The organism is Niastella sp. OAS944 (assembly GCA_024809215.1).
Taxonomy (GTDB): Bacteria; Bacteroidota; Bacteroidia; order Chitinophagales; family Chitinophagaceae; genus Niastella.
The window spans coordinates 288,357-403,699 of sequence record JANUBW010000009.1 but is presented as its reverse complement, the minus strand read 5'-3'; the positions used below and the strand labels follow the sequence as shown (position 1 = coordinate 403,699).

The 115,343-nt window shown below is 42.7% G+C and carries 96 protein-coding genes (2 of these 96 cut by a window edge); 35 read left to right on the top strand and 61 right to left on the bottom strand.

What is annotated here, in order from left to right:
• Positions 1 to 815 carry the 3' portion of an efflux RND transporter periplasmic adaptor subunit gene (locus GGD38_RS29880; protein WP_375302586.1) on the top strand. 343 nt of this gene lie to the left of the window's left edge, so the window shows 815 of its 1,158 coding nt (coding positions 344-1,158); the start codon falls outside the window, past its left edge; its stop codon occupies positions 813 to 815.
• A gap of 47 nt (positions 816 to 862) precedes the next feature.
• Here the strand turns inward: GGD38_RS29880 and GGD38_RS29875 are convergent, their stop codons facing one another.
• From GGD38_RS29875 to rsgA, 6 genes are all read right to left on the bottom strand, one after another.
• A complete protein-coding gene (locus tag GGD38_RS29875; protein ID WP_375302587.1) occupies positions 863 to 1,270 on the bottom strand; it encodes a response regulator in 408 nt (135 codons plus the stop codon).
• Positions 1,271 to 1,426: 156 nt separating this feature from the next.
• A complete protein-coding gene (locus GGD38_RS29870) occupies positions 1,427 to 1,867 on the bottom strand; it encodes a MarR family winged helix-turn-helix transcriptional regulator (protein WP_375302588.1) in 441 nt (146 codons plus the stop codon).
• A gap of 11 nt (positions 1,868 to 1,878) precedes the next feature.
• The gene (locus GGD38_RS29865; RefSeq protein ID WP_375302589.1) at positions 1,879 to 2,382 is read right to left on the bottom strand and encodes a GNAT family N-acetyltransferase; all 504 of its coding nucleotides are present in this window, start codon (positions 2,380 to 2,382) and stop codon (positions 1,879 to 1,881) included.
• A gap of 97 nt (positions 2,383 to 2,479) precedes the next feature.
• Positions 2,480 to 2,809 (bottom strand): DMT family transporter, encoded by a 330-nt coding sequence (locus tag GGD38_RS29860; protein WP_375302590.1) that lies wholly within the window; start codon positions 2,807 to 2,809, stop codon positions 2,480 to 2,482.
• Positions 2,810 to 2,875: 66 nt separating this feature from the next.
• Positions 2,876 to 3,439, bottom strand: coding sequence for a Crp/Fnr family transcriptional regulator (locus GGD38_RS29855; RefSeq protein ID WP_375302591.1), 564 nt, complete (start codon positions 3,437 to 3,439; stop codon positions 2,876 to 2,878).
• A gap of 72 nt (positions 3,440 to 3,511) precedes the next feature.
• Positions 3,512 to 4,573: a ribosome small subunit-dependent GTPase A gene (gene rsgA / locus GGD38_RS29850; RefSeq protein ID WP_375302592.1), complete on the bottom strand. Its 1,062-nt coding sequence runs from the start codon at positions 4,571 to 4,573 to the stop codon at positions 3,512 to 3,514.
• A 248-nt stretch (positions 4,574 to 4,821) separates the two neighbouring features.
• On the opposite strand from rsgA, the gene GGD38_RS29845 reads away from it, so the two are divergent.
• Positions 4,822 to 5,532, top strand: a complete 711-nt coding sequence (locus tag GGD38_RS29845) for an alpha/beta fold hydrolase (protein WP_375302593.1) — start codon at positions 4,822 to 4,824, stop codon at positions 5,530 to 5,532.
• A 19-nt stretch (positions 5,533 to 5,551) separates the two neighbouring features.
• Complete coding sequence (locus GGD38_RS29840; RefSeq protein WP_375302594.1) at positions 5,552 to 6,169, top strand: Crp/Fnr family transcriptional regulator; 618 nt, start codon at positions 5,552 to 5,554, stop codon at positions 6,167 to 6,169.
• A 17-nt stretch (positions 6,170 to 6,186) separates the two neighbouring features.
• Here the strand turns inward: GGD38_RS29840 and GGD38_RS29835 are convergent, their stop codons facing one another.
• On the bottom strand, positions 6,187 to 6,729 hold the full coding sequence (locus GGD38_RS29835; protein ID WP_375302595.1) for a dihydrofolate reductase family protein: 543 nt from the start codon (positions 6,727 to 6,729) through the stop codon (positions 6,187 to 6,189).
• A gap of 30 nt (positions 6,730 to 6,759) precedes the next feature.
• Positions 6,760 to 7,113, bottom strand: a complete 354-nt coding sequence (locus GGD38_RS29830; protein WP_375302596.1) for a winged helix-turn-helix transcriptional regulator — start codon at positions 7,111 to 7,113, stop codon at positions 6,760 to 6,762.
• A gap of 116 nt (positions 7,114 to 7,229) precedes the next feature.
• On the opposite strand from GGD38_RS29830, the gene GGD38_RS29825 reads away from it, so the two are divergent.
• The 5 genes from GGD38_RS29825 (at position 7,230) to GGD38_RS29805 (ending at position 11,569) form a co-directional block, all read left to right on the top strand.
• Positions 7,230 to 7,985 carry an SDR family NAD(P)-dependent oxidoreductase gene (locus tag GGD38_RS29825; protein ID WP_375302597.1) on the top strand — a complete coding sequence of 252 codons (756 nt, stop codon included), beginning with the start codon at positions 7,230 to 7,232 and terminating at the stop codon, positions 7,983 to 7,985.
• A gap of 99 nt (positions 7,986 to 8,084) precedes the next feature.
• Positions 8,085 to 8,753, top strand: a complete 669-nt coding sequence (locus tag GGD38_RS29820) for a phosphatase PAP2 family protein (protein ID WP_375302598.1) — start codon at positions 8,085 to 8,087, stop codon at positions 8,751 to 8,753.
• 152 nt (positions 8,754 to 8,905) lie between these two features.
• Entirely contained in the window at positions 8,906 to 10,264 is a 1,359-nt protein-coding gene (locus GGD38_RS29815) for an ATP/GTP-binding protein (protein ID WP_375302599.1), read from the top strand.
• Positions 10,248 to 10,895 (top strand): RloB family protein, encoded by a 648-nt coding sequence (locus GGD38_RS29810; protein WP_375302600.1) that lies wholly within the window; start codon positions 10,248 to 10,250, stop codon positions 10,893 to 10,895. The genes GGD38_RS29815 and GGD38_RS29810 overlap by 17 nt, the downstream gene beginning before the upstream one ends.
• A 245-nt stretch (positions 10,896 to 11,140) precedes the next feature.
• Positions 11,141 to 11,569: a response regulator gene (locus GGD38_RS29805; protein ID WP_375302601.1), complete on the top strand. Its 429-nt coding sequence runs from the start codon at positions 11,141 to 11,143 to the stop codon at positions 11,567 to 11,569.
• A 111-nt stretch (positions 11,570 to 11,680) separates the two neighbouring features.
• On the opposite strand, the gene GGD38_RS29800 is transcribed toward GGD38_RS29805, so the two are convergent.
• From GGD38_RS29800 to GGD38_RS29775, 6 genes are all read right to left on the bottom strand, one after another.
• Positions 11,681 to 12,784 carry a DUF6528 family protein gene (locus GGD38_RS29800; protein WP_375302602.1) on the bottom strand — a complete coding sequence of 368 codons (1,104 nt, stop codon included), beginning with the start codon at positions 12,782 to 12,784 and terminating at the stop codon, positions 11,681 to 11,683.
• A gap of 81 nt (positions 12,785 to 12,865) precedes the next feature.
• Positions 12,866 to 13,750, bottom strand: a complete 885-nt coding sequence (locus GGD38_RS29795) for a DUF5017 domain-containing protein (protein ID WP_375302603.1) — start codon at positions 13,748 to 13,750, stop codon at positions 12,866 to 12,868.
• Positions 13,751 to 13,900: 150 nt separating this feature from the next.
• Positions 13,901 to 15,436, bottom strand: coding sequence for a RagB/SusD family nutrient uptake outer membrane protein (locus tag GGD38_RS29790; RefSeq protein WP_375302604.1), 1,536 nt, complete (start codon positions 15,434 to 15,436; stop codon positions 13,901 to 13,903).
• Positions 15,437 to 15,463: 27 nt separating this feature from the next.
• Positions 15,464 to 18,676 carry a SusC/RagA family TonB-linked outer membrane protein gene (locus tag GGD38_RS29785; protein ID WP_375302605.1) on the bottom strand — a complete coding sequence of 1,071 codons (3,213 nt, stop codon included), beginning with the start codon at positions 18,674 to 18,676 and terminating at the stop codon, positions 15,464 to 15,466.
• Between the two features lie 400 nt (positions 18,677 to 19,076).
• Positions 19,077 to 19,667 carry an RNA polymerase sigma factor gene (locus tag GGD38_RS29780; protein WP_375302606.1) on the bottom strand — a complete coding sequence of 197 codons (591 nt, stop codon included), beginning with the start codon at positions 19,665 to 19,667 and terminating at the stop codon, positions 19,077 to 19,079.
• A 165-nt stretch (positions 19,668 to 19,832) separates the two neighbouring features.
• A complete protein-coding gene (locus GGD38_RS29775; protein ID WP_375302607.1) occupies positions 19,833 to 20,420 on the bottom strand; it encodes an ester cyclase in 588 nt (195 codons plus the stop codon).
• A gap of 537 nt (positions 20,421 to 20,957) precedes the next feature.
• Between GGD38_RS29775 and GGD38_RS29770 the strand changes: the two genes are divergently transcribed.
• Positions 20,958 to 21,857 carry an NAD(P)H-binding protein gene (locus GGD38_RS29770; protein ID WP_375302608.1) on the top strand — a complete coding sequence of 300 codons (900 nt, stop codon included), beginning with the start codon at positions 20,958 to 20,960 and terminating at the stop codon, positions 21,855 to 21,857.
• A gap of 12 nt (positions 21,858 to 21,869) precedes the next feature.
• Complete coding sequence (locus tag GGD38_RS29765) at positions 21,870 to 22,790, top strand: helix-turn-helix domain-containing protein (RefSeq protein ID WP_375302609.1); 921 nt, start codon at positions 21,870 to 21,872, stop codon at positions 22,788 to 22,790.
• A gap of 8 nt (positions 22,791 to 22,798) precedes the next feature.
• On the opposite strand, the gene GGD38_RS29760 is transcribed toward GGD38_RS29765, so the two are convergent.
• Both GGD38_RS29760 and GGD38_RS29755 read right to left on the bottom strand, forming a co-directional pair.
• On the bottom strand, positions 22,799 to 23,392 hold the full coding sequence (locus GGD38_RS29760) for a hypothetical protein (RefSeq protein ID WP_375302610.1): 594 nt from the start codon (positions 23,390 to 23,392) through the stop codon (positions 22,799 to 22,801).
• A 167-nt stretch (positions 23,393 to 23,559) separates the two neighbouring features.
• On the bottom strand, positions 23,560 to 24,162 hold the full coding sequence (locus tag GGD38_RS29755; RefSeq protein ID WP_375302611.1) for an FMN-dependent NADH-azoreductase: 603 nt from the start codon (positions 24,160 to 24,162) through the stop codon (positions 23,560 to 23,562).
• 113 nt (positions 24,163 to 24,275) lie between these two features.
• On the opposite strand from GGD38_RS29755, the gene GGD38_RS29750 reads away from it, so the two are divergent.
• Both GGD38_RS29750 and GGD38_RS29745 read left to right on the top strand, forming a co-directional pair.
• Complete coding sequence (locus GGD38_RS29750; protein ID WP_375302612.1) at positions 24,276 to 24,641, top strand: winged helix-turn-helix transcriptional regulator; 366 nt, start codon at positions 24,276 to 24,278, stop codon at positions 24,639 to 24,641.
• A 430-nt stretch (positions 24,642 to 25,071) separates the two neighbouring features.
• The gene (locus GGD38_RS29745) at positions 25,072 to 25,437 is read left to right on the top strand and encodes a hypothetical protein (RefSeq protein WP_375302613.1); all 366 of its coding nucleotides are present in this window, start codon (positions 25,072 to 25,074) and stop codon (positions 25,435 to 25,437) included.
• A 54-nt stretch (positions 25,438 to 25,491) separates the two neighbouring features.
• Here the strand turns inward: GGD38_RS29745 and GGD38_RS29740 are convergent, their stop codons facing one another.
• The 4 genes from GGD38_RS29740 to GGD38_RS29725 all read right to left on the bottom strand — a co-directional run bounded on the left by GGD38_RS29740 (position 25,492) and on the right by GGD38_RS29725 (position 29,316).
• The gene (locus tag GGD38_RS29740; RefSeq protein WP_375302614.1) at positions 25,492 to 25,632 is read right to left on the bottom strand and encodes a hypothetical protein; all 141 of its coding nucleotides are present in this window, start codon (positions 25,630 to 25,632) and stop codon (positions 25,492 to 25,494) included.
• Positions 25,633 to 25,743: 111 nt separating this feature from the next.
• On the bottom strand, positions 25,744 to 26,337 hold the full coding sequence (locus GGD38_RS29735; protein WP_375302615.1) for a hypothetical protein: 594 nt from the start codon (positions 26,335 to 26,337) through the stop codon (positions 25,744 to 25,746).
• Between the two features lie 85 nt (positions 26,338 to 26,422).
• Entirely contained in the window at positions 26,423 to 28,795 is a 2,373-nt protein-coding gene (locus tag GGD38_RS29730; protein WP_375302616.1) for a hypothetical protein, read from the bottom strand.
• Positions 28,792 to 29,316, bottom strand: a complete 525-nt coding sequence (locus tag GGD38_RS29725) for a carboxypeptidase-like regulatory domain-containing protein (RefSeq protein ID WP_375302617.1) — start codon at positions 29,314 to 29,316, stop codon at positions 28,792 to 28,794. Before GGD38_RS29725 ends, GGD38_RS29730 begins: the two co-directional genes overlap by 4 nt.
• A 336-nt stretch (positions 29,317 to 29,652) precedes the next feature.
• On the opposite strand from GGD38_RS29725, the gene GGD38_RS29720 reads away from it, so the two are divergent.
• The 9 genes from GGD38_RS29720 to GGD38_RS29680 all read left to right on the top strand — a co-directional run bounded on the left by GGD38_RS29720 (position 29,653) and on the right by GGD38_RS29680 (position 40,538).
• On the top strand, positions 29,653 to 30,018 hold the full coding sequence (locus tag GGD38_RS29720) for a hypothetical protein (protein ID WP_375302618.1): 366 nt from the start codon (positions 29,653 to 29,655) through the stop codon (positions 30,016 to 30,018).
• A 1,176-nt stretch (positions 30,019 to 31,194) separates the two neighbouring features.
• Positions 31,195 to 31,806 (top strand): fibronectin type III domain-containing protein, encoded by a 612-nt coding sequence (locus GGD38_RS29715; RefSeq protein ID WP_375302619.1) that lies wholly within the window; start codon positions 31,195 to 31,197, stop codon positions 31,804 to 31,806.
• Between the two features lie 138 nt (positions 31,807 to 31,944).
• A complete protein-coding gene (locus GGD38_RS29710; protein ID WP_375302620.1) occupies positions 31,945 to 33,027 on the top strand; it encodes a helix-turn-helix domain-containing protein in 1,083 nt (360 codons plus the stop codon).
• A gap of 120 nt (positions 33,028 to 33,147) precedes the next feature.
• Positions 33,148 to 35,277 (top strand): TonB-dependent receptor domain-containing protein, encoded by a 2,130-nt coding sequence (locus tag GGD38_RS29705; protein WP_375302621.1) that lies wholly within the window; start codon positions 33,148 to 33,150, stop codon positions 35,275 to 35,277.
• A 237-nt stretch (positions 35,278 to 35,514) separates the two neighbouring features.
• Positions 35,515 to 36,378 carry a hypothetical protein gene (locus tag GGD38_RS29700; protein WP_375302622.1) on the top strand — a complete coding sequence of 288 codons (864 nt, stop codon included), beginning with the start codon at positions 35,515 to 35,517 and terminating at the stop codon, positions 36,376 to 36,378.
• On the top strand, positions 36,359 to 37,201 hold the full coding sequence (locus GGD38_RS29695; RefSeq protein WP_375302623.1) for a formylglycine-generating enzyme family protein: 843 nt from the start codon (positions 36,359 to 36,361) through the stop codon (positions 37,199 to 37,201). The genes GGD38_RS29700 and GGD38_RS29695 overlap by 20 nt, the downstream gene beginning before the upstream one ends.
• 180 nt (positions 37,202 to 37,381) lie before the next feature.
• On the top strand, positions 37,382 to 38,437 hold the full coding sequence (locus GGD38_RS29690) for a sensor histidine kinase (protein WP_375302624.1): 1,056 nt from the start codon (positions 37,382 to 37,384) through the stop codon (positions 38,435 to 38,437).
• Complete coding sequence (locus GGD38_RS29685; RefSeq protein WP_375302625.1) at positions 38,434 to 39,507, top strand: sensor histidine kinase; 1,074 nt, start codon at positions 38,434 to 38,436, stop codon at positions 39,505 to 39,507. Before GGD38_RS29690 ends, GGD38_RS29685 begins: the two co-directional genes overlap by 4 nt.
• Positions 39,508 to 39,533: 26 nt before the next feature.
• Entirely contained in the window at positions 39,534 to 40,538 is a 1,005-nt protein-coding gene (locus GGD38_RS29680; protein ID WP_375302626.1) for a bile acid:sodium symporter family protein, read from the top strand.
• A 1-nt stretch (position 40,539) separates the two neighbouring features.
• Here the strand turns inward: GGD38_RS29680 and GGD38_RS29675 are convergent, their stop codons facing one another.
• Positions 40,540 to 41,013, bottom strand: coding sequence for a hypothetical protein (locus tag GGD38_RS29675; protein ID WP_375302627.1), 474 nt, complete (start codon positions 41,011 to 41,013; stop codon positions 40,540 to 40,542).
• Between the two features lie 196 nt (positions 41,014 to 41,209).
• Here GGD38_RS29675 and GGD38_RS29670 point away from each other — a divergent pair, with 196 nt between their 5' ends.
• Positions 41,210 to 43,651 carry a TonB-dependent siderophore receptor gene (locus tag GGD38_RS29670; RefSeq protein WP_375302628.1) on the top strand — a complete coding sequence of 814 codons (2,442 nt, stop codon included), beginning with the start codon at positions 41,210 to 41,212 and terminating at the stop codon, positions 43,649 to 43,651.
• A gap of 15 nt (positions 43,652 to 43,666) precedes the next feature.
• On the top strand, positions 43,667 to 44,935 hold the full coding sequence (locus GGD38_RS29665) for a PepSY-associated TM helix domain-containing protein (protein WP_375302629.1): 1,269 nt from the start codon (positions 43,667 to 43,669) through the stop codon (positions 44,933 to 44,935).
• A gap of 57 nt (positions 44,936 to 44,992) precedes the next feature.
• Here the strand turns inward: GGD38_RS29665 and GGD38_RS29660 are convergent, their stop codons facing one another.
• The 9 genes from GGD38_RS29660 to GGD38_RS29620 all read right to left on the bottom strand — a co-directional run bounded on the left by GGD38_RS29660 (position 44,993) and on the right by GGD38_RS29620 (position 57,359).
• On the bottom strand, positions 44,993 to 45,838 hold the full coding sequence (locus GGD38_RS29660; RefSeq protein WP_375302630.1) for a S1 RNA-binding domain-containing protein: 846 nt from the start codon (positions 45,836 to 45,838) through the stop codon (positions 44,993 to 44,995).
• A gap of 30 nt (positions 45,839 to 45,868) precedes the next feature.
• On the bottom strand, positions 45,869 to 46,420 hold the full coding sequence (locus GGD38_RS29655) for a hypothetical protein (RefSeq protein ID WP_375302631.1): 552 nt from the start codon (positions 46,418 to 46,420) through the stop codon (positions 45,869 to 45,871).
• 289 nt (positions 46,421 to 46,709) lie between these two features.
• On the bottom strand, positions 46,710 to 47,822 hold the full coding sequence (locus tag GGD38_RS29650; RefSeq protein ID WP_375302632.1) for a redoxin domain-containing protein: 1,113 nt from the start codon (positions 47,820 to 47,822) through the stop codon (positions 46,710 to 46,712).
• Between the two features lie 24 nt (positions 47,823 to 47,846).
• The gene (locus GGD38_RS29645) at positions 47,847 to 49,265 is read right to left on the bottom strand and encodes a PKD-like family lipoprotein (RefSeq protein ID WP_375302633.1); all 1,419 of its coding nucleotides are present in this window, start codon (positions 49,263 to 49,265) and stop codon (positions 47,847 to 47,849) included.
• Between the two features lie 23 nt (positions 49,266 to 49,288).
• A complete protein-coding gene (locus GGD38_RS29640) occupies positions 49,289 to 50,098 on the bottom strand; it encodes a DUF4843 domain-containing protein (RefSeq protein ID WP_375302634.1) in 810 nt (269 codons plus the stop codon).
• Positions 50,099 to 50,111: 13 nt separating this feature from the next.
• The gene (locus GGD38_RS29635; protein WP_375302635.1) at positions 50,112 to 51,578 is read right to left on the bottom strand and encodes a RagB/SusD family nutrient uptake outer membrane protein; all 1,467 of its coding nucleotides are present in this window, start codon (positions 51,576 to 51,578) and stop codon (positions 50,112 to 50,114) included.
• Positions 51,579 to 51,588: 10 nt separating this feature from the next.
• Positions 51,589 to 54,936, bottom strand: a complete 3,348-nt coding sequence (locus GGD38_RS29630) for a SusC/RagA family TonB-linked outer membrane protein (protein ID WP_375302636.1) — start codon at positions 54,934 to 54,936, stop codon at positions 51,589 to 51,591.
• Positions 54,937 to 55,224: 288 nt separating this feature from the next.
• A complete protein-coding gene (locus GGD38_RS29625) occupies positions 55,225 to 56,433 on the bottom strand; it encodes a FecR family protein (protein WP_375302637.1) in 1,209 nt (402 codons plus the stop codon).
• Positions 56,434 to 56,714: 281 nt separating this feature from the next.
• A complete protein-coding gene (locus tag GGD38_RS29620; protein ID WP_375302638.1) occupies positions 56,715 to 57,359 on the bottom strand; it encodes an RNA polymerase sigma-70 factor in 645 nt (214 codons plus the stop codon).
• A gap of 149 nt (positions 57,360 to 57,508) precedes the next feature.
• Between GGD38_RS29620 and GGD38_RS29615 the strand changes: the two genes are divergently transcribed.
• Positions 57,509 to 58,129, top strand: coding sequence for a GyrI-like domain-containing protein (locus GGD38_RS29615; protein WP_375302639.1), 621 nt, complete (start codon positions 57,509 to 57,511; stop codon positions 58,127 to 58,129).
• Between the two features lie 220 nt (positions 58,130 to 58,349).
• On the opposite strand, the gene GGD38_RS29610 is transcribed toward GGD38_RS29615, so the two are convergent.
• On the bottom strand, positions 58,350 to 59,015 hold the full coding sequence (locus GGD38_RS29610) for a YceI family protein (RefSeq protein ID WP_375302640.1): 666 nt from the start codon (positions 59,013 to 59,015) through the stop codon (positions 58,350 to 58,352).
• Between the two features lie 126 nt (positions 59,016 to 59,141).
• Complete coding sequence (locus GGD38_RS29605; protein ID WP_375302641.1) at positions 59,142 to 63,410, bottom strand: FG-GAP-like repeat-containing protein; 4,269 nt, start codon at positions 63,408 to 63,410, stop codon at positions 59,142 to 59,144.
• Between the two features lie 353 nt (positions 63,411 to 63,763).
• Here GGD38_RS29605 and GGD38_RS29600 point away from each other — a divergent pair, with 353 nt between their 5' ends.
• Positions 63,764 to 64,501: a polysaccharide lyase family 7 protein gene (locus GGD38_RS29600; protein ID WP_375302642.1), complete on the top strand. Its 738-nt coding sequence runs from the start codon at positions 63,764 to 63,766 to the stop codon at positions 64,499 to 64,501.
• Between the two features lie 81 nt (positions 64,502 to 64,582).
• On the opposite strand, the gene GGD38_RS29595 is transcribed toward GGD38_RS29600, so the two are convergent.
• Both GGD38_RS29595 and GGD38_RS29590 read right to left on the bottom strand, forming a co-directional pair.
• On the bottom strand, positions 64,583 to 67,129 hold the full coding sequence (locus GGD38_RS29595) for a TonB-dependent receptor (RefSeq protein WP_375302643.1): 2,547 nt from the start codon (positions 67,127 to 67,129) through the stop codon (positions 64,583 to 64,585).
• A 507-nt stretch (positions 67,130 to 67,636) separates the two neighbouring features.
• Positions 67,637 to 68,635, bottom strand: coding sequence for a hypothetical protein (locus GGD38_RS29590; protein ID WP_375302644.1), 999 nt, complete (start codon positions 68,633 to 68,635; stop codon positions 67,637 to 67,639).
• 417 nt (positions 68,636 to 69,052) lie between these two features.
• Between GGD38_RS29590 and GGD38_RS29585 the strand changes: the two genes are divergently transcribed.
• The 8 genes from GGD38_RS29585 to GGD38_RS29550 all read left to right on the top strand — a co-directional run bounded on the left by GGD38_RS29585 (position 69,053) and on the right by GGD38_RS29550 (position 75,168).
• Positions 69,053 to 69,946, top strand: coding sequence for a hypothetical protein (locus GGD38_RS29585; protein WP_375302645.1), 894 nt, complete (start codon positions 69,053 to 69,055; stop codon positions 69,944 to 69,946).
• 282 nt (positions 69,947 to 70,228) lie between these two features.
• On the top strand, positions 70,229 to 71,302 hold the full coding sequence (locus tag GGD38_RS29580; RefSeq protein ID WP_375302646.1) for a hypothetical protein: 1,074 nt from the start codon (positions 70,229 to 70,231) through the stop codon (positions 71,300 to 71,302).
• A gap of 68 nt (positions 71,303 to 71,370) precedes the next feature.
• Positions 71,371 to 71,931 carry a hypothetical protein gene (locus tag GGD38_RS29575; protein WP_375302647.1) on the top strand — a complete coding sequence of 187 codons (561 nt, stop codon included), beginning with the start codon at positions 71,371 to 71,373 and terminating at the stop codon, positions 71,929 to 71,931.
• Entirely contained in the window at positions 71,928 to 72,527 is a 600-nt protein-coding gene (locus GGD38_RS29570; RefSeq protein ID WP_375302648.1) for a fibrobacter succinogenes major paralogous domain-containing protein, read from the top strand. Before GGD38_RS29575 ends, GGD38_RS29570 begins: the two co-directional genes overlap by 4 nt.
• 194 nt (positions 72,528 to 72,721) lie before the next feature.
• Positions 72,722 to 73,084 carry a helix-turn-helix domain-containing protein gene (locus tag GGD38_RS29565; protein WP_375302649.1) on the top strand — a complete coding sequence of 121 codons (363 nt, stop codon included), beginning with the start codon at positions 72,722 to 72,724 and terminating at the stop codon, positions 73,082 to 73,084.
• Positions 73,085 to 73,290: 206 nt separating this feature from the next.
• On the top strand, positions 73,291 to 73,797 hold the full coding sequence (locus tag GGD38_RS29560) for a MauE/DoxX family redox-associated membrane protein (protein WP_375302650.1): 507 nt from the start codon (positions 73,291 to 73,293) through the stop codon (positions 73,795 to 73,797).
• Positions 73,798 to 73,869: 72 nt separating this feature from the next.
• Positions 73,870 to 74,067 carry a hypothetical protein gene (locus tag GGD38_RS29555; RefSeq protein WP_375302651.1) on the top strand — a complete coding sequence of 66 codons (198 nt, stop codon included), beginning with the start codon at positions 73,870 to 73,872 and terminating at the stop codon, positions 74,065 to 74,067.
• Positions 74,068 to 74,121: 54 nt separating this feature from the next.
• Positions 74,122 to 75,168: a hypothetical protein gene (locus GGD38_RS29550; protein ID WP_375302652.1), complete on the top strand. Its 1,047-nt coding sequence runs from the start codon at positions 74,122 to 74,124 to the stop codon at positions 75,166 to 75,168.
• On the opposite strand, the gene GGD38_RS29545 is transcribed toward GGD38_RS29550, so the two are convergent.
• The 11 genes from GGD38_RS29545 to GGD38_RS29495 form a co-directional block, all read right to left on the bottom strand.
• Positions 75,152 to 76,432 carry a TlpA family protein disulfide reductase gene (locus GGD38_RS29545; protein WP_375302653.1) on the bottom strand — a complete coding sequence of 427 codons (1,281 nt, stop codon included), beginning with the start codon at positions 76,430 to 76,432 and terminating at the stop codon, positions 75,152 to 75,154. The two genes, GGD38_RS29550 and GGD38_RS29545, sit on opposite strands and share 17 nt — an antisense overlap.
• A gap of 99 nt (positions 76,433 to 76,531) precedes the next feature.
• Positions 76,532 to 77,899, bottom strand: coding sequence for a RagB/SusD family nutrient uptake outer membrane protein (locus GGD38_RS29540; protein ID WP_375302654.1), 1,368 nt, complete (start codon positions 77,897 to 77,899; stop codon positions 76,532 to 76,534).
• A 25-nt stretch (positions 77,900 to 77,924) separates the two neighbouring features.
• A complete protein-coding gene (locus GGD38_RS29535; RefSeq protein WP_375302655.1) occupies positions 77,925 to 81,446 on the bottom strand; it encodes a SusC/RagA family TonB-linked outer membrane protein in 3,522 nt (1,173 codons plus the stop codon).
• 368 nt (positions 81,447 to 81,814) lie between these two features.
• Positions 81,815 to 83,044: a FecR family protein gene (locus GGD38_RS29530; protein WP_375302656.1), complete on the bottom strand. Its 1,230-nt coding sequence runs from the start codon at positions 83,042 to 83,044 to the stop codon at positions 81,815 to 81,817.
• Between the two features lie 285 nt (positions 83,045 to 83,329).
• Positions 83,330 to 83,923 carry an RNA polymerase sigma factor gene (locus GGD38_RS29525; RefSeq protein ID WP_375302657.1) on the bottom strand — a complete coding sequence of 198 codons (594 nt, stop codon included), beginning with the start codon at positions 83,921 to 83,923 and terminating at the stop codon, positions 83,330 to 83,332.
• A gap of 122 nt (positions 83,924 to 84,045) precedes the next feature.
• The gene (locus GGD38_RS29520) at positions 84,046 to 86,496 is read right to left on the bottom strand and encodes a T9SS type B sorting domain-containing protein (RefSeq protein WP_375302658.1); all 2,451 of its coding nucleotides are present in this window, start codon (positions 86,494 to 86,496) and stop codon (positions 84,046 to 84,048) included.
• A 378-nt stretch (positions 86,497 to 86,874) separates the two neighbouring features.
• Positions 86,875 to 87,453, bottom strand: coding sequence for a Crp/Fnr family transcriptional regulator (locus GGD38_RS29515; RefSeq protein ID WP_375302659.1), 579 nt, complete (start codon positions 87,451 to 87,453; stop codon positions 86,875 to 86,877).
• Between the two features lie 58 nt (positions 87,454 to 87,511).
• The gene (locus GGD38_RS29510; RefSeq protein ID WP_375302660.1) at positions 87,512 to 88,276 is read right to left on the bottom strand and encodes a type 1 glutamine amidotransferase domain-containing protein; all 765 of its coding nucleotides are present in this window, start codon (positions 88,274 to 88,276) and stop codon (positions 87,512 to 87,514) included.
• A gap of 140 nt (positions 88,277 to 88,416) precedes the next feature.
• A complete protein-coding gene (locus tag GGD38_RS29505; RefSeq protein ID WP_375302661.1) occupies positions 88,417 to 89,466 on the bottom strand; it encodes a hypothetical protein in 1,050 nt (349 codons plus the stop codon).
• Between the two features lie 197 nt (positions 89,467 to 89,663).
• Positions 89,664 to 90,239: a hypothetical protein gene (locus GGD38_RS29500; RefSeq protein WP_375302662.1), complete on the bottom strand. Its 576-nt coding sequence runs from the start codon at positions 90,237 to 90,239 to the stop codon at positions 89,664 to 89,666.
• Positions 90,229 to 90,744, bottom strand: a complete 516-nt coding sequence (locus tag GGD38_RS29495; RefSeq protein ID WP_375302663.1) for an RNA polymerase sigma factor — start codon at positions 90,742 to 90,744, stop codon at positions 90,229 to 90,231. Before GGD38_RS29495 ends, GGD38_RS29500 begins: the two co-directional genes overlap by 11 nt.
• Positions 90,745 to 90,882: 138 nt before the next feature.
• Between GGD38_RS29495 and GGD38_RS29490 the strand changes: the two genes are divergently transcribed.
• Entirely contained in the window at positions 90,883 to 91,665 is a 783-nt protein-coding gene (locus GGD38_RS29490) for a GNAT family N-acetyltransferase (protein ID WP_375302664.1), read from the top strand.
• A 528-nt stretch (positions 91,666 to 92,193) separates the two neighbouring features.
• Here GGD38_RS29490 and GGD38_RS29485 read toward each other — a convergent pair.
• The gene (locus GGD38_RS29485) at positions 92,194 to 92,517 is read right to left on the bottom strand and encodes a hypothetical protein (RefSeq protein ID WP_375302665.1); all 324 of its coding nucleotides are present in this window, start codon (positions 92,515 to 92,517) and stop codon (positions 92,194 to 92,196) included.
• Between the two features lie 129 nt (positions 92,518 to 92,646).
• Positions 92,647 to 92,808, bottom strand: coding sequence for a hypothetical protein (locus tag GGD38_RS29480; RefSeq protein ID WP_375302666.1), 162 nt, complete (start codon positions 92,806 to 92,808; stop codon positions 92,647 to 92,649).
• Between the two features lie 449 nt (positions 92,809 to 93,257).
• Between GGD38_RS29480 and GGD38_RS29475 the strand changes: the two genes are divergently transcribed.
• Positions 93,258 to 93,755: a hypothetical protein gene (locus GGD38_RS29475; RefSeq protein WP_375302667.1), complete on the top strand. Its 498-nt coding sequence runs from the start codon at positions 93,258 to 93,260 to the stop codon at positions 93,753 to 93,755.
• A 21-nt stretch (positions 93,756 to 93,776) separates the two neighbouring features.
• On the opposite strand, the gene GGD38_RS29470 is transcribed toward GGD38_RS29475, so the two are convergent.
• From GGD38_RS29470 to GGD38_RS29405, 14 genes are all read right to left on the bottom strand, one after another.
• Complete coding sequence (locus tag GGD38_RS29470) at positions 93,777 to 94,052, bottom strand: hypothetical protein (protein WP_375302668.1); 276 nt, start codon at positions 94,050 to 94,052, stop codon at positions 93,777 to 93,779.
• Between the two features lie 276 nt (positions 94,053 to 94,328).
• Complete coding sequence (locus tag GGD38_RS29465) at positions 94,329 to 96,749, bottom strand: glycoside hydrolase family 2 TIM barrel-domain containing protein (protein WP_375302669.1); 2,421 nt, start codon at positions 96,747 to 96,749, stop codon at positions 94,329 to 94,331.
• 118 nt (positions 96,750 to 96,867) lie between these two features.
• Positions 96,868 to 98,232 (bottom strand): YeiH family protein, encoded by a 1,365-nt coding sequence (locus tag GGD38_RS29460; RefSeq protein ID WP_375302670.1) that lies wholly within the window; start codon positions 98,230 to 98,232, stop codon positions 96,868 to 96,870.
• Positions 98,233 to 98,268: 36 nt separating this feature from the next.
• A complete protein-coding gene (locus GGD38_RS29455) occupies positions 98,269 to 99,708 on the bottom strand; it encodes a phytoene desaturase family protein (protein WP_375302671.1) in 1,440 nt (479 codons plus the stop codon).
• A 199-nt stretch (positions 99,709 to 99,907) separates the two neighbouring features.
• Positions 99,908 to 101,152, bottom strand: coding sequence for a sulfite dehydrogenase (gene soxC / locus GGD38_RS29450; RefSeq protein WP_375302672.1), 1,245 nt, complete (start codon positions 101,150 to 101,152; stop codon positions 99,908 to 99,910).
• 30 nt (positions 101,153 to 101,182) lie between these two features.
• Complete coding sequence (locus GGD38_RS29445; RefSeq protein WP_375302673.1) at positions 101,183 to 101,827, bottom strand: c-type cytochrome; 645 nt, start codon at positions 101,825 to 101,827, stop codon at positions 101,183 to 101,185.
• Complete coding sequence (locus GGD38_RS29440) at positions 101,787 to 103,445, bottom strand: hypothetical protein (protein WP_375302674.1); 1,659 nt, start codon at positions 103,443 to 103,445, stop codon at positions 101,787 to 101,789. Before GGD38_RS29440 ends, GGD38_RS29445 begins: the two co-directional genes overlap by 41 nt.
• An 18-nt stretch (positions 103,446 to 103,463) precedes the next feature.
• Positions 103,464 to 104,804, bottom strand: a complete 1,341-nt coding sequence (locus GGD38_RS29435) for a DoxX family protein (protein ID WP_375302675.1) — start codon at positions 104,802 to 104,804, stop codon at positions 103,464 to 103,466.
• Between the two features lie 416 nt (positions 104,805 to 105,220).
• Positions 105,221 to 106,564, bottom strand: a complete 1,344-nt coding sequence (locus tag GGD38_RS29430) for a RagB/SusD family nutrient uptake outer membrane protein (protein WP_375302676.1) — start codon at positions 106,562 to 106,564, stop codon at positions 105,221 to 105,223.
• A 22-nt stretch (positions 106,565 to 106,586) separates the two neighbouring features.
• Positions 106,587 to 109,721, bottom strand: a complete 3,135-nt coding sequence (locus GGD38_RS29425) for a SusC/RagA family TonB-linked outer membrane protein (RefSeq protein WP_375302677.1) — start codon at positions 109,719 to 109,721, stop codon at positions 106,587 to 106,589.
• A gap of 582 nt (positions 109,722 to 110,303) precedes the next feature.
• A complete protein-coding gene (locus tag GGD38_RS29420) occupies positions 110,304 to 111,383 on the bottom strand; it encodes a cellulase family glycosylhydrolase (RefSeq protein ID WP_375302678.1) in 1,080 nt (359 codons plus the stop codon).
• A 14-nt stretch (positions 111,384 to 111,397) separates the two neighbouring features.
• Positions 111,398 to 112,930, bottom strand: coding sequence for a sulfatase-like hydrolase/transferase (locus tag GGD38_RS29415; protein ID WP_375302679.1), 1,533 nt, complete (start codon positions 112,928 to 112,930; stop codon positions 111,398 to 111,400).
• Between the two features lie 109 nt (positions 112,931 to 113,039).
• Positions 113,040 to 114,197, bottom strand: coding sequence for a hypothetical protein (locus GGD38_RS29410; protein ID WP_375302680.1), 1,158 nt, complete (start codon positions 114,195 to 114,197; stop codon positions 113,040 to 113,042).
• A protein-coding gene (locus GGD38_RS29405) for a family 43 glycosylhydrolase (protein ID WP_375302681.1) crosses the window boundary here: on the bottom strand, positions 114,194 to 115,343 show its 3' portion. It continues 20 nt past the right edge of the window; only the last 1,150 of its 1,170 coding nucleotides appear in the window; the start codon falls outside the window, past its right edge; the stop codon is at positions 114,194 to 114,196. The genes GGD38_RS29410 and GGD38_RS29405 overlap by 4 nt, the downstream gene beginning before the upstream one ends.

Genomic DNA, 115,343 nt, shown 5'->3' with positions numbered 1-115,343 from the left:
CAGTGGAAGATGCGTCTTTTATTCAATTACAGCAGGACTATCTGTTAAGTAAAAGCAAGCTGGCATTTCTGCAATCAGATTACGAACGGCAACAGGAGTTGAGCAAAACCCAATCGAGCAGTATACGTACTTTTCAGCAGGCAAAAGCCGATTTGGAAACCCAGCAGGTTACCACAACCGCATTGGCAGAAAAACTCAGGCTTATAAACATAAATCCCGAAACGCTTACAGCCCAAAGCTTAACAAGAACCATTAATATCTATTCGCCGGTGAATGGTTATATAAGCCGGGTGAATGTTAACCCCGGCAAATATGTAGCCCCTACCGATGTGCTGTTCGAGATCATCGATCCATCGAAACCACATATATCTTTAACCGTATTTGAGGGCAATGCGGCATCACTTAAGATCGGTCAAAAAATAAGCTATGTCAGTAACCAGGGACAAACCAAAAAGGGAACGGCAACAATAGAATACATTGCACCGGCCTTTAATGAAACCCGGGCTATTGAAGTACATTGTCATATGGACCCCGCCTCGCCCCGCCTGCTGCCCGGTTCATTTATTACCGCTGAGATCAATGTAGCCAATCAATATGGCAAAACGGTACCAAACGAGGCCGTTGTTTCGTGGCAGAACAAACAATACGTTTTTATACAGGAAGCTCCGCTTAAGTTTAGCTTACTACCAGTAACTGTAGGTGGTGCGTCGAAAGGGTCCACAGCCATTACTTCTGAATTGCCTGCAAGCAAGAAAATGGTAATGTCGAACGCTTATACCCTGCTCACCATGTTGAAGAATACACCGGAGGAATAAAAACAACATATCAAAAGGTGGGTCGCCAATGCAGGGCGACTCATCTTCTAATTGGCCCCGCAACAAGCTTCAACCATTTCCGTTGCGATCTTTTTAAGGCCGCCCAGGTCATTGGCCTTTACAATATATTTTAAGGCGCCGGTTTGAAGACATTTATTCTGATAAAGGGAAGAATTGGAAGTGCTCCACACAATTTTGGGCACATTTCGTAAATGCGGCATATGCGCCAGTTTTTGCAGCACCTCAAGACCATTTACAATCGGCATATTATAGTCGAGGATAATAAGACAGGGAATTTCATCATCCTTTTTGAACAAATACTCCATTACCTGCATGCCATTGTTGAAGCGTTTTACAAGGATGGCAGGTTCGAGTTTATTGATCTCTTCGGTTAAAAGTTCCTGATCATCCACATCGTCATCAACCAGTAAAATTATCGCCTGATCTTTACACATAATTGATTAGTACTTTAAAAACCCTGTATTTTACTGCGCAAAAGTAGTAGAAATATTCAAAGAGAAATTATCCTGATGAAATGTATTTTTTAATTGTAACAAATCTTTTTAAAAAGCCGTCAACGCAATCAACGCATAAACATTGAGATAGGGCGGTCATGAGGTTTTAACCGTTAACAATACCTTTATTGCATGCATATGCTCTATCAGGGTCCGTTGCTCATCCCTTGAGAGATTGGTTATCAGCGCTTCTATCTGTTGGTCACTTGCCGCATTCAGCTTGCTAAATAATGTTTCTCCTTTAGCTGTCAATGACACCAGGGCTACACGGGCATCTTCATCCGACACCTGTTTTGAGATCAGCCCATTTTTCTCAAGCTGTTTCAGCACCCTGCTCAGGTACCCTTTGTCGATACCCATTTCCGACATTATCTGAGAAGCGCTCACAGGTTGATGCGTATTGATCTCATAAAGAATGCGCACTTCTGCCAGTGAATATTCACTATCGAGCAAATGATCGTTCAGTAAACCGATTAAACCGGTATAATAGCGATTAAAGGCCCTTATTTCTTCTATAGTGCGTTGTTTGCTCTTCATAGAGGTAAACATTAGAGTGATTTAGTAAGGTCGTAACGTCGTTCTACAATAGGTTTACCAAAGCTGTTTGATGGTTTTTCTTCGTTTAAAAGAAACCCGAACCGGCTATATAAAGCAATAGCCGCATGTTGCTCGTTGGTAGTCCACAAATAAGCGTGTGAAAAACCTTTTTCCTGCATAAATTGCACAAACTCCTGCATAAGATACTTGCCCAGGCCTATTCCCCGGTATTCGGGAAGAAAGATAAAGTATCGCAATTGAACCTGATCTCCTCTATGCTGGGCCACCAGGCAGCCAATGATCTTGCCCTTATGTTCGCAGATCCAAATTTTATCCCTGGAATCATCGTACTCCCGGGCAAAATCTTTCAGGCCATCCAATACATAGGTTTCAAAGAGGAGACCGTAACCACATTCCTTAGAATAAAGGTCACCATGTAAATAAGCTATATATCCAAGATCGCCTGGTAATAAGGTATTTCTGATCTGAATGTCAGATAAGAGTATTGTTGCCATGATGTTCAAATTAGTTGACTTTTTCAACCATTCAAACAAAAATAAATAAAAAAAGGTTGACAAAATCAACCTTTCTGCAAAATTAATTTAATCGTATTTAATGAGGCGATACGGCTTTTAACCCAATTATGGAACCAATAAGCGTGGCTATAAAAAAAACACGCAATAGTGTGGCGGGCTCCTGAAACACAACAATTCCAAGCAGCACGGTACCCATAGCGCCAATTCCCGTCCATACCGCATAGGCAGTGCCGAGCGGCAATGTTTCGGTGGCTTTCATAAGCATATAAATACTTGTTATAAGGCAAATTACAAAGATGCTATACCATAAATAGGCAGTATTGCCGGTTGATGCTTTTGCCTTCCCTAAACTGAATGTAAAACCTACCTCGAATAACCCGCCAATTATTAAAATGATCCAGTTCATCTTCTTTTTAATTTTCGGCAAAATTATACCAGGCAGTAATGGGTGCACTTTACAAATGTTAAATAATTATCCTTTTTCAGCTCTTATGCGGCTAAGGCTAACCGCTGAGATGCCCAAATAGGAGGCAATATACCCAAGTGGAACCCGTTGAAGCAAGGTTGGGTTTTCCTGTATAAGTTCTTTATATCGTTCGCTGGCGCTGCCAATTTGAAGTTTGATGAGCCTGTTTTCGGTTTTTATGATCTCCTTTTCGGCGAATTTACGGCCCCAGTTTGCAATGCAAATATCCTGCTGAAATAATGCCTGTAAACCTGCGGCGTTTATTTGATACAGTTCACAATCTTCCAGCAATTCTATATTCTCGTAACCTGGTTTCCCGTCAACATAACTGCGCATGGACACCATAGCATCGCCCTCCTGCCCAAACCAAAATGTTACATTTTGTTCACGCATTTCTGAAAATGCACGCGCAATTCCGGTTTTGATAAAGTATACGTAGTCTTCAATACGTCCGGCCCGAATTAACATATGGCACTTGGGATAGCGCCGTTCTTCTGCTATACTTTGTAATTTACCCAGCGCCTCGGGCGAAAGTGGATAGATATTGTCCAGTATATCTTTGATATCCATTACATCCAATTATTTTACTTCAACAAGGTAAAATAAAAAAACTGAGCGGGTGCTCAGTTTTTATTTTTAACATCAATACTTCCTGTCTTTTCGGTGTTTGAATACCTGTTTCGCCATTTTAGTGAACTGTCGTTCTTTTCGCCGCTTATCGGCTTCATTGGATTGATAATGGGATTGCTCGCGTAGTAACTTCAGGTAACTACGGTATACGATCTCGGGCAATGTACCATTGTTTACAGCTGCTATGATGGCGCAACCGGGTTCGTGCTGATGGGTACAATCACTAAACCGGCATTGCGGCGCTAATTCTTCTATAAGCGGATGAAAGTTTCCCTCACCCCCACCCTCTCCGGTAACACCAAACTCGCGCATTCCGGGCGCATCGATGATCATGCTGCCATTAGGCAACAGTACGAGATGCCGCGCGGTGGTAGTATGTTTGCCCTTGCTGTTGGCGCTGCTGGTGGCCCCTTCCTGTTGCAGCGTATAACCAAGCAGACTATTAAGCAGGGTGCTTTTACCTACTCCTGAAGAGCCTAACAGAATATAGGTATGCTGTGGCAGAAGGTATTGGCTGGTCCACTCAATTTGTTGCGTGGGGTCTATCGCGCTGGTGAGCACTACCGCACAATTATACCCCAACTCCAGTACCTGTTGCCGGTATGTTTCCGCATCAGCTACCAGGTCGGCCTTATTAAGAATAACGATGGGCTGTATATTACACTGCACAATTTGTTGCAGGTAGCGTTGCAGGCGCATAAGGTTAAAGTCGCGATCGAGACCCTGTACAATAAACGCCGCATCAATATTGGCAGCAAGTACCTGCCGGGTGTTTGTAGTACCCGGCGCCTTACGGCTAAGTTCGTTGATGCGTGGCAGTGTATCGATGATAATGCCTTCTTCTTCGTAGCATTTCACCAACACCCAATCGCCAACCTTGGGATAAGCTTCCGGTTCGCGGCTATTGATGAGGGCGCCCGCCACCTGGGCTTCTATAATTCCTGTTCCGGTGATCAATACATGTTTGAATCCCTGGATCGACAGTACCCGGGCTGCTTCCAGGTGCTGCAAAGCGTGTGTTTCGAAATGATGCATAAAATGATCATTCCATCCGTACGACTGTAATGTCGACATGATAATAATAATTCTTTCGGTAACAATAAATTAATTAGGACCTTTCAAACGCAGGTAACCTGTGAGTGTAAAAGCGTAATTGCTTTAGGGCCTGCGTCAGGCAGCAATGATCGGCAGAAGATAATATGATGATGGGCGTGTCATGAGGTACAAAGATAATAATTTTATTGAAACACCCGTATAGCGATTGTGATTGTAGTCACGAGTGCCAAAAGCTGTAGCAGCTATTTTTGAATGAAAATTATAATATGAAACAAAATATGATTTTGCTTCATGGCCTTTTTGGACAACTTAGCAATTGGGATAGTGTTGTTGAACAGTTTAGTTCCGTTTACAATGTATATGTTCCTTCTTTGCCAATATACGAAACACCCAAAACCGACCCGCTGTATTTTCTGGTAGAATATCTTGAAGAATATATAGCAGCCAATAATCTGAAAAACATTGTATTGATCGGTAATTCGCTGGGTGGCCACGTTGCTATTTTATATACCGCCCGTAATGGTCATAATGTCAAAAACCTGATCTTAACGGGTAGCTCCGGGCTTTATGAAAATACAAATATGGGCAGCTATCCTAAAAGAAGCACAACTGCATATATTAAAGAAAGAATTGAATATACATTTCACGACCCGGCTGTTGTAACCGAAACGCTGGTTTCACAGGTACTAAGTATTACAACCAATTCTCAAAAATGCCTGGGTGTTTTACGGGTTGCAAAATCAACCCAGCGCCATTACGTTGCAGATATTTTACCCAATATAACTGCACCCACCCTGTTAATTTGGGGAAAGGAAGACAGGATCACCCCTATTCATGTTGCCCACGAATTTGCCAGTATGATCCCTTATACTAAATTAGTGGTACTGAATGAATGCGGTCATGCGCCAATGATGGAAAAACCAACCGAGTTTAACATTGCATTACAACAATATTTAAACGAAAGTGTTGCTAACTAAACCGAGAATATAAATCAATATGTCATTACCATCGTATTATCAAAGACTGATAAAAAAGTATCCCCAGGTATCTGAGGTCGAGTGGCATTTGCTCGATCAGCTGGCTACTGTTCGGCATATTAGAAAAGGTGAGCATTTTTTGCGCGTTGGAAAAGTAGCGCGGTATGCAGCTTTTGTTTTATCGGGCCAGTTCAAATATAATTTTACCGGTGACGATGGAGGTGAGAAGATCCTGAAGTTTGGTTTTAGAGATGACTTTCTTACTAATTGCTTAAGTTTTAATAGTAATAAGCCTTCGTATCTTAACATCACGGCATTGGAAGATGCGGTAATTTTAAGATTTAATATTAATAAAGTACAGCCTTTGTACGACCTGCATAGCAGTATATTACATGTAAACCTGCAGGTATACCAGAATATTATGGAAGAGCAGGCAGAGCATCAGTATATATTATCACTTAAAAGCCCATTGGAGCGCTACCGCTTTCTGTTGCGTCACCGCCCGGCTATTATTCAAAAGATCTCATTGACCAATATAGCCAGGTATCTTTTTACCAGCAGGGAAGCATTGAGCCGCGCAAGAGTTATGGTCACAAAAAAACTGGGTGGACAAAATCCATACGGGCCTTCGATGTAACAGTACATCGGTTAAGTTTATACGCCCGGGGTATAGATCAGCTGCACCACGCCCGATTTAAATACTTTTGTTCCGGCCAATACCAGGTTCAATCTTGCAGAAATATCAAACAAAGGTTTGCCGGCACCCAGTGCGGTAGGATGAACAGAGATCATATATTCATCTACCAAACCGTTTTCTATAAACGTAGTGATCAGTTTGGCGCCCCCATAAAGCCAGATATCTTTTCCTGGCTGGTTCTTTATCTTTTTTACCTGCGCTACTACATCGGCGCTAATAAACGTAGCTTTATCATCTACCCTTGACTGGCTGGAGAAAACGAATTTTTGCTTAGACTGTATTGCTGAACTGAGTTGCTTTTCCATATCCGTTGCCGAGGGACCAGGCTGATAATTACCCCATAGATCATAACTCACGCGTCCATAGAAGATGGTATCAATAGATTCCAGGAACTTATCGAAATGCATATCCTCCTCCAGTATACACCAGTCTAACTCACCATTGGCGCCTTCAATAAAACCATCTAATGTAGTGGCTAAATTCAATATGATCTTTCTCATTTCGCAAAGGTACCATTATAAAGAAAGAACTTATTTCCCAATAATTTCTTTTCGATGTTGAATTCCCCAGACCGTTAGATCTTTAATTATTGTTTGCAAGGTTTTACCGTGTGCGGTGAGTTCATACTGCACGGTTACCGGCTGCGTGTCTAAAACGGTTCGTTTGATCAATTTGTTTGTCTCCAATTCCCTGAGTTCTTTGCTCAACATCTTATTAGAGATACCGACCACATCATTTAAAATGTCGGAAAATCTTCTTTTGTTGTAAAGACAAATAGATGAAATAATAGATATTTTCCACTTTCCACTCAGCACGTCCATTGAATCCTGGATAGCCTTCATTTCTTTTCTGTGCTCATCTTTATCAATTTTATTACACTCCATTTTGTTACTTGTTTGTTACCGGGTTACCTCTGGGTTACTGTTACTTTTTGTTACAAAGTTACCAAAATAGACCATGCCGATCTAACTTTGAGTTCAGGAATTAAATACAAGAAAAAATGAGCAAACTAAAGAACAAAGTAGCAATAGTTACAGGAGCATCAAAAGGGATAGGAGCATCTATCGCTAAATATTTTGCAGCAGAGGGCGCAAAAGTCGTTGTGAATTATGCATCAAGTAAAGAGGGTGCAGCGCAAGTGGTTAAAGCAATAACCGATAACGGCGGCACCGCCATTTCGGTGCATGGCGACGTGTCGAAAGAAGCCGATGTGATCAAACTGTTTGAAGAAACAAACAAAGCATTTGGCCCATTGGATATTTTGGTAAACAATGCGGGCATATATTTATATGAACCAATTGAACAGGTATCGCAGGAAACTTTTCATTCGCAATTCAACATTAACGTATTGGGTTCTTTGCTCACCATTCAGGCAGCCGTAAAACAATTTGGAGATAAGGGTGGAAACATTATCAATATCAGCTCTGCTGCAAGCAATATGCCTATGGCCACAGGGTCGGTGTATTCAGCAACAAAGGCTGCGTTGGATGCAATTACCATTTCTTTATCGAAAGAACTGGGAGCAAAAAAGATCCGCATCAACTCCATTCTGCCCGGTTCAACAGAAACTGAAGGCACACATACTTCAGGGGTTATGGGTAGCGATTTTGAAACAAAATTAGTGGCCAATACGCCACTTGGCCGTATGGGTCAGCCGGAAGATATTGCAAAAATAGCCGTGTTCCTTGCGTCCGATGATGCAGCATGGGTTACAGGTGAAAAGCTCTCCGTTTCGGGTGGCATTTACGGTTTTTAAACAACTATAATGTAATGAGGGACTGTTCGAAAAGCCCGGGCAGTCCCCTTTTTATTTGTTTTCTTAAATTACCCATAAGTTAGTACATTAACTGGCTATATGGTAATAAACAAACAACGCAAAAAGCTAATTCAATGGGAGGTTCTCATTCTGGCCGCTTTAGCTTTATTTACCGCCGCGCTGTTTGTATGGCTGGCCAGGGAAGTTGTTATTCAAAAAAAGGACCTGTTCGACACACTTGCTTTTAATTATCTCCATCGATGGACCTCGCCGGAAAATACTGCCATTGCATTGGTGGTCACACGGGGTGGTTCAGACGTATTTCTGATCGCTATATATTTATTGGTGCTTTTTTATTTTGTGAGGAACAATTACAAACGCCATACTATACAGTTAGTAATAATTGTTAGCGCCAGTTTTTTATTGAACTACTTATTAAAACAATTTTTTCAGCGGCCAAGGCCATCGCTCGTTCATTTAGATTATGTGATCAGCTATAGTTTTCCCAGCGGACATACCCAGGCAACCTTCACCCTTTGTGGCATACTTGCCTATATAATATGGAAAACCAAACGGTCTTTTATCACAAAGCTTGCTATTACTATTGCCTTGTTTTTTTATGCCTGCGTCATAGGCATTAGCAGGATCTACCTGCATGTTCATTACTTATCCGACGTGGTAGCAGGCGCCTGCGCTGCATTGAGCTGGTTATCGACTGCTGCTGTAATTATTAAGTTAGCAGATAAGCATTTCTCCGATGTGCCATAACCGAACAGCGGCCTGTATCAAAATTGAACGGCACTGCCCATTACCTGCATTTGTATGTATATTTCGTTATTTTTTCACCAGAATAACAATAAAACAGGTGAATAATAGAATTTTTCACAATATATATTGTAATTTGGGTGAAATTTTCACCGATGTTAGTTCGACTACTAATAAAAAACTTGTTCTCTTTTGGCGAGTTAACTGAATTTAATATGCTTCCGGGTAGATCGAACCGCCTTTCTAATCATATACTTAAAGCTGGAAATCTTGAGCTTTTAAAACTCAACGCCATTTATGGTGCTAATGGAGCTGGTAAAAGCAAACTTATACAAGCCCTCGAGTTATTAAAAAACTTTGTTGTCAAAGGCGCCATGCCAATTGAGTTTATTACCGAAACATTCAAATTCGTTGAGGATAGCCGTTTGCATAATGTTTACCTGGGAGTAGAATTTATCAAAAATGGAAATCCGTTATTTTACGGCTTAACAATTAACCAGGGAATTATTGTTGAGGAAGAATTGTTAATTAGCGGTCTCGATAAAAAAGAAGATAAAGTAATATTCAGGCGAACAGACAAAGTTGAACAAGGTGCATTGGATATTTATTTTCATGACGATATATTAAGTAACGCTGAAGCTGCCCTATTTCCTGCGTTCTTAAAAAATGAGTTGCTACAAAGAAACCAACCTGTTTTATTCTATATGAAAAACAGGCAGAGCCCGGTTTTTCATTTTTGCAGAACGGCAGCAGAATGGTTTGAACAGGATCTTGTGACTCTACTTCCTGATTCAAAATCAAGTACCACTGGTTTACTTTTTAGCAGCAAAATTATTTTTGATTTTGCAGTTGAAATAATGCGTTCTTTCAATACAGGAATTGACAACATAACATTGGAAACTATTCCGGCCGAAGAATATTTCGGTCAGGATGATAAGCATCTAATTAATGTATTTAGTTCACAATTGAAAGCAACTTCCCGACGATGGAAAATAATAGATGAAAACAAAATAGATTCAGTATTTACCATTGAAAACGATAAAGCTGTAGTTAAAAAAGTAGCTTTCTTTCATAAGGAAGATAAGGGGAAAATTAAATTCGAATTATCGCAGGAGTCGGACGGAACAAAAAGATTGTTCGATTATATCCCTGTTTTGTTCAGTTTACTATACTTTGATACCGTATTTTTTATTGATGAAATTGAAAGAAGTATTCATCCCCTCCTTATAAAAGAATTGATTAAAAAGTTTTCGCTCGATCCGAAAACAAAGGGGCAATTGATTTTTTCAACACATGAATCGAATTTACTTGATCAGGATCAATTCAGACCCGACGAAATATGGTTTGCCGAGAAAAACAAACAGGGCGCCACTGATTTATTTCCTTTAAGTGATTTTAAAGAACATCATACCATTGACATTCGAAAAGGATATTTAACTGGTAGATATGGCGCTATCCCTTTTTTAAGTAATTTGAAAGACTTAAACTGGGACAAGTATGCCGAAACCGATTAAGTTCTCTTATAAGAAAAAGGCTCCTTTCAGGGATGCTTATTTCTTACTAATATTTTGTGAAGGGAAAAACAGGGAGCCGCAATACTTCAGGTTTTTTGATGGCTTGTCTTCAAGAGTAAAAGTAATACCCATTGAAAGCGACGCCGGCAGTTCTCCCAAATGGCTAATTGAAAAAGCCAGGGAAGTTGAAGCTGAATTAGAGATTGACTCTAAAAAGGACAGAATATGGTTTGTTATCGATACAGACAGGTGGCGTAACCAGTTATTAGAAATACGGCAGAACTGTGATATGCATTATCATTGGAATGTAGCACAGAGTAACCCATGCTTTGAAGTCTGGCTCTATTTTCATGCGAAGTCTACCATGCCCACATTGGAAGATATTAGTCAATGTAATCATTGGAAACCACATTTGCCTAAAATCATCAAAGGTGGTTTTAATTCAGATTTTCATCCAATTTCTATCGAGGTTGCCATAAACAACGCAAAGAATGCATATAAATGTACAGGCTACTACCCCGATGCAGGTTGTACTGAAGTGTGGAAGTTAGCCGAAGAGCTTTTATCCTTTATCAAAAAAGACTTAGATAAACTAAAAGGTAATTTTCCAGGAATTGAGCTCCTTAATTAGCCAATCATCATAACTCACTTGCATTTACCAACCTTTTTTTGCATTCCCTAAACTGGCTGATCAATTATTTAAACCAGGATTGGGACAATGTATCAACAGATACATAATAGAAACACCTTCAGGATAATATTTTTAAAATATCTGCTCATTTTTAAACTACTATATTTATCTTAGCAATCTTCGCTATGCGAATGATTCCTTCCTTTGGTTAGGCCGTATTGTTTCAAAAACAAGACCGGATAAATATGACTTTTCCCAAAAAAGTGTTTCTTATCGACGATGACGATGAGGAATATGAAATTTTTAATTCTGCCCTTAATGAATGTAATGCTGACATTCAATTAATTTATGAGAAAAACGCAAACACTGCACTCGACCGGATGGCAGCCGATAATGCAGATGCTATTGCTGAGATGATATTTCTCGACTGGCGTATGCCCAAGGTCAGCGGCAAAGAGGTATTGATCAGCATACGAAAGCTTCCTCTTTATTCACAGGTGCCGATCATTATTTTTACCGGCAACCTCGACCCGCTTCATCTTAACGAAGCAAAAGAGTTGGGTGCAACGTTCCTCATGCAAAAGCCCTTCGACCTATCGGACTTATACGACAAGTTAAAATACCTGTTTTCACTAGACTGGAGGTATATAAAACCAAATGACCAGCAGATATAGGTGCCAATGCCTGCAACAGCCTGGCGTTATTATTTTGGCGGCGAAAAAAAGCGACCCCGTTATTAGCAGGGTCGCCTAATCTTAAACTAAACGTTGATGTAGAATGGAAACCTATTTTATATGGCTGTCATTTTCTTCTACGCTTGTAGTTTTGTCCTCTTCTTTTTCTTCACTTCCAGCGCCTCTACCATTAAACACCTGTTGAAATTTGTGTTTGTCGGGATAGCTGAAAGAGTTCGTGAGGAAATAACGGGCTTTATAAAGACCTACATTATCATTTTGATATATGATGTTACCATCAAAATCAGTAAGACGATCGGTTCTCCAGCTTTCACCACCTAAACCATTGGCCTGGTCCATAAATGTCACATAACCTTCAGGACCATTCTGAATAGATTTTACAGTTGCAATAGTTGCACCCCCGCTCGTTTTTGACTCTGTAAATTTATTCGTGGTAATGTTGTACTTGTAAATGTGGCTTGAGTTACTTAACCACAGTTCATCGGTAGACCCATAAACAGGGAACAGGTCGTGGGCATTACCCTGGGGCATGTTAACTGTTTTGAACAAAGTGAGTGCAGGGTTTTGGCGATCGTAATTGTATTTGTAAGCCCTGATCCTGTTTTTACCGGCAGCCCACAACAGTTCGCGTTTTTTATCCCATACACAATTGTGTACATCAGGAAAATCGTATTTAACGGTTTTGTTGGCAGTATCTTTTGGATCTGTAACGAACAGTGTAAGCGCGTTACCGGCTGTAGAAGCTGTAACAATGTTACCGTCGGGCAGTACTTCTGCAGAGTGCGTATTGCCGCCTGCATAACCATACCATGCTGTTTTTCTCGATGCAATATGGATCAGGGCAACGCCACCGCCTGAAGCGGTAGTCATAAGGTATTTGCCATCAAAAACAGGTTTAGCTTCATCGAGGTTAATAAACCAGCGAAGGTGCTCGGGTAATACTTCTTTATCTTCAGCAGCTTTCCATTCCCATGTTTCCCTGTTGTCATGGTTCAGGTCAATCATAACCAGTCGTTCGTTCTTTTGATCGGCGGCAATGATAAGTTTTGAACCGGCATTCAGAAGGGCTTCACCAGCTTTTTCTGATGCATTCTCGTTCAGGTTGTCGATGTTAACAGAATCATTTAACTGCCTGGTGCATGCAGTTGCAAACATTAATGCAAGGGAAAGAGAAACTAACGTGTGCTTCCTCATTGGGTACGTGTTTTAGAAAAAATAATGGGGTTTGATGATGATACAATACCACGGTTCTTATGATGTGGCAGCTATTTTAAATTATTGAACTCCTACAGGCACTTCATATACTCCCTCCTTCCCATCATACCGGCTTTGGTTCGATGCTACAAACGTGGCCGTATAGTTGCCGCGAGCGGTATAAATGTAATAGTAGGAATCCATAACGGTGGTCATGTTCTTTAATGGAACACCAAAGTCAGGTATTACCTTTCTCAGATTTAGCGGTTTGGAAATGACCCAACCCTCTGCTTCAGGACTTGTAGCGGTAGTTCCTCCTTTAAAATTTAATTGCGAGGTAGAAACAGTCCATTTTACAGCTGTATTTTTCATTATCACCGGTTTGAAGGCGGCAGCAGACTCTGATATATCCAGTAGATTGTAACTGGTACTATCCAGTAGTACGTTATCCAGTGTCAGGTTTTTTAAAGTCCAGTTTCTTTGCGAAGAGTTGGCGTAACCAATATACTTAAAGGCGATGTATACCGGGTGATCGTTGTTAATGAACGGTGTTAGTTCAATAGCGCCTGACGCTAAACTGGTTGAATTGGTTGCCAGCGTTGCACTGTCAGTGATGTCTGTCCAGGTAGCCTGGTAAATACTGGCAGAATCATACGTTCCATTAAAATCTGAAGACACCAGTAAACGAAGGGTATTTGCCTGTGTACCCGTTGTTACAGTAGATGTAAATTGAAATGTCGGAGTTCCATCTGCCGTAACACGATATCGGTTCTCATATTTATGATAGGGTTCACCGGAATAAAACGTAAGGTACCATGGTGAACCGCTGAAAGAGAAAAATACAGTATCGGCAAGCGTATAGGTTTCTTTATTGGCAGAAACGCTAAACGTGGGGTCCGCTACCTCTTTTTTAGTACAGGCAGCCGCCAACAGGATGATGATGGCTATGATGAGTAATTTTTGCATACAGAATATTTTAAGCAAGTGAGCTATGAGCGGTGAGTGGTGAGCGGTGAGTGGGTTTCCGAATTTCCGAAAGTCTGAGAAATCATGAATCTCGCTATTGCACGGAAATCCAAAAAAATTGGGAGCTTACTCACCATTCACTACTCACCATTACCAATATGGGTTTTGAACCATTGATTTGTTCAACGACATTTCCGCCAAAGGAATAGGATATAACAAGTGGCGCTGGCTTACATTCGATGCATTTATTGCTGCATAAGCCGGGCCTTTCATAGTTGTGATCTCATCCGCTACGTCGTGCATTGTCTGAACATAATTACCCCAACGCATCAGATCGCGTAAGCGCAATCCTTCGAAACACAGCTCACGGGCTCTTTCATTGCGTATCTCAATGCGCAGGCCATCCTGGTCGGCAATAGTAGTATCAGTTAAACCAGCTCTTTTACGAACCAGGTTTAATGATTCGAGCGCTGAGGCTGTAGCACCATTTACTTCGTTTTCTGCTTCGGCATGCATCAACAATACATCTGCATAGCGCAACATGGGAAAATTGGTTGGTGTGTAGTTCTTGTTTTTGGGAGACACCAATTCATATTCGCGACGCCACTTGGCACAGTTACGTCCGTAAATATTGGTGGCTGCTATTGCCTTTTTTACCCCGGCAGTATCCATGGTATAATTAGATATAGCCCAGTCTCTGCGCACATCTGCCGGGCTGTACAAATTGAAGAGTTTGTAAGTAGTACTATTAAAACCATAAGCATAACCAACAACTGAGAAACTGTTGGCGCGGCATAAAACACCATTCTCATTACCTATACGGCCGCCTTCACGAAACTCATCTTCATTGGCGCCATTACATTCTGCTTCCCAAATACATTCTTTATAATCTTCTATATCCTGGCATTCGTTAATAAAGATCTGTTTGTAACTGGGGTTCAATACATGCTCACCCGATTCTTTCACCTTTTTTGCATATTCAAGCGCATCTTTTAATTTTTCTGTATCATATAAAGGCGCGCCTGCCATGGTCAGGTATACCCTGGCAAGAATTCCGCGAACAGTTGACTTAGAGATCTGTCCGCTGTTATTAATAGCACTGGCTGTATTCACGCTCAACTCCGCGTTCTTCATATCTGTTATGATCTTCTCATATACCTGTTTGGCTGGCGTACGGGCAATGTCAATATCGTGGATCGATTCGGTAGGCGTAAGTTTTAAAGGCACATCGCCGAAGTATTGAACCAGGGTAAAGTAATAAAAGGCACGTAAAAAAAGCGCTTCTCCTTTCACTACCGCTTTTCTGTTACCATCCATGTTTGTGCTGTCGATCTTCGACAACAATGTATTCGCTCTTTCAATACCCGAATACAGGTTTTTCCAAAGGTTTTCTACATAAACATCCGAGGGGTCATGGTTATTACGGAATGGCCCGGTAGGAAACGTCTGATACGAGAAGTACGACTCGTCGGTGGTAGCATTGTGACGAATGGGTATTTGACCGCCCCACATGGTTTCCAATGACAAAATATCATAAACCCCGGTTAATGCGGCGGTAACATCACGGTCATTTGTATAATAATTTTCCTTTACCAGGAAAGTCGGATTTTCTTCCAGAAATTTTTTGCAACCGCCTGCTGCTATCATAACGATCAGCAAAGCCAGTAAAAAAATGTTGCGTTTCATAAGTATGGTTAGTTAATTAGCTAAATATTATAATGACAAATTCACACCTACAGTAACTGTTCTTGCTCTTGGATAAGCCGAATAATCAAAACCGGGTGTAAGCGCTGAGTAACCGATAGCCACTTCAGGGTCGTTGCCACTGTATTTGGTCCAGGTATACAAATTCTGGGTAGCCAGGTAAAACCGGCAACTTTTTATTCTCACGTTTTGCATAATGTGCTCTGGAAGCGTATAACCCAGCTGTATAGTTTTCAAACGCAGGTACGAACCATCTTCAATAACCCGGGTTGAGTAGGCATATCCAACCTGACCACCGGCGCGGGGCATGGTAGTATTGGTATTCTCAGGCGTCCAGCGCGACTGGAAGCTGGCATACTGGTTCAGATATGATTTATTTCCCGATTCGAAAATGAGCCGGTTGGCATTAATAATATCGTTTCCATACGACCATTGGAAGAAGACGTTCAGATCGAAATTTTTGTATTCAAAGTTATTGGTTAAGCCACCCACATGTATGGGGAAGCCACGGCCAATGATCGTACGATCGTAATCATCAACTTCTCCATCCCCATTCAGATCACGGTATTTGATATCGCCCGGTTGAATTTTATTACGTGTATTTCCATTGGCAGCTACGTTATCCTTTAAGATATAAGCACCATTGGCTAACTTGTCAAAATCTTCGTATTGATAAACACCATCCCAGATAAACCCGTAGATCTGTCCTAATGGCATGCCCAATTTGGTTATATACAGCGGTATGTTTGAATACCATTGATCCCATGCCAATGAAGAGGTAATGCTCTCCTGGTGTTGCGCCAGGGCCAGGGTTTTACTTCTATTGAAAGAGATATTGAACGATGTGCGCCATTTGAAATCAGCCTGATCGATATTCACGGAAGAAAAGCTCAACTCGATACCTTCATTGCTGGTTTTTCCGATGTTCTTATACACCGAAGGATAACCTGTTGTAGGCGGAAGGTCAGCATTCAATAACAGGCTTTTTGTGACCTTCTTATAATAATCAACAGTAAGCTGGATCTTGTTCTTTAAAAATGCAAGGTCCAACCCTACGTCGGTTTGTTCTGTATTCTCCCATTTGAGGTCGGGATTTGCCATTGATGCCAGCACAGCACCCTGGGCAAATGAGTTGTTAATTGAATAATAGTTTATGATCGGAAAATCAACCTTGCTGTAAGTTCCGTATTCTGGCACCCGGTTATTACCGGTGATACCCCAGCTGGCCCGTATTTTCGCATCATGCAGGAAGGAAAGCTTTTGCATGAACGGCTCAGTACCTATACGCCAGGCAACCGCACCCGATGGGAAGTAACTCCATTTATTTTGTTCCCTGAATTTTGAGCTCCCGTCGGCACGGAAAGAAGCCGTTAACAAATAACGCTCTTTATAAGAATAATTGATCCTTCCCAGCCCTGAAACCAACGTTGATTTTGTATTCACGGGATATACCGGCTGGGGCGTACCGAATCCCAAACCGCTTAGTCCGAGTTCTTCATAGATCAGGTGATTGGCCATTGTTCCGTGTGACTGGTAACGGTTCTCCTGCAGGGTAATACCGGCAACAGCGTTAATTTTATGGTCGTTTGCTATGTACCCATTATAAGTAAGGGTGTTTTCATTCAACCAGTTATTGAATTCGTAATACGTCACAGAGCCATTCATTCCATACACCGGGTTGTTACCCGAACGGGTACGTGAATTATTGAACTCATCGTTACGTTGTATGGTTTTATTGATACCGCCGGTTACACGCAGTTTCAGCTTATCTAAAAGGCTGTATTCAGCGTAGCCATTGGCAATAATATTATTGATATTCTTTAAACGGTATTCATTCTCCGCAATAACAACGGGGTTTAACCGGTAATCTGTAGTTGGGTTAACCATATCATCATACAGATCATCTTCGTAACCGGGACTGAATTGCTTTGCTGAGTTGATAGGCGAAACAGGCCGGTATCCCCATGCACTGTACAGCAGGTTATTCATCGATGAGCTTGACATCGATGAAGGAGCCGTTCCGTAACGTTTAGTATTGGTAAACAAAACGTATCCGCCTACTTTTAATTTATCATTCACCGTTTGATCGAGGCCTATCTTGCCCTGGTAACGTTTGAATGCTGAATTGATCACTATACCATCCTGATCGAAGATCTCACCAGATACGGTGTATTTTGTTTTATTACTACCTCCGGCTATAGACAAGCTGTGGTCCTGCATAGGCGCCTGGCGATACAAGCGTTTTTGCCAGTCGATGCCCGTAACATTTTTATAATCGTCGAGGGTTACACCGTTTGCCAGGAATGTAGCGTTCAGATCACCAACGTTGGGCACTTCCTGTTGAAGTTTTACGAACTCGTAAGGGTTCATAACAGGAACCGTTTTCAAATTATTCTGTACACCGTAGTAACCGCTATACCTTATCACCGGCGGGCCTTCCTTGCCTTTTTTGGTGGTAATGATAATAACGCCATTGGCAGCCCTGGCTCCGTAGATGGCAGTTGCCGATGCGTCTTTCAATACATCGATGGATTCAATATCATTAGGATTGAGAATATTGTTATCAGGCGCTTCTATCGGAAATCCATCAATTACATACAATGGTGAATTCTCCTGGGTAATGGAGTTATTACCGCGAATGATGATATTGGTGGCAGAACCGGGTTGACCTTCGGTAGAGGCTACCATTACACCGGGAATGCGACCGGCCAGTGCTTCATCAAATGCACGAACTGGTGCTTTCTGCAGATCGTCAATTGATAAACGGGCAACAGAACCGGTAAGATCTCTCTTCTTCATGGTACCGTAACCAACCACTACTACATTATCCATGCCCTTCTGCGCAACGTCCATCATAATGTTGAGCGGCTGACTGGGATCTGTTATTTTAATTTCATAATCTTCTAATCCAACATAACTAAAGATCAACACAGCGCCCACTTCAATGCCTCTGATAGTGAACTCCCCCTTCGAATTGGTACGTGTACCATTCAGGGTACCCCTAACAGCAATAGTAGCGCCGGCTATAGGCTCTTTGGTGACAGCGTTGCGAACAACACCGCTCACCTCTTCGTACATTGGCGTTCTGGCCTGCACTTGTAAACATAAAGCAAGTAGAAATACAGTACTAAGCTTTATTAGTACTGCAATTTTGGATACGAACCCATTAGCCTTCGACATCGTTCGGGTCAAAGACGCCTGAGCATGATTTTTCAGGAACATAGATGTTTAAGGATTTTGCGAAACAGTTAATGTGATTGGTTTTATTATAAGACAAATGGATACCTGATAGACCAGTTTTTACCGGCTATTCACGTTATAGAAATAATATGCAGGATCAGAATTTATGTATCAATGATACAGAGTACAATAAAAGGCGGGTGATTCTTTTTCATAGTATTGGATGTAAACATAATAGCAATGCGTTTAAGTATAAGTACCGGAAACGATAAAAACTCCCAAGCCGAAATCAGGTTTTTATACAAAATAGATGGTTACCCTTATACATCAACGCTATACTATAATTATAATACAGTTCACAAAAGTGACCGCAAAAACCTGCAAAACTATTGAAGGGTATTTTAGAGTGAGATAAAAGCAGTTGAACCTTTGAGTTAGGTTTTTATTCAAAAAATAAAAACAGAAAGATCTCTATCAATAAGTACTTGAAATAATTTGCGACGTACATGCGCAGGCTCTGCATTGCAGTAGCCAGTTGATTTTGCACTGTTTTTTGCGAAACGCTTAACTGGCTGGCAATTTCTTTGGTAGACAGATTGTATTCGACATGCATTAAAAACATTTTTCTTCTTTTTTCAGGCAGCACATCGATCCAGACCTTCACATACCGCATAAATTCTTTTTCAATAAGGCTGGTTTCGGCGCCGGAGAAAGAAACGGCCATTGTTTCATACAGCTCGAAGAAAGGTGAGCCTGCTTTTTCTTTTGTTACCAGCTTATATACCTGAAATCGAACGGCGGTTAAAAGATATGCTTTTATATTATTGATATCTACCTGGCCTCTTCTTACCCAAAGATCAATAAACACATCCTGTATAATTTCACGGCATTGTTGCTTATTACGAAGGCGTTTATAAGCGTGATCATACATAACCTGCCAATAACGGTCGTAAATAGCGTCAAAAGCGTCGCGGTCATCCTGGGCAAGCAACTCTGAGAGTCGCGATTCGGTATATTGGTTATAAGCAGTCACCTTCGTATGCGTATTGGTTGTAGGGAATAGGGCTCAAGCGAACATAAACGGAGTACCTGACGATTTATGATATTTTTTACTTATTCGACCCAAATTTCACGCAAACGGTTGCATACATTGGTTAACCGCTTATTACAATACTATTTCGGTTATACTTACATGCATCTATTGCAAACCTATTTGCTTTGCATAAGTTTGGTTATCCCAAAAAAGATGTTCTTCTTTCATAACGCCATTCTCCCAAATTCCAACCGTTGCCATTGGCATTTTGAAAGCCTTGCCGGTTGGCTGAATAAATTTTCCGTTTCCAACGGGCATTGGTTTAGTAAAAGTACCTTCAAATACACCAGTAACAAGCGTATAATTACCGGAACCGAATTTAATGGGATGTTCTTTTATTCGGGTATCCGGAGCATGTACAAAAAGCTTTTTTAGATCTTCAATGTGTTGCTCTATACCTTCTACCATGCGACCATCGGGCCAGAACACTTTTATATTCTGTGCATGACTTTCTTTTAACCTATCCCATTTTTGATTACTAAATACATCAAAATCCAGTTCATCGAAGGTTTTAAGGTGACTGGCTATAGTATCATTTGATGCTATTAATTGCATCGCTATTTGCTTTAAGCTATCAACATTGGTTGATGATGCAGCTGTTGAAGAAACTGGTTGCTGACAACTTTGAAAAATGCCTAAAGAAATAACCAGTACAAAGGCTATTAACTGGGTGTTTACTTTTTTCTGTTTCATTTAATAGTTGTTTTGTGAATGTAAAATTCACAAAAACGGGGCGCGGCTCCAATGACCATCGTCAGTAAAAAGTATTGACCTAGTTTAAGGTCTTTATCGGTCAGCCGTTGTCCTTCCGTATGCAGCAAAAGGCCATAAAGGCTGCATTGTTGAACGAAAAGGCTTTTTAAAGCGCAAGGCTGAAAAGTTATATTATTCCCAATGTAGGAAATACACCACATAAGCAGGAATCAGGTATTACACTGGCATTAGCGCAGCATTTTATTGTGTAAAAAAATACCAATAAAAATTTCTTATCAAAAAATTGGAAAAATGATATTTAGTTTATAATTTAAATGTAGGATAAGGTTTAATGGTTAATGGTATTTGATTAGTGTAGCCTCCCCTCTGGGAGGCTTTTTGTTTTTGATACACTTAAGTTCAATAGAAGATCTTTCTGAATGCACCGCCACCTACCACACATTGAGCTACAACAATCATAGATTGGGCTAAATTCATTTGAATACGGTATAGCAAATTTGTGAAAACAAAAAAGCTATGAAAATTGTATTAACAGGCTCACTGGGCCATATCAGTCGTCCGCTTACCCAACTTTTGGTATCAGGCGGAAACGAAGTAATTGTAATTAGTAGTAAGGCCGAGCGAAAGGCTGACATTGAAATGCTCGGTGCCTCTGCTGCTATAGGTTCGGTAACTAATGCAGATTTTCTTGTGAACAGTTTTACCGGCGCCAGCGCTGTGTACACAATGGTGCCACCGCCGGCTAACTTCTATGATCCTTCTTTCGATATGGCTGCCTATGGAGAAACCGTTCGAAACAATTATTTTGCTGCACTTGCACAAGCTGGTGTTAACCGGGTCGTAAATCTCAGTAGCTGGGGCGCTCATCGCAGTACCGGAATTGGTGGTATTGCCGGCTGTTATTATATGGAACAATTACTGAATCAATTGCCCGGCAACGTAACCATTACGCATGTACGGCCAACGTCTTTCTACTACAATATGCTGCATTTTATTCCCATGATAAAATACACGGGCAAGATCTCCCTGAACTATGGCGGTGAAGATATTGTTTCACTGGTAGCGCCAACAGATATTGCCACTGCTATAGCGGAGGAATTGCAAAACCCGCATCAGGGACGTACCATACGTTATGTGGCCAGCGATGAACTAAGCTGCAATGAAATTGCTCGTGTCCTGGGCGAAGCTATTGGCATGCCCACTTTGCAATGGCAAAGAATTTCTGACTCAGCGGCCCATAGCAACCTGCTGGCAGCGGGCATGTCGCCCGCGCTGGCAGCAAGCGTAGCCGAAATTCAGGGAGCCATTCACAAAGGTTTTCTTGCCGAAAATTACAAACAGCATAAACCAATCTTTGGCAAGGTAAAACTGACAGACTTTGCAAAGAAATTTGCTACTGTCTTCAACCAGAAATAAGTAATTTACAGTATGGCGAACACGCAACCTGCGCATATCAAAACCATCAATGAATACCACCAGATAATGGGGTTGCCCAAACCGGAGCATCCCCTTATCAGCATCATTAGTTTTGACCTGCATAATAAAAGATTTTACCATGAATCTTCTAACTGGGTATTTGATTTCTATACCATCGCCTTGAAACGAAATTTTAAAGGCAAGATCAAATATGGCCAGCAGGAATACGATTTCGATGAAGGCATTATGACGTTTATGTCGCCTGGTCAGGTGCTTCGAATTGAATTAAAGGAAGGAGAATTGCATCACCATTCGGGCTTTCTGTTATTATTCCATCCCGATTTCTTATGGAATACGCACCTTGCCCAACAGATAAAACAATATGAGTATTTTGATTATTCTGTGCACGAGGCCTTGTTCTTATCTGAAAAGGAAGAACTGACCATGATCGACATTTTGAAGAATATAGAACAGGAATATCATGGACATATTGACAAATTCACACAGAACATTATTGTAGCGCAGTTGGAGGTACTGTTAAATTATTCCGATCGTTTTTTTCAGCGGCAGTTTGTAACACGTAAGATCACCAATACGCAACTGCTCACCAGAATGGAAGATTACCTGACTAAGTTTTTCAACAACGATGAACTAATGAGCCAGGGATTGCCAACCGTTAAAACAATTGCCGATCATTTGAACATCTCCCCCAATTACCTGAGCGCTTTATTAAAAGATCTCACGGGTAAAAGCACCCAGCAACACATTCAGGACAAGGTGATTGAAAAGGCCAAGCAACAGCTCGCAACTACGGAAATGTCGGTTAGCGAAATTGCCTACCATCTTGGTTTTGGTCATCCCCAGTCGTTCAACAAGTTATTTAAGATCAAAACAAGTATGTCGCCGTTGGAGTTTAGGGCTTCATTTAATTAGCTGTTATTTTAAACGCCCTGAAAGTTAATTGACAGAAAATTTCCCGGTCTGTTTAAGCCTGATGGTATTAACCCCAGTTTATCGGCTTCTGTTTTTGAAATAGGTTCTAATTCAATTAGCTCAGGTAATTGAATCAATCTAACCTTATCAGTAAGCCTGCCCATATAATTCTCGTAAGAAATTAAATTACCTTTTCTTTCAATGTCTTCTCCATGAAAGTGAAAATGATTTATCCGGTTATCTCTATATGAACAAATATAAATGCAATGCTTTTCCTGGTAAATGAAGATCAAATGATCTTTGTACCATTCCAGCAACAAACAAATGCATCCAAAAATGGGGTTATACGTTTCAGGCACCCAACTGTATGAAATATCATTTTCATATACTTTTAAAAGATGTCTATCATGTTTACTCGACTGAAACCAGGCTATTTTATCGCCTTCAATTGCAATATCATCCTGACTAATAAAACACTCATCGCCAGATTCATCTTTCCATGTTATTTGATACCATTCTTTTTCACATAATATTTCCGTCTTTATGCTTGCGTTATAGTTCTCCGATCGTAATTTCTCCAATACTATATGTAACTTTTCCATTTCTTCATTCAATTTTTTATAACAACGGCAGCAAATGTAAATTTATTTAACTAGTTTGAGCTTTTTGCAGCGAACACTCTCAAAAATGCATAAAAGATCAAATTCCATTCTGGTATATCCGGTAAATGAATGCTGTTTCATTTACCGGTTTTTGGAACGCTCATTAATTAATCGATCACAATACTTGCAATACCTTTTTCAAGGGCATGTTCGCTTAAGCCCGGAACTTTTACGCCTTCTGCACGAAAAACCGTGAGATCTGTCATCCCTAAAAAACCAAGGAATGCTTTCAGATAAGGAGCTACGAAATCATTGGCTTTAGAAGGTCCATCCGAATAAACACCGCCAGAAGACATGGCCACATACACCTTTTTACCGGTTACCATACCTACCGGTCCATTTTGATTATAACTAAATGTTATTCCGGGGCGCGTAATATGGTCGATCCACGATTTTAGCGTTGTAGGAATAGTGAAGTTAATAAGCGGGGCGCCAATAACAATGATATCTGATGCCATCAACTGTTTTACATAGGCGTCTGAATACCGCACCAACTCCTTTGCTTCAGCAGTCAATTGGTCGCCGGGAGTAACCATAGACTGAAGGATAGTTGCATTGAGATGCGGAATATCCAGGTTAACCAGGTTCAATTCTTCCACAGTGCTGCCAGGATACTTTTCTATCAATTTTTCAACGATGGCTTTGCCCAATTTGATGCTATAAGATCGATCTCCCTGAATGCTTGAAATTAAATGGAGGATACGTTTCATAAAAATTATTTAGATGTTTTTCGGCAAACAAAAGTAGAGCGGGCAACTATCAAAAAGATAGCACTTACCTAAAGGAAAGCAGTTACATTTATGAAAGTCACTAACTTTGAGAAATGTTGACAATTGATAATATCCCCGGCAAGGATGACTGCAACAATTCGCTCAAGTATGTGCTTGATGCTTTATATGTGCTTGGCGGGAAGTGGAAATTACCGTTAATTTTATGTCTGGTGCAATCACCGAAACGGTTCAATGAAATACAAAATGAGCTCAGTGGTATATCTCCAAAAATTCTGGCGCAGGAGTTAAAAGATCTGGAATTAAATGAATTTATTAAACGCAATGTACATGCTACGCGGCCTGTTACCATCATTTATGAAGCAACCGCATATAGCCAAACATTAAAAAGCGTATTGCGTGAGTTAACTGCATGGGGGCAGCAACACAGGGAAAAGATCAGGGAGAGTATGAGGAGTTAAGTTGTTTAGACCATATTCAACTGAAAATATGTTGCCTGACGTAAAAGCATTGGCAATTGTTCGCGATAGTAAGTAGAATGAATTATTACATGTGCTACTGTTTATCAGACGGACATCTGACCTGTAAGAGCGTTGCCTGGGTATTTGAAGCTGAAAGGTAGGCGTTCAGAAAGTGTGGCTAGGCGTTCAAAGCATAATCTTCAGGTGTTGCGCCCTTTTTTTACAGTTCACATATTTTTCTCTCTTTCGAGTATTTGGATAAGACGAAAAAATAAGTATGTTTATATTCACACAACCAGACAATTTCAGATAACCCCTAAAGCAACCCTAATTGAATCTTAAAGCCGAAATAAAGAAAAGATTATATCCAATATGGATCATCAAACTCCGCATAGTCTTATCGTACAGATTGTATCAAGTAAGATCGGCAATGGGTCTGAAAACCAGAGGTAATTCACAATTTCATTTTCTTGCATTTAATAGAATTCTAAAAGATATCGGGGGAAATGTTTTATCAATTGGCATTGTAAGAGATGAAGATTTCTCAGAACAAGAACTTATCAGGCTTCATAAATGGGCATTAAAGAACCCAGAGAACCATATTACGCTATTTGTTCATCCCTATAAAAAGACTTGTAAGGTAATTGCAGGTGAAAAATATGTGAGTGTCATATATAATAAGGAAACCGAAATTCAAACAGAAAGAGCCAATGCGCTTCTTCAAGACAACCAGTTCATTAAAGGGGTGCATGAATTGGCTGAGTATATTCGGCTCGCTTTAGCCAATAAGACTTAAGTATGGCTTTTCTGACTTCTCTCAGCCAGGCCGTTTATTTATGTTTACGCAACATTAACATTTAGCTTCACCACCATCAGCATTGGCTTCAGCTTCTTTTGTTTCATACAAAATATAAGCGAAGATAGTACCAGGCAAGGTATCCGAATCAGCATTTAGATCAAGTCTGTTTTGGAGATACAACTTGTAATCCATACAATAAATAATTTAAGATGATGGAATATTTTTACTGCTTAATAATTTGGGGAAGCCATTTACCATTTCAGGGAAAATCAATTGCAAGAAATTAAAGATAATGCAAAAATCTTATTCTTTATACAACCCTTTACCCATAAGAATACTTCTTGATACACTATAAATCATTCCCGTGTTCCAGTCTGTCAGGCATTCAAAGGTTTTATAAATTGTAGGATTTGATTTCGAAAAAATAGAATAATATGTTCGATATGCTTTTGTTCCTACATCATCCCATTTAATAAGCGGCATATTTTTATTCCAAGAAAGCCCTTCAGTATTAAAATATACATCTTCAACTTTAAATGGCTCATTGTTTTCGAATTGTTTCAGGTATGATCTTGCAATATCATCAAAGTAATTATCGGCAATTGCGTTAACTATTGCCAGGTATTGCTTGCCAATGACCTTTTTGTTAATTCCATATAATGACTTGAGCCTTATATTAATCGTTCTTTTACCTGACGATTGAATTTCAACTACATAAATGCGACCAATTACTAACTGGTACCCTCTTATCCATTTCACTCCATAACGAAAGGCTGTTATTTCATTCTTCTCAAACCTGGTATTATCATCAAGTTCCATATAGGCAGGATTGATTATAAGGTGGCGATGCCTCTCAGGAAATAAGGATTTAATTGAAATTTCTATTGCTTGTGACATAGGGTTTAAAGTAAGAAGACAAATTTCTGCTAAAATAACGCGTTACTTTGGTAAAAAACAATACAACTCTCAGCATCACACTAATTCATTTCTTAAGTCTTTCGTTTTCGATTTGCATTATTGTTTCTTCAACAAATTCAGGAAATATGCTATGAATCTTTTCAAGGTGTTGAAGCGCTAAATCCCACTGCTTAATAGCCAAGTATAAAAATGCCAGATTTTTATGCACATCTGCCCATTTCTTAGGCGAATCGTCTTTAGTAAATATTTCAAGGGCCGCGCAATAAGCTGCTACGGCCTGTCCAATAAGAACATTACTCTTAGAGCCATTGGTGAGGAGCGCCTGATATTTAAGTGCACTTCCCAGGTTATTTTGCGTCATTGCCCAGTCTTGTGGCAAGTCTTCTTTTGTATATATTTCCAGGGCTGCTTGAAAGGCAACTTCCGCCTGCACAAGAAGGTCAGTACCTTCAGGTTCCATGGTGAGAGCTCCTTGATAGCAAAGTGCATTTCCTAGGTTATTTTGCGTACAGGCCCAGTCCCGCGGCAAATCTTCTTTTGTTCGAACTTCCAAAGCAAGTCGAAACGCAGTTACCGCTTGAGCAAGAAGGACATAACATTCAGGCCTCTTTGAGCGGATACCTTGATAGTTAAGTGCAACTCCCAGGCTATTTTGTATATCAGCCCATTTTTGCGGTAAATATTCTTTTGTCGTAACTTCCAAGGCAGCGCGAAGGGATAATACCGCCTGCATAAGAAGATCTGAACCTTCAGACCCTTCAGTGCGACTACCGAGATTATAAAGTACATTTCCCAGGTTTTGTTGCGTCGTAGCCCATTTTTGTGGTAATTCTTCTTTTGTCCTAACTTCTAGGGCAGCTCGAAAAGCGGTTACTGCCTGTGCAAGAAGATTGGTACCCTCAGACCCTATAGCTCGGGACGCCAGATGGCTAAGTGCAATCCCCAAGTTATTTTGCGTCATAGCCCATTCTTGTGGTAATTCTTCTTTTGTCCAAACTTCTAGGGCAGCTCGAAAAGCGGCTACTGCCTGAGCAAGAAGGTTAGCACCTTCAGGCCCCTTTACGTGGGAGCCCTGATAGCTAAGTGCTCCTCCCAAGCTATTTTGCGTATTGGCCCAGTCCCGCGGCAAATTTTCTTTTGTCCTAACTTCCAGAACTGTTCGAAAAGCTGCTATCGCCTGATCAAGAAGTGCTGCTCCAGCAGGGCCATTGTTTCGGGCACCCTGATCTTCAAGTGTATTTCCCAGATTATTATGCGTCGTAGCCCATTCTTGTGGTAAATCTTTCTTTGTATATACTTCTAGGGCGGCACAAAAGGCTGATACAGCCTGGGCAAGAAGAGCAGTTCCCTCTCCTCCAATAGTACGAGTCCCTTGATTTTTGAGGGCAACTCCAAGATTATTTTGCGTCATTGCCCAACTCTGTGGTAAATCTTCTTTTGTGTATACAACTAGAGCATTACGATAAGCTTCTACTGCCTTGGATAGTAATTCCATGCACTGTTTTCCTTTAGTTCGAATACCTTCATTATAATACGCTATAGCTTGTGCATCTTTGATCTTCCATTTTAAAGTTTGGAACGAACCATATATCTTCTGCAAAGTATCAGACAAGGTAACAGTGTTCTGTGCGCTGTCATACATCTTTAGTGCCCTTTTAAAATCATTGGCTTCACTAGCACTATACCCAGCAAGAATAAAATAATTGCAACATGAATCAATTTTGGATCTGACGTCCTTAATTTTCCTGTTAATTTCATCTAAATTATTATCCAGATCTACGGCTACCATTGAACCAGCTTTCTCATAAGTTATCGATGCCTTCTTAAAATCTTTGAGATAATAACTTCTTGCAGCCTGTAAAGCAAGGTTGCTGGTTGCATTTTTAATAGAATCAGTATTTGCCCATTTATCAATAGTTATCTTAACCTGCTCTCTGGTTAAACCATGAAAATTTGCAAACTCCTGAAAATAAATCTCAAAATTGGCCAAAGAACTTTCTCTCTCTGATTTTGCTTTTTCAGCTTCCCTTTTTGAAATATTATTAATGAAAGCAATAATACTTTCATTTGTTAAATGCTTAAGGCTTCCTTTTGGCAATAGAATAATCCTTTGTTCAAAGACATTATCTAAAAGGGAATTGGTTAAATTAAATCTTCCATACAAAGGCATATAAATTGAATAACCTGGCACATCAACATTTGCAATAACCTCACTACCCGCAGTATAGGCTGAAGGCAAGTCTATTACAAAATATCCGTTATTATCAGTAGATGTCCCGAATGCTCCAATACTTACCCTAATATTTTTAAACAGCAGACATCCCTTTTGCTTATAGCCCTTTCCACATGCGTCATTTGTCACAACTCCTTTAAGGCTTATTTGAGCCATTATTGCAAAAGAACTATGCAGCAGTATACTAATAAGAAATAATTTCATCTTTTATCCAATTCAATATCTATAGGTAATCCTAACGAATGATATTCATTGCGTGAGTGATAGCTATCAGCCTGAACATAAACACGAATTGATTGACCGACATTTCCAGACGCTTCAAATTGGAAAGTGCCGTCACTGTTAGTAATAACAGTATCCTTTAAGTTAATATCGCTTGTAATGTAAGCGTTTGGAACACCATTTTTAGTTTTTCTATCTCTTATAATACCTGTTATCAGAATAATTGGCTTTTTGTCAATAGAGTCATTTTTAACAATTGTAGGCTTTGATGTATTGCAACCAAGTTTTTCAGATATTGTAATGAACACGCCAATGATTATTGCAACCATAGTACCCAAAATAGTAACAACAGATTGGGTAGTGCTTAACCATTTTGTTTTATCCGGAGGCTTGGTTTCCGATTCTTTAATTATAATATTCCCGTTAGCCTGGTAGACATTCCCACTATTTGTTTCTGCTTTTTGACTGACGTTTGAGCCTTTTTTGGAGCTTCCCTTAGCCATAACTGCTGTTACTAATTAATTCAATTAACCATTAATAATTTATTGCAAAATTGAAGGGAAATATGTGGCTGGGTTGGTGGAAAAAATAGAGTATGAAGATATTACTATTTCCCAAAAGAACAAACGAACCACAGCTTTCATTTGCGTAACAAACACACCCACCATTATTCTAACCTCCGAATTTAACAAAAAAGGTGTTTTTCACGTACCTACAATCAAAAACTGAAACTAACTTAGATGATACCCCTACATTCTAACCTTTTTGACCATAGTCAAATCCCTGGCAGGCTGATTAGTTAGCGATCTCATATTTACTAACCACAAAACAACACTAACATGCCAGACAAACCCAAAGGCGGCCCCATGTTTAAGCCAGCAATGCTTAAGAAACTAATTAAATGGATGCAGAATGAAGTAGCCTATGTAATGCGGCTACAAAAAAAAGGAATACTTCCTTACTGTAAGCCGGCAGAAAGGATAATTATTGAAACCAGCGACTTTGAGCGAATGCTTGGCATGAAAAAACGTACAGCCCAACGCTACATGGCCTGGTTACGAGAAAAATTGAACAAGAAAAAGGGACAATTCGTTTCTGTAGAAGAATTCATCAGGGAATCTGGCCTTCCTGAACATGTAGTGCATCAGGCCCTATACCTGATACCTCATGAATACCCGAAAGAGGTCAAACGTGATAAAAAATAACATCATTCTCTTTGACCGCACCTCATTGCATACCTGTAAATGAGGTACGGTTGCATGTAACGACCTCATTACTTGCGTGTTCAAGATCGTTTCATGTATGCAATGTCCATTGCAAGATGATGCAAGGTCATTGCTCGTGTGCGATGAACCTCCGCCTGTTGCATAGCCACTTCAAATCATCTGCTATTACTCACCATTCAACTGACACAGCATATTACAAACTTGTAACAACCCGCTTACTGCCTGCAACGCCCTCCAATACGCTGTATTCACTTCATTCATTACCTGCAACGAACGTTGCAAACCTGCAATGACCATTGCCTGCTGACACGTGACCGTTGCCTGGCTGCAACGATTCACAGCGCACTTGTAACAAGTAATTGTTCGCAGCAATTACATCAAACATCGCTTGCGATGCTCCACGGCTCACCTGTAATGGACAAAAAGCAGCCGAATTTATAAAACTGCATGTAAACTTTGGTTCGTTGTACGCAAGCAATGAGTCATTTCATACAAGCAATGACCACCGTCCGGCTTGCAATGACCATCTCATTTTTGCAATGGTCCATTGCTGAGTGAAAACCGGGTCATTGCAACATTTCCTGAGCGTTGAGCCAACGAAATGAATGCCGATAACAATGTATTTGATGCACAACACAACGGGATCAATAAAAAATACGCTTGTAAAACTGGAATAACAAGCAGGCATTTGAACGCAACATGCAGGCAACGATCCTGATCTGAAAAACAACGATCACGCTACAACAACTTTTGATCATTTCACACATGTTATGATGAATATTCGGTTAGCAAACCGTTTTTGCTTAATCATACACCTTCATACACATTCTAAAACACACCATCTTCAGCCAACAATGACATTAATTTTCCTGACGATGATCAGGTTTTACCAGGGTTCGGACAACTATTTGCGTCATAAGCGTCAAATGCCGCCACTTTTCCAAATTGCATTTGGAAACCGCTTTTTGACCTCCGTATATTTGTTTTAACAAAGACAAACAGATATGAACAACCGATTTTACTGTACTAGTGTAAGGAATCCAACAGCAAATGAAGAAAATCTATCGTAGTCTTTACAGCATTATTGGCCAATAAGCTGAAACATCCGGCCCTGTGGCGTGTAACAATTTTTTCCAACAATCTAAAACTTGAACAATGAAAAAGCGAGTTTTAAAAAAATACAGACGTGAACGCGACAGCGATCTTGCAACAACATCCAAACGGGTAGTTGAGAAACTAAAAAACAATCCAAAGTATCCCAACCCGCCCGTAGCATTGTCTAAACTGGAAGAAAAGCTGCCGGCATATGACGCCTCCCTGGTAAATGCAAGGGGACGCGACAAGGAAATGGTAGCTATTAAAAAAGGGCTGAAGGCAGAAATAGCAGCCCTGCTTACTGAACTTGATAGCTATGTAACCCTTAGCGGTAACGGCGACGAAGCTATGTTATTAAGTAGCGGGTTCGACATTTTGGGTCAGGCAGATGTAAAATCAATGCCAGACATTCCCAAGCTGTTTGTGGAATTAGGCCCGCCCGGCGAAGTTACCATCAGTGTAAAACACGTACGTGGCGCCAGGGCCTATATGCACCAATACACTTCCGAACCTCCTGTTTCAGAAACAGTATGGATCAGCGAAGGAAATACTAATCCGAATTGTACTTTCAAAGGACTTAAATCCTTTACGAAGTACTGGTTCAGAATAGTGGCTTTGGGCAGGAATGGGCAAATGATTTATTCACCGTTTGAAGCCAGAATAGTTCAGTGATTTCTACATATGATCTTTGTCCTTTTATAGGATTGCTCGGGGTTGCGCATGCGGCCCCGTTTTTTGTGACCACCGGCAATGCAACCTTTCACTATTTAAGTTAGATTTGTTTAGAGAAAATATCATAACCAACCATTCATGACCATCACCCATCAGGTCCTTTATCTCATTTCGGCCCTCGGCGCATTCAATGGCTTTGTTTTAAGCCTGTATTTGCTTTTGAACAAAAAACGAAGATCCATACCCGCCATTTTCCTTAGCATATTGCTGCTCACCATTAGCATACGCATATCCAATTCCGTGCTGGCATATTTTAATCCGCAATTACCCAATTATAATATGCAATTGGGCTGGTCGGCCTGCTTTTTGATAGGGCCTGCGTTATATTTCTTTTTAAAAGCATCTTTAGATAATGTTACCCAGGTGCCTGTTGGCTGGAAAAAGCACTGGGCCATACTGGGTGGCGTTTTATTGGCAGGAAATGCGGTGGCTCAGTTTTTAAACTTCCCTGTTTTTTGTAATGTGGTTACTGCATCTATCATCTATGCTCAATGGGCGGGTTACATGGTGGCATCGGGACTGCTGCTTAAACCAGCCATACAAACACTTTTTAGTAACGCGGGCAGTTTACAGGCGGCCGACAAATTCCGGTTGCTGGTGCTGGGTGGTAACACCATTATTTTACTGGCTTACCAGGTTGCCATGGGCGGATTCTTTAAAGGCATGTGCATGGGCGGCGCCATCTCCTTTTCCTTCTTCCTATACCTTACCATTCTCTTTTATTTGCAAAGCGCCAATATGGCCAATATTCTGCACACGACAGAAACGCCACAACCCGACAAACCCGAAAAAAAGAAGATCCCCGAAAACGATGCCAATACCTACGTGGAAAAACTGGCAACCCTTATTCAACAAAAACAACTCTATAAAGATCCCAATCTGAAATTGAACGATGTGGCCCGGGGCATTAATATTTCCTCGCACCTGCTGTCGCAGTTATTGAACGATAACCTGGGAAAAAGCTTTAACACCTACATCAATGAATACCGTATTGAGGAAGCCTGTAAGCTTATCGAGAACAGCCACCATTTAACATTCGAAGCCATCGGCTATGAGGTAGGGTTCAATTCAAAATCAACTTTCTACACCGCATTTAAAAAAGTAAAAGATACCACCCCCGCCCTTTTTAAAGAAAGCATTGAAAAAACCGTTCATAAATAATACCATTGAACGCCAAAGGTTTGTAATTCTGAACAGTACGGTTTTATAAAACCGTACACCTGATTTCGCAAAATAAAACCCCGAAGGTTGCTCACGGTATTAGTTTGCGAAAAAACAAAAATGGTACGATCATTTGTGGTGGCCGGCATACTTTTCCTGTTGCATTTACCTGTGCTGGCACAGGAAACAAAAACGCTGAAAGAAGTAATTGTCAATGGCTCAAAACAACCCTTCCAACGCCAGTCTGGAGCCCTGGTGGTTAATGTATCGGGCAATCCGAATTTTAAAACCGCAGCCAATACCCTCGACATTCTGAAAAAATTACCTGGCCTTGAAGTGACCAGCGATGGCACCCTGTTATTACAAGGCCGCATAACCCCGGGCATTTTTGTCGATGGCAAACCGCTTGTGATGAGCCCCGAAGAATTACAAAACTACCTGCTTACCCTTACCCCCGATATGATCGCTTCCATCGAACTCATCACCAACCCCTCGGCACAATACGATGCCACCTATAAAGGCATTATAAATATTAAATTAAAACCCGATGGCAGCCTGGGCTTCAAAGGCAACCTTACCACCAATGTGCAACAAAACGCCTACCGCCTGGCCGACAATAACTTTTTGCTCACTTATAAAACAAAAAAAGTTGCCTACACTGCCCGTTTGGGCTATACAACAGGCACCACCATTCGCACCTACGATGCCCTGCAACACCAGGCCAGCACCAACATTATGGCCACCAACACAAAAACACTCACCGGTAATAATAACTTCAACTATCAACTGGGTGTTGATTACAATTTTAAAAAAGACCACCGGCTTGAAATACTACTCAGGAATTACAACATAGATCGCACGCTCAGTTCTTTCAACACCTTGCACACCACCGATTCATCGGCCAAACGCATTGTATCGAACACCAGCAGCGATAACAACACCGGACTTATTCAAAACAATTATGCCGCCAACCTGAACTACAATGCCAAATTCGGCGGTTCGCAGTTTCAGTTATTGACGTCGTTGGTAAAGGTGCGTAACCGGCAATGGGAAGACATACAAAATACCAACACCATCACCGGGCAACAAATAGATTATTGGAAAACGGCGCTACAAAACGATGTCCTTATTCGCACTGCCCAGGCCGATCTTTCGGGCAATCGGGCCAATGGCAAATGGAGCACCGGCGCCAAATTTGCATTTTACACTACAAAGAACGATCTGCATTATGATACCCTCAATATCAACGATGCATTTGTGACCGATAGCGGCCGCACAAACAACTTTCAATACGATGAATATGTTTCAGCCGCTTATGCTGTTTATGAACGAACGATGAACAAAATACACTTTAGTGCAGGCCTTCGTCTTGAACATACGCGCAGCATTTCCAATGCCATTACACAAAAGGAAGTAACCAAACGCGATTATTTAACCTGGCTACCCAGTATGGAGCTCACGTATACCTTAAAGAAAAATCAACAGCTGCATTTTTCTTTAACCCGCCGTATAACCCGCCCATCCTTTGCGCAGCTGAATCCCTTCCGGTTTTATTTTAGCCCGCTCAATTACTGGGTAGGCAACCCTTACTTATTACCTTCCGTCACCAATGCATTTAATGCAACATACAGTTTGCGGTCGTTCAGCGTTTCATTAACCATGGGAAGAGAAACAGACCCCAGTACACGCTATCCCGAGTACAACCGCATTACCAATGTACTGGAGTACCTGGGTAGAAATTTGCCTTATAATGACTTTGCCAATATTGAAACAAGTTTTCCATTAACAATAACAAAATGGTGGCGAATGAACCACAACATAGGCGGGTATTACAAAAGGGAACAAACGCCTTACCACGGTGTTACTTACACCATTCCCATTGCTTATTTTAAAATAACCGGCAACCAGGTGTTCACGTTACCAAAAGCATTTACGTTCGATGTGTATTACATGTATACTTCGCCCAATGGCGACGGGTTGTATTTCGGAAAATATATTTCGAACATCGACTTTGCTTTACAACGTTCCTGGCTGAAAGGGAAATTAAACACCCGCATAAATTATTACGATCTGTTGAATACCTACAGCGTCACCCGCACCTTTCGCGAAAAAAGTATTATCAATAACCGCCTCAGGCATTGGGTGGGTATGCAAAGGCTGGCCGTAACCCTAAGCTATAATTTTGGCGCTTCCACCTACAAAGCCAAACAAACGGGAAAGAACGAAGAAGAAACCCGGGCGGGGTTTTAAGATAATTAAAAGGCATTTCCACTAAGGGCGGCTCACCTTTCTATTATGACTGAAGTAGGAAGTATGAAGTAAGAGGTACGAAGGACATTTCTTACTTCTTATTTCCTACTTCTTATTTCCTACTTCGGCATTTAAAAAAGGGAAGCTCTCCGCCAGCTGGCGGAGAACCTCCCTTACTTGTCACCTTGTTAACTCGTCAACTTGTTAACTTGTCAACTAAATTGTATTTTTCCGCCCATGAAAACTTACTTACCCCTGGGCCTGGTCCTGTGGCTGGCAGCCTGCTCATCGCCTGCCGCGCAAAACGCATCAACACAGAACACTACCCAAAAACATGATATAGCAGCAACAGCAAGTGAAGCAAATACGCCTGCATCAGAACCAACCGATGCTACGCCCGACCCTTTAGCAGCCGCAATAGACACTACAAAAAATACCACTAAAGGCCAGATCTATTTAAATACCGGCGAGTTAACTGTACCACCCTATGGCCTCGAAAAAATAAAAGCACTGGTAGCAAAGATCCCATACATTGAAGGAGAAGGCGACGGCGGCATAGAAGCACTTACCGAAAAAACCTTCGCGGCGCTTTCAGTAAAAGAAAAGTTCACCTATAACATGGTGCACCCCGAAAGCTATAGCCAGATCTGCGATCCCCTTCCTCAACACCCCGATGCAGCCAATCGCATTTACGGTACACTGCCCGATACCTACGGAGAATTTATGTGGAGCGAACGCCAGATAAATTTCTTTAAAAATAATCGCACTGAGTTAATGCAACTGGTAAAAGAACAACAAACTATCAAGAGCAACCTCAAGGAAGCCATTATTGAAATGAATGCTACCGAACTCATTCCTTACCTCATCGATTTCTACAACAAGGATAAAAAAGACCATTACGTTCTTACCCTGCTGTTACAATTGATGAAGAAAAATAACTATCCCGAATTTGTGAACTCAAGCGGTTACAAAAAACTGTATCGCGAACCGAAAACTGAAGAAGACTATATGACCGCTTTTTACCTGGTATACAACAAGGCCAATGAAGACCTTATTATTCAGCGGGCCACAAATTTCTATAATGGGTTACATAAAAAATAAAACATGGCTTGTATTTGTTGCGCTGTTTTGCCTGCACAAGGCAACAGCGCAACAACATACACGCTTTGTTACAGTACCCAAAGGTGTGTATGAAGTTGGGATAAAAGATGATGCACGCAACCCTTTACGAAAAGTAAAAGTAGATACCTTTTATATAGCGGCCTGCGAAACCACCAACCGGCAATTTGCCGCCTTTGTTGCCGCCACCGGTTATATTACCGATGCCGAAAAACGGCACAATGCACTGGTATTTGAACCACCGCTCGATGAGTTCAGATGGAAGAGCGACAGTACCGCTTACTGGCGGTATCCCAACGGCAAAAGCCGTGGCGGTATCACCAATCACATGGACCATCCCGTTACCTGTATCAGTTATCACGATGTACAGGCTTATTGTACCTGGGCCGGCGTTCGGCTACCAACACTCGAAGAATGGGAAATTGCCTGCCGTGCAGGCACCCGCACCAATTATTTTTTTGGCAATAACCCGCAGCAAATAAAACCCTACGCCAACATCTGGTACGGCCACGATCACAAAAAAGCCGACTATACCGATGGCTATATGACCACTTCACCTGTAGGGCATTTTAAACCCAACCCCTGGGGTTTATACGATACATATGGCAATGTTTTCGAATTCTGCAGCGGAAAAGTATCACCCAACCAACGGTCTTCACTGGTACATGCCCGCGGCGGTTCGTGGTGGTGCAGTGGTAATTCGTGTCATGCGTTCAATTCTTACATGATAGGCCAGGTGAATGATCGCGCCTCTTTCAGCAACCAGGGATTTCGCGTTGCGAAATCAATAGGCAATGGGCAATAAGCATTAGACAATAAGCTATTAGGCATGGTTCTGAAAATTCGGAAACCTTTGCCAATTGCATATTGTCAATTGCCAATTGAACCCTCTTTTTACTCAATTCAAACAGCCCATATTGCAACCGGGGTCTTCCCTCGCATATCATCAGCCATTTGGCATTAAATTGTATCGCGAGCGTGAAGTATGAAATGGAAACTACCTCAATATAGCGGCAAAGATTACCTGGTAATGTCTTTGTTTGTCGGTCCTTTTACCATTGGTGTAAACAGCCTTATGTTGGGTGTACCCTATTTTACCAACTACAAAGTATTCTTAACGGCCACCGCCGCTGCCGCTATGGTGTATGCAACCGGTTTTACCGTATGCAGCGCCGTTGGGGTGTTCTTAAAAAGGTTCTTTAAAGGCGAAGAAGGCATTGGACTGCGTTTGCTCATCATGCTCTTCCTTTTCCTTATCATCATCACCATCTTTTTGGAGTTCCTCTTCCAGGGTTATAAATATATCCCCTGGTTTACTTATACGTTCAATAAAACCGCCTTTGTATGGAGCCTTATTGGCACCGGCATCAGCGCCATCTTCATTACGTTTTTGCTGGAAGGCATTGCCCGTTATAAGATCTGGAAACATAAAATGAAGGAGAGCGAACAGTTGAGCCGGGCCAACCGCCAAAGCCGTTTACAGGGCCTTAAAAGCCAGGTGAACCCACACTTCTTATTCAACAGCCTCAACTCCCTTTCGAGCCTTATTTATGAAGATGAAGAAAAAGCAGAAAAGTTTCTCGATGAAATGAGCAAGGTATACCGGTATATGCTTCGCAATGAAGACGACGAGCTGGTAATGCTTATTACCGAGCTCAACTTTGTACGCTCCTATTATTATCTGCTAAAAACAAGGTATGGCGACGGGCTGCAGATCATCATCAACATTACCCCGGCCGATTATGACAAATGGCTGCCACCGCTTACACTGCAAACCATTATTGAAAACGCCTTTACGCAAAACGTAATGACGAAAGACGAACCGCTGTGCATTAAAATTGAAAAAGCCGCGGATGATATTGTGGTACGCAATAATGTACAACCAAAACTCATAAGCGAGAAGGCAGATATTGAATCGGGTATCGATAACCTGGTAACCAGGTACTCACTGTTGCATCAAAGCCGCATTGTTATTGAAGACAGCGATACAGAACGGGTGATACGCCTGCCATTGTTCATTTGTAAAAAGGGAGGGCGATGATAAACATACGGGCCATACCAAAACTAAAAGTGTATTCCTTTTTGTTCTCCATGCCCATTATTGATATTGCCGTTAACCAAATACTGTATAAAGAACGGTTTTGGTGGGAATGGCAGATCTGGGCCATTTCGTTCCCGCTCATTTTTATACTTGGCTTTTGTAGCTGGTACATTCGTATCACCAATTCAGCAAAAGCAGAAAAGAAATACCCCGAGCTAAACCAAACCCGGCGGCGCATGCGGTATAAATTAGGAATATGTTGTTTGTCGATGGTGAGCACCGTGTTGTTTATTAGTACGCTGTATAGCTTATTACATATTGAAGGCTATCGTTTCAACCTGCCCGATGTATGGCAGGGCGCAGTGCTTTCGTTGGTGGTAAACATTGTATTTGAGACCCTGTACGATGCCGACTATGCCGTTACCAAATACAAAGAGGTGGAAGAAGAAAAAGAAATGCTGCGCCAGCTATCGTTCAGGGAAGAATTCGATAGTTTAAAGAACCAGGTGAACCCGCACTTTCTGTTCAATTGTTTTAATACACTTTCATCGCTTATACGGGAAGACAAGGAAACCGCCGATCTTTTTTTAAACGAACTAAGTAAAGTATATCGCTATCTGCTAAAGAACAACGAAGAAGGATTAAGCACCGTTGCCAATGAGATCCGCTTTGTACACTCTTATAACCGCTTATTGCAAACCCGCTATGGCGAGGCCATTAAACTACAGGTAACCACCGTACCGCGTTACGACGCCTACCTGTTGCCATCGCTCACTTTACAGCTATTGATTGAAAATGCCGTGAAGCATAATATCCTTGCCAGATCGACCCCATTGGAAATAGAGATCTTTACCCGCGACGACCGCCAACTGGTAGTTCGCAATAACTTACAACGCCGCACCGTAAAAGTACCCAGTAATAAAATAGGCTTAAAGAACATCAGATTGAAGTATGAATTACTGCAACAGGATGGGTTTTCCATTACCCAGGATGAAAACAGTTTTATGGTAACCCTGCCCCTGCTACCGCCACAACTGGCCGATGATCCCGCGCTGGGTTTAACTAAATAAACAGGGTTCAGTATCTTGCATCCTGTATGGCAACAAAATTAGCACAATTGCTGGGGCGTTTTGGGTTAGACTGGTTTATACTCTCTTTAATAGGGATGATCATTTTAGCTTCGCAGTTTCCAGGGCCGGGTATTGCAGAAGGGCCTTTCTCCATTTCGTGGCTGGCCAATATAGGTGTTTCGCTTATCTTCTTTTTTTACGGGCTAAAACTGAACAGAAATAAACTGGTAGCAGGATTGAGCAACTGGCGTTTACATATTCTTGTACAGGCAAGTACATTCATTTTGTTCCCGCTGCTGGTATTGATACTTAAACCCTGGCTCAATAGTGGGGAAACACAGGTATTATGGTTGGGCAGCTTTTTTTTGGCCGCATTACCTTCAACCGTTTCTTCATCGGTGGTAATGGTATCCATTGCCCACGGCAATATACCTGGTGCTATATTCAACGCCAGTATTTCAAGCCTCATGGGTATTTTTATAACACCTGCGTGGATGGCCCTGGTTACAGGCGGCAACCACAATGATGTTGACATGAGCGATGTAGTGAAGAAATTACTTCTGCAAATATTGTTGCCTGTAGTATTGGGCTTGTTATTAAACCCTACCCGTTTAGGTAAGATAGCTGAGAAATACAGCAGGCAATTAAAGTACTTCGATCAGCTTACCATACTTTCTATTGTATACACCGCTTTTAGCGATTCGTTCGATCAACATATGTTCAGCAGCCTCGATATAATGGAGCTGGTATTACTGGGGGCCTGCTTATTAGGGTTGTTCTTTGTAGCCTATTTTATTACCGGGGGCGTTGCCCGTTTGCTGGGCTTTAACCGCGAAGACACCATTACAGCCACTTTCTGTGGCTCAAAAAAATCGCTGATACATGGAACAGTAATGGCGAAGGTGATCTTTATGGGAAGTCCGCTAATGGGTATACTGTTATTACCTATAATGTTATACCATGCCTTGCAGCTGATTGCAGTAAGCATCATGGCGCAAGGCATGGCGCGAAAACATAAACAGACCGTATAGCCTAGCCTCTGTTTTCTCTTAGTTCAAAAATAAAATTGAGCAGTACACCAATACCGAGGACACCCCAGCCAATTGCCCAGTATAAAGGGTTTTTGGCCCAGCCATTTTCCTTTTCGTTTTCGAGCCTGCTCTTAGGATCTACTATACTAAACGAATGATCGCTTTTCAGATAGTATACTTCCAGGTCGGTTGTTTTTGGTAATTCCGATAAGGTGTGTTCGCCTGAATAAGATACGCCTTCAACCGTATAATCATATGTAAACTCATAGGATTTAACAGGCACTTTCATGATCTTTACGGTCACTTCTTTAAACACATCACGAAGCCTGGCGGTTGTTTTTGAATTATCGGCCAGCATGGTTTCATACTTAGCGATGTTTGAATTATCGTCACCTTTCATATAATCATCAATACAACCTTTTGACATGGCAAAACAGAAGAGGATCGCAATAACAGCGTAGATTTTGTTTCTCATTGATAGGGTCGGTTAAAAATGCAAGAACGACAGGCTGGTTGATTTATTTCAATACACCAGAATTTCCCTTTTGCATAAACGCTTTTCCCGATAGCGTAAATATCACAATTAATTGCAGGATAATTTTGCAGGCCGAAACCAAAACGTTCAAGTTCAATCGTTTCCGACCAGTTATTAAAATCAATTTATTACCACTATGACGAGTTTTAGCAAGCAAAGCAGCACCCGGTTATCGTCTGTATTAAGTATTTTTCTTTGTCTTTTCCTTTCCATACATGTTTCTGCCCAGGTAAATGGCCCTAAAGGGGTTATTTCGGGTCAGATCATTACCGTTGACAATGAGCCTGCCGAAGGAGTAGCCGTAAAGGTTAGCGGCCCTGTAGAAAAACAATCACTGACTACCGAAACCGGTTACTACCTTTTCAAAAACCTGCCTGCAGGTTCTTATAAAGTTGATGTAACCGTGAAAGGGTACAAACCACTCGACACAACTATAGTTTTATCTGAAAATGGTAAACAAAACAATATCTCTTTCAAACTGGTATTGTCCGACGCGCAATTGACCGAAATAGTGGTTACATCCGGTGGCCGCTACAAGATCGATAATCCTTCTTCGTCCCTGCGTTTGGCCAGCTCAATTTTAGAAACACCACAGAACATTCAGGTGATCAGCAAACGCACAATGGCCGATCAGCAGGTGTTCGACATCGTTGATGGTATTACCCGCAACGTAAGTGGCGCCTCGCGTATGGGACACTGGGATAATCAATATGCCAATATTCGTATGCGCGGCTCCAAGATACCTGCCTTTCGTAATGGTATGAATATCGAAGCCAGCTGGGGCCCAACCGCTGAAGATGCTTCTATGGTCGAGAATATTGAATTTGTAAAAGGCCCGGCCGGTTTTATGCTGGCAGCAGGTGAACCCGGTGGATTCTATAACGTAGTAACCAAAAAGCCCACCGGCATCAGCCACCAGGCATTCAGCATCAGCGCCGGCAGTTTTAGCACGTACCGCGCCAGTGCCGACTTTGATGGTAAACTGAGCAAAGACGGCCGTTTGTTATACCGTTTGAACCTGGCCGCCCAACAAAAAGACTATCACACCAAATTCAACTTCAACAACCGTGTAGTGGTTGCCCCGGTTTTCAAATACCTCATCGACGATAAAACATCTGTAACCTTTGAGTACACCTATCAGGCCAGTAAATACCTGGCCAACGGAAACTACATGTTCAGTAAAAAACAATTAGCCGATGAGGACGTTGCCAACGATTTCTTTTATACCGACCCATCATTACCTCCGGGAAAAATGAGAGATCATAGCACATATGTTTACCTCGATCATCAGCTGAACGATCGTTGGAAAGCGCACGCGCAGGTTGCTTACTTCAATTTTGCCATGCAATCTGGTAGCATGTGGCCTACTTTACTCAAAGAAAATGGCGATATGAAGCGCGGTTACAATATTGGCGATGAAGCCGGTGAAAACCGCTTTGCACAGTTCTCTTTCAGTGGTGAAGAATATACCGGCAGCGTTCGCCACCGTATTTTGGGCGGTGGTGATTTCGGTAATAAAAAATTCTGGGGCGATTTCCGCACAGGTGATACCGCCGTTAATTTTACAGGCCGTAAAACATTCAATATTTATAAGCCCGAATATGGATTACCTATGGATTCCATTCCCGTATTCGACCGGTCAGTGAACATTCGCCAACGCGCAGGCGCTACTGCATATGCTACTTATACTAATTATGCATCAGCATATGTTCAGGATGAACTGGGCTTCCTAAATAATAACTTACGCGTATCTCTTGGCATCCGTTTTACCTATGCTGAAACTGTTGGCAAATCAAAATACACCGACATAAAGGACCAGGTATGGTCGCCCCGGGCCGGCATCAGCTATTCTATAGATAAACAAACTTCAGTATACGCCCTGTACGATCAGTCGTTTGTTCCGGTTGCGGGTTTAGGGGCCGACAGTCTTCCCTTCAAACCTATTAAAGGCAACAATATTGAATTTGGCGTGAAAAAGGAATGGTTTGGCGGCCGTTGGGTAAGCAGTGCCAGTGTATACCGCATCACACGCAAAAATGCATTAACTACCGGTCCTACCATCAATGGCGTTACCTACTCGGTACAATTGGGCGAAACAGAAACAAAAGGTTTTGAGCTCGATATCAATGGAGAAGTTGTAAAAGGGTTGAACCTGATACTGAACTACGCTTATACCGATTCGAAAGTAACTAAAGAATCAGAACAGGTGACTACAAAAACTGTTGGTAACCAAACCGCCAATACCAACCGCCACACTACCAATGGCTGGTTAAGCTATCGCTTCAGCAAAGGTGTGTTAAATGGCTTTGGTGTGAATGGTGGCTTCCAATGGCTGGCCGGACGCTTCTACGGCACTTCGCAAACACCCAACATGCCCGAGTACCTGCGCTTTGATGGCGGTATTTCGTATCAAAAAGGTAAGTTTGGTATCAACATGCTGGTGAACAACCTGCTCGATAACCGCTACCTGCTTACCGCAGCTTCACTTTCCTCGAGCCCTAATCCTGAAGCTGTTTTCTATTCTTATATAGTAGAACCACGCCGTAACATGAGAATGACCCTAACTTATAAACTCTAGTTCACAAACAGCAACATGAGCAACCAATCAATGTCAACACCGCCAAAGACCAATGCGCGCAAAAAAAGCGGCAAGTCGCTCTTTCGTAAAATCAACGACTGGTTGCACCTGTGGCTGGGACTGGTGTCGGGCCTCATCGTTTTTATTATCGCCATCACCGGCTGTATCTATTGTTTTCAAAAAGAGATCACCAGCGTTACACAACCTTATCAATTTGTAAAAACTGAAGATAAACCCTATATAAGCCCTTCGGTGCTGAAAAAGATCGCCGAACAAAAACAGTTCGGCGATAAGGCCGGAAAACCGGGTTCGGTTATCAATGGGGTTCAGTACCCCGGCCGTGGTAAAGCTGCTGTTGCCAGTTACCGCGACAAAAGAACCGGGTTCATGCAGATCTATATGAACCCCTACACCGGCGAAATACTGAAAGTAAAAGCCCTGGAAAAAGATTTCTTCCGCATTATTCTTGAAGGACACTTTCAATTATGGTTACCCCGTGAAATTGGTCAACAGGTAATATGCTGGGCAACCGGCATCTTTGTACTGTTGCTCATAAGCGGGTTGATCATGTGGTGGCCAAAGAACCTGCGTAAGGCAAATGTTGACAAAAGCTTTAAGGTAAAATGGAAAGCATCATTTAAACGGGTGAACTACGACCTGCATAATGTGCTTGGTTTTTATGTGCTTATTGGTGCATTGATCATTGCCATTACCGGTTTATACTTTGGTTGGAAATGGGTGCCCAAAACCGTTTACTGGATAGCTTCTGCCGGTAAAACAATGCCCGAGCGCAGAGGCCAGGTGTTTTCCGACACAACAAATATTCCTGCACAAACAGCCCTGTATTCAACGGCCGACCGCGTATGGGACAACCTTACCCGGGAGTATAAAGGCAATGGCAGCCTGTTTATTACCTTTCCGCAAAAACAAAGCGACGCCATTACCACTACCTTTAACCCCGGCGAAGGCACCTTTTATAAAAGCCATACCCGTTACTTCGATCAGTATACGATGAAGGAGATAAAAGGCAAGACCCTGTTCGCTAAAAAATATGAAGAATCGAGCGGCGCCGACAAACTGGTGCGCATGAACTATGATATTCATGTGGGCGCTATTGGCGGTTTTGCCGGTAAATGTATTGCCTTTCTTATAAGCCTTGTGGCTGGCAGTTTACCTGTTACCGGTTTTATTGTTTGGTGGGGAAAGCGCAAAAAGAGCAAGCCGCAACCCAAAAAGGCGGCTACATTAACAGTGGTAGCCAAACAGGAACTGGTGGAAGTATAAGGTAAAAATAAGCTACAAAAAAACGTGGCATCCGTCTTTAGCGGATGCCACGTTTTTTTATTCTTCATTTAGTTTGATACCCGTTTGGGTGAATATGATCTTCCGGCTTTTGTAGAGATTACCGGTGGTCATTTTGAAGGTCTTTTTACTCATACCAAAGAAGGAGTAAATTTCATCGGGGTTCGACTTATCGTTATAAGGCAGGTAACCATTGTTCTCCTGCAGCAACCGTAATACCTTTCCTGCTTCGTCTTCAACCCGCTGGTAGCCCATTTTCCCAATACCTACGTCGATTTTATTTTCTTCCCTGATGTTCTTGATATAACCTTTTAAACGGTCGCCTACCTGTATATCCTGGAAAATATCGTTGAAGTGTAATACGCCGGTATGTTTGTTATTGATGATAACCGTATAGCCAATATCTGTACGGCGGTACACCAGCATATCAACCGGCTCCAGCTCTTTTACAGTAAGATCTTCGTTACTTAAAAACGGTTCAATTTTTTCGGTAGCGGCTGCTCGGCCGGTTTGCTCATCGAGGTATATTTTTACAATGTAATACCCGCCTACCCGCATACCCATCAATTGTTTTGCTTTAGGCACAAACAGGTCTTTCATAAGGCCCCAGTCCATAAAGGCGCCCTGGTTGGTCACCGTAACGGCTTTCAGGTTTACAATATCACCTACAATACCAATGGGCTGCTGGGTAGTTGCAATGAGCCTGTTCTCCGAATCGTGATAAACAAACACCTTCAGCATATCGCCCACTTTAACCCCAGGTGGTATAAACCTTTTTGGCAGTAACACCACATCTTTATCTTCGCCCAGGTACATGCCGAAGTCAAATTCCCTGGCTACCCGTAACGTATTGTATTCGCCTACTTTTATTCTGCTTTGTGCCATATAGGGCAAAAGTAGTTGAAAAGTTGGTATCTATCCCAAATACGGCTCCAGCCAGTCATCAAAGCGGCTCTGAAACTTTTGAATGGCAGGCGCCAGGATCTCATCTTCCTCCTTTATGGCATCGAGGTTAAAATGCTTTTTTAACCAGTTGCGGTACTCTCCTGAGTATTCGGTACCGTCGGCATCTTCGCCTTTGTAATAACTTACCTGCTGGTAGGTCATAGGCTCTGTATCCAGCGTAAGTAAACACAGGAAGGCATAAATTTCTTCGGCCACCACAAACTCCCCGCCTTCATCGCCAAAAAGCACCACAGGCAGCGCATCCAGTGGTACCGCATCGTCGTACTGCCATAAGGCATAAAAAGAGCCGCCCGCATTGGCCTGGGCAAAAGGCATTAATCTGGCCAGAAAATCGGGGTTGGTGCTCCAGCTCTTCAAACCACCTTTATTGTCGCGATACAGGCCAAACCCTTGACAATAGCTTTCAAACCCTGTTTCGTTCTGAAATTCCAGCAGTTTTACCAGGGCAACGGGCACTGGTTTGCCGTCGAAGTTCAGTTCAAATTCTTCCAAAGTTTCCATAGAGGTAAGATTTAAGCGGCGGGTATCCGCCAGCTGGCGGATGCTCGCCGTGATTTCAAGCTGAGCAGCTCTGCAAGAGCTACCCACCTTTTGAAGTTTCCATAAACGTAGAGCCAAAGGCAATATTTCAATGTTCGGGCAGAAGAGTTATTCACAATAAAAAGCCCCGACAGTATCGTCGGGGCGTGAGCAGCATTCTCTAATCATGTGTGATCAATTTGTGCGTGGGTTCTCCTGAATAACTTCACACACTTTCTGGCATTTCATCTTGCGTTCTTCAAGTTGGATTTTAATTAGCGGGGGTACTTCCGAAAAGCGATTCCAGTTTTTTGTTCAGCGTTTCGCCGCGTAAACCGGTAGCAACTATTTTACCTGCCGGGTCTATAAGGAAACTGGCAGGTACGGCCCTGATGCCATACAACACGGCCACTTCATTTTCCCAACCTTTAAGGTCAGATACATGAGTCCAGGGCAATGCGTCTTTTTCAACCGCTTTCAACCATTGCTCCTTGTCTTTATCGAGCGAAACACTGAGTATATCAAATCCTTTTTTGTTATACAATTGGTATTGCTTCAGCAGGTTGGGATTTTCGGCCCGGCAGGGGCCGCACCAGCTTGCCCAAAATTCAACCAACACATAGTGGCCTTTGTAAGAAGTTAAGGTAACTTCTTTACCATCGGGCGTTGTTTGGGTAAAGTTCTGTGCGGGCTTACCTTCTTCCACTTTGCTTAACAGTTCTATACGGCCTGCTATCTCCTTCCCAACATTCGACGCTTTGATGGCAGCATCGAGGCCATTGTATAACTTTATGCTGTTACCCAGCGTAAGAGTGCTGGCATAGCCCAGTAACTCAACTGCAGAGATATAGCTTTTGGGGTGTGTGGCAATGTATTCATGCCTGTAGGAATACTCCCAGTGATACTGGCTATCGGCCTGCGCCTGTATTTTTTTTGCAGCTACACTGTCTGTCTTTTTAAGCTCATATGCTTTTTCATACAGCGCAATTGTTCTTCTTCGGTTATCCATGAACCGCTGGTTCAATTGCTCATACTCTTTTACTGTTCCTGTGCCGGTTACAGTGTAAGTAAACCGGGCATCGGCATCACCAGCCACGGTAATGTTTGTATTTTCAATATACAGGTCGAACTTCACCTTAAAGTTTTTGGTAAAGATCATGGCAACAGAAGGCTCATCTACATGTCCTTTAAAAGTAAAGATGCCATCTTTAACTACTGCCGAATCGAGTTTCGATGCACCGAGGGTTCCATAATTCAGGAACAACAGGCTATCGGTAAAGTGAGCAATCTTTGCTTTTATCGTAAACTGCGGGGCTTTCTTTTGCGAAAAGGCGCTGTTTGATATTAATAGAAAAAGCAATCCTTTCAAAAAAACTGATCTCATGAGGTATTTTTTATTGTGCTTTTATTATTTCTTTACGGTTACATCAACAGGTGAGCCGGGGATACCGGTATACTTTCTAAATACTTCACCATTTTTACCAACACTTACATCGAGAAAATAAACGGTTCCGTCTACTCCGGCTATCAGTGTATTATCATCATCGGCCAGTTTGATCATGGTAACCGCTTTGCCACCAAAGTCTGTTGTCAATGGCTTTAAGTCCTTGTTTGTGGGATTGTAACGATAGATCTTATCGCCAGAGGTAAAGTAAAACTCTTCCGAATTAGAACCTGCCCATTTGGTGTTGGCAGTGATGAGTGCAGGTTGGGGAAATGCCCGTTTATATAATGGGTCAACCTGAACAATACCCATAAACTTCGGTGTAAACTTCAACTCGTACAAGGTGCCATCAGCAGCCTTACCAAATGCATAACAGTTGTTATCGTTGATCTGTTGAAAATGCAACAGGTCGAGCTGAACGTTTTTGGGATCAAATGCAGTAGTATTTGTTACCTGGTAACCGTCGCCTATATATGCTACGGCGCCCATATTGGTAAACACTACAAACTTTTTCAGTTTTTTCTCGTATCCTACGAAGTAAGGTGCAATATTGAAAGCGACACGGTCATACAGTTCATAATCACCAAGGGCAGGTTCGCCAAAATAGCCATATATAGTACTGCCATAGTAGGTTTGCCATGCGCCTATATATAGTTTACTATTTATTACGCCCCGCAAAACGCCCGCAGAGGACGTTTCCAGGTAACCGGGTTTTGCAGCCGGCGGAACGGTAAAGAAGTTTTGACGCAAAGTTTTCATCTGCAACAAGGTATTTGTATTCAGGTGTACACCCCCATCATCCGTTTCATTACAGGTGATCCAATAGCCTAACGCAGGTGTTGGATTATAATTTTGCAGTATGAGATCTATTATCTGCGACGGTTTACCGGGTAAGTCGGTACCATGTAAGGCCTGATATATACGGGGCAACACGGTACTATCGGGTTTTACAAAACTAAGCTGCCCTTTACCGCCCTCCTGGCTTAACACCAATGTACCCTTTGTGAATTGCGTAAGCCCCTGTATTTTAAATTCTTTGAAATAACTCATCCCATTTGAGCTATCGGTAAGTGTTAACCGTACCGTGTAAGTATCGGCATCAAGGTTGAAAAAGAATTTAAAAGGATACCCGCTAAACGTGGTATCGCGAAACTGCTTTGGCAGGCTTATACGCCAGGTATAGCCAAATTTTGCATCGGGATTGGCGCTTGTTACCGTTGGTTTAATTACCAGGGTATCGCCCACGGGTATACCATATAATGAATCGAGGTTGGTTACCTGCGGGGCCGCAGGCACGTTATAATCATAATTGCCTTTATCTTTATAACAGGCCAGCTGTAGCAGCGCAAACACGCTCAGCGTAACCATAAGAAGTTGCTTCATTGAAATATTTTTAAGCAGTTAACCTAAATCACTTCATTACCATTTTCATCAATAAAAAAGAATTTGCCACTTTGTGGATTCTTCCGGTACAGGTATTTTTTCTCAGGTGTGGCTGAATAGAAAAATTCTTTATTTCCATCAGGTCTTACCTTTATCTCATAACCTTTGTCGGGATTATTTGCTATCCACGTTTCAGGGCTTAACAGCAACGCATTGAACCGGTCGCTGTAATACAGGCGAATGGGTACATCGAATGGGTTACGGCTTACATCTTCAGTTGTAGCCGATAACCTGAACAACTGGTGCTTCACAATAGAATATGGTCCCTTGGGGCAATCGTCCCACCAGGCTGGTTTTTCGAGCCTGTTCGAAAACACAACACGTACAGTGTCCTGATCTGCGTAGGCCGTACCTAAATTAGCACTGGGCAACAATTGAATGGTAACTGCATAACTGCGCAGCAACAACATGGTATCAACACTGTACAGTATTACAGGCATCCGCGAGGTGCCCGCATGAGCCGGGAAGGTGTATGTATCCTTTAAAGGCTCGTAATGTTTGTTTACCACGGCGGTTGAAGACGCGTCTACTATTTTCGCCGAATAGGTAAGCGTGCTGTCGGGCCTATTTCCCGAAATTCGTACGGGCACCCATATGGTATCTTTCGCCCGCTCGGGATGATAGGCAAAAGTGTATACCATGCTATCCTGGAAACCATAAGGGGCCAGGTTAAAATAAATATGATTATCGGGGTTGGTAAAAACGGGGATTTGTTCTTTCTTACAGGCTGTCGTTAACATAACAGCCGCCAATACAACAATGATATTCTTCATAAAATGCGGTTGTTTAACGGTGACCAAATTCAATTTCATTATCGGGTAGTGGCATTACAAAAACCCTGTCAGAAGCGGTAACATTGCTGCCGCCTATTTGTCCTGTAATTGCCCGGTTCAGTCTTTTATACGCATAAAAAACCTGACCTTCCCCAAACATTTCCTTGCGGGTTTCTTTAATTACTTCATTCAATAACTCTTCTTTATTGCTTGCCGTTGCATCTGTTCGCATGCCCCTGTTCTGCCGCACCGTATTAAGGTAAAGCAGGGAATTTACCGGGTCGGTATCGAACGCGCATTCCGAAGCGATATAATACATTTCGCTTAGGCGAATGGCTGGCAATACCAGGTAATGCCTGTTTGATTCAGCATCGCGTTTGTACTTCTGCAATTCATACCACTGATACGAACCACCACCACCAAGCACAAACCATTGTTTAAAACGATTGTCGGTACCACCCGTACCAGTTATCTCATAAAGTACATCGCACGTATTCTTTTCTATGTACAGGCTTTTAGGACCATTACTAAAGCGGTTAGCCACGGTATCTTTTAAATGCGGCACATACCACGCAAATAACAGTTCTTTATATAAAATGCGGTCCTTGGTCTTGGGTTCGGAGTTAATAAAATCATTCGTTGTGGTGAAAGGGAATTTATTCGACTTTATTACTTCCAAAGCATTACTCAGAGCCTCCGGCTTTTTATCCCTATACAAATTCACCCTGGCCAGTTCACCGCAAACGGCATAATAATTAAGGCGGTGCCGGCGGTTTTGTAAAAACAGGGTCGATGAAGATTCTTCTGTTGAAGGTTTATCGGTATTATATCCCACTTTGTAACCAGCCGAAACAATAGGATCAACCGTGCGCAACAGTTCTTTCGCCTGCTCAAGATCGGCCGCTACATTGGTTAATACCTCATCTACAGTTGACAGTTCTGTAACCTTGTTCGAAAAATCGTTCACATAAGGAATAGCTTTGGCAGCAGGATTACTTTTGAACGATGGCGCAAACAAACGCAACAGGTCAAAATGCAAGAAACCTCTCAATGCCAGCGCTTCACCTTTTATCAACTGACGGCGGTCGGTTGTAAGAATACCTCCATTTGATTCAAGGTTTTTTAATAACAGATTACAATTGGCAATAGCATTATACAGGCCACTCCATACTGTATCTTTTTTTGCAATAAAATAACGGTCGTTGTAGTTATAAAGTGTTATTAATTTATAATGCCACCAGTCATCGCCCGATATACTATAATTCTGGGCCAGCGCTTCGGTTAAACCACCGGTAAGTTCAAACCCATACAGGTTCATATTTGAACAATTTGAATAAACGCCGCTCAACGCCTCTTCAAACCCTTCGGCCGATTTAAACAGCTCTACTTCCGACACCTGAGATACGGGATTTACATCGAGCCATTTTTTACACGACGATAAGGTGAGCACTACTATCGCAAACCATATATAATTTTTCATTTCCCGAGATTTAAAGGCTTGTTTGAATAGAAAATGTGAAATTCCGGGCAAAAGGATAATCTATACCCCGCTCCTGCTTCATAGATGACCAGCGCCAGATATCATTCATAGTAACGGCTACCCGCAGGTTGCGCATGGCCATTTTGCTGTAGATGCGCTTTTCAAAATCGTACGACAAATACACCGATGACAGCTCAACCAGGTTGTCTTTTTGAATGAACCTGTCAGATACAAAGGTTTTGTCGAGTGATTTAATGTCCTTGTATTTAGCAATATCACCAGGCTTTTTCCATCTGTCGGTAAGCGCCCGGCTATCGACATTATAGCGTGGGTTGGCATTTTCAATCCTGTCAACCAGCGTTTGGTTATACTCTTTGCCGCCGAATTTGGTATAGAACAGCACGTTTAGCAAAAAGCGTTTGTAAGCAACGGTTGGTCCAAAATAGCCAACAGCAAAAGGCGTATTGTCGGCAACAGGCACTATGTCTTTAACACTCCAGGTATAGGTATAGGAGCCGTCTCTTTTAACATAGATCTCTTTACCATTCTCGGGATCAATACCTAATGAACGAACTGCATAAATGGTGTTCAGCGATTCGCCTTCGCGGTAACGCAATAATGGCTGGTTTGAATAGTTCTTTTCCTGCTCATTGTCTATTTTATCATTGTATGCTTTCAACGCATTGGAGATCTTTACGATCTTATTTACGTTGCGGCTCATGTTGGCCATAACGCTTACCGTCCAGTCGCGGTTCTTAAAAGCTACTGCTTTAATGCCTAACTCCTGGCCGGTATTCTTCATATCGCCCAGGTTCTCTTTGTAAGAACTAAAACCGGTGGAAGGGGGCAATATGATGTCGGCCAGCAGTCCATGGGTAAGTTTTTGATAGTATTTTGCAGTAACAAAGATCCGGTCGCGGAAGAGACCAAGTTCAATACTCGCATCATAGTTATCTGTTTTCTGCCACTTCAGCCCTTCATTGCCGTAAGTGGTTACAGATGCCCCAATCCCCGTTGAATACCAGTTGGTGGTATAGTAATCATAGGTTGTTTTTGATTGATAAGGTTCAAACTTCACATCTCCTGTTAACCCTGTGCTGGCGCGCAGCCTCAGCGTACTGATGTCGGAGTTCAGTAAGAAGTCTTCCTTGTGCACATTCCATCCAAGCCCCAATGACCAGAAAGGCGCTGTTTTGTTTTCGTTGCCGAATTTTGAAGAACCTTCTAAACGGGCGCTCAGATCGGCCATGTATTTATTGCGGTAAGAGTAGTTCACCGACATAAAAGAACCGAAAAGCCTTTCAAGGCCATAGTAGCCCGAGGGAGAACTATTCTGCGCATATTCATTGGCAAATTCAATATTGCTGAACCGGTCGTTTGAGAAACCAATAGCCACTATAGATTTTTGATCGGTACTATAGTTGCGCATGTTTACACCCGAAGCCAGGTTTATAAAATGATCGCCCAGTTGTTTATTATAGTTAAGGGTTAAGTTACCATCAAATGCATTTTCATCATTGGTGCTGTAAAAGTAGCTACCCCGCTCGCGCAGCCTGGTGGTTTCATAATTAAAAAACTCATTGGCCAGCGGCGATTTAAACCGGTCGGTGGTATACTTGCGTTTGGTAACGCTGGCCAACCCACGCAATCTTAATGCAGAAGTAATATTCCAATCGGCAGTAAAGGCATCTATGATCTCGGTATACCTTGTTTTATCAAAACTGCTGAGGGTACCATTAAACATGGGGTTCAGCACATTATTTAATTTATACTGGCTGGTGTCCGACAATTTGGTATCAACCATCCAGTTGTCAACCGCCTGCAGTACATGCCCATTCTCATCAGTTTTGGGATAGTACGGATTCATAGCCACAAATTCGGCAAAGCTGCCATAGGGCGACTCCTTACCGGTAACCAGGGATACGGTAAGCGTATTTCTAAAAATGAATTTTTTGTTTGGGGAATATGAAAGTACTGAGCCTAATCCATAGCGATCGCGGCCCGATCCTTTCATAACACCAGGCTGGGTTTGATAACGCAGATCAACGCCATAGCGAATGGTGGCATTACCGCCCTCAATATACAGGGAGTTCTTATGCCCCAACGCCGATCTTACAGGTTGTGAAAGCCAATAGGTATTTACACCCGACAGTATATTGGCTTTCTTTTGAAAGTACAATTCTTCCTGCTTATCCTTGGTACGGTCGGCAACCGGTTCGTACATACCGGCCAGCCTCTCATACTCCAGTTTATCGGCAGCATTCAATACGTGGTAATCGGTTAAGTCGGGTGCCGACAATGTACCATCATAATTGTAACTCAACTGCAGCTTACCTTCCTGTGGCGCTTTTGTCGTGATCACCAATACCCCATTGGCAGCGCGTGAACCGTATACTGCCGTAGCAGCAGCATCTTTCAACAGTGTGATGGTTTGTACACGATTAACATCGAGGTCGAATACTTTTTCTACACTTACCTCAAAACCATCGAGTATAAAGGTGGGCAGGTTGATATTACCCTTCAAGTTATCGCGGGTTAACACTTCACCGCTACCTGTAGGCAGAGAAGCAGAACCCCGCACATTTATTTGTGGAAGGCGATTGGGGTTTGAACCCAGCAAATTATTCTGTGCAACCTGGAACGAAGGATCAAACGCCGAAATGCTTTGCAGCATATTGGTAGGGTTGATGCGCTTTAATTCTTCACCGCTTACAGTAACAGCAGTACCAGTATAGCTTTCCTTTTTTATTTGTTGATAACCAGTGATCACCACATCGCTGAGGGGCGTTTTACTATTTTTCATTTTCACCGATAACTGTACGTTCTCTTTTACAGTTACCTGCTGATTTTCAAAACCCACATAACTGATCACCAACGACGCACCACGCTTTGCCTTAATGGTAAATGCACCGGTTGCATCGGTTGTAGTGCCATATTGGTTTCCTTTTACCAATACGTTGGCGCCCACTACCGGTGTGCCCGAATTTTCATCTATCACTTTGCCATGCACCTCTAAAAGCGGCACCGTATCGAGTTGGGCAACAACAGGTGGCAGTGGCTGTGGCGCTCTTTCGTTTACCACAATTGTCTTATTCACAATACTGTAAGTAACAGGTTGTGCCATAAAGATCTGATCGAGTACTTCTTTCAGTCCCTTATTCTTTACATCGATGTTTACGGCATGTGTTTTTTGTAACAATCGCATGTTATAAAAAAACACATAACCCGTCTGCTTCTTGATTTCCCTGAATAGCTTCTGCAATGGAACATTCTCTTTCGAAATAGTAACGGTTTGAGAAAAACCCGCCGCAGAAACCTGTAAGAAGCCCGCCAACAAAAAAACAGCGGTTAACTTCATAACCAGAATAGTTTTGGACTTTGCCCGTTGTGGTATGGCCACAACTTGGCAAAGAATGGTAAAAATCATACTTTTAAAATTGGGTAAACAAATAACAGTTTCGACGCTTTTACAGAGTTTGCCCTAATAAGGCCGGTTGCGTTCCAGCGCTTCCGGCTTCTTTTTTTGGCAGTCAATTGAACAGTTAAAATCAGGTCTTAGTCATGGTTTTATATTCGTTTTGGTTAATAATCAATTTTCAGCAGTTTATCATTCATTCATTTCCGGTATGGTTAAACCGGTTGTTCTTTATGGCAATACGGTGATCTTTTTTCCTTCTATTTTGCAATGCACATTGCTTAGCTCTAATATTTTAAATACCTCTGTTATACTACTGTTGCGGGGTATTTCGCCTTCGAACTTCTCAGCAGGTACTTTGCCCGTATACTCAATGGTTACATCATACCACCGGGCTATATCGCGCATTACAGTTTCCACATCGGCTTCATTAAATTGAAAGCGGCCATTCTTCCAGGCAACCGCTTCATCAACATCGGCATTTTCATCGAGTGACATTTTACCATCCCTGCCAACACGCGCCTGCTGACCCGGTTTCATGAGGTATTGCCCTTTTGAACCGCTCATCTTTACTGCCCCTTCTAACAAAGTAGTTCTTATTGCAGCTTCATCGTTATACGCTTTTACATTAAAATGTGTACCCAACACTTCTACCATAGCACGCTCCTCCCCGCCCGGCAGCGCCTGCGGCAAACCTCCGGCAGTTGAAGGCTGGGGTACTACAGAAACTCTAAAAGGCATTTTGTCGTTTTTCGCTACTTCAAAATATGCTTCACCACTCAATCCTACCCTTCGCTCATCGCCTGAAAAGCTGGCGGGGAAGTGCAAGGCTGTAAGCGCATTCAACCATACCCTGGTACCATCGGGCAATACAATCTGGTACTGACCGCCGCGTGGCGTACTGACAGTATTCCAGGCAATGGCCTGCTTACCTGTTTTGCCATTTGTCTTATAAACCAACTCACCATCCTGCTTCTTCATAACAGTGGTGGCGCCCTGTTTTGTTAATGCGCCATTGGCCGCACTATCCAACACGATCGACGATCCATCGGCCAGTGTAAGTACCGCTTTATTGCCACCTGGTATTGCCATGGGTTGAACAACAGGCGTGGTGGTCTTAACTGTTTTGGTTTCAACTGACTTATTGTTTATAACAAAGTAACCTGCGGTAGCCATCAACAATATTGTACCGGCCGCCACCCACCAAACCCTGGGTTGGCGCCATAGTGGTACTACATTTTTACGGTTTTCAAAGGTTAGCACAGACATTACATTACCGTAGATCCTTTCTCCGGTAAGCAATTCCTCCTCGTTCGTTAACGGGTTATATATGTTATTGCGACGTTTGTTATACCAGCTCTCTACCCAGGTTCTTTCTTCTTCGGTACATGTGCCCAGGCGATAGCGTTTTAACAGGTCGCTGAATTGATTAGCATCCATTGTTGTTCATTCATTTTAGGTTAAGGCTGATCTTTAATATGGCAGGTATTAAATAGTATGTCGGAAAAAAAAGAACGAGGTGGTAGAAGAAATGATAATTTTTTAAAAAAAAGTTATCATTCGAGGGATTGACCTGTAAGGTCCATCATTTGAGCTTGAGAAATTATTAGATTGAATTGGACCTGACAGGTCTAGCATCACCATAAACCTGACCTGTCAGGATCGCATGAACATTCTGAAAAGTGCAAGACCCGATGGCGAACCTTACAGGTCAGTAGCGGTTATTTGTAAATAAACGTGGCGGCAATAAGCATGGCCAGGGAAGCATCGCCGAGATTGGCTTTGAGGATCTTTAGCGCCAGATAGATCTGTTTCTTTACTGTTTCTTCTGAAATTTGCAGCCGGTCGGCAATTTCACGATGGGTAAGATGTTCATGACGGCTTAAACGGAATACTTCGCGCATTTTACCAGGCATTTTATCCATCACCTGGTCAATACTGGCGGCCAGGTCGCGTGCATACATTTCTTCTTCTATTGAGGGAATTGCATGATTCTCTTCGAGGTAATTGGTGAAATCTTTCAAATAGCCGCCGCGTTTCATATCCCGCTCAATGATATCTATACACTGATAGCGTACCGCGGTATGTAAATAAGCGCCCAAAGAAGTGGTTACAGAAAGCGTTTCGCGGCGGCGCCATAGCGAAACAAACAATTCCTGCACACAGTCTTCCGCTTCTTTCTGCGAGCGTAACACGTTCATTGCTTCTCTGAACAATGCTTTCCAGTAACGTTGATAGACGGCGGTAAATGCAGCCTGGTCGTTATGCGTGAGCTGTTGCAGTAAATATTGGTCAGTATGTTGTTCGTAATCAGGGGCCTGCATTCTCCATGTGATCAGAAGCGTTGAAATTACAATAAAAATCATATAACATATGTTAGCAATTATCCACTTAATTGCTAAACAATGCTAAAACAGGGAAAACACTTACCGGTTAAAATAAAATTTCTACCCCATGCTGACATAAGGCTGTCAGTAACCGCCATCATTTTTACAACATAATCAAAACAGCAACCATGCATAAGCTTGACCTCACAAAAAAATACAAAGCATACTTTACCGCAAAAACAAAACCCAATCTGGTCACAATAGAACCAGCGCATTTTATTTCAATTAGCGGCAAAGGCGATCCCTCGGGTGAAGATTTTACCAATCATATTCAGGCATTGTACCCGCTTGCCTATGCCATTAAGTTTATGCATAAAGCCCAGAACAACGACTTTACGGTTTCAAAACTGGAAGGCCTGTGGTGGTTTGATGAAAATAAATTCCCTGGTAAAAACATTGCAACAGCTACCGAAGTACCAAGGAGCGAATGGGAATACAGGCTGCTGATACGGATGCCTGAATTTGTAACCGCCCAAGATCTTGAAACGGCAAAAGAAACTGTTAGCGGAAAGAAGGATGTTCCATTAGTCGCCCGGGTAGAATTCTACAAAATGAATGAAGGAAAATGTATTCAAATGATGCATATTGGCCCTTTTGCAAATGAGCCCGAATCACTGGCGCAAATAGCCGCATTTTCAGAACAACACAAGCTGGAAAGAAATGGGCTTCATCACGAAATATATTTGTCGGATTTTAGAAAAACAGCGCCGGAGAAATTGAAGACAATATTAAGAGAACCCGTAAAATAGAGCCCCCATTCGGATGACGGATGCTTTGTTGATGATAATAATAAATTTCTGATTTCGGGATTTTGAGATTTAGGGATTTCATTTATTTCCAGACGCTTTGCCGCCTTCAAGCTTCAAAATATTCCGAACTCTTAATTATTGCTCATCATAAAATTTGGGGATTTCGAGATTGCAATTCAAATCTCAAAATCCCCAAATCTCTAAATCAGAAATCCTTTTTCTATTTCTTCGCCTCCAGGTCAAGTTCAATATCTACCTTTTCACCAATAAATTTATCGCCCAGCGTTTTATCGTTACCATAACGCATTTGCCACTGCGTACGATCGATAACGAAGTTTGACTTCGCTTTTAACGTATTGCCGTCGAGATCGATCCTGGCAGGAAAACTTATATTCTTTGTTACATCTTTTAATGTAAGGTTACCGCTCACTGTAAAATTAGCGCCGTTCACTACTGAAGTATCTGAACCATTATGGCTATATGGCTGTACTCCGGTAATATCAAACTTTGCCGTTCCAAACTTTTCGGCATCAAAGAAATCGCCGCTCATGAGGTGAGGACGCAACTTTGAATCGAACATGCCGCCTTTTTGTTCAAGGTCAAGCGATTTAATATCTATTGTAAAACTTCCACCTGTGACCTTATCATTTGCAACGGCTACCGTACCCGATGATACTTTAAATTTACCGGGATGGTTCTTACCAACTCCATAACCTGTAAACTTAACGCGCGACGCTGTTGTATCTACCGCAAATTGTGTCCCCTGCACGTCTGAAGCTTCCTGCTTTTCCTGTATGGTAGCATTATCGCCTTTAGGTTCTCCCCCACCACAGGATGTTATAACTGTAACTAAACTAATTGCTACTAAATACCCTCTAACTTTCATAACATGTTGATTTTATGATTACTTGATTATCATATACAATCTTGCAAAAATCAGACCCTCACATAAAACAACACGTCCCATAACCGGGTAGTTATGGGACGCATACAACTCCATTAAATGAGGAGCTTATTCAACCAAAAGATTTTGTTGTAGTTTTTGGTCGCCGTTATTCCATACTATTCTGTAAACACCGGCAACCATACCAGCTGTAGATATCTTTGTTTGTATGGTATTAGCCGGTATGCTGATCTTTTTCACCAGCTTTCCATTCATATCTATTACGCTTAACTGAACGGTTTTCCCTGAAGAAGGATGCCCAATTACCGTACTCCGTTTTGCCGGATTGGGATAAATGGTAACTCCTGACGCAATACGGGCCGAAGTTATTTTTACAACATCGCTCAGCTTATAACTGCCATCATTATACAACATTTTGATCTGATAATAGTATTCCGGTGCAAAGCCCAGGTTGTCGGCATAAACGTATTTCACATTAGTGGTACCTGTTGCCGGTGTAGCCGGCACAGTGGTAACGGGTGAAAAATGCTGCGCATCAACACTGCGTAACACTTCAAATGAAGTAACATTTGCTATGCGGGCAACAACCCATTCCAAACTTGCCGTAACATCGCTTGCATTTGCGGTGAATGAAACAAAATTAACTATTGAAGTAAAATCCTTTCCTGCAGATGTTACAAAAAAGCCGCTGAAACCGTTCACATCAAAAGTAACTTCCCACCATTGGTTATTGGCATTCCAAACGATCTTGCTATCGTCGGGATCTATTTCCAATCCATCGCCTGTATAGGTACCAGGCAAACTGGTGGTACTGAAACCATGATACTGGTAAACACGCAAATTAGCTTTCCCTGCAGCGTCATTTGCATTCTTTGGCAAATCGGGCCCATGCGCCGCACTTGCATTAAACGCATCAAACTCCTGCTGGGTAAAATACAATGTAACAGTTGCAGTAGCAGTGACCGCATTGTTAACCGGCTCTATATCATAATGCCGTTGAACGTATGGGTTACCATTATAAGATTGTACTGTTGGGTCAACTGTAACTTTTATAACAACATTACCAGTTACCGGATTTGTTCCCGAAGGAACAAGTTTTGGCTCCCCTACTTTATTCTTTAAAATAGAAACGGTGTTTGATTGTTTATTAACAGCAACCAGCTCTGGTTTACCATCGCCATCGAAATCGGCGCCTGCAACATGATAGGGCTGCAGCCCGCTGGTAAGATCAACTTTTGTTGCAAGATCCATACTGCCCGCTGCCGTGCTATTTGCATATACTGAAACAGACGCTGCATCAATATTTGTTACAGCCACATCTGGTTTACCATTTCCATCCAAATCGCTCACTGCAACCCAACCTGGTTTTGTTCCGGTAACAAAATCTTTTTTCGCATCTAATGAAATGCCGGCAGATGAACTGAGATTCTTATATACCGACAATGTATTGGAATTGCTGCCTGTAACAAGCAATTCAGGTTTATTGTCACCATTAAGATCGCCGGCAGCTACTGCATAAGGAAGCGTCCCGGTAGTATAATTAATATTGGTATCAATTGCAATTACAGCGGGGTAACTAAGATTTCTAATAACGGTTACAAGTGCGTGGCTTTTATTGGTTGCAGCCAGATCCGGCTTACCATCATTATCAAAGTCGGTAACACAAACACTGTATGAACCACTCAGCAGATTGCTATAAGGGTATGTAAAATGTCTTTCAAATGAAATAGTGCCGTTTGTTGTATTATTTTTTATAACAATAGCTACATGTTGATAAATACTATCAGTAACAGCAGCAATATCAGGCTTTCCATCACCATCGAAATCTGTTACAAAAATACTTCTGGGAACACTGCTGGAAGGGAATTGCATTCCATTTCCAAATGCAATAGCACCTGCCGTACTGTTATTTTTAAATACCGAAACCGTTGCACTTCCACTGTTGGCAATGGCGAGATCCAATTTTCCATCGCCATCGAAATCGCCTACCGCAGCGCTATAGGGTGCTAACCCGGTGTTATAAGTAACGCTATTGGCAAACGTAACAGCACCCTGTGCCGATGTATTACGGTAAACAGAAACCGTATTGGCCACATTGTTAACAACCGCCAGATCAACTTTGCCATCCTGATCAAAATCTGCTACTGCAGAACTTATAGGTGCATCACCCGCAGCAAGATCAGATTTTGAGGCAAACGATTCGTTGGTAATAGTCAACCCGCCTTCAAAAGTGGGTGTAAACGGTTGCCTGCTGTAGGCAGTATACCCGTTAACGGTTACTGTTACAGGCTGGTAAGTTGCACCTGCGGGTACAGTAACAGTCAATTCAGTATCTGTGGCGGCAGTAACAGCTGCCTTTACGGCGCCGAAATACACCACATTACTATTTGGGGTGGTACTAAACCCGGTTCCTTTAATAGTAACTGTAGCGCCTGGTTTACCTGAAGCCGGTGTAACCGACGTAATTTCAGAACCGCAGAAAAAACCGGTTAAACTATCCTTACCGTATGGCGTTACCACCTGCACAAATCCTGAACCAGCACTGCCAATTACAGCAGAGATACTGGTATCGGAATGAATGGTAAACGATGCGGCCGGTACACCACCAAGCCTTACGTCTGTAGTACCACATAAATACGTACCGGTTATTTTTATGGTAGCCCCAATTTTAGCTGTTGTTGGGGTAAAGCGGGTAATGGTGGGCGGCGGAATGGCAAAGGTTCTGGTCCCATATTGATTGGCCACTGTTACATTATTTATTACAGACGTGGCTACAACAGCGCTGATAGCCGTATCAGACAACACGGTAAAAGAAGTGACCTGTGTGCCCCCGGTACTTACAGCAGTAGCCCCGGTAAATTTGTTCCCTTTAATAATAATTGTTGACCCGGCAACGGCGCAGCCATTGTTTTGTAACACGGCCTTTATGCTGGGGTCGCTACCCAGGTTCCTGTATATGGCAACATAGCTGCCACCAGGGTAGTAATTACTATAAAGCGCAGCAATATCTGGTTTACCATCACCATCCAAATCGCCTGTAACAAAATCAAAAACAGACGGGTATTCAGATGCGAACAACGCTTCTTTTCTGAATATGATATTACCAGGCATACTAACATTCCTTAAAATGGCAATAGAATCTCTATTTGATAAAACTCTTACAATATCAACATTACCATCTCCATCCATGTCGTTGAGCGACACCTCTGCCCCTATGTCATACGCAGTTATTTGTTGAGGCGTTCCAAAGCTATAATTGCCAACAGAACCTGAATTTCTGAATATTACCATAGAAGAAGCACAGGGTACAATAAGGTCGGGCATTCCGTTTTTGTCAAAATCGCAGATCTCAGGTTTTTGTGCATTATACGATCCTGTTGCATAGGCAACCGGTACGGCAAAAGAAGTTACCCCGCCGGTACTGGTATTAAGAAATACTTCTACATTACCGGAAAATGGATTGGCTTTTATTATTTCAGGCTTTCCATCAAGCGTAAGATCACCTACAGTTAACCTCCATATATTATTTGTATAGGCCAAATCACTCTTTGCTGCAAACGAAATAGAGCCGGGTGTACTCAGGTTGGTAAACATAGAAAGCAAACTGCTGCCCTGTACAATTATATCGGGCTTGCCGTTTCCATTCAGATCAGCAATTGAAATGTCTTCCACTGCGGGCCCGGTAACAAGGTCAGGGACCGCTGAAAAAGAAATATTTCCCGGCGTGCTTATGTTCCTAAAAACAGATATTTTGTTCGACGTTTTGTTAGCTACAGCCACGTCAAGCTTACCATCCCCATCCAAATCCCCTACTGCCACACCTGACGGCATATCACCAACAGCGAAATCTATTTTAGCAGCCAGTTTCACATTTCCCGGCGTGCCAATATTTCTGAGAACGGAAATAAACGTCGATTGGCGGTTAGCAACAACAATATCGGGTTTGCCATCGCCATCAATATCACCGAGGGCCATTTTGTACGGATCTTCGCCGGTTGTCTCCTTTACTCCCATAACGAAATAATCGCCACGAAAAGCCGTATCGCCGCCGGCATAGGTTATTAGAAAAGGTAACCGCGAAGCATAAGTAAGATTATCGGTAGTAACTGTAACAGGCCCATAAGTGGCCCCTACAGGTACAGTTACGGTAAGTGATGTAGCGGTTGCCGTATTCACCGTTCCCTTTGTTGCACCAAAGTATACAATATTATTGGCCGCTACAGTATTAAAACCGGTGCCTGTAAGCGTTACTACGGTGCCCGATGGGCCCGACAATGGAGTGAATGAATTAATGGTCGGTTGTGCAAACAAACTAAAACCAACAAGTAAAGCACATAGTACAAGTATATACTTTCTGTTTAACGGGCGATACTGCATGTTATCTTTTTATCTGGTAAAAAGGGTTTAATATTCAGGCATTTACGCCTGTATCTGACTTGTGAAGGAATACGATTTATCCTGCGTTCTTGAGGTTTTATATTGAGGAGACATGCAAAAATAAATATTTATATCATCTGTTCAGAAATTATTTAAATACCCGTCTTAGCGTATCGGCCCACAGGAAGAGTTTTCTCCACTTTGACCTAAAGCCAACTTCACCGAATAGAATGCCAATCGAGCATATGCTTCTCACCATTTCATTGCTTAACTTTTACTAACTGTTTTATATAGTTGTTTAACCGCAACTATTTATAACATGTACGAATTCTTCAATCATTAAAACTTGCCAAATGAATTATTTACCATCAAAGGGCAGCCACTTTGCGCTGTCCTTAAAGACCATTTTATTTCTACTAATTATCTTTTCACTTGTACATGGCAGCTGTAACAAAACAGCAACGCCCGCTACGGAAAACAACCAAACGTCTTCGGCCAATGTACATACCGAAGCCAACCCTACCAGCGGTTGGACACAAACATCCTACACCTATAGTATTCAAACGCCCTGGGACCTTTCTCAATCGGACCGTTACAGTTATTCAGGCGGCGAACATCGCTTCTGGATATATCCCGATGATGAATGCCAGTACGAAGGCTGTACTACCGGCCCCCGTTCAGAACTGCGCATGAATAATAACTATACTTCGGGCCGGCACCAGTTTGAAGGCGATGTATATATTGTATCCGGTTCAGCGGGTACCGATATAATGCAGGTATTTGGCGGATCGACCAACGCAACAGCCATTATGCTTAAGATACATTCGGCCAGCGGCGGCACCATAAAACGCTACGACAATGAAACCCTGCTAACAAGCGCCTACAACAAATGGACACACGTGAACGTGCAGCATGATGCAGACAATGGCAGGATCTATGTATATATTAACAACACCTTAAAAGGTAATTATGCCGATCGCGGCGATGCTACCCATTACTTTAAATGCGGTGTATATAATATTTCCGGTTCCCGCTCTGAAACCCGCTGGAAGAATGTAAAATACTGGAAGAACGGCCCTGTAGGTCAATAGCTTTGGAATAAAATAAAGCCGTCCCGATTATTCGGGACGGCCATCAGACTAAAAAGACAACGTGCAATGAAAACCTAATTTTTATAACGAATACCGTACAGTAATGCCATATGTTCTTTGATCACCCAGCACACCTGCATAGTGACCGGCATTACCTGCTGCTGGCAATAATTGTTCAAAATAATCTCTATCTAACAGGTTACGCGCCCAAACAAACAAGCTTAACCCGGTGGCTGCACGAAAACCAAGTCGTGAGTTCACCAATGCATAACCAGGTATATTCAGGTATTGTGATGGAGATGGACTTGAAGAGAAACCTGAGCGGAAATAAGTATCAGCACCCAGGAAGAATTTTCCGCTTTGACCTAATAACCTGCTTTGTTTTGAAGTAAGCTCACCACCTAATGAACCGGCCCATTTGGAAATACCGGGCAGGTTGCCACCACTAATATCTTTGAAAGCAGATGAAGCGCCGGTTTCTTCCAAAGGCACTGGCGCATTGGGGAAAGAAACATATTCACCCTCCGTCCAGGCAGCAGCGCCATTCAATGTCAAATGCTCGCCTATGTTAAAGGCTGCATCCAGTTCAAGACCCAGTACCCGAATTTCATCGGCATTGGCCAGGTAACCACGGTTCACTCCCACTTCGGCCGTTTGCACCTGGGTTTGATAATCATCTACACTGGTATAATGGAACACTACATTCACAATTGAGTTGGCCGTTGGTCTTGTTTTTAAACCAGCTTCAAAGTGTTTTACATATTCAGGTTTTACCTGAGCCAGTTCGGTCATTACTTTACCATTGGCTGTAGGTAAACCACCCAGGTTAACGCCAATAGGTTTGTAGCTGGTGCTGGCGGTAACAAAAGCATTGATACTACTATTTGCCTTATACGCTACCGTTAACTGACCCGAAAAATTATTCTCATCAACATTGGCATCAAACTGCTGATCGGTATACACCAGTGCTTTTAAAGCAAGCAGGTCGGGATCGGTTGTTTGCAATCCGCCATAGGTTGTACGATCATAATTAACTTCCTTTTTATCGTAGTTAAAGCGCAAACCGGGCAATACATGCAAACGATCGGTAATGGCCCAGTCGAGCTGACCAAAGATGGCGGCGCCAAATGTTTGCAGGCGTGAGTTGGTCTTAATACCAAACCCATCAAAAAGGCCCGGTGTTTTCCATTTGGCGCTGGTAGTGCTTTGTGAAAAACGCCATTGCGCATTGCCCGATTCTTCAATATGAAAAGGATCTGTTTGCAGGTCCTGGCCAATGAGGAATACACCTACCACACCACTCAACCTGTTGCTGAAACTACCGGCATAACGAACTTCCTGTGTCCATTGTTTGTGTTTAGAAGTGGCTTGCGATAAGCTCAATACGGCCAACCCGGTAAAGTCGCGGTCGTTTGAGGGGTCCCAGTGCCAATAACGATATGCAGTAGTTGAAGTAAGGGTAGCTCTGCCGATCTTGTGATCAATATTAAGTGATACGCCATGCAGATCATTACCTGAGCGCCAGGTTGTATTGTGATCTATAAGACGATCGAAGGGGTTTCTGCTTGGCAGATCGTAATTGAGGTCTTTAATTATATTTTCAAACTGGCGGTATGCGGCGCGCTGCGTGGTTACCACACCGGCAACCACCTGCGCATAGCCATCGGGGCGTTGGCGGTTAAAATCACCGGCCAGGGTAATGGTTGTTTTTGAAGAAGGCGTATATAAGAATTGCGCACGTATACCCAGGTTATTGATATCGTTTGTGTATTTACCTGTTGATGTGTTATAAATAACTCCATCGCGTTGCGTACCCGAAAAACTCAGGCGGGCGGCCAGTTTATCTTTTATTAACGGACCGGTTACTGAAGCTTTTGCCTGTACAAAACCAAAATTACCGTAGCTGGCCTCAAAAGTAGCGCCGGGCGTAAAAGTAGGTTTGCGGGTGGTGATGTTAAATGCACCGGCAGTTGTGTTCTTACCAAACAAAGTACCCTGCGGACCGCGCAATACTTCTATTTGCTCTACATCAACAAAGTCGAGGGTTGTGGCAGCAGGCCGCGCATAATATACACCGTCAACATAAAAACCTACTCCGGGGTCAATACCATCGTTGGTAAGGCCAAAAGTAGAACCCAGGCCGCGTACGTTCAATGTGGTATTACGTGGGTTTGAAGAATACAGCTGAACAGTAGGCACCAGTTCCTTTAAGCGGTTTACGTTAAATGAACCTGTTGCTTCAACCTGGCCACCACCTACTACCGAAATAGGAATGGGCACTTCCTGTGCTGTCTCAACCCGGCGGCGCGATGTGATCACCACTTCAACCAGCGAATTATTGGTAGCTAATGTAATAGTGAGTGGCGAACTTAATTCAGTTACTTCCACCTCCTGCGTTTTATACCCAACCGATGTTATGCGAAGAATAAAAGGCAGGGGCTTTTTTGTATTGATGGTAAACGAACCTTTATCATCGGCAATGCCATGATTATTGGTTCCTTTAATAACTACGGTAGTACCGGCAAGGGCCGTTCCAAGGCTATCTTTTACCACTCCCGTCACCACCTGCTGGGCAGCAGCCGCCCCTGCAAATAGTGTAAGTAATAAAAAGAATGCAAGCTTTCTCATTTTAAGCATTGTTTAAGGTTAAACTTGTTTATAAAATGTATCCGCTGAATTGTATCAATTCAGTATCAGGACTTATACAAAATGGGATCAGGATCTTTCAGGCATGAGGCATTGGGGCCTTCATTGAAGACAGCACATATATTCACAAACAAAACCGGGGACTATCGGCAACAGCGGTAGGAACTGTAATCGGTGATCATGCAATACCTTAAGCAGGCAAATTGCAATTGAAGTTTATTATAGTCGGGTGTTATTAATGGTTTCATTGCTTTAGGATTTAAAAAACCACTTTAATTCTCTACAAATATACAGGGTGTTATCAATTCACCAAAATAAACCCACTATTTCAGTAGACTTATTTAGTCTACCCACAAAGTAGGTTTGTTATTACCATATATAACTACAGGTATGTCAAAAGCGTGGCGTTAACATATCTGCTTTTATGCAGCATAAAAAAAGCCTCCCGACAAAAGTCGGGAGGCTCACTAACTCAACTATTTCTAACAATTAGATACCAAAAAGCAATACGGCTTCGCCGTTGGTCACCTGCTTAACAGCTCTTGTACCTGTGCTATAAAGCTTGCAATTGAATTGTACTTTTACTTTCAAATAATCATCACCATTATCATCCACATAATCCTCTGCACTTATTATTTTAAATGAACTGCCAAACTGCTGCGTTGATCCATTGCCTGTTGTCCAGCGTACACCGCTGGGGTCGGTCCACAAAATGGTTATACCGTCGCCACTAAACGGATCGGCAGGAGCAAAGGAAACAGAACCTACAGGAAAGAATGTTTTTAACTGGTCCTGAGTAATTGTTGTATAGTTATGCAGAACGCCCTTGGCGATGAGTAAATCAGTTTTTCCGGCAGGCACCGGCGTAACCGTAGTACTGATACTGCCGGCCACCACCAGGTCGTTACCCTGGGGAAGGTTGCCAATAAACCAGTCGTAGCCGTTGGTAACTGTAGCTTCCTGTACATAATTAACCCCTTCAATGTTGGCTTTATAATAAAATTCGGCCGTTGTTGTACCGCCACCAGCAGTGGCAGTTACAGGTACAGCGAACGAACAGTTTGCCCCATCGATACCAAGACGGAATGAGGTATTACCAACCTTTGTAGGATTACCGGCTGCCATAAGCGTAATAGTCTGTTTACCTGTAGCGGTGAAAATGCCTGCCCCGGCAAATAAAAATCCATTTACCAGTTTGGTTGAATAGGTCCAGTCGCCTATAGTTGTAACATTTACTGTAACTGTCAGTGCAGCATCGGGCCCCAGATCAACACCGGCCACAAAGGAACCGGTAACCACAGCATCGGAACATCCTGAACCCGACGGTACAAGAGCATATTTGGCCGAACCGCCACTGAGCCCGCCACCACCACTGTTAACCGGCAGCTCTGTAGAGCCCTCTTTTCCACAACCAATATTTGCTAACAGGAAAATAAAAACAATTAACCGAAGGAGGGTAAATGATTTACCATTCATTAAAAAGTGCATAAGCAGCCTGTGTTAGGGGGTAAGTTATTGATTACAATACAAAGATACAGAAAGCACAGGCACCGGCAGCAGCCGGTACAAAAGAGGTGGAAAAGCACTAAAAACAAAACATATCCATTTGTAATAATATGACATATAACCTGATTGCCGGTAGCACACAAAGAACAAAACAGTTCGGCCGGATTCTTAACCTGGTAATACCTCAATAATACCTGATTACTATTATCTCCGTACCAAGTCCGTACCAAGTCCGTACCATCTACGTACCAAGTACGTGGTTTAAACGGACATGGTACTTTTTTAATACGCTTTTGATACCTATTTAAGGTTAAGTAAACCATAAGAAAAGTACTTCGAGACCCCAAACATATCAGCCGCCATTATGATATAACAGATTGATATATTATGTTTGCGGTCATGAAAACCCTTATATTATTCCTGTTCCTTGGCCTTGGTGAGTTTGTATTTGCGCAGGACGAGCCCTACTTTCCTGATATGCGCAGCTGGAACATTCATAATAGTGATACAGCCGACCGGTATATATTTGCCGACACTGCCCTGGTACGGGTTTCGCCCGATACCAAACAGGCCCCTGCCGATACCCTGTTTGCAGGCGATAACATTACCGTTACCGGTGTTATGCCCAATGCCCTCACCATCCGCGGGCTCAAAGGCCCCTGGTTGAAGATCAGGTACACAAAGAATGGTGAAGTGAGAAATGGCTACGTTTGGCAGGGCCTTATCAGTTGCGATCCGCTGCGCCGCGGCGATGTAAAATTTGTGGTTGGAATAGAACGGCGGGCCGACAGTATTAGCGGCACCGGAAAATATAAGGATACCACCAAACGCTTTCTGGTAAAAATAAAAGTGGTAAAACAAGGCGCCATACTGGCCAAAACAACCTTTATTACCTACGACGATGAAAGCGCCAATTTCTGTTATGGCAAGGTCATGAGCGGTATGGGACTTAGCAATGTACAAAACATGATCAACATTACATTTAGCGGTGAGGCCTGCGGCATTTCTTCGTACCACAACTATTTTGCCTTTACAAAAAGTGAACAGCTGGTACGTTTTCCCATAAAAGAAAACGTTTCTGATGCCGGTGCATTTGCACATACTGAGTCGTTTATTTTCCCCAATGAAAAAGACGGCAAACCAGACATGGTCATTTGGAAAATGGTGAATGAGGAAGCCACTGAAAAAGAAGATAAGAACGGCAATCAAATTTATAAGGTAACCGATAAAAAAAGCATTATCTATACCTGGGATGGCGTTAGTGAAAAGATCTCGGGCCCCGCTAATAAATAATACATTCTACCATATTGCAAAGCCCCGACAATGCTGCCGGGGCTTTTTTTGTTCTTTTGACATTTATAGACAATTAAAATTGTTCCCACTTGTAATACGTATGTGCCTATACCACATGCACACCCGATTGTAGTTGGCATTACTAACAGGATAGAGCAGGTTGGGTTGTACCTGATCAATAACTTACATTTAGTTTACTGGAAAATATTTGCAAATAGTATCCACCAGAGAAGCCGAAAATCTTTAAGAGTAGGCACCCATCTACTAAACGCTTGCTTTTTTATGAAAAAAAACAGACTAACGCTTGCATTGCTTGTATGCATTGCAACCGCAGCCGCATTTACTGCAGCCGGTTGTAAAAAACAAGTTGAACAAACACCAGTACAGGATCAGGAAACAGAAAGATCAGCCACCACAGAAGCTTCAGGGGAAGTATTTGTAACCAGCGGCACCTGGACGGCCAGGATCAATGGGGTTACAAAGTACACCGGTACCGATTACATTGCAGCCATACAGGCAGCCTGTAACAACCTCACGGCCGGCCGCACTTCCAAAGAAACGATCACCATCAAAAACTCAGGCAGCTCGGGTAATTCAGGCGGCGCCATAAAAGCCGTTAATATTCCCAGCTACACCATCCTCGATTTTGTTGGCACTACCTTCAACTGCAACAGCAATGACCTGTTGATCGTTCCGGTACAAGGCGATAGAAAAACGCAAATAGAAGTAAGGAACCTGCGAGTAACCGGTAACCCACGTTATGGTATATGGTTCAAGGGATGCAGCAATATGGTCCTTAGCAATATAACCATGGCACTTACGAACGGTTTGGGCATACGCGTTGATCACAGTACTGCCGCTACCAGCAACCTGACCATTAACGGCACCATTAACATTACCGGTTCGGGTACGCATGCCATTGAAACCTATGGGTTAGATGGTTTTAACATTGGCAGTGTAACCTGTAATAATACCGGTGGTTGCGCCGTATTGCTTAACCAGTCAAAGAACGGCACGGTAGGCACTGTAACAGGAAGCTACAACAACAATGGCGGTGGCTATGCAACCTTCCGCGTGGCCAACAGCAACGGCCCTAATGTTACCTGTGCAAAAGTATACTCACGCAATAGCGGCCGTGGCTTCTTTAGTGTTACCGGCAGCAATGGTACTACGGTAAGCACGGTAGATATTGCCAACAGCACCAGCCATGGCATTTTCCTGGAAGATGCATCGAACACCCGGGTAAATGCAGGCACTGTATCAAACGGTCATCCCAACGTGCAACACGTTAGAACATCGAACTGCCGAACAGCAGTAAATGGCCAGGTGTATACTGCAGCCAATGGCTCATGGTAACATTCATTTATTAAACCACACAGGCGTAAATAACCCCTGTGTGGTTCCTTTATAAAATTAAAACGTATATGGTGCAATGGAAATATGTGGCCATCTGTTTACTGTTGGCCTGTAAGGAACAAGCGCCTGAATCACACATATTAAATGATATTCCCTCTGCACTCCACTACCCTACTGTTTTACCGAAGGAAATAGTGAACAGCCTGCGCGATACATTTCCGCAATGGCAACCAGTTGAAAAAAGCGACTACAGCAAAACCTGGTGGTCGTTTTACGACAGCAGCTATAACCCCTGTTGGGCACGTACCGATATCAATGATGATCAGCTGGCAGATTATGCCATATGGCTAAAAAAAGGGGCACAGCTTAGGCTGGTCATATGTACCGGAGAAACCAGCACAACATACAACTATACCATAGCTATAGACAGCAACAATGTGCTCAATAAAAAAGAACACGATCTGTCAATGGGCATTGCCGTTGCCTCACCGGCGCAAATAGATATAGTACAACCGCAGATACAATCACTGATACTTAAATCGAATGGATTTGCCTTAATGGAACTGGAATCGCAAACCCGCATCTATTACTGGGAAAACGAGGGCATTCAAACCTTTTACATGAAATGAATCAATATATAATCGTCATCATTATTTTATTCGCTGGCTGTACATACAATAAGCCAACAACCCAGGTAACAGATATTGACGGCAATATATATTCCACTGTTACCATTGGCAACAAAATTTGGATGGCTGCCAACTTACGCGTAACCAGATATCGCAACGGCGAAGTCATTCCACTGGTTACCGATTCAACCGCCTGGAGTAAAAACTTAGCGGGCGGTTATTGTTATTATAATAACGATACTACACAAACTGCAATTTATGGGTTGTTGTACAACTGGTACGCCATAAACGACAATCGCAATATAGCCCCAGAAGGCTGGCATATAGCCACCGATGAAGAAATAAAAACCCTTATAGCTGAACTTGAAAAAGAACCATCGAATGCCAATAAATTAAAAGCGAATGGTCTGGGTGGTTATCGCTTTTATACAGGCGGCACCTATCATACAAGAGGTTTTAACGGTTATTGGTGGGGCGCTACCAAAAGCTTTGAAATATTTGATTGGAGCCCACGCCTGTTTAGCTCGCTTGCCGATGTACAACGTAATAGTTATGAAGCTGGTTATGGACTTGCTGTTCGTTGTGTACGGGATTAAATTACTTACACCTGTAAGTTTTCCTGCACCTAACTGCCATCCGTAATTGCCACACTTATATACGCAAATTTAAAATATAATTTATAGTATTAAAAGCTATTACATTTGCTGTTGTATACTACAACAGCCCTCCCCCTATTTAAATCACTTCAATGTTACATAACCTAATTAAACTTTACCTTAAAATACTTACTATGAAGCTCTCAAATGACGACTTGCACAAAATTGCCCAGGTTAAATGTATTTTAGAAACTGAATATAGGAACAATAACACCCATGCATATTTGGCCAGCCGGGTAAACACCAATGAAAGCAAACTACGCAAGGGCTTTAAGCTGGTAAACAACAAAACCATTTATGAATACCTTACCCATGTTCGCATAAGCAAGGCCAAAGAGTTGCTAGAGGCCAGTGATGAACCGGTAAAAGCAATAGCTATTAAATTAGGTTATGATGTAAGTAACCTGATGAAACAATTTAAAAGATCAACAGGCATGGCCCCACAGGAATGGCGAAGGAAAAATACACCCAAGAGCTCTCTTTCCTTTATGTTGTAACCAATAAAAAACCGGATTCGCCATGAAATTAACCGGATTCGCCAATTTTCATTAGCTAACTTGCAACTGTTACGATAGCAAATCTTGCTTTGTTCTACTCTTCCACATTGTTATAAACCTCAGGAAAGGAAATACATACTACTAACTATTTATTAATTGAATGAATGATATAAGGCCCTTTCAGGCCTTGTACTAAACCTTATTTTATGAAAAAGGAACTGTTACCAGGCAGCCACCTTTCACAAGGCACCTTTTTGCATAACCTGATCTCATTTTCCTGGGTAAAAAGGAATACCTTTATTGAGATCATATGCTCCCTGCTTATCATTCTGTTTATATACACCGCCCTAAGCAAGCTATCGAGCTATAATACATTTACTGTTCAGCTAAGCAAATCACCTTTTATAACTTCATATGCGAAGCTAATAGCCTGGGGCCTCCCAGCCGTTGAAATATTGATTTCCCTGTTACTTGTTTTTAAAAGAACAAAGCTCATTGGGCTGTATGCCTCTTTTTTTATGATGAGCCTGTTTACTGCGTACCTTATAATTATGTTGAACTTCAGTTATCATATACCCTGTTCGTGTGGTGGAGTGTTGCAAAACCTGAGTTGGAATGAGCATATTGTATTTAATGCATTCTTTATAGGTATTGCAGGGGCGGGTGTTTTATTGAAGGCGATGAAACAAACAACTAAAGATATTTACGCGTAAGTAAGGGTGTGCCGAAAACCTTATAAAAGAGTAGGCATTAATCTATTTGGTTTAGTTCAAAAAAAACTATTTATGAAAAAAATTAAATTTTCACTAACTGCCTTGGCGCTTATTGTAGCCATTGCAGGTACAGCTACTGCGAATGCGAATAGCAAAGAAGTTGACCCCTGTAGCAAAATAGATCCCAAACATATTGCCTGCCCTAATGACTGGATCGTAGAGTGCTGCGAAGAGCCTGACATGATATGGAATGAACCATTTCCGCTTTAATATTTCGGCTAACCACTAATATTTATTAGTGGTTAGCCTATCAAAATCTTTAGTATGAAAATCAGGAAGCCTGTATTTGTTTTGATCAGCTTATTTATTGCATCATTTGCCATTATTGGCATGCTGGCATTTCTTTCAAAAGATACTACCGAAAAAAAGAATGGTTTCAGCAGACGCCTGCTTTCCCCCTCAATAAAAGTATTGAAGACAACGTCATTTCCGGTGCGTGTAGGATGGCTGCTCGGAATGCAAAAGGGGAAACTTTACTTTCAGGGAGTAAGTCCTTATGAGGTCATTTGTACCAATAGCCAACTCGATTCGTTTAGTACAATTAAATTATCGGTCCCCCCTGATCCAAAACTTTCATCAGGCTTTCGCATGTATTTGAATGGTAGCCAACTCTATCTCTCCTACCCCAATATTCCGAAAATAATAGTCTGCAATCTTGAAAAAGGAACTACTGATGATTATACGATGCCGAAATATTACAGCAAAGACGCCAATATAGCCACCAACCAATTCATTGTAAGGATAAAGGACCGGGTTTCACAAAGCCACCGCTTTGCGAAGTTCGATCTGAATAAAACGGACAGCGTGGCCGAAGATCACTTCAGCGATAATAAAATAATTGGCGGCTTTCAAACCGACGGTATTCTGAATTTTGATACTACAACCAAACAGGCATGTTACTCCTATTATTATCAAAACGGGTTTATTTGCATGGACACAAATTTAAACTTAACCCTTAGGGCCCGCACTATAGATACTATAACCCACCGCGAAGTTAAGGTGGTTAAGGTAGCAAGGTCGCTTACCATGAGTCAACCGCCTCAATTTGTAAACCTGGCCGGCTACGTTTATTCGGGTAAATTGTTACTGCAATCGATGTTAAAGGCCGACAATGAATATGAGTTGGATTTTACTGAAAACTCGGTAATAGATATTTACAGCCTTAAAAACGGTGACTATAAAGGCAGCTTTTACATACCAGCTTATAAAGGGAAAAAAGCGCACCAGTTTCAGGTTATTGACCAAAAACTGTATGCGCTTTACGGCAAAACTGTTGTGTTGTATGACCTTGGGTTTATAGGGGATCTTTAATTACCAGCATTTGCACCTGCCTGTCTTCGTACTGCAGACTTAATCCATACTTTTTTAGTTCTTTGTTAATGGCATCAATATCATTCATTATAGCCTGTATGGTAATATCAACCTTACCGGTTAAACCGGTTTCATCGAATATGATCTTATTCTGGTTATAATGAATGATCATATCTGTTAATTTTGAAAAAGGATAGTTAACGACCGTAATACCACCTGAACTATAGCTTACCTTGGGAGTAACTGTGGTATCTTTCAAAAAACGAAAACCCTTTTCTGCTTTTAAAATCAGGCATTTTTGTGTACGATATTCCTGATATGCATTATAGCCAAACAGGCGGTTCAGGTCTTCACGCATTATCTTATAAATATCATTCTGCTTTTGCTCCGGTACGGTTAGTTCATAACAATAGGTATTGTCCAGTTTCCATGTATCAAAATCTTCTCTTTTTGGGGGTATAAACTTATCCATATGGGCCGATTCAATAACTACCCGAGAATATTTAACCGACCCGGTTGAATCGCCAAATGCAAGCATATATAATCCCGTGATGGGATGATTGTGTGCAAAGATCCTGGTCTTATCTTTTAACCCTGCATATTTATAACCAGCCCCTACACCTTTTAAATGTTTGGTTAATACCGAGCCATATATCACACTGCTGCTATCAATTTCTTTTGCAGCTATTAAAAGCGGTTTACCGGCATCTATCATTACCCTTTTCTCTTTTTCACGCACCGTCATTCTTTTATGGCCTATAAAATCGGCAACATTCTGTTCCGTTAGCTGACGTTGATCGGTAATTGCTTTTATATATCCCTGGTCGTCGATCCACACATACATAGAAACCTCTTTTACCTGAAAGTACCTGGCCATGCTTTTGTTGATGGCACAAGGCAATACCATCGGATTATTAGCCTTATTCCTTGTTTCATAAAACTGTTTGGTTTTTTGATAACCATCAGTGGCAACTAATAATAGCTGTAAAGTATCGCCGAACCGCTTTTGCAAATTTTCCAGTTTGGGAAAGTCGGCAATACAGGGCAAACAAAATGTTGCCCAAAAATCAACTATAACAAACTTCCCCCTGAATTCAGACAAGGCTAATTTTTCCTTTTTGTAATTAAAAAGCGTATCAAATGAAAACTCGGGGCATAGCTGATTAACCAGCGGATTGCTGGATGTGCTAACATTAACCGATTGCGACCTCACAGTACTTATCAGCACTACAATCAAATATACTACAGAAAGAAGGCTTTTCATATCTCACTTATTTTGTAAAGACATGTTTCGAAAATAAAAAACGGGTACGGATATGCTCTGATCTATCTAACGTTCTTGCAGCTTACAGCTAATATATTACTATTCTCCCCTGTCATTTTGGGGAATGTTTGATAACCTTATAACGTCCGGTGGTATTGGCAACACATACTTTGGACTATTGGGTGGCAGGGTGTACGTTTCATTATTTAGCGTCCTGGTCACTACAATGTTAGCGCCTTCGCTGTTCAGCCTGCGCAGATCGAGCCAGCGCAATCCGCGAAAAGGTGTTTCTTTTCTTCTCTCCTTTAAAATAAGGTCAAGGGCTTCTGTTGTATTGTTTGCGGTAAAAGGAACAAAGGTGCCGGTCCTAAACCGCTTTATCATCAAAGCATTAAGGTCTTTCATGGCCTCGGTTATATTTCCTGCACGAGCGTAACATTCTGCCCTGGTAAGGTATACTTCATCTGTAGCAATGCCACCAAAAAAGATCAGCGAAGTGGCTGTACCACCTGTATATGTGCCAACAAACATCATCCCCCCGTTTGTATTAGTTTTATAGAACATTTTTTGCCTCAGGTCGTTCACATTATAGCTCTTATACAAATTTGAGTCAACAATAACTTTACCGTTATACAGGCTGTTGCCCAATGACGCCAGAAAAAGTACTTCTTTATTATTACTTGGAATGGGATAGCTGGCAGTTGAATTCAGTGTATTATAATCAAGTAAAGAATCGTACAGCTTCAAACAGGAATCTGCATACAGCAAAGCATGCGAATAATCCTGCATTACCAGGTAAACCCTCGACAACATAGCGTAAGCTGCCGGTTTGGAAGGTCGTAGTTTATACAACGGAATAACAGGCAAATAGCGTATGGCGTTTTGCAGGTCACTTAATATTTGCTCATATGTTTGTTGTAAACCGGCTCGTACCGTTACTTCATTGGGTTCGGGTTTCAGCCGAAGTGGTATACCCGATTCATCGGGAAAAGTAAGACTATAGGGTTTTGCAAATAGTTGCGCTACATTGAAAAAACCTTCGCCCCTATGGAAATACGCGCTTCCTTTTACATTATTCCACTCCGGGGTATTAATATCCCCCGACGCTACGTTATCAATACCATCCAGTACTACATTCGAATAAAAAACCTGTTTGTACGGATTATTCCAGTTAACGTCGGAACTTACATCACTATAAATTTCTTTTTTCCAGATATAAACGTTCTTAATATCAGCGCCCCACGACTGCCATTGACCATTGGTGAGGTAAAAATTATCAGCACTTACTTCACCATATTCAGGATGCTGTTCATTCATAACTCCCGTATTATCTAACAAAGCCTGAAAGTCTTTTACGGTAGTAGGTACATCCAACGACTTATTCGACTTTTCTTCTATCCATGTTTTTTTACAGGAAAAACAGATGATCCCTGCAAAAACAAACAGTACTATTTTATAGTTAAGCATGTGTATATTTTTTGATTGAACCATCTTAAAAATCAAATTTAGCGCCCAGGGTCATACTACGTGGTATGGGCAAAAAGTTTGCAAATTGATTTGGCAATGCATCAGGATCAATGCCATAATCATTAGCCCGCCATAAAATGCCAACGTTATTAATGTTGCAGTAGATGTGGATGTTCTTAATTGGCAATCGCGCCCATTGTTCTTTGTTTAAGTCATAACTCACAACAATATCCTGCAACCGAATGTGATCTGCTTTTTGCACCAGTATATTTGTATTGGCATAAAAACTCTTGTCTCTTGTTGTACTTAAGGTAGGTGGCGTAGCGCTTGTGATTATTGACGGAACGTTTGTAAACTCTTCGTCACCCGGCTTTTGCCATCTTTTACCTAAATCGGCATTGGCTCCCCAGCTATTTAACATACTGCCATAGTCAACTGAAGGTCGTCTAAAATAGTGGCCCATTTTACAGGTAATGTTTACCGAAATGCTTAGATTCTTCCAATAAAAATCATTTCTGAAAGCACCCACAACCGTAGGATTTACAGGGCCATTGTAGATGAGTTCATCGTTCGTAGTCTTAAGAACTATATCTGACCAAACCTTTGTTTTTTCGCCTGCTACATATCCCATGGGGTCACCTGTCGTAGGATCCAATCCACCCCAGGCATAGCTATAAATTGCAAATACGGGCCGGCCTTCAATGGGCGTCCACTGGGTAGTGTTATCAGAAGTACCTGCACCACCTGATATCAACTGGGCAGAAATAAACTTCTTATTATAACTGGTTACTTTATCGGTAGCCCGGCTTATCAACAAGGTTGAGCTCCAGCCAATCTGCCTGTTCCTTATTATCTTTCCTGTTAATTGCACATCTACACCGCTGCCTTTCATGTTAGCCAGGTTACCCGTGAAACTGTTAACACCTGAAGTAGGGTCCATAGCAGCATCGCCAATAAGATCGGTGCCTTTCTTTGAAAAATATTCAATGCTACCCGATAAAATATTTCTCTTCAAAGCAAACACTACACCCAGATTTATCATACTTACCTTTTCCCACCGTAATTCAGGATTTGGTGGGTTTACGACCGTTGCACTGGAAGCTTTCGTTAATGAATTAGGAGCATATTTTACTGTGGTATAAGCGGTAAGCCCTTTGTTTATATTTCCATTATAGCCATAGGTTGCTTTTACGGCCAGTTGATCGAACAGATCGGTTTTAAAAAATTCTTCGCGGTTAATATTCCATTTAATACCGGCCGACCATAAAGGCAGCAGGCGTTGATTTGCTTTTACCCCAAAAAAATTGGTATTATCCAAGCGGCCGCTGGCAGAAAAAATATACCTGTCATTAAATGTATACGAGCCATTGGCATAATATGACTGAAACCTGTCGAGCAAACCGGTTACATCCCGTTCATATGGAACATTCTGCGATGCGCCATTCGGATTTGTTGCATACTGGTCATAATAATCTATGGGCTGGCTAACCGCAATTTCATCGTCGTACCCATATAAGCGGCTTTTGGTAGTGTTTGTTTCCAATTGCTTTACTTCAAAACCACCTATTAGGTTTACCCGGTGTTTTTGCCAAACATGGTTAAAATTCAGTTGCGCTCTTGCGGTATGCCCGTCGAGGTTAAAAATTGTTTGATCGAAGATATCGCCTACCGGTATAGGATATTTATTTGTAAGAGATGCCGGGTTATAATAGATATTCACCAGGTTTCTTACAAAGTAAGTTTCCTGATCATATAAATTATCGAGTTTCCGGTATTGCTTTTCGTATTGGTATTTTAACTCTACGTTAAAGCTGGGCGAAAATGTTTTCCTGAGATCGATGCTTGCCCGGTTATAATTCTGGCGGGCAACATTATTGGCTAAACGAAGCTCATCTAGCGGGCGGTACTGCCAGTCTAAAAAGCCTTCTTTTTCTTTTTGCGTTTTATAGTTATCGCGAATAGTGTTGGTAACCGGCAGGGCATTGCCCTCTTCATCAGCTATTTGTGCATAGGGATATATGCGTTTTGCTGTATTATTTACCAGATCATTAATACCCGGATTATTGGTTACGCTCTTAGTATGTGTGTATAACAGGCTGGTATTAATATCAAAGTTCTTAAATGGCGTATATTGATTGGAAGCGTTTATTGAAAAGCGGTCGAAACTGTTTCCAACATAACTGCTTTGGTCTTTATCATAGCCTATTGCAACAAAGTATCGGCTGTTGTTTCCTCCGCCCGATACGGTGAGGGCGTTCTGTGCTAAAACACTCCGCCTTAAAAAATACTGTGAAAGCTGGTCCCTGAGATTATTATTCTGTTTCAGCGCTTCAATTTTTTGATAGGCCGTTGCAGAATCCATTGTTTTATCCCTTGCAGCGATCATGAGTTCTGCCACGGGGGTAACAGGTGTTTTAAGGGTAGTGGCTTCCTGGGTGGAATAATATTTCCGGGCAAAAAATACCTTCTCCACTTCTATATAATCTTCTGAAGAGGCCATTGGTATATAATCCAGTGAAGGTTTTTGTCCAATTGTAATATTCGTATTGAACTGGGTTTGCGGCGCCTGGTTTGCACTGCCTTTCTTAGAAGTGATAACAATTACCCCATTGGCAGCACGTACCCCATAAATAGAGGCGGCAGCAGCATCTCTTAAAACGGTGATGCTTTCAATTGTATTGGGATTAATATTGTTTATATCGCCGTCGTACGGAAAATTATCAAGGATAATAAGTGGAGTTGCATTGGCGAAGATGGTACTTCTTCCTCGTATGTTTAGGGTAGGCTGGTCTGTTTTGCTATTCCGGTAAAAAGCCAGGCCGCTGGCAACGCCATCCATACGTGAAAGCACATCTAAAGAAGCACTACGATTCAATAGTTTATTATCAACGGTAACAAAAGAACCAGTAGCCCTTTCCTTTGGTATTTGCTGGTAACCCGTATACACCGATACAGATACACTGGTCATTTCACTTACAGCCAGATCAAGTTGTATACTAATGTTAGCATTGCCATTAAGCTTTACAGTCTTTGTGTCGAACCCCAGGTACGATACTTCAATGGTGGCATTTTCGTCTACATCTCTCAGTGTAAAAAAACCTGCATTATTGGTTACGCCGCCATTAGCAGTGCCTTTTACTTTTACATTGGCGCCTGCTAACGGTTCGCCTTTATGGTTCAACACCCTTCCTGAAACTTCAATGGGTGGCGCCTTTACCTTTTTGTTGTTCTTCGATGTTTCTTCCACCACCTCTTCGGTCCTTGAAATAATGATGGTTTTATTTTCTATAAGATAGCCAAGGTGCTGATCCTTGAATGCTAATTTCAATACTTCTTCCAGCTGTGCGTCCTTTACATTTAACGTGACCTTCTTTGCATCTTTGATCACATCATCGGTATACAGGAACACGTAACCGGTTTGTTGTTTAATAACTGAAAATACCTTTTCGAGCTGCATATTCTTACCCGAAAATGTAACGGTTTGGGATAAACCTTCCGCCTGCACCTGAAGTAAGGATATGGTTAACAGTATTGCCGTTAATTTCATAACGCGAAAGCAGTTTTTTGGTTTTCCTGCAGTATGGAAAATAAACGTCTGCAGGTAATTGCGAAATTGCATACCTTAGTTGTTGAAGGGTTGAATAATAATTATTCCTAATCAGACTTTATTATTGGCCTTTTTACGCCGGTGTGTGTCGTAAACACACCGGTTTTGTTATGGCCGGGGGCGGAAGATTATGGAATCTGTGTTTTACAGATGATGCAGTAAATCAAAGCGGTGCGAATGTGTAAATGGTTCATATGGTTTTGAATTTAATATGGTACTACCGGTTGGGGATCTAATGATTAGTGCTTGGTTATGGTGGTCACATGAGAAAAACAAATCAGGCCTTATCGGTTATTTTGACTGCGTTCTTATTTTTTTGATTTTTTAGGTTCCTCTACAATTAATTTTCGTGCCTCAACCTCAATTCGGAATGGCACGCCAGTCAAGGATTCAAGCGCCCGCACCGTTTGCGACAGCGTTAAATTTCTTTCCATTTCACCCATAAATAATTTTGTGGGTTTGGCGCCTTCGTACCTGATGTCAACATTATACCATCGTGCCAGTTGGCGCGTAACATTTGTAACATCATTGCGGTCGAAATGAAAATAGCCGTTCTTCCAGGCGGTAACGGCAGCCACATTGACATCGGTCACTACTTTGGTAACGCCGTTACCTACCTGTGCCTGCTCGCCGGGTGAAAGCAGGGTTTCTTTACCACCCTGCTTAATTTTCACGGCGCCTTCAATCAATGTAGTTCTTATATTAGTTTCGTCGTTGTAAGCATTGATATTGAAATGCGTTCCTAAAACCTGAACATCCATTTCATTACCGGCTTGTCCGGTTACATGAACAATAAACGGTTTGCTTTTATCCTTCGCTACTTCAAAATACACCTCACCGCTTACCGTTACCTTTCTTTCATTACCCACAAAAGCCACGGGATATTTAATGGAGGCGCCGGCATTTAACCACACCTTACTACCATCGGCCAGTACCATTGCATAGGTTTCGCCATATGCAGTGGTCAATGTGTTAAACAGTGTTTCGGCTGATGCATTTTGGGGCTGGTATTTCAATGTGCCTTTGTTGTTAGAAACAACGGTTCCGCCCTGCTGCGCCAGTTGGCCAATGGCAGTGCTGTCTAAAACCAGCTTTTTACCATCGGCCAGGGTTAACAGGGCGGTTGTTTGTCCAGCTGGTATATCGTTGAGAATTACCGTTGTTGCCTTCTCCTTTGGCAATATGTTATTATCTTCTTTTCTTACTTTAAACAGGTAAAAGGTAGCAGCAGCCAGTATTAATACAGCTGCTGCTGAGGTTGCTACATCCCTAAACAACTTCCATTGCCTTTTCTTTATAATTATGCGCTTTCCAATAGCCAACTTCTGTTCAAAGTAAATTTTATCGCCTTCCATGTTTACACGGTGCGCTTCAATTATTCTTTGAAGCATGTAATCTTTATTATTCCATTTCTCAAACCACTTCCGGTTGTCTTCATCCGTAAGCCATTCTTCAAAGATCACCGCTTCCGCAGAACTTAGTTCTTCTTCGGAGATCGCTTTTAGTATTATGCTGTTTATGAGGCTATTGTCGGTCATTTCGCCTTGCTTTAGTGAGATAGGGCAAGTATCTCTTATATGTAATCAAAACACTACTTTTTCTGGCTATCGGCTATAAGAATACGGATGGGCGGAAATTTTGTACCAGTGAAAAAATACATTTTGTACTTTTTATGTGCCGGTTTGTATTAAATACGGATAGAATGTAAGATCGCAAATAACATGAAGGGCCTGACTGTAAAAGCTTTACAAATGTGCGGCGGAATCAAAGTGTTGCAAAAACACACAGTAATTAAAACGGAAAAAAGTATAGAATATAACGGGTTACAATAGGTGGCAAGACACCATCAGGAATAACATGGCCAGAAAGATGAGCAACATTGTTTGTTCAACGCCAAAGGTCATCCTAATTGCTTTCATTGCAGCAGCATTGGTGTTGCGAATTGTATTTTCAGATAAGTTCAGCATTTGTGCTACTTCAGTTCTGCTGAAACCATCGAGATAAGTAAGTTTGAATACCTGCTGCATTCTTTCGGGCAGCTGGTTAATGCGTTCGTATAATTGCTGTACCAGTTCGGCTTCCTGATATTTGTGTTCAACAACATTCTCGCTTATTGTACCTGACTGCAGGAGGTGATGTTCTATTTTATATCGGAGCTTATTCTTACGCAAATGATCTATACATGCATTCTTTATAACGGTATAGAAGTATACCTGTAGATGAACCATGTTGGCGAAATGGTTTTTCTGTGCCCACAATTTAATGAACGATTCTGCTACAATATCCCGGGCTTCTTCAGTATCATCTATCAGGCTTTTGGCAAATAAAAATAATTTTCTATATAGCTTATCATACAACTCGTTATACACCGTGGGATCCTTGTCCATGATTCGCTGCATAATCTGATCATCTGTCATATTAATACAGGAGGGTTTACAAATCAGTAAAATAAGGTTAGAGGTTACCGCCCCAAGTTATAAATACACCTCCTTATAAGCAAAAAAATTATTTCCCCGCCCGCCACTTCGTTTAACGATGTTTACCGTAACAATACAAAACTTCCACGTTTTACAATGGTTTTACCGGTATAATCAACCGCCTGCACCATATACACAAAGTTTTGTGACGACTGTTTTGCCCCGCCGATCATTCCATCCCAACCCTTATTTACCTCGCTGGTGTTGAATACCAGTTGTCCCCAGCGATTGTATACCCTAAAAAACGTGAGCTTTGCTATACCTGCCATTACCGGTCTTATTACATCATTACGGCCATCACTATTTGGCGTAAACGCCGAAGGCACAAAAATATCGGCCCCGGTCTTGAATATTCTAACTTTTACGGTATCGGTACCGGTACAACCTTTTACGGTTTGCGCCGTTACCACATAAGTTATCGATTCAGGCGCACCTGCATCATAAACAGCCACCGGGTTTGAAATAGTTGAATTATTTAACCCGGTTGGTGGCACCCAACTCCAAATAAAAGCAGCAGGATCGTTCACCGTGGCATTAAACTGTAATGGTTGATTGATAACAACGGCCGTATCGTTGCCGGCCCTTACAATAATGGGTTGGGTAACTTTAATATGGAATGTATCTTTTGATGCATTGGGACAACCGGCGTTGGTTACCGAAAGCACCACATCGGATGTTGTGCGGGGCGATGCAGTAGTTGATATTGAATAAGGTAAAGAAGGTACGGTGCCGCTGCCACCGGGCGATAAGGGCACATTGTTGCTCCAGGTATAACTGGTACCCATTGTAATGGTAGCGTTCAGCACCTCCGATTTACCATAACAAATTTCAGAAACCGGCGGATCGATGGCGGCTTCGGGCATTGGCACATTAAAGAATTTGATGGTTGCTATATCGCTTAACTCAGCCGGGCACACCCCGCTTTTTACCATGGTGCGGTAATACATAGTTTGGCTAACCGGGCCGGTCTTATATGTTGTATTGGTGTATGTTGGTGTGAAATTGCTCCAGCTGGTATTATTTGCCGACGATTGCCAGTTAACTACCGTTCCCGTATAGTTGACCAGCGTAAGCGTGGGATCAACCACTTCGTTCAAACAAACATTGGTATTACTGGGATCTAGTTTGCCGCCAACGGTTTTTGGGTCTACAGTCACTAATGCCGCACCGCTGGTATCGGCCGTACAGGCAACACCATTTTGCACAACAGCGGCAAAACGGGTAGTGGCGTTAAGATTTTGTGCAGTGTATTTGTCAGATGTATTGCTTATTTCCTGCCAGTTAACACCATCAGTTGATGACAACCACCTCAGCACACTTCCCACTTCATCTGCCACCGTTAACGCACTATTATTAATGCCGGCACAAATGGTGGTATCGCCCATTACCCTGCCGGCAACGGTGGGTGGCGTGGTGTTTACATCGATGGTATCGAGCAAATTGGCACAGCCGTTCACTTCATGGCCTATAACCTTTCCGCCGGTGGCCCCTACAACTACATTTATTATATTGGTATTTGCGCCTGAAGTTATCACCCAACCGGCGGGCACCTTCCAATCATAGGTAGCGCCTGCCAGTGCCGGCACCGAATATTCAACCGTGGTATTGGTACAGGCAACTCTTCGACCGCTGATCTCCAAACCGGCACAGGTGTTTCGCAAAGCCACATAGGCATAGGCAAAGTGGGCCCCCGGCCGGCAATTGTCACTTTCAAAAGTAAGCGTCACCTGCTCGCCGCGGTAGGGCGAAAGGTCGAAGGTCACTTCGGTCCAGCCTTTGGTCCATACATCATATAAATAAGTACCGTTTTGATTGCCATTACCTGAGAACGACAAAAAAGGGGTTGGACTGTTGGTAAAACCATTTCTCAGCGCCGTGGCCGTATCTAAAGTGGCACCCGTGCCGGAAGAACCGCCACCACCGCCAGAGGCATTGTCAAAAGTAGGCAGATAGTAACCCGGCGAAGCACAGGTAATAATGCTATCGTGTGTACTAAGGGTTGCTTTGAACAGGGGTTGTTCGTTTGAATTATGGGTACCATTTTCAAGCACCATGGCGTAGGCATAGGTCATGGTATAAGGCTCTGCAGCACCTCCGGGTGGCACATTAGGTACGTCTATAACATATGTAATAGCACGGGTAAAACCACCGGGGTTGCGCCCTCCCCCGCCATTATTAAGCGCCCGGCTGGTAGTGGATGAACCCAGCATGATAGAGTAATTATAAGCGTACCCGTTAACTGTGGGAATGGTTGGAAAAAAGCCAAACGGATCGGTGCCCGAAGAGGTGATCACCTGAATGCCTGTGGTGCCGATGGAATATTCCGGTACCGTACTAAGGCCCGTATTGGGCGCCGGATACGATTGAGTTGCCCCGCCCATTAAACCGGTAGTCACTGACCAATACGATAGATCGCCCGACCCAAAATTGATGTTAGTGGGGCAGGTTTGCGTTTGGGATCTTCCTGAAAACGCTACAATAATGGCAGTTAAGACGAGTATATAATATTTCATCCACGTTTTTATAGGGGCTCACCAAAAGAATTGCTAATTATTGTACGAAAATTATCCAGCACGGGTTGGTCTTCCATTTAGATAATTGGAGGTTTAAAGGGTGCGACCAACCAGGTAAACGGGCGAATTGCCTTCGATCAAAAAGGAATGGTTTTTAGGATATTATTAGTGTTGTTAAATATACAGGTAAAAACACAAATTACCATGCTACTATCGACGAACTATTAAAATGTAACGGTGAAATAAACCAAACGCGGCGTTAATGTATAAGTAATTTTAAATCAACCTTTTTATGGAGCTAATTCCTCTATTAGCAGCAATCAATAAACGCTTACCAAAGCGTTCTGCCCTATTTCTGTGCGTTAACTAACAAATGAATCATTGTTTTTTTCTTTCAAGCCGGCTCAATGTTTCGCGCGATACACCAAGGTAGTGGGCGATGGTTTTGCGGGGTAATCGTTGAAATAGTTCAGGATATTGGGCTAATAACAATTCATACTTTTCTTTGGCAGAATTTCGCAGTAACGACAAAACCCTTTTCTGCGAAGCCATATATCCGCCCAGGGCCTTGCGACCAAAAAAGACATTCATCTTAGGCACTTTTTCGCACATGGCATTTCGTTTCTCAAGCGTTGTTCTTAAAACAAAACCTGGCTCCAATGCCTGAACGCTTAACTCGGCAGGTGTTTGCTGCATATAACAGGGATAGTCAGACACCCACCAGTTCTCCGTTGCAAACTGAATAATATATTCATTTCCGGTATCGTCGAGAGCAAAGGTTTTCAAACATCCCTTTACTACCAGATACTCAAACAGTACCTGCTGCCCCGCCCTTATTAAATAGGTCTTTTTTTCAATGGCCAGTGGAACAAAACAGTCATACACAGTTTCAAATTCCTCATCGGTAAGTGGTATTATTTCTTCAATGTGCCGGCGTAAAAAAGAGGCATAGTCCATTTTGTAAAAATACAAAACGAATATGCCTCTTATAATTATATCATAATGTAACGTAAACTTACTTCAAAGCATCGCGCACTGCCTGCCCTACGGCCTTTGCCGATTGAGGGTTTTGCCCCGTGATCAGTCGTTGATCAACGGTAACATGTGATTGCCACGGAGCCGATTTTTCGTATACGCCACCACGCTCCTTTAGTTTATTTTCAAGCAGAAAAGGCACTACTTCGGTAAGTTTTACCGCCGCTTCTTCTTCGTTACTAAAGCCGTTGATTTTTTTGCCGGCAACCAGATAGCTACCGTCTTTTAGTTTTATGTTCACTAAACCGGCCGGGCCATGGCATACGGCGGCCACCACGCCGTTTTGCTGATAAATATCGGCCGCCAGTAATGCTATTTCTTCATTACCCGGAAGGTCCCACATAGCGCCATGGCCACCCGCATAATAAATAGCCGCATAATCGGCAGCTTTTACTTCTGCCGGTTTCAGCGAATGGGTTATTTTATTGTGGTAGTATTTATCTTCCCAAAACATTGCATTTTCAGGATCACTAAGGTCGAAGCCATCAACCGGCGGGTTGCCACCTTTGGGGCTTACAAAATCAATTTCATAACCGGCATCTTTCAATACCTTCCAGGGATGTGATACTTCACCCAGGTAATACCCTGTTTTTTCACCTGTGCTTCCTTTAGTATCGTGGCTGGTTACCACAAATAAGATCTTCTTTTTCATTTTAACTGAGTTCATTTTTTGTGCGTAAGAAAATGTACTGCCTGCCATTATAAACAAGGCAAGCAAAAAAAACACTGCTCTTCTTCTGATCATATGTTATTCTTTTATGATTGTTCGCACATCAAAGTTCACCAGGAAGCCAGGAAATAAAAGTGATGTAGATCACCAATTTCAGGGCACAAAAAAAGGTGTCCCCGATAAAGGGGACACCCGTATTTTTATTTTCTTTAACCTTATTGGTATTGAATATAGACTGGTTGTGGTTTTTCGGCCAGCACCTCTTGTGGGGTTAACATATGACTGCCCTGTTTACGAATGTCGTTTTTATAGAACAGTTTATAACCGGCAAATTGTACAGGCTCTTTCCAAACATACGCTTTGTAGCTGTCGTGTTTAAGCGAAGGTTCGCCCCAGCCATCCATATCCATCACGATCTGTACTTCGGGTTGTAATTTTATATTCTTGTAGTTGGTAACCATGTTCTGTGTAAAGCGGTGTACCACCAGTATTTTGGGCGGCAGGTTGTTTGCTTTTGCCAGTTTGGCCAGGTAGTCAGAAACGAAGTTGATATCGCTGGCGTCCATGGTGCCAATAACAGCGCCTGGCCTTTTACCTGTTTTCATAGAGAACTCAGGATCGATACCAAGGTGTACCTGAGGCATCTTCAGGTATTTCTCCAGTTCGGGAATTTCGGCCTGTACGTTGCTGAAGCCTACCTGAACATCAACAAACACCAGGGCATTGATGCGGGCAGCCAGTTTTATAGCAGAATCGATTTGATGGAAAGGCATACGCAGGCGGTATTTGCCACCAGCGCCGGGGCTGCCCTGAGCGGTTACAGCAATATAGTGTATGGCAGGTTGTACGGGCATGGCAGGGTCTGCGGCTTCCCATTTCTTACATTCATCAGTAAGTCTTTTCAGCATTTCATCGGCCGGGTATTCGCCAAGGGCCCCCATATTCTTTGAATAAAAATTACCATAATAAGCCACTATCCTTTTAAAGGGAAGAATAGCGCCGGCATTGGGGTAAGCCGTTTTTACCGGCCAGCGGCCCGATGAATCGCCATTGGCCAGGTGTAAATTCAATTTATTGAAAAGAGCAGTATCCAGCGTGGTGGCCGTAGGGCTGGCTACATTCTCTTTTGTTTCCTTAACTTCTGATGTGTTTTTCGGAGCGGTTGAATCTGCAGCTCTGGGTTCGGTTGTAGATGCTTCTCCATTAGAGCAGGCATTCATTACAAGAGCTGAACAGGCAGCAGCTAAAAGGCGTACTGTGCGCATAAACCAGGTATTGATTTTATTTTAAATGATACGAAAATGTGCTTTTTGTTGAAAGGCAAAACAGCGGGCGAAAATAAGCCAAAAGAGGAGATGAAAGTAAGGCTGTTCATATTTTTCGGCATACTATGCCTTTGTATTGTATTTCAATACCTATAAACCATTATATTTTCTGTTTAGTATGTTTGAGGGCAACTTTTTCACAGACCATCGTTCTGCAGTTTTTGCTGAAGCACCTGCAGCTCTTTCATTTTGGTGCGGTAAATACCCATCTCCCATCCGCTGGCAAAAAACACCAACGTAAAGAAAAGCGCCACAATGCCCAGGAACCATAGCGATTGCCCGCCCTCCCATGAGCCAAACAACACCAACACCGCAATGGGCAATGTATTCCAGCGCATGATACGGCTTATACGCACCTGGTAGCCGGCCGTTGAAACCGCATGTTGCAGATCGCCATTAAGGGAACGATCGAACTGCTGTACTTCACGCATCCGGCGAATGCGGTTTACCAGCACATACAGGGCAGTACCCAGCAACCATAAAGCCAGCAGGTAAGCAAACACTAACCCACGCCGGCCGGTGATATTCTGTTGCAACACGAATGCGCCTGAAGCGGTATTGGCAATTATAAGGATCCATTCGGTAACCACAGCAATATGAATCACCTGGTGCTTTTTGGCAACAATGCGGTTATGTAATGCCTGTTCATTTATAACATATAGCGGCTGCTTGTTTTGCGTATCCCATATTTTTTGCAATTCATCAAATTCCATGATCATTGCTTTTTTTCGATTGAAGAATGAGTTGCTTTTTTATGCGGTTGATCTTTACACCTATGTTTGAAACGGTAACACCAAGTATGGCCGCCATTTCCCTATAACTAAAGCCATCGAGCAAAAGTAAGGCCAGCGACCGGTCAATTTCATCAAGGGCATGTATGGCTTTATACAGCCAGGTGAGCTGTTCATCTTCGGGTTTGTGCGGGTGATGGTTCAGTACATCGGGCAGGCGGTCAACCGCATCATTTGTTTTGCGGTACTTTCTTTCTTTGGTTACCCAGGTAATAGCTGTGTTTAGGGCTATGCGATAGATCCAGGTTGTTACGGCCGATTCATTTCTAAAAGCCGGTATCGAACGCCATACCTGTATGCTTATTTCCTGAAACAGGTCGTCCTGGTCCATAGGCGTATTGCCATAGGCACGCACTATTTTAAAGATGAGTGCTTTATGCTGGTCGATCCACTGGTTAAAAATATATCCCTGTTCCTGAAAAGTCACTACCTGTATAGTTTATACCATTAGTAGCAATAAAAGACCCATTTCTTACAGGTAAGGCAAAATATATTTACAACCCAATGAATAACAACTAAAGCTTATATAAACCAATACTGATGCATTTGATCTATATTAGTGCTTATGCCAATAATACACAAAGCAGATGAGCTATTAACAAAAAGACTGGCGCCGCTGTTTACAGAACACCACCGGGTTGACTTTGGCATTGACAGTATACTGGAAGGACAAAGCGGAAAACAGATAAGCATAACAGTTGATGACGTTGCCAACCCTTCGGTTGCATTACTGAGATATGGAACGTTTGGCATTTTTGGTGGTAATGCCACACATGCTAACGCCCCTGCACTTTTGCAATCAATTGACCTGCCCTGCGCCATTCAACCTTCACCCGAAGCATGGATGAACCTGTTACAGAAAAACTATGCAGACAAAATAAAAAAGATAGAACGCTTTTCATTTACACATGAATTCATTGATGCCGGTAATGTCACGGGGATTATAAAACAACATCCATATTCAAATAGCCTTCATGAAATAGATACTGCCACGGCACATGCTATGGAAAATGAGGAATGGCATAAATATCATTTGCTTAACTACAATTCTTCAGCCGAATTTGCCATTAATAGTTTGGCCCATGGCGTTACTATTGATGGAACACTTGCAAGTGTTTGCTCCGCTGCACTACGTTGCGCACAAGGCATAGAGCTGAATGTAATAACGCTGCCTGCATATAGGAACAAGGGACTGGCGGAGTTGGTAGCTGCAGCTACTATGGCAAAGGCCATTGAACAGCATCTAATTCCACATTGGGATGCCGCCAATGAACGGTCGGCCCGGTTGGCGATGCGCCTGGGTTTTAAACCAACCGGTTCTTATTTTACATATTATTTACCTCAATGACGGAAGGAAATTAATACCAGTTCATTTTCGAGACAGTTGACAACATCTGTACCGATCTTTTTAATGATGTGCAATAGAAGTTTGGGAGTAAAATAGTAAGAAGGGTTGCTATTACAAATGTTCGGCTAATAAATATTTAATCACGAGTTGTGAGGAGGTCGTTTAATGCAAAAACCTCCCGGTGTTGGGAGACTTTACTATTAAGTTTATTATTTGGTTACTTGGGGAATGACTTTATCTTCGATAGATTGAGATTAGCTTCCTCAAGTTTCTTTAATAAAGATGGTCCCGGCTTCAAATTATCCAACCTGGGGTCATAAATAAAATTAACCTTCTGATCGAAGAGACTTTTTTTCTTTCTTTTGAACAGCCTTTTAATTAGCTTTTTCATGAAGTGAAATTAAACATTTTTTCTTTTGATAAGAAACGCATTGATTTCCATGTTTTTACAAAAAGACACAAACTCTTCCCCACTCTTCACCTGGCCATAAATTTCAAATATCCCAGACAATTCTTCCAGATTTATACCTACTGCCATCGGTAAAGCCTCGTTCGTTCTTTTGTACTTCCCTGAAAAAAGATTTGCCTTTCAGGGTACTTACGCGTATACTGGTCTATCACCTTTGCCAACGTAGCTAATATTTTATTACGGTCACCATTATCACTTACTGTAGTATCATCAATTTCGCCATCGTCTAAAACATTTCCGAATGCCAAATTATAAACATATGGTATTGGGGTAGGAACAAAAAATACACATTTTGGTATTGCACCATTTTTCCCAATGCTTACAAATTCAAAAGTATTAAGATTACGTCCCTCACGAATATCTGTATAGGCATCGTAGTTCATAATTCACAAAAAATACAACTTAATTCAACACTACCTATAACAACCACGACCATCCCAACATTTATTGTCCAAAATCAATTTGCCAAATCAGTAAAAGATTATCGAACTCACATCAATAACGAATGAGCTTTACAATGTATTACTAAGGCTACGATTAGCTTCTTCCAATTTCCTTAATTCAAAAGGCCCAAGCGCGTAATTTTCTAAACTACGTTCATAAACCACGTAAGGCTTTTCTTTTAACCATCCTTTCTTCTTTTTCCTAAATAATTTTCTGATTAACTTCTTCATAAAATAAATATACCTCAAAAAAACACACACTTATTCCCGTTATATCATTTGTTGTCCAAAATCAATTCATGCAAACTCATTTTATACACAACATAACTCAACAAATATTGATGACTAATTTCGATGAACTTTTTAGCTGAACCCTATTACTACTACAGTAATACAAACACCATCAATCGCAAAAACCCCACGTAATAATCCAACCCTAAAAACCCGCTCCAAAGCCCACTTGAAACTTTTTTTTAAATTATTCTAAAACAATTATTTCAACCCCATTTGACCGCTTAACGGTTTAGCATTTTCTCAACCCATTGAAACACAGTATCAACGCCTTAGAATAAGATTAGAACCCCTGCTACCATCGCTTACGGTGAGAAGACCTTTTTTTAGTCGCCTATTGCACATTTAACAAATCGTGTGTACATTTAATAAAACCCATTCGTATGTATATGAAAACACGGTTATTTACTCTGTTGCTCGCAACCCTGGCCGTTCCTGCTCTGGCTCAGCAGAAACCCACTGCTCAGTTTGCCAGTAACAAAACAGCTGCACCAGCTGCGCCAATGATTAACTTCGAAAGCCAAAAATTTCAGATAGATTCAGTAGTCCAGATTGCTGAAGGCGGTCAATTCTTAGACCATGCTTCTTTCAGAGGCAAGGCCCGCGAAGGCAAATACTGGGTTGAATGTTTCTACAACAAAAAAACAAAGGAGATATTGAAAGCCAACTATATCTTCACTACAGACTCTACAAACTTCAGCAAGTGTTTTTATTTCAAAAACAACAGCGTAGTTAAAGTGTTTGACAACAACACCACTAACTACTACCAGGTTGGTAACGTAGTATTGACAGAGCAGGGTACTCCCGCCAATGCTGCTTTAGCAAAGAAGTTCAGTGAGCTCATCACCGATACATTCCAGGCGCTGCACGCTGGTTTGTTCCCTTAATCATTTGACGTTATTTACCATTCATTTTGGTATGACAATAAGATGTTTTACAAGCCCTCCCGGTACATCGGGAGGGCTTGTAATTTTATATACGTGGCTTGTAGGCAGTTTTACTTCGCTTGTAAGATGTTTTGCACGGCTTGTAAGCATATTTACATCGCGCGCAAGATGCATTGTATGGCTTGTAAGTACATTTGCTCCGTTTGTAAGATGATTTACACGGCTTGTAGGCATATTTCCTTCAGCTTTAAGGTGATTTACATCGCCGATAAGCACATTTTCTTCAGCAATAAGCATATTTACATGAACAGCAAGCTTGGTTGCCAGGTTTGCAAGCTTGATTTTATAGTTCGCCCGCTTGCTTGACCTGTAAGTTCACTTGTTTGCCTTGCTGGTTCGCTTATTTGTCTTGCAGGTTCACTTGTTTGCCCTGCTGGTTCGCTTATTTATCTTGCAGGTTCACTTGTTTGTATCGCCGGCCCCCTTGTTTGCCTTGTCAGTTCGCTTGTTGGCCGTGCCGGTTCGCTTGTTGAGCTTACCGGCCCGCTTATTAGCCAACACAATGCCCTTATTTTACTTAACGATCACATCAACAGTGGCCGGTAACAACCCTTCGGCCTGTGCCTGTAGCTTTATAGCTCCCGGTTTTCCGTTTGATTGTATCACAGCCAGGGCTAATCCATTAAAAGCCTTCACTTCGTTGGCCTTAAATGAGTCTAAATTGGTTTGACAACCATTGTCGACCCCTGCAACAAAGCCGGAACCGGTTATTTTAAACTGAACTTTATTAGCAGCATCGGGCACCAGGTTACCATCCTTATCAACCACCTTCACCGTTACAAACGACAGGTCTTTTCCGTCTGCCTTTATTGCACTTCTGTCGGCCTGTAAGATGATCTTTGCAGGTGCACCTGCCGTTTTTATTACCTTAGTGGCAACCACTTTACCCTCTTTTTTCGATACGGCTTCTACCTTACCGGTTTCGTACTGCACGCGCCACATCACATACAGATCATCACCCGTTTTCTTTTTAACGCCCTGCGATTTTCCGTTAATAAACAGTTCTACTTCATCGGCATTGTTATAATACGCCCACATATCAATTGTTTGTCCCGGCTTCCAGTTCCAATGCGGAAACAAATGCAATACATTCTTAGTAGTGAACAAACTCTGGTACAAATAATAAACATCCTTTGGAAAACCGGCCAGATCTACAATACCAAAATACGAGCTGCGCGCAGGCCATGGATATGGCGTTGGTTCGCCCATATAATCAAAGCCTGTCCACACATACATACCACTGATGCTTTCATGTTTCAGGAACATACGTAAAGTAGCCAGGTGCGATGAGCCCCAGGGGGTAAAACAATTCTCGTATGCCGAACAGGTAAGATCGGGATTGGCGCCTTCAACCGGCAGATCCCAACGCCTGGGCCAAATGCGCATACTATCTGACGGCATATCATAATGCCCTCTTGATTGTAATGCAGAAACTGATTCGGTAACAATAAAAGGTTTGCGGCCCCATGTTTTTTGTACAGAATCAGGATGCCAGTCAATATGATGATAATTGTAACCAATAAGATCGTTGATATCTGATTTCAACAACTGGTTCCAACCCTGTACATGATTATTGGCAGTTACTGTTGGCCGGGTATCGAGACTGCGTACGATCTTTTGCATTTCCCTTAAATATATAACACCTGAGCTATCGCCTTTTTTACCGCCCTGCTCGGGGATCTCATTTCCTACACTCCATATAAATACCGATGGGTGGTTGCGATCGCGTTTAATTTGATCGGTAAGGTCTTTCTTATACCATTCATCCCAATCGTTACTATAATCATATTGGGTTTTGCTGCGCTTCCACATATCGAACGCTTCATCCATTACAATAAAACCCATTTTATCGCAGAGCTCAAGTAATTCTGGTGCGGGCGGATTGTGCGATGTACGAATGCCATTCACTCCCATATCTTTCATTATTTGCAGCTGACGCTCCAGTGCACGGGTATTGATGGCCGTTCCCAAACAACCCAGGTCGTGGTGATTACACACCCCCACTATCTTCACTTTTTTACCATTCAGGAAAAACCCTTTATCAACATCGAAATTAAAGCTCCTGATGCCGAACGGCGTTGTATACTCATCAACCACCTTTCCACCTACGATCACTTTGGTTACAGCTTTATACAAATAAGGGTTCTCTATACTCCACAATGTTGGCGATGCAATACTGAACGATTGCGTAGTAGTTTGAAATGCGCCGATATGAATATTTTTCTGCGACTGCGTAGCTACGGGCTTACCCGCGGCATTGATAATGGTTGTTGTTATATCAAAATAGCCGCCGGTTCCGTTGATATTTGTGGTAAGATTTACTGTTGCCGCTGATGCAGACACTTTTGGCGTGGTTACATACGTGCCATAATTATCAACAAATGTGGTGTTTGTTTTTACAAGCCAAACATTTCTATATATACCGCTGCCGCTATACCAGCGGCTATTGGGTTGTTTGCTATTATCGACCTTTACCACAATGACGTTTTTCTCGCCACCATATTTCAGGAAAGAAGTAAGATCGTAGCGGAATGAAATATAGCCATTAGGGCGAACACCACAAGAGTGTCCGTTGATGAACACCTCGCTATTACAATACACCCCATCAAAATCGATAAAGATGTTTTTGCCTTTGTCGGTTGCCGGCAACGTAAACGTTTTGCGGTACCAGCCTAAACCGCCGCGTAACGCGCCGCCACCGGTACCGGTAGGACTGGTTGAATCAAATGGCAACTCGATGCTCCAATCGTGTGGCAGGTTAAGCTTTCGCCACGAAGCATCATCAAAAGAAGCTGACTGAGGTTTGTCGGCTTCACCCAGGTGAAAGGTCCAGTTCTTATCAAAATCTTCGCGCACCCTGGTGGCCTGAGCAAAAAGAGAATACTGTAAACAGATGGAACAAAGAATGAGCAGGAAAAAATGTCGTAACTGCATGGCAATCTTTTCGGGAATGGTGACAGATATTTATTTCGGGCGTGAAATTACGTATCCGTCACCAAAATCCGGGGGTCCAATTGTTTACACCTGGGGGTGTAAATCGTACATCTTTTAATTATTTGATATCTGGTACGGGTAGCAGCACACCGCCAAACAACAAATAGGCCCAAAGCAGGGTCCAGATGATATTGAACAATTGGGCGGAAATAAATGCCACTGCCGGCCGGCCACCATCGGTTTTTACCAGATCGGCAAACCGGGCTTCTAACCCAATAGCCACAAACGCCAGGGCAAACCATACGGTGCGCAAACCTGAAAAAACAGGCCCCACGGCCGATGCCAATTCAGTTGGTATTTGGAAAGAAAAAAGAAGTGATGCGGCAACAAAGCCCAATACAAACTTCGGAAAACGCTCCCATACAACACCCAGTCCGGGCTTTTCGGCGCCTTCTGTTTTTGCACCTTTTCTATACGTCCACCAAAGGGCAATAAAGAATGCTGCAATACCTATCAAAACGTTTTGAGAGAACTTAACAATTACCCCGGCCTTTACAGCCTGTTCGCCCACCTGTTGAGCCGCAGCCGAAACCGATGCTGTGGTATCGAGGGTACCGCCCAGCCAGGCGCCGCCTACTACTTCGGAAAGTCCTAAAAATTTGCTGAGCCAGGGCTGTATCACCATCATTGGAACAGCTACCAGCAATACCAGCGTTGTAACATACGACAACTTCTTTTTATCGCCTTTAATAGCGCCACTGGCAACAATAGCCGCCGATACCCCGCAAATAGATACTGCCGAAGCGAGAATAACACCAAACTCGTCATCAACTTTCAGCTTGCGGCTTATCCATAATGAAAAAAACCAAACAACAGCCACCACCAACACCGATTGCAATAAGCCCGGCAAGCCGGCTTTTATTATATCGGTAAATAAAATGCTTGTTCCATATATCACCAATCCGGTCTTTATAAAAAACTCAGAGCGCGCTGCTTCTTTCAACCAGGCCGGAACGGTGGTTAAATTGCCAAGCAACAACCCAAGTATAAGAGCAAAGATCACATACTCAAAACCGTAGTAATTCACCACTTTGTTGCCTGCAATTATCATAGCTATTACAGCCAGCACGTAAATGAGTAAAAAACCTTTTACATAATTCTTAATACTTCCGCCAGATAGCAATATGGCAACGCCCGACAGTACCAGAATGATCACTCCGGTTAGCAGGGCCAATAAAAGATTATTGGGTGATAATACCTTATTCAACAGATCACTGCTGGTTTCCCATTTATAGGTGGGTAATGGCAATTTAAAACCGGGCACCCAGCTGGTTAAAGCCAGTATGGCTATTATTATAACACCGGCAATGGTTACAGCCCAGTAATCTTCAGTAAAAGAGCTGAAGAAACTTTTCTTTGCCGGCACTGGTTGGTTCTCTTCGCTCGCAATTACACTTTCTACGTTCGCGTTCTGGTACGACATGTTATGATTGTTTGTATACGTTCAGGAATCTCGTTGTTACAATTTAGGGATTTCTTTTAAACCAAATACATCGTGCAGGGCTTTGCGAGCTGCATGAAAGCCACACATTCCATGCACGCCGCCACCCGGTGGTGTACTGGATGAACAGATGTATATCCCTTTTGCCGGTGTGGTATAGGGCGACCAGCGAATAGCCGGCCGTGTATACAACTGTCGCAAATTGATGATACCGCCGTTTATGTCGCCACCGATATAATTAGGATTATACGCTTCCATTTGAGCCGTGTTCATGGTATTCTTACCAAGAATACAATCCTTAAATCCCGGGGCAAACCGTTCCACCTGGTCTTCTATGGCTTTTGTCATATCAACGGTTGATCCATGCGGCACATGGCAATACGCCCAGGCGGTATGTTTATTTTGCGGCGCACGGGTTTTATCAAACACACTGGGTTGCGCCAATAATACAAAAGGCTTTTCTACATGTGTGCCTCTTGATGATAATTGTTCACCCGCCACTATTTCTTCCAGCGTATTTCCAATATGCACCGTTCCTGCCTGGCGGCATTCCTGCGCTGTGAAAGGCACTTGTTCGCTCAGTGCCCAATCTATTTTAAATACACCCATGCCATACTGATAACGTTGCAGTTGTTTTTTATAAATAGAAGAAAAACGTTCACCGGCAATTTGTAATAATTGTTTTGGCGTTACATCGAACAACAGGGCTTTTGCTGAAGGCAGTTGACTGAGCGAACGTACATATTGCCCCGTTTCTATCTTTCCGCCAATGGAAATAAAATAAGATGCCAATGCATTGGCAATCGATCCTGATCCGCCTTTTGGTACGGGCCAGCCTTTTAAATGCGCAGCCACCATCAAAACCAAACCAATAGCCGAAGTGGCGGCATTTGTTAATGGTTGAATGGAGTGCGCAGCCATACCTGCCCACAAACCTTTTGCTTTGGCTGTGTTGAATTTTTTAGCCAGATAATTGGCAGACGTTAACGCCGGCAGCCCAAACTGCGCCATTGACAATGGATGTTTGGGAAAATGCAAAGGCCCCAGTATATCTGCTGCAATGGAAGGCCATATGTTCAATAAGGGCTGAATTAATTTTGTATAATTTCCGGCATCTGCACCAAGCAATTGCGCGGTTTCCGTTAGCGAATGTTTTAACACAGCGGCAGTACCATCATCAAAGGGATGCGCCGCAGCCACATCGGGATAAACAAATTCCAGTCCATGCTGCTCCAATGGCAGCGTGGTAAAATAAGGCGATGCCGCCGCCATGGGATGAATGGCCGAACAGATGTCGTGCCAGTAACCAGGCAATGTTATTTCTGTTGTTCGCAATCCACCGCCAATCGTATCTTTTCCTTCCAGCAACAGCACCGATAAACCAGCCTGCTGCATAGTAATAGCAGCAGCTAATCCATTTGGGCCGGAACCTATTATTATTGCATCATATGTATTCAAACTATCTTAATTGAATAATTTAGAAATCATTTCATTCATTGAAAACAGCTTAAAGCTGTAAGCCGAAAGCCTAAAGCAAATACAGAAAACAGCAGCAAGCTTAAAGCCACAAGCCGTAAGCAAATACAAAATACAGCTTCGCGAACCTGAAACCCGAAACTTAAAACTAAGAACTAAAAGCTACCTCCCCTTTATCAAATTAATTCTCCGGTTTAAACAACACTCGTCCATCGCGCTGCACCAACCAACTGGTCACAGGGTTCAAATGATACCCACCCATATCTTCACCGCGGGCTTCTTTTAACTGTTTCATCGTTGGCTGTACATAACCGGTTTCATCAATGGCTCGGCTTAGGATCTCGGCTTCCCCACCCTTCCATTCCCAAAGGTAACGGAATGCGGTATGGGCTTTATCAAGCACCGGGTCCTGCAGCTTCGCCGTGTTCCAGGTCCTTCCACCATCTGTGCTAATTTCAACTTTATAAATTTTACCGCGGCCACTCCAGGCAATTCCTCTTATCTCCATCCAGCCTTTTTGTATTTGCTGCGGATAGGCCGGATAAGTTACGATAGATCGCGCATCCATCACAAAACTAAACTGCCTTATCTTTCCATCCTTTACACCTTCGGTGTATTTTGAAGTTTCTTCACGGGTCATCCAGGGTTGATCACTCAACTCAATGCGCCGCAACCATTTTACACTGGTATTGCCTTCCCAACCGGGCAATAACAATCTTGCCGGGTATCCTTGTTCAGGCCGTATGGCTTCGCCATTTTGTGCATAGGCAATCATCGCATCTTCCCAACCTTTACTTACCGGAACGCTGCGTGTCATCACAGCCGCATCGGAACCTTCGGCCAAAAACCAGCTTGCTTTTGGTTTAACGCCTACTTCGCGAAACAGTGTTGAAAGCATTACGCCCGTCCATTCACTTTGACTGGTCAATCCACAGATCTCCTGCGGCGTCATGGTTTCTTTACCACTTCTGTAGTTACCCGAACATTCGAGAAAGAATATTCTTGTTACAGATGGAAAACGTTTCAGATCGGCCAGGGAGAACGTCAAAGGCTTATCAACCATACCATGTATGGTTAAGCTATAATTATTGGGGTCTATCACCGGCACCCCGGCATGATGGCGTTCATAATGCAGATCAGATGGCGTGATGGTACCGAACAGATCCTGCAGTGGCGTGCGCGAAGAAGTATCGGATGTTTTCTTTACGGGCTTTTCAAATTTTGAGCGGGTACCCACTTCGCCCGGTGGCGGCCCTAATACTTTTGTAGGATCGCTTATTTTCAGTTCTGCCTGCGTAATGGCTTTTTGAACAACCTGTCCGTATGATGATTTCAGCAACACCACAGCTGCTGTAGCTGCGCCGCCTAATAAGATGCGGCGGCTAATATGCCTACCTGGCTTTCTATCTTTTTCCTGTTCATTCATGTTTACCATAATTAAGCAATCAACAATTCACTACCGTACCTCGTTACCACCGCGCCGGTCATCGTTTACAAACCGGTGTTGCGCAGGCATCACTATTTTCGGCAGGGTTTGCGCATTTATCACTTCAGTTTCCTTTATCACTTTGTTTGCTGCTAATAAAAATGCCGTCAGGTGATACACTTCTTCATTGGTCAATGTACCGGGTTCGGTATAAGGCATGGCCCTTCGTACATAATCGAATAACGTGGTGGCATAAGGCCAGTAATTACCAATAGTTTTATTCTTTTTTCCGGGATGGTCGCTGATCAACACCGGTCCCGGTAATTTTGCATCGCCCGAGGTTGTATCGGTACCATGGCAGGCCACACATTTTGTCATATAGATCGTTTTGCCAGTAATAGCCGTTCCTTCACCGGCAGGCAAACCCACGCCATCGGGACGAACATCGATATCGATCTTCTCAATGTCAACGGCTGAAGCCGGACGGCCAAGCCCAAATGAGGCCGGCCATCCGGTGGTATCAGCTTTCCTACTAGAACTTTCTTTTACTAAATCAGGGCGCGGACCAGGGTTTGTGTTGCACGACATAATGATAACAAGTATGCAACCTATATATGCTTTGTTCATAGTGATCTTAATACTTTCCTGCCTGTAAACTGCTTTCAGATAAGGCATAATGACGATTTACCCGGTCTAACACCACGTAAATAGAATCTTTGTTCTCATTTATACCTCGTAATACCACATGCGAACCATCGGTGGTTTCATAATGCAATATCATTCGATTTCTTTTTTCATTTTTAGGCGCTTCCGCAAACTCGCGGTCTCGGCGGGTAGAGGCCGCACGTGGATCTATCTTCGTTACTTCATTGCCGATGTTCTTCCAGGCTTCTTTAGGAATGAAATTATCAACTGTATCTTTTTTCCTTTCCGCCTTTGCTTCATTGCCCACCGCCCCACCATCGCCACCAACGCTAGAGGCCCTGTTTCTTCTATCCGGCACTTCTTTGAATTTATCCTGCAGGTACAATACGTTATTTACGGTATCGGCGTAATAATGAAATACGTGTTGACCGCCACCTACGCCTGCAATTTCAAAAGTGCGGTTGATATCGCGTTGCGGATCGCCGCCACCATTTGAAAGGTCCAATGCAGTTGGTTTATTGATGCGATAGGTTAAGCTGGTCCATTTTTCAAAAGTAGCTTCCTGCCAGCGAACCGTATCTGTAGGGTCATAAGGGATCACTTTATTATTCACCCTAAACTCCGTCACCGCATAATTACCGCGCAATGCCTGTACACCTGCTACGGATGGTTGTTTGTACGGATCGTACCAGAAGTTGATCAATTGTAAATAGAAGAATACTACCAGGAACACAAACAAGGTAAGCGCCTTCAACCCCACCCTGCTGTACTGTTGCCATTTCTTTGTGAACGCCGGATAGAAATTCACCGGCACTGTATATTTTTCCAGAATAAGCAGGTTATACAATTTAGGTACATCGTTCACTAATAAGAAGGCCGAGAGCAATACAAAATAACTGCTGTACACATGCACGCCGCCATCATAGGCAAAGTTCACATATACGATATCGGCCAGCGCACCAAATAATAATATAGAACCAATAGTAGTGGTTCTGCGGAACAATAACAATGTGCCTGCAGTTACTTCAATTACACCGGCAAAGATCTGGTACCAGGGCACCACCCCTATAGATAACCAGTATAATTTTTGCGCAGTAAGATCGCCTACATTGGTATTCAGCACACCAAATGAAGGATACGGCATTTGCACCGGCAGCAGTTTGGTAAAACCAAAACCAATGATACCAATACCGGCACGGTAACGAACTACCACCCGCAGCCAGTAATAAGCCAGGTTGTATTCTTTTCGCTCTGTCTTTTTTCGACGCACGACCCAGGTCCATATAAAGCCGCCGGCAATAGCTACAATAGCTGTAATTATCCAGTTAGCATAACCCACCAGTGTACTTCCAAACAATTTATTGCCAAATAAATTTATTCCTGAACCAAAACGGGCTATATCATATAGATCGCGGTAGTGCAGGTTCGTCCAGTCTATATTAAAAACGATCTTGTACCATTCGGCGCTATTAGGAATGGAAATACTTACAAAAAAAATGAAAGCGATCCTGAACCATAACTTTTGCCGGGCTGTCCAGGTAGAAGCAACCGCAGCCACCGCTTCTTTTTCTGGCTGTTGGTGGCCATTACCATTGACTGGTTTTGCAACCGGCGCGGCAACCATATATTCGTTTTGTGTAATTGACATAGTTTTTGGTTTTATGGCTTATAGTTTTAATGATTTACCACGGCCTTCACGTTCCACTTCCTTCAGCAGATATTTTTTATTGATCCGCTCCAGGGTGGCAAATACCGAATCGCGGTGTTCGTTCACACCATACAATACAATAGTGCTATCGTTGGGCCTGTTATAATGAAGTATGAGCTGTTCGTTCTTATAAAACTTATTCTTATTCTGCAACGTCAATACCCGTTGTGCTGAATCCTCAGTATAGCTGTAATAATGCCGGCCGATGGTACCTTCCAGTTCATAGGTCTTATCATTATCTGCCGCCGTTATTTTTTCTACATTATTTGAATCAATTACAACTGGCCGGTTTGAGCGGATGCTGATGGTATTCCATTCTTCAAACACCACATCCTGCCAGCGAACAGGATCGTTCTTGGAATACGCAAGTGTATCGCCATTGATGCGGAATGTTTTTACATTATAAATACCGCTCACGCTCGGCAATCCTTTTGCAACGGGGAACTGGTACGGATGGTGTTTATAACCGGTAGCGGTTTTAAAACTGTACAATAAAACAAAGAAGAAGATAAACGCCAGCTTTAAAATGGTGCGGGCATACACCTGCCATTTTGCAGTGAATACAGGTCTGAAGCGGTTGGGTGTTGCGGGCTTTTGCAAAACGATGAGGGTTGTAATGCGTTGCAGGTCCCAGAACAGCACAAATAAGGCGAGAACGATCAAATATAAACTGTACACCACCTCGCCGCCTTCATAGGCAATGTTCGACATGAATACGTTGCCGGTGAACAATAGAATGATCACGGCGCCAACCGATGCCGTTTTCCTATATAACAGCAATAAACCGGCAGCCACTTCTACAAAACCCAAAAAGGTTTCATAAGAAGGTACTATACCAAGGCTTATTGAAAATAATTTCCAGCGGGTAAAATCGCCGTAACTGGTATTGAGGTTACTAAGCGAAGGATAAGGCGATTGCAGGGGAAATACTTTGAGGAACCCGTAAGCAATAACGCCTATAGCCAGCCGGTAACGTACAATCACCCTGATCCAGTAGTACAGATTGGTGTATTCTTTCGCCTGGCTACGATCAATAAAGGTCCAGGCGATTGTACCAATAGCAGCGATGGCCGCTACTATAAACCAGCCGGTAAAATGTTGCGCACCGCCAAAGAATTGCGGCATATAGTGCGCCAAAACAAAAATATCGTTGTATCGCAGGTGTAACCAGTTAATGGAAAATACCTGTTGATAGTATACCCAGTCTAATGGTACCGACTGAATAAGAAAGTAAATAAAGAAGAAACGGAAGGCTATTTTTTCATAGCCTTTCCATTCCGTGGTATGTTGTGTACTCATTTGGTTTAGTTTGATTTTAAGTTTGCTTTTTGATATTTGATTCCCGGTTCTCAGCAACTAGCAAACGTTAAACGGCAATCGGCAATCGTGAATAGGCAATGGCTCGCGAATCTTAAACCCTCGCGTGTCGTGAAACGTGAAACGGCAAACGGGAAATTGAATACAGCCGAAAGCTAAAAGCTAAAAGCCTAAAGCAAATACAGAATACAGCTGCAAGCTATAAGCCGCAAGCGAATACAAATACAGCTGCGCAACAACTTGAACCCGAAACTTGAAACCTGAAACCAGAGAGCGAGTTCCGAATTAATGAACTAAGAACTTAAAACTAAAAACTTCGAACTGTATTTCCCTCCATCAACTTTATCACCTTTTCAACCACTTGTTAACTCGTCAACCCGTTAACTCGTCAACTTCTATCAATAACTAAAATTCTGCTCAAGCGATCCATCAATCAACACTTCGTTTGCAGGCACGGGCAACACCCACTTATTCTTATCGTTAACACCTAACACGGTACCGGCACGGTCGGTACGTACCAGATCGAACCAGCGGTGCGGCTCAAACGCAAACTCTATTCTTCTTTCGTTCTCTATTGCCAGTAAAACATCATTCTGTGTGGCAGCAGTGCTGTTTGCCAATCCGGCACGACTGCGTACTGCATTCAGGTCGGCCAGCGCTTCGGTCAGTTTGCCGGGTTGGTTCGCCCGCGCTTCAGCCCTGATAAGATATTGTTCTGCTATGCGAAGCACATAGGCCGGGTCGGTAGCCGGACTGCGATAATATAAGTTACCATACCAAAGCCCCTGTGATGTTTTTGCCACAAGTGCGCTGCGGTTGCCGCCTATGCTGGCATCATTTACCAATGTAAGGAACGCATCACTGGGCGCCCATTGTCTTGTACCATTATTGGCCGGTGGTTGCCATTGGTTACGATGGCCGTTGGTATAGGTACTGCTGTATGACAATTCAAAAATCGATTCCTGGGTATTAACAACGTTGTTAGCGAAGAAAGCGCTATAGGGTTTCACCAACTGGTAGCTGGCTGCATCGCCCAGCAGTTTGGTTGCATAGGCTTCGGCCAATGCATACTCCTTTTGATACAAATGATATCGTGCACGCAAGGCCCACACTGTTTTTTTGGTAGCGCGTACGCGGTTGGTTGTTTCGGGTAACAAAGGCTCTGCAGCAGTAAGATCGCTTAACACCTGCGCATAGGTTTCGGCCAAACTACTGCGTTGTATACCTGTTTTATCCGATGCTGAATTAGTAGGCGTTAACGCCAGTTGCACTCCGCCCCAGGTACGGGCCAGGTCAAAATAAGCCAGCGCCCGTACAAAATATGCTTCACCTGTTAACTGGTTCCGCAACGTTTGCGTAAATAACGGATCTGTTACATTGGGTACTTTGGCAATAATGTGATTGGCGCGGTTGATGGTAGTGTAAATAGCGCTCCATGCACTCGCAATATTCGCATTATCGGCTCGTACATTATGTGAAATGAATTGTTGTATGATCGATTGCGAACCCGTCCATTGTACGTTGTCGCCACTTAAATAACCAATGGATTGAAAAGTAACCCCATAATAACCATCGGCTGAAAGCGCGCGGTACAAACCACGGGTAGCAGTTTCTGCTGAAGTTTTGTCAACGATCGTTTGTCCATCCGATACTGAATCAACCGGCTCCACTTCCAGAAACTTTTTGCACGAAACCAGTGACACCGCAGCCAGCACCGGAACTATATATTTAAAAGCATTCATGTAATTATTTTTTTTGAGAGGTTTACAAGGTTACATTGATACCCAACTGTATAGTACGGGGTTGTGGTGGCGTACCCAGATCGAGGCCCTGCACATTTTGTACAGCAGTTACGTTCGACTCAGGATCGGGGCCGGTGTATTTTTTGATCCACAACAAATTGCTACCAATGAAATAGAGTCTAACATTTTGAATATGCGCCTTCGATACAATACGTTGGGGCAAAGAATATCCAAAGGTCAACGCACTGAATTTGATAAAGGAACCATCTTCGAGGAAACGGCTGTTCTGCTCAAGCGTATAATTATTTCCGTATGCAGTCAGTCTTGGTACATCAGTGATATCACCGGGCTTTTGCCATCTGGCTAACTGACTGGCCAGTAACACGCGGTTGGCATCGCGGGTACCGCCGCCTTCACCAAAAAAGCGGTTCAGGTTAAACACCTTGTTGCCGTATTGATAAGTAAATGAAACCCCGAGGTCGAAATCTTTATAGCGCAGGTTATTGGTAATGCCACCAAAGAACTTTGGAATTGCGCTGCCCAGTATCTGGCGATCGGCCACTGTAATAGATCCGTCTTTTGTTACGTCCTCAAAAACAGCAGTGCCGGTTTCCGGATCAACATATTGTTGTTTATATAACCAGAATGAATACAATGGATGGCCTTCCTGTAAACGAACCCAGTCGCGGTTATAATAGTTAACAGCAGTAGGCAGTTTTTCAATCTTGTTGGTATTGCCAGAGATATTGAAACTGGTTGTCCAGCTGAAATCTTTTTTACGAATGTTATTAGAGATGATGCTTACTTCATATCCTTTGTTGCTGATCTCTCCGGCATTGGATGAGTAGGAATTAAAACCGGAGATCGCATTTATTGGTAATTGCAACAGGGCATCGGTAGTATACTTTGAATACAAATTCACTTCTACACTCACTGCGCCGTTGAAAAGGCCCACATCTACACCAATATTCGACTGGCGGGTCTTTTCCCATTTCAGATCGTCATTGCCTAATTGCTGTGGCGCTGTACCCGGCTGATCGCTGCTGCCGGCAACATCAGGATATCCTGCACCGCCGTTCCAAAGCCCAAGTGCTGCAAAGTTGTTGATACCATTTTGGTTACCAGTGAGGCCCACGCTGGCGCGCAGTTTAAGATCGCTCAACCAGTTCACATTTTGCAGAAAGTTTTCTTCTCTTATGCGCCAGGCAACACCCACAGAGGGGAAGTAACCGTATTTATTGTTCGCGCCAAACCGGCTCGATCCATCGGCACGGATACTTGCCTCCAGGAAATATTTACCACTGTAGTTATAATCAACCCGTGAAAAGAACGATACCAGATTACCCTTCGCAAACTTTTGAGAAGAAGGCCGGTTAGCGGCTGATGCAATTGACCTGAATGAATTATTGGGGAAACCCGATCCTGATAAAGAATCGGTACGTAATGAATTGCTTTGAACAGAATTACCCACTAATATACCGAAGGTATGACCGCCAAACAGGTTCTTCCGGTAAGAAAGCGTTTGTTCGTTGATCCAGGTGGTATTTTGTGTTTGAATAGATGTAGCGAGACCATTGGTTGGCGCTGCACCTAACTGAGTTTGGTTATTCCAGTATTCCGATTCGTTGTAATGGTTATAATCAACGCTAAAGCTGGTACGGAATTTCAGATCAGGAATAATTTCCGCATCGGCATAGATATTACCAATGTAACGTAAGCTGATGGTATTTACATCGTAATTATTTATGAGCACATCGAGGTTATCGAAACCTGCCCAACGGGCCGGTGTACCGTCGGCATTGGTTTCGGGTAAATAAGTGGGCGTATGTAATGCAGATTGCAACAAACCACCGGCAGGACCATCTCCTGAACGGGCCTGGTTACGGTAGGTTCGGTAAAAACTGTTACTAACGCCCACCTGTATCTTTTCGTTCACTCGTTGATCGAGGTTCAGCTTAAAGCTGGCACGGTTAAAATCGATGGGTTTTATGTTCGCTTCCTGACTTGTGTAGCCTGCGCCCAAATAATATTTGGTTGCCTTGCTTCCGCCCTGTAATGAAATATCATAATCACTCAGCCTGGCTGTACGGAATAATTTGTTCAGCCGGTCGTACGTGTTCTGATCTTGCGGCAATCCACGCGGAGCAGGTGTTGCCGTTGGATTATCGGTAAGGGCGCGAAATGGCAGGTATTTATATTTTGTTATACCGGCGGCATCATTGGCAGTCAGGGCATCCTGGTATGAATTGGCATAAAACTCATTTACCAGCTCTGCATGTTCGGGCCCTGTGGTGAGCTTCCATAACTCCGCCGCTTTTGCCCAACCGGTAGCCGCTTTGATATTTACTTTAGGGGCTGCATTATAATTACCCCGTTTGGTAGTAATAATGACAACGCCATTAGCGCCACGAGCGCCATAAATGGCAGTGGCATTGGCATCTTTCAGCACTTCGATGCTTTCAATATCGGCAGGGTTTATATCGGCAATGGGTGAGGTAGCGCGGCCACCGGTATTTACAGTTTGTAAACTGGTGTTATTAATAAATACGCCATCTACCACATATAAAGGATCATTGCTGGCATTGATTGAGGTTGCGCCACGCACCCGAATAAAGACCCCATCACCGGGAACGCCGGTGTTTGAATTGATCTGCACTCCTGAAGCCTTACCTTGTAACTGTGCATCAACGCCAGCCACTGGTAATTCTTTTACTTCTGCCGCATTCACCTTTGAAATAGAGCTGATGAGGTTTTTTCTTTGCTGGGTACCATAACCAACCACCACTACATCATTCAATTGTGAATTGGTTTCGTGCAAAGTGATCACGATGTCAGTAGCCTGGCTGATAGTGATCTCCCTGGGTTGATAACCCACATTGGTAACTACAAAAACACTTGGCAGTCTTTGACCGGTAACGAATTTAAAAGCGCCTTTTTCATCGGCCGCCACCTCGTGCGTTGTGCCTTTAATATGAATGGTTGCGCCGGGCAATGGGGCTTTGGTTTTATCATCTATAACCCGGCCAGAGAGAATAATATTATCCGTTCCGGTTTTAACAGTGGGAGCAGGGGTATTTTTTGCCGGGTTTTCCTGAGAAAACACAATATACGGCATAAGCAGTGCAGGCAGAAGCCATACACTAACAGCTTTTGTCATTATCTTTGTTTTGGTAATTAAACAATAAGGCGGGGCAGACGGGGACTCGCAATCACTATCTGCCCTTAACGCCTTGTTTGCGCCGGGATTGCTCGCAACAATTCCGGCTCTTTTTCTGAAACGAACAAACCATCATGGACCGGCACGCCCAAAAATTGACCAGGTCATAACTTCTTCAAATATTTTATGTAAAGCGTTTACTTTCTTCAGATCATGTATGGCCAAACAAGGGATAAGGTCAACGGAATTGTTCAGCAACAACAACTGGTACAACAGCAACAACCTGCTGCTTTTAGTGCAGGTACAGGGGACATGGATATGATGTTATGATGCAACATGAGTGCAGTACTTTACTAACCCGGTCAACTAGGCCAGATCAATTCAGATTTTATATTTCCGTGTTAATTCCTGCACAATATTAGATAAACTTACTTAGTCTACAAAATTAGTGGGTTTATTAATCTGAATTTTAATCTCTCTTAATTCCAACTACAGCTGTTTCATTGGTAAAAACGCAAAAGGAGCACCTTTTTCAGGATGCTCCTTTTGCGCTAAAAAACAGCTGTTAGTATTTTAGCTCATTTATTTCTTTGATTTATCGGTCAATTCTTTAATTACTCTTACCTCATCTTTACTAAAAGGAGTACCGTCCTGTCTAAGTATATCGTGGAACCAAAGCGGTGGTTCTTTCATGTTTGGAAGCGGGGTATCCCAGGCAAAAATGGTATTGGTTTTACCACTTACAAATCCCCAGTTAATAGCCCCTACCTTTTCTTTCTTCAGCATAGTCATTATCGTTTGAAATACACTGGCATTACGACGCGCCATATATTCGGTACAAATTAACGGGCGTTTAAATTTGCGCAGGGTATCGATAGCATTTTGATGATGGTCTATATAATTATAATTGTGATAGGTTATTACATCTGAATTTTCAAGCTGGAATTTATTCAACTCCCTGAAATTCGCGTTCTCACTCCATAAACCTGCCGATACCGGTTGCGATGGATTTACTTCACGCGCCCACTGAAATACCTTTTGTAGTAACGGCATGCTTTTATTGAACTGTTTGTTATTACCCGGTTCATTGTACAGGTCCCACAACAAAATACGCGAGTCGTTCTTAAAGGTGGTGAGCAGGTCCTTTACATATGCTTCCAACACTTTAATAGTATCTGGGTAACGATACACCATGGTACCGGGGTCGCGCACCCAGCCTGAGTTATGGATGCCGGGTTTGGGGTCTGGTTGTTTGCCAACCCAGGCGGTATCATTCCAGCAATCGTCGAAGATCACAAACAGGGTTTTAATACCATGCTTAGTACTAATGCTTAAATAAGTATCGAGCCTTTTTTTGAAGCCTTCTTTATCGGCCGTCCATAATAAATGGTGCAGGTATACGCGCATTACATTAAGACCAAGCGCTTCTGCCCAACCCAGTTCTTTGTTGATAGTGGCGGTATCGAATGTTTCGGGCTGAAACATTTCCAACTGATTAATGGCCGTTGCCGGTTGATAATTACAGCCACGCAACCAGCCTTGTTTTGCATACCATTCATTGGCCTTTTGTTCCGTCCAGCGTGGTGCGGCTGTTTGCGCCTGTGATCGTACTATAATAAAACATAAGAATGCTACCCACAAAATACGTTTACATGTAAGCATAGTTTACCTGATTTTTATCTGCCTTTTGAATTTGTTGCTGATTGTATATCCTTTAATGCGGTTTGAAGCTGTTGTACTATTTCAGCATGCTGAGCGGCCACATTATTTTTTTCGCCTGGGTCGCTTTGCAGGTCATACAACTGCGGCTGCTGTTGCAACCCGCTTTCTATCTTTTTATTTTTTAACCAATCGGGCGTGCCTTTGGCCTGCGGTGCAATGTATTTCCAGTTACCGTACCGAATGGAAAGGGTGAACGATTCTTCCAGCATATATTCCGGTTTGGTGTTGGCAGCGCCTAACAATACCGGCAATACATTTTTACTATCCGGGCCTGCATTTCCGGTTAACGGTTCACCGGTCAATGTAGCAAGCGAGGCCATCCAGTCAACCTGCGACATTAAAGCGTTGGAGATGCCCGGTTTTATTGTACCCGGCCAATACGCGATAGTAGGTACGCGGGTACCGGCTTCAAAGGCACTGTATTTACCACCGCGAAAATCACCGGCAGGTAAATGCCCGCCGGCCTTTTCTATGGCTTCATCGCTATACCCATCATCGAGTACGGGTCCATTATCACTTGAAAAAATGATGAGGGTGTTCTTATCGATTCCCAATCGTTCAATCTCTTTGGTAATGGCGCCGGTTACCCAATCCATTTCAAGAATTACGTCGCCGCGCCGGCCCATAGCGTTCTTACCCAAAAAACGTTCATGGGGTGTGCGGGGCACATGTATATCGGTAAGGGCCAGGTATAAAAAGAAAGGATTGTTCTTATTATTATTGATAAATTCTTTGGCCTTTGCAGTGAACACATCGGCCATATCTTCATCGCGCCATCTTGCTTTTTTGCCGCCGGTCATATACCCAATGCGACTGATGCCATTTATAATGGTATTGCTGTGCTGCGTATCGGCTTTCATCTTTAGCAACCCGGGGTTGCTCAATCCCGTTGGCTCCTCGCCTATCTTTTCCTTATAACTTACATATATGGGATCAGTAGTGTCTGCATTATATACGTTGTGCCCTTCTACATATACACAAGGCACCCTGTCTACCGTGGCAGGTATAACAAATGAATAATTGAACCCCGTTTCCAACGGGCCGGGGCTTATCGGTTTGTTCCAGTCGATAGTACCGATGCCCATACCTAAATGCCATTTGCCCACTACCGCCGTGGTATACCCCCTTTTTTGCAACATCGAGGGCAGGGTTTCTATGCCCTGTGGAATCAACAAAGGTGCATCACCGGGTAGAATGGCAGCATTGTTCCTGAATGCATACATACCCGTTAAAAGGGAGAATCGTGAAGGCGTGCAGGTGGCGGCAGTGCAATGCGCATCGGTAAACTTCAAGCCGTTTTGTGCAAGCCGGTCAACATTAGGTGTTTGCACTTTCGTAGCGCCATAACAACTTACATCGCCATAACCCAGGTCATCGATGTAAATGATGATGATGTTGGGTTTGGTGGTGGTCGCCTTCTTTTGGTCCCTGCACCCAGTGAGGATGCATAGAATACTCAGGAGACATATAATGTTTTTATATAGCATACGAAGTTAATTTCTGATTTTGAGATTTAGGGATTTTGAGATTTCTTTCACTTTGAGCCTTGCGACAAATCTCAAAATCCCGAAATTCCGAAATCCCAAAATTTCTTTCCTACTTCTTACTTCCCTTCTTAACAATGGTAACAAAATCATCAAACCACAATGGGTTAGCAGTATGCACCCCATCAGCCTGGGTCTTTAAACTTTTGAAAGGGAAAATGGGATTAATAAACCAGGTGGGCGAATCGGGGCGCATGTGCTGCGGCGCATCCTGGCTTACATACCCATAGGTTGCCAGCACTACACCATACTTTTGAAAATACCGGTAATACGTAAGCATAAAATGTTGCGGGAACCATTTTCTCGAGTCGAACATCGCTTTCCATTCCTCAGCACTAACCTGCTCACTGTTTGCCTTGCTGTACCATTCGTACAACTTCATCTCCGGTGCATAACCAAACTTCTTTGCAAATGCAATACCTTCCGGTGAATCGCCCAACTGGTCTGTATTATGCTTATTGTATAACCTGAACAAAGAATACTCCGGAATGATAATGGGCTTCGCCGGCATTATTGATCTTGCAAACTTAAAGGCATCTTCCATTTCAACCGAATCGGCAATATGCAGGTGTACCGAAAGCCCTTTTATTTGCTTTTTATTTTGAGCCAGCTCAATAAGACCGCGTACACCCGGCTTTTGTTGTTCGTCTTTCATAAACAACCGGGGCAATGAACCTACATACACATCGGGGCGTTTTACGTTTGTATGTTTTGCATACCAGGGTTCTACCACCTCATTCAATAAACGCTCGGTAAAACGCACCAGCGGCACTATGCCCTCGCTGTTCTTCTGCAGGTCTTCTTCTTTTGTTTCGAGGTTAGGCTCATTTCCCAACTTAAAGATATCGATATAAGCCCCTAGCCTGTCGAGAATACTTGTTGCTACCTCAAAATACTTCTTTTCCTCCGCAGAACCCGGCACGGGAATGTTCAGGTTGAACTTTCTGAAATCCCATCTGAAACCAAAGGCCACTTTATAGCCCTGCTTTTTAGCTTCTATCACTTTAGCAAGACCGGGTTCGGTTGCGGCGTTTTTGGCGCCGTTTATATATTGAAAAACATAAGGCGTTGTGCGGATCCATTCAACCGGTGTTTTTTTCAAATAAGAAAAATCAATGATCTCAGGATCGTGATTAAAGTTGGCGCCAATTTCCTGTGCGGCCACAGGTATACCGGCCAATAACAGCAAAGCAATGATCAGTTTGTTCATTTGGTAGTATTTGATGGTGTTGAACCGGAACCGGCATAAAATGTAGCGGCACGTTGATGATCGGGTTGCAATTTACCCTTTACCCATTTTACAGGAACCAGTCCGGGCCGGCAGGTAACCGAAAACTTTGTACCCATAAAACCTCGGGGATTAAAGAACGTGGTAGACCACCAGTTGCCCGTTTTATCTTTAAAGACATTATTATGCCCGCCCTGTAAAATAGCCGCATAACGCGGACCGTAGGGCCCATATACATGATCGCTTTCGGCCACTACCACATCATAACTATACAATGCGCTGGTGTCTTTTCGATCGTCGCGTAAATAGGTGTAAAGGCCATTGGGTTTGGCAATTGACCAAACAGTTTGCAACAGCTGGTACTTTCCATTGTGTTTGGTTATAAAAACACCTTCAATATAGGGATCGGAACTATAAGGCGTTTCCTGCAGCAGTTTAAAGGGTTCGGCAATATCGCTAAGGTCCTTATTCATTTTAGCAATATAATGATTATGCCCAACCAGATACACTTCGCCGTTATCGTCTTCAAAAAGGCTCAGATCGATATTATTGAAGATCGCCTTTTCCTTGTTACCTGCAATATTCCTGTAGGGACCTTCCGGTTTGCCCGTTGTGCTTTCGAGCACAAACGAACCCATGCCGCCATTTACACAGGCAATAAGCAGCCATTTCTTTTTGCTTTTTATATAGTGTAATTCCGGCGCCCACAGTGCGCGGTACATTGAATCGAGCGGATCTTTATTCAACGATAAGGTACCCGGTTTTACCGGCCGGCCTTTCTTTTGCCAGTTTGCTCCGTCACGGTCGAAACCCCAGATAAGCCCCAGTGGTTCCCATTGCTTCAGATCTTTCGATCGCCACATATACAGGCCATCGTTATAATCCCAGCAATGCACCACCCCTGTTTTAAAAACCCGGCCCGGTGTTGCCGTGGTGCCGGTCATATAATAATATCCATCGGGACCATTCATTACATAGGTATCGCGCATCCAGTGGTCCATAACAGGTGTTACAGCGGCCGGTACCGTTAATATTTTATCGCCTACCGGCGCCACGGGATCGCTGTACGCCGGTGTATTTGTTTGGGCACGGGAATGAAAGGATGTTATCAACAGGCAAGCCATCAAC

What these genes read in the sequence shown, in the direction of transcription:
- GGD38_RS29805 (WP_375302601.1), top strand. Translation starts at nt 11,141, where the DNA reads ATGACTTTTCCCAAAAAAGTGTTTCTTATCGACGATGACGATGAGGAA.
- GGD38_RS29475 (WP_375302667.1), top strand. Translation starts at nt 93,258, where the DNA reads ATGAAAACACGGTTATTTACTCTGTTGCTCGCAACCCTGGCCGTTCCT.
- GGD38_RS29870 (WP_375302588.1), bottom strand. Translation starts at nt 1,867, where the DNA reads ATGAAGAGCAAACAACGCACTATAGAAGAAATAAGGGCCTTTAATCGC.
- GGD38_RS29540 (WP_375302654.1), bottom strand. Translation starts at nt 77,899, where the DNA reads ATGCTTAACTATAAAATAGTACTGTTTGTTTTTGCAGGGATCATCTGT.
- GGD38_RS29595 (WP_375302643.1), bottom strand. Translation starts at nt 67,129, where the DNA reads ATGAGAAAGCTTGCATTCTTTTTATTACTTACACTATTTGCAGGGGCG.
- GGD38_RS29835 (WP_375302595.1), bottom strand. Translation starts at nt 6,729, where the DNA reads ATGAGAAAGATCATATTGAATTTAGCCACTACATTAGATGGTTTTATT.
- GGD38_RS29470 (WP_375302668.1), bottom strand. Translation starts at nt 94,052, where the DNA reads ATGCTTATTGCTGAAGAAAATGTGCTTATCGGCGATGTAAATCACCTT.
- GGD38_RS29565 (WP_375302649.1), top strand. Translation starts at nt 72,722, where the DNA reads ATGAAGCTCTCAAATGACGACTTGCACAAAATTGCCCAGGTTAAATGT.
- GGD38_RS29865 (WP_375302589.1), bottom strand. Translation starts at nt 2,382, where the DNA reads ATGGCAACAATACTCTTATCTGACATTCAGATCAGAAATACCTTATTA.
- GGD38_RS29695 (WP_375302623.1), top strand. Translation starts at nt 36,359, where the DNA reads ATGGGTTACATAAAAAATAAAACATGGCTTGTATTTGTTGCGCTGTTT.
- GGD38_RS29550 (WP_375302652.1), top strand. Translation starts at nt 74,122, where the DNA reads ATGAAAATCAGGAAGCCTGTATTTGTTTTGATCAGCTTATTTATTGCA.
- GGD38_RS29685 (WP_375302625.1), top strand. Translation starts at nt 38,434, where the DNA reads ATGATAAACATACGGGCCATACCAAAACTAAAAGTGTATTCCTTTTTG.
- GGD38_RS29515 (WP_375302659.1), bottom strand. Translation starts at nt 87,453, where the DNA reads ATGGACTATGCCTCTTTTTTACGCCGGCACATTGAAGAAATAATACCA.
- GGD38_RS29700 (WP_375302622.1), top strand. Translation starts at nt 35,515, where the DNA reads ATGAAAACTTACTTACCCCTGGGCCTGGTCCTGTGGCTGGCAGCCTGC.
- GGD38_RS29710 (WP_375302620.1), top strand. Translation starts at nt 31,945, where the DNA reads ATGACCATCACCCATCAGGTCCTTTATCTCATTTCGGCCCTCGGCGCA.
- GGD38_RS29555 (WP_375302651.1), top strand. Translation starts at nt 73,870, where the DNA reads ATGAAAAAAATTAAATTTTCACTAACTGCCTTGGCGCTTATTGTAGCC.
- GGD38_RS29735 (WP_375302615.1), bottom strand. Translation starts at nt 26,337, where the DNA reads ATGTCACAAGCAATAGAAATTTCAATTAAATCCTTATTTCCTGAGAGG.
- GGD38_RS29630 (WP_375302636.1), bottom strand. Translation starts at nt 54,936, where the DNA reads ATGAAGTTAACCGCTGTTTTTTTGTTGGCGGGCTTCTTACAGGTTTCT.
- GGD38_RS29785 (WP_375302605.1), bottom strand. Translation starts at nt 18,676, where the DNA reads ATGTTCCTGAAAAATCATGCTCAGGCGTCTTTGACCCGAACGATGTCG.
- GGD38_RS29635 (WP_375302635.1), bottom strand. Translation starts at nt 51,578, where the DNA reads ATGAAAAATTATATATGGTTTGCGATAGTAGTGCTCACCTTATCGTCG.
- GGD38_RS29625 (WP_375302637.1), bottom strand. Translation starts at nt 56,433, where the DNA reads ATGGATGCTAATCAATTCAGCGACCTGTTAAAACGCTATCGCCTGGGC.
- GGD38_RS29580 (WP_375302646.1), top strand. Translation starts at nt 70,229, where the DNA reads ATGAAAAAAAACAGACTAACGCTTGCATTGCTTGTATGCATTGCAACC.
- GGD38_RS29715 (WP_375302619.1), top strand. Translation starts at nt 31,195, where the DNA reads ATGAAAAAGCGAGTTTTAAAAAAATACAGACGTGAACGCGACAGCGAT.
- GGD38_RS29440 (WP_375302674.1), bottom strand. Translation starts at nt 103,445, where the DNA reads ATGTCAATTACACAAAACGAATATATGGTTGCCGCGCCGGTTGCAAAA.
- GGD38_RS29825 (WP_375302597.1), top strand. Translation starts at nt 7,230, where the DNA reads ATGAGCAAACTAAAGAACAAAGTAGCAATAGTTACAGGAGCATCAAAA.
- GGD38_RS29560 (WP_375302650.1), top strand. Translation starts at nt 73,291, where the DNA reads ATGAAAAAGGAACTGTTACCAGGCAGCCACCTTTCACAAGGCACCTTT.
- GGD38_RS29845 (WP_375302593.1), top strand. Translation starts at nt 4,822, where the DNA reads ATGAAACAAAATATGATTTTGCTTCATGGCCTTTTTGGACAACTTAGC.
- GGD38_RS29410 (WP_375302680.1), bottom strand. Translation starts at nt 114,197, where the DNA reads ATGAACAAACTGATCATTGCTTTGCTGTTATTGGCCGGTATACCTGTG.
- GGD38_RS29790 (WP_375302604.1), bottom strand. Translation starts at nt 15,436, where the DNA reads ATGAAACGCAACATTTTTTTACTGGCTTTGCTGATCGTTATGATAGCA.
- GGD38_RS29505 (WP_375302661.1), bottom strand. Translation starts at nt 89,466, where the DNA reads ATGCGCACAGTACGCCTTTTAGCTGCTGCCTGTTCAGCTCTTGTAATG.
- GGD38_RS29605 (WP_375302641.1), bottom strand. Translation starts at nt 63,410, where the DNA reads ATGCAGTATCGCCCGTTAAACAGAAAGTATATACTTGTACTATGTGCT.
- GGD38_RS29855 (WP_375302591.1), bottom strand. Translation starts at nt 3,439, where the DNA reads ATGGATATCAAAGATATACTGGACAATATCTATCCACTTTCGCCCGAG.
- GGD38_RS29760 (WP_375302610.1), bottom strand. Translation starts at nt 23,392, where the DNA reads ATGGAAAAGTTACATATAGTATTGGAGAAATTACGATCGGAGAACTAT.
- GGD38_RS29840 (WP_375302594.1), top strand. Translation starts at nt 5,552, where the DNA reads ATGTCATTACCATCGTATTATCAAAGACTGATAAAAAAGTATCCCCAG.
- GGD38_RS29820 (WP_375302598.1), top strand. Translation starts at nt 8,085, where the DNA reads ATGGTAATAAACAAACAACGCAAAAAGCTAATTCAATGGGAGGTTCTC.
- GGD38_RS29830 (WP_375302596.1), bottom strand. Translation starts at nt 7,113, where the DNA reads ATGGAGTGTAATAAAATTGATAAAGATGAGCACAGAAAAGAAATGAAG.
- GGD38_RS29730 (WP_375302616.1), bottom strand. Translation starts at nt 28,795, where the DNA reads ATGAAATTATTTCTTATTAGTATACTGCTGCATAGTTCTTTTGCAATA.
- GGD38_RS29570 (WP_375302648.1), top strand. Translation starts at nt 71,928, where the DNA reads ATGAATCAATATATAATCGTCATCATTATTTTATTCGCTGGCTGTACA.
- GGD38_RS29465 (WP_375302669.1), bottom strand. Translation starts at nt 96,749, where the DNA reads ATGCAGTTACGACATTTTTTCCTGCTCATTCTTTGTTCCATCTGTTTA.
- GGD38_RS29815 (WP_375302599.1), top strand. Translation starts at nt 8,906, where the DNA reads ATGTTAGTTCGACTACTAATAAAAAACTTGTTCTCTTTTGGCGAGTTA.
- soxC (WP_375302672.1), bottom strand. Translation starts at nt 101,152, where the DNA reads ATGAATGAACAGGAAAAAGATAGAAAGCCAGGTAGGCATATTAGCCGC.
- GGD38_RS29530 (WP_375302656.1), bottom strand. Translation starts at nt 83,044, where the DNA reads ATGACCGACAATAGCCTCATAAACAGCATAATACTAAAAGCGATCTCC.
- GGD38_RS29485 (WP_375302665.1), bottom strand. Translation starts at nt 92,517, where the DNA reads ATGAACTACGATGCCTATACAGATATTCGTGAGGGACGTAATCTTAAT.
- GGD38_RS29490 (WP_375302664.1), top strand. Translation starts at nt 90,883, where the DNA reads ATGCCAATAATACACAAAGCAGATGAGCTATTAACAAAAAGACTGGCG.
- GGD38_RS29650 (WP_375302632.1), bottom strand. Translation starts at nt 47,822, where the DNA reads ATGAGATCAGTTTTTTTGAAAGGATTGCTTTTTCTATTAATATCAAAC.
- GGD38_RS29430 (WP_375302676.1), bottom strand. Translation starts at nt 106,564, where the DNA reads ATGAATGCTTTTAAATATATAGTTCCGGTGCTGGCTGCGGTGTCACTG.
- GGD38_RS29775 (WP_375302607.1), bottom strand. Translation starts at nt 20,420, where the DNA reads ATGAAACAGAAAAAAGTAAACACCCAGTTAATAGCCTTTGTACTGGTT.
- GGD38_RS29675 (WP_375302627.1), bottom strand. Translation starts at nt 41,013, where the DNA reads ATGAGAAACAAAATCTACGCTGTTATTGCGATCCTCTTCTGTTTTGCC.
- GGD38_RS29590 (WP_375302644.1), bottom strand. Translation starts at nt 68,635, where the DNA reads ATGCACTTTTTAATGAATGGTAAATCATTTACCCTCCTTCGGTTAATT.
- GGD38_RS29585 (WP_375302645.1), top strand. Translation starts at nt 69,053, where the DNA reads ATGAAAACCCTTATATTATTCCTGTTCCTTGGCCTTGGTGAGTTTGTA.
- GGD38_RS29660 (WP_375302630.1), bottom strand. Translation starts at nt 45,838, where the DNA reads ATGGCACAAAGCAGAATAAAAGTAGGCGAATACAATACGTTACGGGTA.
- GGD38_RS29795 (WP_375302603.1), bottom strand. Translation starts at nt 13,750, where the DNA reads ATGCAAAAATTACTCATCATAGCCATCATCATCCTGTTGGCGGCTGCC.
- GGD38_RS29705 (WP_375302621.1), top strand. Translation starts at nt 33,148, where the DNA reads ATGGTACGATCATTTGTGGTGGCCGGCATACTTTTCCTGTTGCATTTA.
- GGD38_RS29445 (WP_375302673.1), bottom strand. Translation starts at nt 101,827, where the DNA reads ATGCCTTATCTGAAAGCAGTTTACAGGCAGGAAAGTATTAAGATCACT.
- GGD38_RS29645 (WP_375302633.1), bottom strand. Translation starts at nt 49,265, where the DNA reads ATGAAGCAACTTCTTATGGTTACGCTGAGCGTGTTTGCGCTGCTACAG.
- GGD38_RS29750 (WP_375302612.1), top strand. Translation starts at nt 24,276, where the DNA reads ATGTTGACAATTGATAATATCCCCGGCAAGGATGACTGCAACAATTCG.
- GGD38_RS29725 (WP_375302617.1), bottom strand. Translation starts at nt 29,316, where the DNA reads ATGGCTAAGGGAAGCTCCAAAAAAGGCTCAAACGTCAGTCAAAAAGCA.
- GGD38_RS29810 (WP_375302600.1), top strand. Translation starts at nt 10,248, where the DNA reads ATGCCGAAACCGATTAAGTTCTCTTATAAGAAAAAGGCTCCTTTCAGG.
- GGD38_RS29740 (WP_375302614.1), bottom strand. Translation starts at nt 25,632, where the DNA reads ATGGATTACAAGTTGTATCTCCAAAACAGACTTGATCTAAATGCTGAT.
- GGD38_RS29500 (WP_375302662.1), bottom strand. Translation starts at nt 90,239, where the DNA reads ATGGAATTTGATGAATTGCAAAAAATATGGGATACGCAAAACAAGCAG.
- GGD38_RS29640 (WP_375302634.1), bottom strand. Translation starts at nt 50,098, where the DNA reads ATGAAGAATATCATTGTTGTATTGGCGGCTGTTATGTTAACGACAGCC.
- GGD38_RS29745 (WP_375302613.1), top strand. Translation starts at nt 25,072, where the DNA reads ATGGGTCTGAAAACCAGAGGTAATTCACAATTTCATTTTCTTGCATTT.
- GGD38_RS29520 (WP_375302658.1), bottom strand. Translation starts at nt 86,496, where the DNA reads ATGAAATATTATATACTCGTCTTAACTGCCATTATTGTAGCGTTTTCA.
- GGD38_RS29875 (WP_375302587.1), bottom strand. Translation starts at nt 1,270, where the DNA reads ATGTGTAAAGATCAGGCGATAATTTTACTGGTTGATGACGATGTGGAT.
- rsgA (WP_375302592.1), bottom strand. Translation starts at nt 4,573, where the DNA reads ATGTCGACATTACAGTCGTACGGATGGAATGATCATTTTATGCATCAT.
- GGD38_RS29765 (WP_375302609.1), top strand. Translation starts at nt 21,870, where the DNA reads ATGGCGAACACGCAACCTGCGCATATCAAAACCATCAATGAATACCAC.
- GGD38_RS29720 (WP_375302618.1), top strand. Translation starts at nt 29,653, where the DNA reads ATGCCAGACAAACCCAAAGGCGGCCCCATGTTTAAGCCAGCAATGCTT.
- GGD38_RS29525 (WP_375302657.1), bottom strand. Translation starts at nt 83,923, where the DNA reads ATGACAGATGATCAGATTATGCAGCGAATCATGGACAAGGATCCCACG.
- GGD38_RS29800 (WP_375302602.1), bottom strand. Translation starts at nt 12,784, where the DNA reads ATGAGGAAGCACACGTTAGTTTCTCTTTCCCTTGCATTAATGTTTGCA.
- GGD38_RS29415 (WP_375302679.1), bottom strand. Translation starts at nt 112,930, where the DNA reads ATGCTATATAAAAACATTATATGTCTCCTGAGTATTCTATGCATCCTC.
- GGD38_RS29620 (WP_375302638.1), bottom strand. Translation starts at nt 57,359, where the DNA reads ATGATTTTTATTGTAATTTCAACGCTTCTGATCACATGGAGAATGCAG.
- GGD38_RS29860 (WP_375302590.1), bottom strand. Translation starts at nt 2,809, where the DNA reads ATGAACTGGATCATTTTAATAATTGGCGGGTTATTCGAGGTAGGTTTT.
- GGD38_RS29680 (WP_375302626.1), top strand. Translation starts at nt 39,534, where the DNA reads ATGGCAACAAAATTAGCACAATTGCTGGGGCGTTTTGGGTTAGACTGG.
- GGD38_RS29665 (WP_375302629.1), top strand. Translation starts at nt 43,667, where the DNA reads ATGAGCAACCAATCAATGTCAACACCGCCAAAGACCAATGCGCGCAAA.
- GGD38_RS29545 (WP_375302653.1), bottom strand. Translation starts at nt 76,432, where the DNA reads ATGAAAAGCCTTCTTTCTGTAGTATATTTGATTGTAGTGCTGATAAGT.
- GGD38_RS29610 (WP_375302640.1), bottom strand. Translation starts at nt 59,015, where the DNA reads ATGAAAGTTAGAGGGTATTTAGTAGCAATTAGTTTAGTTACAGTTATA.
- GGD38_RS29615 (WP_375302639.1), top strand. Translation starts at nt 57,509, where the DNA reads ATGCATAAGCTTGACCTCACAAAAAAATACAAAGCATACTTTACCGCA.
- GGD38_RS29575 (WP_375302647.1), top strand. Translation starts at nt 71,371, where the DNA reads ATGGTGCAATGGAAATATGTGGCCATCTGTTTACTGTTGGCCTGTAAG.
- GGD38_RS29510 (WP_375302660.1), bottom strand. Translation starts at nt 88,276, where the DNA reads ATGATCAGAAGAAGAGCAGTGTTTTTTTTGCTTGCCTTGTTTATAATG.
- GGD38_RS29480 (WP_375302666.1), bottom strand. Translation starts at nt 92,808, where the DNA reads ATGAAGAAGTTAATCAGAAAATTATTTAGGAAAAAGAAGAAAGGATGG.
- GGD38_RS29435 (WP_375302675.1), bottom strand. Translation starts at nt 104,804, where the DNA reads ATGAGTACACAACATACCACGGAATGGAAAGGCTATGAAAAAATAGCC.
- GGD38_RS29535 (WP_375302655.1), bottom strand. Translation starts at nt 81,446, where the DNA reads ATGAAATTAACGGCAATACTGTTAACCATATCCTTACTTCAGGTGCAG.
- GGD38_RS29755 (WP_375302611.1), bottom strand. Translation starts at nt 24,162, where the DNA reads ATGAAACGTATCCTCCATTTAATTTCAAGCATTCAGGGAGATCGATCT.
- GGD38_RS29770 (WP_375302608.1), top strand. Translation starts at nt 20,958, where the DNA reads ATGAAAATTGTATTAACAGGCTCACTGGGCCATATCAGTCGTCCGCTT.
- GGD38_RS29460 (WP_375302670.1), bottom strand. Translation starts at nt 98,232, where the DNA reads ATGTCGTACCAGAACGCGAACGTAGAAAGTGTAATTGCGAGCGAAGAG.
- GGD38_RS29600 (WP_375302642.1), top strand. Translation starts at nt 63,764, where the DNA reads ATGAATTATTTACCATCAAAGGGCAGCCACTTTGCGCTGTCCTTAAAG.
- GGD38_RS29670 (WP_375302628.1), top strand. Translation starts at nt 41,210, where the DNA reads ATGACGAGTTTTAGCAAGCAAAGCAGCACCCGGTTATCGTCTGTATTA.
- GGD38_RS29420 (WP_375302678.1), bottom strand. Translation starts at nt 111,383, where the DNA reads ATGCTTACATGTAAACGTATTTTGTGGGTAGCATTCTTATGTTTTATT.
- GGD38_RS29690 (WP_375302624.1), top strand. Translation starts at nt 37,382, where the DNA reads ATGAAATGGAAACTACCTCAATATAGCGGCAAAGATTACCTGGTAATG.
- GGD38_RS29425 (WP_375302677.1), bottom strand. Translation starts at nt 109,721, where the DNA reads ATGACAAAAGCTGTTAGTGTATGGCTTCTGCCTGCACTGCTTATGCCG.
- GGD38_RS29655 (WP_375302631.1), bottom strand. Translation starts at nt 46,420, where the DNA reads ATGGAAACTTTGGAAGAATTTGAACTGAACTTCGACGGCAAACCAGTG.